The sequence below is a fragment of the Gallibacterium salpingitidis genome, assembly GCF_001678495.1.
Taxonomy (GTDB): Bacteria; Pseudomonadota; Gammaproteobacteria; order Enterobacterales; family Pasteurellaceae; genus Gallibacterium; species Gallibacterium salpingitidis.
The window spans coordinates 1-115,343 of sequence record NZ_JTJL01000016.1 but is presented as its reverse complement, the minus strand read 5'-3'; the positions used below and the strand labels follow the sequence as shown (position 1 = coordinate 115,343).

The following is a 115,343-nucleotide window of genomic DNA, read 5'->3' as shown; positions in this document are numbered from 1 at the left end:
ATCGGTATTCCACATATGATTGTTATTGGTGAGAAAAACCTTGAAAAAGGTGAAATCGAGTATAAACACCGTCGTAGTGGTGAAAAACAAATGATCGATAGACAACAACTGGTTGGATTTATTTTAAACAAATTGAAATAATCATTGATTGTTTATAAGATGCTGAAGGCTTGATAACTTTATCAAGCCTTTTTATTTCAAAAAACGATACAGGAGGTAGAAATGTTAAAAATTGAACGTTACCGCCAAGCCACAAAAGAAGCAAAGATTACACTATTATTAGCATTACTTTATGTGATTGGTTGGTGTTTATGTGCCTATTTACCAAAAGGAACACATGGTCCTCTAGGCTTTCCTCTCTGGTTTGAACTTTCTTGCATTTATCTACCGATTTTATTCGTGGTTGTATGCTATTGGGTAATCCGTATCTTTTTCCAAGATATCCCTTTAGATAATTCTGATGATAAGGAGTAATCATGAATTTAGGTATTATTTTCCCACTTATCATCTATTTAGTTTTTATTTTTGGCGCTGCGCTTTACGCCTTTAGTAAACGCCAACAAGGAGATTTTCTAACCGAATATTATGTCGGTAACCGTTCTATGACGGGTTTTGTGCTAGCAATGACCACTGCCGCAACTTATGCCAGTGCCAGTTCTTTTGTTGGTGGGCCAGGAGCTGCCTACAAATTTGGTTTAGGTTGGGTATTGCTATCAATGATCCAAGTACCTGTGGTCTGGCTCGCCTTAGGTACTTTAGGGAAAAAATTCGCTATGTTATCACGCGAAACTAATGCGCTAACCATTAACGATCTTCTGCTCTATCGTTATAAAAATAAATATTTAGTCTGGATCGCGTGTTTCGCTTTACTAATTGCTTTCTTTGCTGCTATGACAGTGCAATTTATCGGTGGTGCTAGATTGTTAGAAACCACTATTGGTTTAAATTACACTTCTGCCCTTCTCATCTTTGCTGTTACCGTTGGCTTATATACCTTTATTGGTGGTTTTAGAGCCGTTGTTTTAACGGATGCTATCCAAGGTACTGTGATGATCTTTGGCACTATTTTATTACTTGGTGGCGTTATTTATGCTGCCGGCGGTGTCGAAAGTGCTGTCAATAAATTAACAGCTATTGATCCTGCATTAGTTTCACCATATGGACCAAATGAGATGTTAAGTTTTTCGTTTATGACCTCTTTCTGGGTATTAGTCTGTTTTGGTGTTGTTGGATTACCTCATACTGCTGTACGCTGTATGTCCTACAAAGATAGTAAAGCATTACATCGTGGTATGATTATCGGTACCATCGTCTTAGGGATTATTATGTTTGGTATGCATCTAGCCGGTGCATTAGGGCGAGTAATCATTCCGGATCTCACCATTCCAGATCAAGTCATTCCCGCGTTAATGGTAAAAGTCTTACCTCCTATTATTGCGGGTATTTTCTTAGCCGCACCAATGTCAGCAATTATGTCCACGATTGATGCACAATTGATTCAGTCTTCATCAATTTTTGTTAAAGATCTCTATCTTTCTGCCAAACCTGAAGCGACAAAAAATCAAAAGAAAATCAGCCGTTTTTCGTCACTCATTACCTTGCTGCTTAGTATCTTATTAATTTTCGCAGCGCTAAATCCACCAGATATGATCATTTGGCTCAACCTTTTTGCTTTCGGAGGTTTGGAAGCTGCTTTCTTATGGGTTATCATTCTCGGTCTTTATTGGGATAAAGCGAATGCTTATGGCGCAATCGCCTCTATGGTGACAGGTTTAGGCGTATATATTAGCTTTACCACCGCTGCAATAAAACCTTTTGATTTACATGCTATCGTGCCGTCATTAGTGCTCGGACTAATAGCATTTTTAATTGCAAATAAATTTGGTGAAAAACGTATCAAGGATAATTATGGCTTGGCTACAAATTAGATTAAACAGTACAAACGAACAAGCAGAACAACTCAGTGACAGCTTAGAAGAGTTAGGTGCCGTTTCTGTCACCTTTATGGACAGTAAAGACACACCTATTTTTGAACCATTACCAGGCGAAACTCGCTTATGGGGAAATACTGATGTGATGGCATTATTTGATGCAGAAACTGATATGCAAGAAATTGTAGCTGCATTACGTGCTGAACAAATGATCAATGAAGATACTGCTTATAAAATTGAACAAATTGAAGATAAAGATTGGGAAAGAGAGTGGATGGATAACTTCCATCCGCTGAAATTTGGGCAACGTTTATGGATCTGCCCAAGTTGGCGTGAAATTCCTGATCCGACAGCTGTGAATGTGATGCTCGATCCCGGATTAGCGTTTGGTACAGGTACCCATCCTACTACTGCACTTTGTTTAGAATGGCTTGATTCCCTAGATTTACAAGGCAAAACTGTCATTGATTTTGGCTGTGGTTCTGGCATCTTAGCTATTGCTGCATTAAAACTTGGTGCAAAACAAGCAATTGGTATCGATATTGATCCACAAGCGATTCAAGCGAGTCGTGAAAATGCAAAACGCAATGGAGTTGAAGATCGTTTGCAACTTTACCTTTCTGCAGATACTCCGAAAGAGTTACAAGCTGAAGTTGTTGTGGCAAATATTCTTGCTGGTCCATTAAAAGAACTTGCACCAGTAATTACAACATTAGTGTTACCACAAGGTCATTTAGGCCTTTCTGGTATTCTCGCAACACAAAGCGAAGCCGTATCTGCCGCATATAGTGATAACTTCGCCTTAGATCCTGTAGTGGAACGTGAAGAGTGGTGTCGCATTACTGGAATAAAAGAAAAGTTCTAAGCACTTTTTATTACTTTATTACTGATAAAGCAACAATAGCACCTAATTTGGTGCTATTGTCTCTTTATTAACGTCTAATTGATCTTAAAAACGCATTAGTACGAGGGTTAGTACTATGCTCAAACAGCTGTTCTGGGGTTCCCTGCTCAATAATTTGCCCATCTCCCATTAAAATAACGTGATCAGCAACTTCACGCGCAAATTGGATTTCATGGGTAACAATGACCATCGTCCAACCCTCACTAGCTAATGACTTCATTAATGCTAACATTCCTTGTACTAATTCCGGATCAAGCGCAGAAGTAGGTTCATCAAACAACATTAGTTCAGGTTCAATGGCTAATGCACGTGCAATACCAACACGTTGTTGTTGTCCACCAGAAAGTTGAAACGGGTAAAAATCAGCTTTATCCGCTAATTCTACTCTTGCTAATAAATGACGCGCTTTGGCTTCAGCTTCTGTCTTTGGTACTTTTTGTACAACAATTAGACCTTCAGTAATATTTTCCAACGCTGTCTTATGTGGAAAAAGGTTATAGTTTTGAAAAACCATTCCGCTTTTTTTGCGTAACGCTTGAATTTTATCTTTGGTTAAAGGTTTCGCAAAATCAATTGCTAATGAACCATCATCAAATTCGATCGTACCTGCATCCGGTGTTTCCAATAAATTGAGGCAACGTAATAATGTGGTTTTTCCTGAACCTGATGCACCAAGTAATACAATCACTTCACCTTTATTTATTCGTAAATCAATGCCTTTTAACACTTGATGATCGCCAAAGGCTTTATGTAAATTTTTAATTGATAACATTTTTACCTCGCCACATAACGTTCAAAGTGTTTTTCTAACCGTTGTTGTAAATAACTCAACACTGCGCATACTACCCAATACATCAACGCTGCTTCACAATAGATCAATAAAAACTCATAGGTACGAGAAGAAATAATATTCGCTTGACGCATCATTTCCGGCACTAATACCACACTCGCTAGCGAGGTTTCTTTCACCAAACCGATAAAACTATTGGATAGTGGCGGCACTGCAACACGCAATGCCTGCGGGCTAATAATACGAAAGAAATTCTGCCAATAACTCATACCGATAGTATAGCCAGCTTCCCATTGCCCTTTTGGTACAGATAGAATCGCTGCTCGAACAGTTTCAGAGGCATAAGCGCCCGTATTCAATGAAAATGCGATAATTGCTGTTGGCAACGGATCTAATGTAATACCTACATTTGGCAGCGCATAGAAAATAATAAATAGTTGCGCTAGCAATGGCGTACCACGAATTGCTGAAATATAAAAATTCGCCATTCCATTTGCCACTCTATGCAAAATATGTTTTTGCGGCGTTACTCTAATCAACGCAATAGCTAACGCAATTAGCATTCCGACTAAGAAAGAGACAATCGTTAATGGAATGGTGAAATAAACCATTCCTTCTAACATAGGAAAAAAAGCATCAATCGCGATTGATGCTTTATTATCGTCCATCCAAGGAAGTGTACTCAAAATCGAGTGAAAAATAGCGGAGATACTCTCCGATACATTACTGCTCACTAATATCTACTCCGAAAAATTGTTTAGAAATGGCGGCTAATTTACCTTCCTTTTTCAATTCTGTTAAGGCTTGATTTAATTTTTTTAGTTTTTCCGTATCGTCTTTCCGGACAATAAATCCTGCCGTTACTGTACCTTCTTCAGGTAAATCAAATACTTGGATTTTATCATCGACTTTTAATTTCTTCTGATAATACAACACTGCAAGACGATCATTAAGAGTAAAATCGACACGCCCTTGTGCCACTAATGCCATTTCCTGTCCTAGTCCGCCTTCTACAAGTACAACTTCAGCCTGATTTTGGCGTACTAGGTCGGCAAAATTACTGGTAAATGCTAAACCACCTTTTAAGCCTTTGAGGTCTTTTACTGCACGCACATTTGGTAAACTAGAGCGTACCGCTAATGCTGCACCAGAATAACTATAAGGCAATGAACTTTGATATTTTTTACGACGTTCATCATTCATCGTCACCTGATTTACTACAGTATCGAAACGTCCGCTGTTTAATCCTGCCAATAAAGCATTCCATGCCGTTTCTTTAAATTCAATCTTTAAGCCTAGTTTTTCTGCTACCGCTCTAGCAACCTCGACATCATAACCGGTTAATTTCCCTTGCTCATCGTGATAAGTAAAAGGTGGATATGTACCTTCCGTACCAACAGTTAAAGTGTCTTTTGTCATCCACCCTGCATCATCAGCGAATACGCTTGTTGCACTGAATAAGCCTAATACGAGTAATCCTTTAACTAATTTACGAATTAACATAACCACCTCTACCTACTACTCACAAGTTCTTATTATTCAATTACCGAAACATCTTCACCAAAGAATTGATTAGATAACTCTTTTAATTTTCCTTCTTTTTTAAGTTTCTCAATCGCCGCATTAAATTTCTCAATCACAGCTTGATTACCTTTATTGAAAATAAAGCCCGATCCTACTGGTTGAGATTTATCACGTAAGATAATTTCTAAATTTGCATTTGGGTGTTTATGTAAAAAGTCTAATACCGCAAGACGATCATTTAAGGTCACATCTGCACGATTTTGTAACACCAATTGAATCGCTTGTGCTAAACCATCAACCCCTACGATTTCTGCACCATTTTTAATTGCCAATTCACCGTAGTTACTGGTAAATGATTGTGCTGATTTTAAACCTTTGAGATCTTTCCAATCTTTAACACGAGTATCACCTTTACGTCCTACTACAACTGCACCTGAATAGCTATATTCAGCACTCTTATCATATTTAGCACGACGTTCCGGTGTAGTTAAACCAACTTGATTCGCTACCACATCAAAACGATGGTTATTTAATCCAGATAACATTGCATCCCATTGTGTTTCTTTAAAATCAACTTTAACGCCTAACTCTTTCGCCACTAAACGAGTAAGTTCAACATCATAACCAGTTAATTTTCCTGACTCATCGTGATAGGTAAATGGAGGATAAGTTCCCTCTGTTCCGACAACGATAGTGCCATGTTCATTGACACGTTTTGCTAAATCTGCCGCAGCTTCTTCATTAGTTAATGCCATTGCTGATTGTGCTACAGCAAACCCCAAAGAAATCAATAACACACTTTTTAAATAATTTTTGATTGTTGTTTTCATTGTTTTTTCCTTACAACTTGGTTTAATAGATTTGAGGCAAAGTCTAGCGAGAGTCATGGAAAAATGAAAATAGCTGTTTTTCTTTATATATAATATTTAGTTATAAAAATATTTTTATCACAACATACTTACAGTGATTTCGTTCCCTTTATATACTTAATTCTCTGTTCTGAAATAAAAGGAGAAACAATGAATCAAGAGATCCAACAACTAATTCAGCAAGCTGACTTAGCTATTAGTGAAGAGCGTTTCGATGATTTAATGCAATTTTATACTGAAGATGCGGTATTAGTGATCAAACCGGGATTAGAAGTTCAAGGTAAAGCAGCGATTAAACAAGCATTTATCAAAATAGCTGCTTATTTCAAAAACAGTATCAAACCAACACAAGGCAAAATGATAATGTTAGAAGCTGGCGATACTGTTTTGGTATTATCACAAACTTTTTTAAGTGCCGATAACCAAGCCACCTCAGAATATAGTATGGAACGACAAGCTACTTATGTATATCGTTACATTGATGGTAAATGGTTATGTGCCATTGATAATTCTTATGGGACGTCTTTATTAGCCGAATAATGATTGAGGTTTCACCATACTAGGTGAAACCTCAGTTCTACTTATCATACCCTGTTAAAAGAAAACGAAAACTGAGTTTGCCTGTTGCAGGAATACAATATTCTGGATGCACTTCTGCACCCCAACTATCATCGCCACCTACACCCATTTGCTTAGCAGCCACTGTTACTACCGTATAATGCACTGGTGGTAGTTCATAGTGATGTTGAGCTTGTTCTAATTCAAATGCCGTATAAGGTAAGAAATTACACTCTAATGGTTGATCAACTGCTTTCACTTGAAAACCCGCACTCGCCATTGCGTTATAACATTTTACCCAACGCACACCGGTACGATTTCCCGTTTCTTGTGGAATACTATAAGGAGCATAGTTGTCACTGACCGTATTATGAAAGATACCTAATTTTGCTCCACTACAACGATCTTGATAATTTTCCGCTTCACCTAAAGCATACCAACTTAACTGCTGATACTCTGCATCAGTACGGAAGCTCAAGGCAAAAATTGGTAAATCAGGTAGTCCTGCTTGTCCATCATATTCGCAAAGTACCTCTATCTCACCTGACAACAACACGTGATACGTTACTGTTACCATAAGTTGTTCATAAATTGGATAAATATAGGTGAATGCAACTGTAACGCTGCCATCTGCTAATTGCTGCCAGGTCATCTCACGACAACGTGCTGACAAACTTGCCATTAACCAATAGCCCGCTTTAAAACGTCTTGCTGTACCACGATCGTTATCTGTTGTTGCTCGCCAAAATAATGGCATTGGTGGTGTTTTAATCAGCTCTTTACCATGAAAAATTAAAGAAATTAAGCTGCCTTCTTGTCGAGAAAAAAGTGCCGAGAAATGCTCTCCAGATACCCCAAGATTAATATCTCCATTAACCACTTTAAGTGCTTTCTGAGTATTCTCCGTCACATTTTTTACAACAGCTGACTTCGTAAAAATGCATTGTCCAAATGCCAATTCACTATCTGCTTCTGCCCATAATGTTTTTTGTTTTAAATGTGCTGTTACTTGAACACAATACTCACCTGCATAACGTAAATTTTGTTCCGCCCAAGTTAATGCAATTTGTTGGACTGATTGTGGTGGAATAACCGCTGTAAAGGTATTGCTCTCTAGCTCTTTACCATCCAACAATAAATGTGCGACAAAGTAATAATCGTCAGTATCAATAAAGCAATTGTCATTGCGAATTAACACACTGTCTTGTTGTGGTTCTAATTTTAGATTTTGATATAGATACTTAACTTCCTGCATTTTTGGTGATAGTGTCCGATCAGCAAAGACCAGACCATTACAACAGAAATTACGATCGGTCGGACGATCATTAAAATCACCGCCATAAGCAAGATAATCATGCCCATAACGATCTTTCTGTAATAAACCTTGATCAATATAATCCCAAATAAAACCACCTTGATATTGGCGATATTTCTCTAATGCAATATATTTATGCAAATTCCCATTAGAATTACCCATTGCATGACTATATTCACAACTAATATAAGGTTTAGCTGGATTTTGTTGTAAATAGGCTTCTATTTCATCTGGTTTCGCATACATACGACTTTCCATATCACTGATCTGATCAAACTCACGACAATGGAAAACGCCCTCATAATGTACTAAACGCTTAGGATCTTGAGTGCGCAAATAATTAGCAACATTTAACAACACTTCCCCGGCATAGGATTCATTACCGCATGACCAAATTAAAATAGAAGGGTGATTTTTATCACGCTCATACATTGATTTTGCACGATCTAAAACACTCTCTTGCCAACGCATATCGCTACCTGGAATATTCCACGATGGTTCAACTTTTCCCATTTTTTGCCACGAACCATGCGTTTCTAAATTCACCTCATCAATCACATACAATCCATATTGATCGCACAACTCATACCATAAAGTTTGATTCGGATAATGTGAGGTTCTGACCGCATTAAAATTATTCTGTTTTAACGTTTTAATATCCCACAACATATCTTCAGCAGTAATTGCCCGACCCCGATGACAATTAAATTCATGGCGATTTACCCCTTTAAATACAATGCGTTGCCCATTTAATAACATCACGCCATCTTTCATTTCAAAACGGCGTATACCAATTTGTTGCGGCACTACTTCAATGACTTGCTGTTGCTGATCTAAGATTTGTAGATAGAGTTGATATAAATAAGGTGCTTCAGCACTCCATAAAATCGGTTGTGCTAGCGGTAAGCAAAGTGATACTTGATCAGCGGTTAATGTTTGTTGTGTTGCAGCTACCGTTACGCCATTAGCATCAACTAAAGTGGCAACAACTGTTTTCTCTGTTGCTGGTTCAGCTGCTCGTAATGTGCCACTAATCTTTAATTCTGCATAATCTAAGGTTGCAGGAATTTCTGTAATAACAGCAACATCATACAGATGAATTTTAGGAATCGTATATAAATAGACATCACGAAAAATACCGGAAAAGCGCCAAAAATCCTGATCTTCGAGCCAGCTTCCTGTACTACGTTGATAAACCGCCACCGCAAGTTTATTCTCACCATCCTTTAAAAATGGTGTTAAATAGAATTCTGCTGGCGTAAAGGAATCTTCACTATAACCAACAAATTCACCATTCAACCAAACGAAGAAGGCTGTTTCGACACCTTGAAATGAAATAAAGAGCTCTTGTGATTGCCATTGTCGTGGTACATAAAAATATTTCACATAACTGCCCACACTATTATCATCAACAGGAATGGCTGGTGGACGAATATCTGCTTTACCATCCCAAGGATACATCGTATTTACATAGTGCGGTTTCACAAAACCTTGCAATTGAATATGTCCCGGAACACGAATAGTCTGCCAACTACGATTATCATAATCCATTTGATAGAACTGCTGCGGTTGTTGTTGTGGATTCTTTGCATAATGAAAAAACCAATCACCATTTAATGAATAACGCATTGACATTTCTGCTTTACGTTGCGCTTCCGCCAACGTAGCGTAATAGCGATGATCTGAATGAGCTGCAAGTCGATTTACTGAAAAAATTGCTGGATCTGATAACCATTGTAAACGAGGTTGTAAACTACACATAAATATTCCTTTATTCCGTTGTTATGCGCCAATCATAAGAGAGTTTTAAGCAATAAAATCATTACTCTTTATTCTTTTTTTAGCAATCAGCTTTGATCAATTTTCGATTTTAATCATAAAATTTTTACATTGTTTAAACTTTCAGCGAATTAAGTCGAAAAAAAGTACATTTTTTCTTCGTTAAATCGCATTTAGTGCTTCACTATTGCAGTAAAAGTGCGTATTATAAGCGACCGTTTCAGTCCCAAAGACTGGCGATTTTGTCATCATCAATTCACCCAAAAAAGAGCAAAAACGATAAGGTAGTTATAGGTAATAAAACGTGCAGATTGGTCAATTTAATTTGAAAAATCCTGTTATTTTAGCACCTATGGCAGGGATTACTGATCTTCCTTTCCGACGTATTTGTTCACAATATGGCGCGGCATTAACTTTTTCAGAAATGATGTCCACGAACCCTGATGTATGGCATACCGAAAAATCTAAATTACGCTTAGCTCATCATCCTCAAATTGGTATCAATGCGGTACAAATTGCCGGCAGTGATCCAGATGAAATGGCGCAAGCAGCACAGGTTAATGTCGGTTACGGCGCAGAAATCATTGATATTAATATGGGATGTCCTGCCAAGAAAGTGAACAAGAAATTGGCGGGTTCGGCTCTATTACAATATCCAGATCTAGTCGCTAAGATTTTAAAAGCAGTGGTAAATGCAGTCGATGTTCCCGTAACGTTAAAAATAAGAACTGGTTGGGATCTACAACATCGTAATTGCAGTTTGATTGCCAAAATAGCTGAAGATGCAGGTATTCAAGCGCTCACTATTCATGGGAGAACGCGAGCCTGTTTATTCAATGGCCATGCAGAATATGACAGTATTAAAGCAGTCAAACAAGCAGTATCAATTCCTGTTATTGCAAATGGTGATATTGATTCTGCCAGCAAAGCTCAAGAAGTCTTAGATTACACAGGTGCTGACGCTGTTATGCTTGGGCGTGGGACATTAGGAAACCCATGGATTTTTCGAGAAATTACCGAATTATTAGAGCAGAACAAAACTAGTTCAGAGATACCATTTTCTGAAAAGCAAGAGTTAATTTTGCAACATATAGCCAGCTTGCATCGATTTTATGGTGCAGAAAAAGGTTATCGCATTGCACGAAAACATGTTGCCTGGTATATCGACCGTTTTGGTTCATACTCTGATTTTAAGCGAGCTTTTAATGCATTGACTGATCCTAATGATCAATTAAATGCGTTAGAGGAATTTTTGTGTTCAATCCGACTTATGTCGTAATCATAATAAAGTAGATAAAGGGAAAAAATGTTCGAACAACGTAGCACTGCCGAAGCATTAACAGTATCAACGTTAAATGCGCAAGCTCAAGTAACTAATAAACCATTACGTGATTCTGTAAAACAAGCATTAAAAAACTATTTAGCACAACTAAATGGACAAGATGTGAATGATCTTTATGAATTAGTATTAGCAGAAGTTGAGCATCCGATGTTGGATATGGTTATGCAATATACTCGCGGTAACCAAACTCGTGCTGCAACTATGTTGGGCATCAACCGTGGTACCTTACGCAAAAAATTAAAAAAATACGGTATGGGCTGATTAGAAACTTTCTCTTAAGAGAATTATTATTGCTCCCAAATTATCCTTTATTTGGGAGCAATTTTTTTGTTGTTCTCAATAGGAAATTTTTACTGTATCCATTATTCTACCGTCATTCTCTCCTTATTCTTTTCAAGAATTGCTGCACCAATTCCTTTTACTTCAGTTAGCTGTTCAATAGCAGTAAACGCACCATGTTGTTCACGATACTCCACAATTGCTTGTGCTTTTTTCGCCCCGATACCAACTAAGCCTTTTTGTAATTGCTCCGCCGTAGCAGTATTTAAATTTACCTTATCACTTTGTACTGCCGCTGGCTGTACTTGCTCTGGTGAATTTGTTGTTTCGGTTGCTGCGATGGACAAGGGAGATAACAACATAGATAAAGAACCACAAACTAACAATAAAAAATGTTTTAGTTTCATAAATTACCTCATCAATTAATAACCATAGAATGTCATTTGTTATGACGATTGCATTGTGAGCAAAAAAGCAAGTTAAGACGAATTAATGAGATAAAAAATGGAACCGAGATCGCAGAAATAGATTTAATTATAAAAATAGCCCAATATTCATCATATATTGGGCTAAAGAGATTTATTTTGAGATAATATTTATATTGTTAAATCATAGAAAGCGATACCACAAATAGTGAAACTATCTACAATTTTACCATCTCGCATTAATTTCTTAATATCAGCTAACTTTTTCCAACAAAAATCCTCAATATTCTCTTCTCGTTGTAAATGAATTTCTGGTAAATTTTGCTTAATATCAATTAAATAAAATGGTGTCATAGTAGCTGCAATTGAAGAGCTGACCGCCATCTCTCCTAATTTCTTAATTGAATCAATATCAGGATTAAATATTACTCCTGTTTCTTCAAATAATTCTCTGATAGCACATTCTTCCAATGTTTCATTGGGTTCCACATATCCTCTAGGAAACTCTAAACTCATACTATCTATACCATAACGATAATTATCAATTAATAATAACTTATCTTGGCATTTACATATTGCTACAGCACCAGGATAATTTGAATCCTTTTCAATTAAACGTAAATGTTCAAATGTTTTTCCTGAATCATCCTCTACATTATTATTTTGTAATTCTAAATATTTATTTTTAAAGATAGTATTAATTTTTATGGTCTTTAACACTTGCTTTTACTCCTATTAATAAATGTTTTGACTCAGATACACCTAACAATCTTGTCTTTGGAATAAGGAATGATGCTGCTTTATGAGCAGCACTTACACCTCTATCACTTGCTTCATTTAATAGTTCATCTACAAGGTAATTAACAATGCCTGTTGGATTAGAAATTAAATCTAATACTTCAATTTTAGATTTAATAGCTTTGATTGTTTTATATAAATTATATGCAGTTATTAATATTCCACTAGCAGCATATGAGTCAAATATTTTTTCGTATAAAAAATCTAAAGAATCAACACTTTTATACCTAAAGATCTCACCTTCTTTTATAAAAGAGCTATTATAAGATATATCAATTACATCTGTTTTCAATTTTTCCTTAAGAATTACTTCATAATTCTTAAAGTCTTTTTTTAGCATATTTTCTAATAAATGATAAATATCAGAACGGCTTTTTATATCATTATTACTTTCAATCAATATGATAAAACCTAACAATGCATCAATATAAACTTTTTTTAGATCTTCATTAATTTCTTGGAATTTACTTATATCTCTTAAAATATATCTAGATCTATTTAATAATGCACTTCTTAAATCTAATACGGCATTATCATTTCTTATTTTAAAAATATTATGACATGTTTCTTTATAAATATACTTAGCAAAATCATTTAGTGCAGAAAGTTTATAATGAATTTTTTCTTTCATTATAGAATCTTGCTCGATAGTTTTCTTTGTCAAATTATATGAACTAAATAAATAGTTTTCTCGTAATTTATCTGAATAATATCTTTCAAATGGATTGTCTTGGTGGTGAAAATCAAAATATCCATCTTCAATAAAATTATTATAAATATGAATATTAATACAATATTCTATATTATCTCTTTCTTTTTCTTTTATTCTTTTAACAAAGAATTTTCTTACATTTGGATCTAAAATTGCCGTTTCAAATCCTTCACTATCAAAGATCATATTGGGGTTCATACCAATACTTTTTGCCATCAAAATACTAGATTTAAAACGTTTCAAATAGTTAGCGTTATCGTACGTAGAATTAACACTATCACAATCTGCCACATAAAGATTGGCACGAAACAATTCTTTCATAAATTCACCCCAATAAAGCAATAACCCCATTAGGTATTACCGCTTATTTAACTTTGTAGAATAGGATTTCATATCTATTATCAATTGATATACAACCACAATATCAGATCTTCTAAAAGATTACAGAAAATTGATCATGAATTTTTTGAAATTGTGATAAAGATCCATCCAATATTTTTTAAACAAGTGGATATTGGATGGATGATATAGGGAAGGCTATTTTTTACACTGATTATCAAGGAATTGCACTGCTAAATCTGGAAAATCAGTAAATAGACCTGTTGCTCCAGCTTTGTTATACAACGCATCATACATCTCATTCACGTCTTTCATATATTTAGGTAAAGCATCTTTCCGTACAGTATAAGGATGTAATTCTAATTTTTGTGCAGCAATATCTTGTACCATTGGTGTATATTTAATATTACCCACTGTTGATTTTTCATCATCAACTAACATATACCAACCTGGTCCAACACCATCAGCATATTTTGCTACTTCTGCCATAGCGCCAGGTCTAAACATCCAATCATAACTATAATTTACCCATTGCCCTTGTGCATTTTTCTCTTCTGTTTCATGCCAATCCGTATAAGCAACTAACTGAACCAATTTTAGATCCATGCCTAATTTAGGTTCTAATTCCGTTTTAATGCGTTTTAATTCGTTAAAATCAAAAGTTTGAAGATAGACAAGATCATTCTTGTTGGTATACCCATATTTTTTCAATACTTTTAATGTTGCTAGTGCAATATCTTTACCCTCTTGATGGTGTAACCAAGGTGCTTTGATTTCTGGATAAATTCCTATCTTTTTCCCTGTTGACTTTTCAAGGCCTTGAATAAATTCGATTTCTTCCTCAAAGGTATGAATCTTAAAATTAGATTTCCACATTGGGAAACGATTTGGATAAACTTGTACTTGTTTACCATTTTCGTTTTTGAAATTTTCAGTCATATTCAAACTTTTAATTTCCGCCAAGGTAAAATCCATTACATAATATTTTCCATCTTTACGGTGACGTTTTGGAAATTTTGTCGCAACATCTGTTAAGCCATCTAAGAAATGATCATGAATTACGACTAAATGATTATCCTTAGTCATTACAAGATCTTGCTCTAAATAATCTGCTTTTTGCCCAAAAGCTAGTGCTTTGGACTCTAAGGTATGTTCAGGAATATAACCACTAGCACCACGATGCGCTATAACTAACTTTTTATCACAAGATAATGTTTGGGTTGTTGACTGTGTAGCACAACTTGCCAGTAGGCCTGTACTCATTAACGCAATTACAAGATGTTTTAATTTCATATAAGTTCTCCTTTAATTGATAAACAATAGATACAAAAAAGGCGATAAACCAAGTTATCGCCTTATAAAAATTAGTTACCGTAACGATCTTCTTTCGCTATCTTCGCTTTATGTTTTCCTTCTTCCATCATCGTAATCAACATTAGTACACAAGCTAAGACTGAACCACCTACCATAACGTAGAAACCACCGTCCCAGCCGTAAGTATCAGATGCCCAACCTACAACCGCGCTTGCTGCAACTGTACCACCAAGATAACCAAACAATCCTGTGAAACCTGCTGATGTACCAGCTGCTTTTTTCGGTGCTAATTCTAATGCGTGTAAACCGATAAGCATAACAGGGCCATAAATTAAGAAACCAATAGTCGTCATCAAGATGAAATCAGTTAATTGATATGGGTTTTTATACCAAGGTAAATTCGCATATTGTGCTAATTCTTCTTGTGGTGTTGCTGGATTTAACCAGAATACAACAACAGCAATAGTTACTAACACCATAAACACGAAGCCAGTTAAACCACGTTTACCCTTGAACACTTTGTCAGATACCCAACCACAAAGTAATGTACCTGGAATCGCTGCGAATTCATAAATCGCATATGCAGATGCTGTACCTTTAATATCAAAATGTTTTACTTCACCAAGATAAACTGGTGACCATTTCAAAATACCGTAACGAATGAGGTAAACAAACACGTTAGCAATTGCAATGTACCAAAGTAAGCGATTTTTCAACACATAAGTAATAAAAATATCTCTGGTGCTAAGATTATGTTCATAGGTTTTTTCATTATAATCTTCAGGATAATCGTTTTTATATTTTTCGATTGGCGGTAAACCACAAGATTGCGGTGTATCTTTCATCACAAAGAAAATAATTACCGCAGCAATCATTGCAGCAATACCTGGGTAATACAATGCTTCTTGCCACACATGACCAAAGGTAACTTTAGCTACTTCTGGGTGATTTGCAGCATAAATTGAGCTAGCAACACCAACTAATACAGCCGGCATCATACCACCTACATTATGTGCGGTATTCCAAATAGAAACGATTGTTCCACGTTCTTTCTTTGACCACCAATGCACCATGGTACGACCACAAGGAGGCCACCCCATACCTTGGAACCAACCATTAATGAACAAAATCACGAACATAATAAGAATGCCTGATGTTGCCCATGGAATTAATCCCATTAATGTCATACATAAACCAGATAATGCTAAACCAAATGGTAAGAACATCTTCGGATTAGAACGGTCAGAAATAGCTGCCATAAAGAATTTAGATAGACCATACGCCAAACCTGGTGCGATACCGATAATACCAAGTTCGGTTTTGGTGTACATTCCAGCCTCAATTAATCCTTTTTGCGCCAAATCGAAATTACTACGCACGAAGTAATATGCAGCATAACCAAAGAAAATACCAAAAAATACTTGCCAACGTAAACGACGATACGTTGGATCAATTTGATCTTCTGGAAGCATAGGCTTCTCAGGAGCAGGTTTTAAAAAACCAAACATAGTGATCCTCCAATTTTTTTTTATAATAAAGACTCAAAAGACTTCAGGCCTAAAATATCACAAAACCATACTATTGTTGTGTATATCATTTATTATTTGTGAGCGTTATCACAAATAATTTTGCTTTTTTATTTTCATATTGAACATTTTTACTAAAAAGTAACAAAAAACACTCAAAATAAAACTAAAATAAGCGTTTTCAGTAAAATTTATCGCCAAAATGAATAAATAGATGAGCGAATAGAAAGATAGGATAGGAAGATAGAAGAGAAAAATAGGCTAAAAATTATTTAGCCTATTTAAACGGAATTATTTTAGAGTTTTAGCAAGCTGTAACAAATACTGCTTAAACTCTTCACCTAATTTTGGATGATGTAAGCTATGCTCAACAAATGCCTGCATATAACCAATTTTATCACCACAGTCAAAAGTTCTACCTTTCATCGTAAAGGCTTCTACTGTTTCTTGTTTAATTAGCAAATCAATTGCATCAGTTAATTGGATTTCATCACCTACGCCTACTGGTGTTCTTGCTAATAGATCCCAAATTGCTGCTGAGAATACATAACGCCCTACTACAGCATAATTTGATGGTGCAGTTTCTACACTTGGTTTCTCAACAATATTATGAATCACTGCACTTTCATGTGTATTTAAATCAACATCTGCGCAATCTACAATCCCATAGCTAGAAACATCTTCCTTAGCAACTGGTGCCACCATAATTTGGCTAGCTTTGGTTTCATTGAAACGCTTAATCATTGCAGCTAAATTCTCTGTTTTCTGATCCGCAGTAAATTCTGCCAAAATTACATCAGGTAGCACTACCGCAAAAGGTTCATTTCCGACCAAAGCGCGACCACATAACACCGCATGACCTAATCCTTTAGCGTAACCTTGACGTACATGCATAATAGTTACGTCTTTTGGACAAATCGAACGTACTTCTTCCAACAATTGACGTTTTACCCGTTTTTCCAACATTGTTTCCAATTCAAACGAGGTATCAAAATGGTTTTCAATAGCATTTTTTGAAGAGTGCGTTACTAAAACAATCTCTTTAATACCAGCAGCAACACATTCATTCACGATATATTGAATCAATGGTTTATCTGCAATAGTCAACATCTCTTTTGGAATGGCCTTCGTCGCTGGCAACATTCTTGTTCCTAAACCAGCAACAGGGATAATTGCTTTCATTATTATTCCTTTTCTCTCTAAAAATCAGATAACAATAACCGCACAATGATGTGCGGTTACCTTTATACTCCCATAATGGGAAAAAACGTTATTGACGTAATAATGCTAATACTTCAGCTGTTTTCTCTTCCATCAATGCCTTATCGCCACGTGTTTCCAAATTCAAACGTACCACAGGCTCTGTATTAGAAGAACGTAAATTGAAACGCCAATCTGGATATTCAATGCTGATACCATCTAAATCACTTACGCTAACCGCATTTGGTGCATAAGCATTTTTCACACGTTCAATCGCAACTTTTGCATCTGCCAGTTTACTATTAATTTCACCTGGAGATGGGAAAGTTTCTACACTATTACCAACTAATTCACCTAATGATTTACCTGTAGTGCAAAGTAACTCTGTTACTAATAACCAAGGAATCATACCGCTATCACAATAGAAGAAATCACGGAAATAATGGTGCGCACTCATTTCACCACCGTAAACCGCATCTACACTACGCATTTTCTCTTTAATGAATGAGTGACCAGATTTAGACATTACTGCTTCACCACCATTTTCTGCCACAATTTTTTCTGTATTCCAAATTAAACGTGGATCATAGATGATTTTCGCACCTGGAATCTTTTGTAAGAACGCTTGAGCAAGTAAACCAACAATGTAGTACCCCTCAATAAATTCTCCCTTTTCATCAAAAAGGAAACAACGGTCAAAGTCACCATCAAAAGCAATCCCCATATCTGCTTTATTTTTTAATACTGCATCAATGGTATCTTGACGGTTTTCATGTAATAACGGGTTAGGAATACCATTAGGGAAAGTACCATCTGGATTGTTATGCACTTTCACAAACTCGATTGGTACATTTTTTTGTTTAAATACGGCTTCGATTTTATCAATAATCGGGCCTGCTGCACCATTACCTGAATTAATCACTAATTTAAGCGGTTTTAATTTACTTAAATCAATATAAGAAAGTAAGTGAGCAACATAATCATCAACAACAGAAATTTGTTTATATTGACCTCTCTTAGTGACTTCAGGGAAGTTATTTTCTTCCGCTAGACGTTGAATATCCTTCAACCCTGTATCACCACTAATAGGGCGAGAACCTTCGCGCACTAATTTCAAGCCATTGTAATCCATTGGGTTATGACTTGCTGTCACTTCAATTCCGCCATCGGTCTTTAAAAATGAGGTCGCAAAATAGATCTCTTCTGTTCCAGTTTGCCCAAGATCAATAACATCTACTCCTGAGTCCAATAAACCATTTGCTACGGCACTTTTTAACTCTTTACTTGTCAGGCGAACATCACCACCTACAACAATACTTTTAGGTTTTAAAAATTGCCCAAAAGCACGCCCAATTCGATAAGCAATATCTGCATTTAGCTCATCGCCTAATTTTCCACGAATATCGTAGGCTTTAAAGCAGGTTATTTTCTCCATGTTTTACCTCATTTTTTGTTGTCAAAATTATTCTTTATTTTGTTGTTCTTTTGCTTTCGCTTCTTTTACCTTGTGGTAAATTTCCTCACGATAAATAGCGACATCCTTTGGTGCATCAACGCCAATTTTGACTTGATTTCCTCGAATTTCTAACACACTGATCGTAATATCATCACCGATTAATAATTTCTCATCCATTTTTCGAGTTAGAATTAACATAATTCACTCCTTTTCCTGTATTAATATTTTAGAAATTTATCAATCTCTACTTTCAGATAGGTTAATTATCAACGAGGATTTTCACCTCCAAATGGAGGTGAATCTCTTATAGCTTATCCGCTAACCAACTTTGCGCAAAGGCTAACGCTTCGTCTAATTTTTCAGGCTTATTACCACCGGCCATCGCCATATCTGGTCTGCCACCGCCTTTACCGCCAACAAATTGTGCAAGTAAATTAACTAGCTCACCTGCTTTTACTCTGTTAGTTACATCTTGGGTCACACCAACGATAAGATTGACTTTTTCATCTTGTGTTGCACCAAAAACAATAACCGCTGAACCAAGTCGATTTTTCAAATCATCAACCATCATACGCAATGATTTCGGTTCAACACCATTTACTGCTTCAATTACTACTTTAACACCATTTAACTCTTGTGCTTGTTGCGCTAGATCAGAAACAGCTTGAACAGCTGATTTTTCTTTTAATTGCTGCAACTCTTTTTCTAATTTCTTCGCTCTATCTTGCAATTGTTGAATTTTCTCAACAATAGACGGTACATCAGATTTCAATAAATCTGCACTTTGCATCAATAAAGTTTGTTGTGCTAATACAGCATTAAAGGCTTCTTCACCAGTAACCGCTTCAATACGACGAGTACCAGCCGCAATTGCACTTTCAGAAACAATTTTAAAGAAGCCAATATCACCAGTGAGTTTCACATGAATACCGCCACAAAGCTCTACTGAGAAATCACCCATGGTAATCACACGAACAACATCGCCATATTTCTCACCAAATAACGCCATTGCACCTTTAGCTTTTGCAGCTTCGATATCCATCTCTTCAACAGTTACTGCATGATTTGCACGTACTTGTTCATTCACAATACGCTCAATTTCTGCTAATTGCGCCTTACTAATTGCTTCAGGTTGAGAAAAGTCAAAACGTAATAATTTATCTGAAACTAAAGAACCTTTTTGTGCAACATGACTGCCTAATACTTGACGCAACGCAGCGTGTAGCAAATGGGTCGCTGAGTGATTAAGTGAAGTCGCTTGGCGGCGTTTTGCATCAACTACCGCATTTAATGTTTGACCAACTTTAATTTGTCCTTTGTGTAATTCACCAATATGACCGAATACTTGACCATATTTTTGCGTATCTTTGACTGTGAATAACACATCCGCACTTTCTAAAACACCGCTATCCCCGATCTGGCCACCTGATTCTGCATAAAATGGCGTATTTTCAAGAATCACTACTGCACTTTGTCCAGCATTCACTTCATCAACTTGTTTGCCATCAATGAAAATTGCTGATACTTTCGCGAGGCTTTCTACTTCATGATAACCTTCAAAAGAAGTCACACCATCCACACGAATTAAACTGTTGTAGTCCATTCCAAATTGACTTGCCGCCTGTGCACGCTCACGTTGTGCGTCCATTTCACGATTAAATCCATCTTCATCAATCGTAATATCACGTTCGCGACAAACATCTGCAGTTAAATCTAATGGGAAGCCATAAGTATCATATAACTTGAATGCTACTTCACCAGAAAGCACCTTACCTTTTAATGATGCTAATTCAGTATCTAATAGTGCTAAACCACGTTCCAAAGTTCTGGCAAATTGTTCTTCTTCTAAACGTAATAATTTCTCAATATGAGCTTGTTTTTCTTTAAGAATATCACCAGCTTGAGCCATTACTTCAATTAAAGTTGGCACCAATTTATAGAAGAAAGTTTCTTTTGCACCAAGCAAATGACCATGACGTACTGCACGACGAATAATACGACGTAATACATAACCACGCCCTTCATTAGAAGGATATACACCATCAGCAATCAAATAAGCACAAGAACGAATATGGTCAGAAATTACACGTAATGATTTATTGGTTAAATCTTTCTCACCGGTAATTTCGGCTGTTTTCGCAATTAATGTTTTGAAAATATCGATATCGTAATTGGAGTTGACATGTTGCAATACTGCACTGATTCTTTCTAGCCCCATTCCGGTATCAACAGATGGTTTTGGTAGTTTTTCCATTGTGCCATCAGCTAGACGGTTATATTGCATAAATACCACATTCCAAATTTCAATATAACGGTCACCGTCTTCTTCTGGAGATCCTGGAGGACCACCCCAAATGTGATCACCATGATCATAGAAAATCTCTGTACATGGACCACATGGACCTGTATCACCCATTTGCCAGAAGTTATCTGAAGCATAAGGCGCGCCTTTATTATCACCAATACGAATAATACGTTCTGCTGGTACACCTACTTGTTGATGCCAAATGTTATAAGCTTCATCATCAGTTTCGTACACAGTTACCCATAATTTCTCTTTCGGTAATCCTAACCATTGTGATGATGTTAAAAATTCCCACGCATAATGAATCGCATCATGTTTAAAATAATCACCAAAACTAAAGTTTCCTAACATTTCAAAGAAAGTATGGTGACGTGCGGTATAACCTACATTTTCAAGGTCATTATGTTTACCACCTGCACGTACACAGCGTTGTGCTGTAGTGGCTCGATGATAGGAACGTTTATCAACACCTAAGAAAACATCTTTAAATTGATTCATTCCAGCATTGGTAAATAACAATGTCGGATCGTTTTCTGGCACTAATGAACTACTTGCAACAATTTGATGTCCTTTACTATGAAAGAAATCTAAATAAGCCTGTCTAATTTCTGCCGTTGTTTTCATAAAAATCCTATTAGTTTAAAAAGAAGAATTTTCTTTTCTGCGTATTACAAAATTTTATGACTTCTAAAAAGGGAAGAGAAAAAATTTGTATTTTACCGATAAAATAAACGGTGCTTATTCTTGCACATTTTTCAATTTTATTGAATGTAGAATAGGCGTTTTCAGATAAAATTCTTGTTTTAACTAAACCAAAGCAAATTTACTGTAACTGTAATACTCTTAAAAAATACACTATATGGGTTATCTTAACGCAATAAATCGCCTAATTTAGTGCGTTACCTCTCAAAATTCGATATTTTTCTCAGAAAATGCCTATTTTCTCTGGTTTTAACCTTTGTTAAAGCGCGAAGAACCTTGCCAACGCTCAGCAACATTATGTTCTATACCTAATGAATCTAACATTTTTGTCGTTTGCTGACGAATCAATTCCTCAACTGATTGTGGTGGGTGATAAAACGCTGGGATTGGCGGAATAATATGAGCCCCCAACTTAGCTAATTTCGTTAAGTTTTCTAAATGGATCACACTAAGTGGCGTTTCTCTTGGCACAATAATTAACTTACGTTGTTCTTTTAACGTTACATCCGCCGCACGCCCAATTAAACTATCATGAAAACCGCAAGCAATACCTGCTACTGTTTTCATACTTGCCGGCACAATTACCATCGCATCAATTAGATAAGAACCTGAGGCAATCGTCGCCGCCATATCGTGATTGGCATAATGATAATCCATGAGATCATATAACTCTGTTAATTTCATATCCGTTTCAATGCGCAAGTTTTCTCTTGCCCATTGGCTAACTACACCATGAATCTCAATATCCTGCGGTAAATTACGCAATGTTTTTAATAAGTCTATGGCATAGACAACGCCTGATGCACCGGAAATCCCAATAATAATTCGTTTCACCATAATTCTATTTTCTCCTAGTGAATCTCTGTCCACTACTGTTAATGCCATATCATAGCAAATAAATATAAAAACCACTGTTGTTATAGCAATTTCTTGCTGGTTTGTTATTCATTTCAACAAAATTTAGATTTTTTACTATTTTTTTAGTATCAAGTATTGATTTAATTCATTTTATAGAGTAATTAATTAAGACTTTTCAAACAAACACAGCATTTATTTTAAAATTAACTAATGAGGGTATAACAATGAAAAAAGTCGGTTTTATTGGTTGGCGTGGAATGGTCGGTTCAGTTTTAATGGACCGTATGCAACAAGAACAAGATTTCGCAAATATTGCTCCAACATTCTTCACTACATCTCAAGCTGGACAACCAGCGCCAACATTTGCAGGCAAAGACGCTGGCGTATTACTTAACGCTTACGATATTGATGCATTAAAACAACAAGAAATTATCGTAACCTGTCAAGGCGGTGATTACACCAATGAAATTTATCCAAAATTACGTGCTACCGGTTGGGACGGTTATTGGGTTGATGCAGCTTCTGCACTTCGTATGGAAAAAGACGCTATTATTGTATTAGATCCAGTAAACCAACACGTTATCGATAAAGGATTGAAAGAAGGAATCAAAACCTATGTCGGCGGTAACTGTACTGTAAGTTTAATGTTAATGGCATTAGGCGGTTTATTTGAGCGTGATCTCGTTGAATGGGTATCTGTAGCAACTTATCAAGCAGCTAGTGGTGCCGGTGCGAAAAATATGCGCGAACTTTTAGTACAAATGGGACAATTACATAATGTTGTTGAAGCTGATTTAGCAAACCCAGCTTCTTCCATTTTAGACATTGAACGTGCAGTGACTGCGAAAATGCGTGCAGACTTACCATGCGATAACTTCGGTGCTCCATTAGCAGGCAGCTTAATTCCTTGGATTGATAAATTACTTGAAAGCGGCCAAACCAAAGAAGAGTGGAAAGGCTACGCAGAAACTAACAAAATTCTTGGTTTATCTGAAAATCCTGTGCCAATTGATGGGCTATGTGTTCGTATCGGTGCATTACGTTGCCACAGCCAAGCCTTCACCATCAAAATGAAAAAAGATTTACCATTAGCAGAAATTGAACAAATTCTTGCTTCACATAATGAGTGGGTGAAAGTCATTCCAAATGATAAAGAAACCACTTTACGTGAATTAACTCCGGCAAAAGTAACTGGCACTTTAAGTGTTCCAGTCGGACGTTTACGTAAACTCAATATGGGGCCTGAATATCTTGCTGCGTTCACTGTTGGTGACCAATTACTTTGGGGTGCAGCAGAACCAATCCGCCGTATCTTAAAACAATTAGTTGCTTAATTCATTTTTGATAAACTCGCTTCTATACTGTAGAAGCGAGTTTTTTCTTGTTTGTTATGACTGATATTATTGAAACTCATCCCCTCAAACCATTTTTACCTACTAACGCTAAAATTTTGATGTTAGGTAGTTTTCCTCCACCACAAAACCGTTGGAAAATGAATTTCTATTATCCTAATTTCCAAAACGATATGTGGCGTATTTTCGGCTTAGTGTTTTTTCAAGATAAAGATCATTTTTTAACTGCCGATAAACAGTTATTTGACCAAGCAAAAATTGAACAATTTTTGCAACAACAGGGTATCGCCATTTGTGATTCAGGTTATAAGATTATCCGCCAGCAAGGCAATGCCTCAGATAAATTCTTGCAAATTGTTGAACCAATTGATTTAACTGCGGTATTAGCAAAAATTCCACAATGTAAGGTACTGATGACTGCAGGTGAAAAAGCCACAGAAACCTTGTTATCACTACTACCAGAAAAAATTAAAATGCCAGCTTCAGGAGAAAGCTGCGAAATTACGATTGGGCAACAACAATATCACCTCTATCGTTTACCATCATCTTCTCGTGCTTATCCACTTGCTCTCAATAAAAAAGCCGACATTTATCGGCAGTTTTTTATTAAAGAACAAATCTTAGATATATCCACTATTTAGACTATATATGGCTTAAATTAGAAATAATTTAAGTCATATATTATTTATTCCACAGGATACCAATGTAAACGGCTAAAGACTACTTGACACATTTCACCTTCTTGCGGACCATGATCTCGTCGTCCTTTTTGTACACGAAGTTCCTGATTACCAATCAAAATACTATAATCAATAACCTCACCTAAATATGAACGACGTTTTACTACTCCAGGAATACCACCTTGGCTGACAAAATCTATTTCGGATGGACGAGTAGCAAGAATCGCCATTCCTTGTTGTATCAACTCAGCTGGCGGTGTTGGATTAATCATAAACTGTCCATCGCATCCATCAAAAGAAACTCCTTGAGCAGATACGTTCACCTTTAACTGATTAGATAATCCAATAAAGCTAAATACAAATTTATTTGCTGGATTATTATAAACATTTAGTGGTGTATCGATTTGCTCAATAACTCCTTTCTTCATAACTAAGATACGATCTGACAACGCCATTGCTTCTGATTGATCATGGGTAACATAAATTATTGAGAAACCAAATTTACGTTGTAATGCTTTAATCTCGAAACGCATTTCTTCTCGCAAATGTGGATCTAAACTTGATAATGGTTCATCAAGTAACATCACATCTGGATTTAAAGCTAATGCTCTTGCTAAAGCTACTCGCTGTTTTCCACCACCTGATAGATCATCCGGACTTTTTTTAGCAACACTCAATAAATTAGTATGTTTTAAAGCATCTGTTGTTCTTTTCTCAATTTCTTGTTTTGACAAATTTTTCAACGCCAATGGAAATGCAACATTGTCATACACACTCATATGAGGCCACACTGCAAATGCCTGAAATACCATACCAAAATTACGCTTTTCTGGTGGTAAATAGAAATTTGTTGCTTTAGACGAAAGTAATCTTTCTCCAACTCTAATCTCACCACCATCCAGATCTTCAAATCCAGCTATCATCCGTAATGTAGTTGTCTTACCACATCCTGACGGTCCCAACATTGAAAAACATTCACCCTTTTCAATTGAAAGATTTAAATCAGGAATCGCTATTACATCGCCGAATTGTTTCATTACATGGTTAAGTTGAATATAACTCATATTTTTCTCCTCAAAATCCGGCTATTTTTTCGTTTTCTTTTCCGCATAACGCTTAATTACTGTTTGTCCAAAGACAATAATAATTAACGCAATACCAGCTAAAGCGGCTGAATATACAGTTTCACCATCTTCATTCAATGTATAAATAGCAACACCAATAGTACGAGTTGATGGGCCATATAACATCACAGATACCGTTAATTCACGCAACGCTGGTAAGAAAATAAGGAAAAATGCAGCGATCATTCCTGGACGCACAAGAGGAATAACAATATCTTTCAATGATTGCCACATACTCGCACCACAAGCACGAGAAGCTTCCACCAAAGAATCATGTACTTGCTCCAATGCAGCTGAATTTGCTTTCAAAGAGAACGCCATATAACGTGCAATATACGCAATTAGAATAATCCATACTGTGTTATATAAATTAATACCAAACTTACCACTCCACGCTAAAATTACCCCTAACGCGATTACCGAGCCAGGTACTGAGAATGGCAACATACCTAAAAACTCAAGAATACCTTTGCCTTTTACTCTCATCTTCACAATAACATAGGAGATCATTACACCGGCAAACATGGTGATCACTGCTGCTGCTAATCCCAACAATACACTGTTACGAATAGCATCTTTGGTTAACTGCCATTCAAACAAGATAAACTTATAATTATCTAATGTGAGATTTTCCCATGTAACTGGTAAACCATAAGTTTTTAATCCACCTACAATAAAGATTGTTACTGTTGGTAATACAATCGTGAAAGCAATATAAAGCAGACAGATGATCAGCAATGGCATTCTTAATCCTCTGAGTTTCACTTCAACAGGTCGGAAACTTTTACCTGCAATAATTTGGAATCGTCCACGATTAAGAATCTTATTTTGTAACCAAATAATTACCGCTGCAGTAAACACCAAAACTGTTGCTAATACAGTACCAGTACGAATTGCTTCAAAACTACCTGCGCTTTGGTGAATACGTTCATAAATTAGAGTCGGAATATTAAAAATACCATTTTCAATTCCTAGTACTGCAACCGTACCAAAATGAGCCATAGAGTACAGCATGATCAAAAGCGCACCTGACACAATACTTGGCATCACTAATGGAATAGTAATTTTTCTGGTAATCGTAAATAGACTTGCTCCAGAAATACGAGCAGACTCTTCTAAAGTAGGATCCATTCGTTCTAAAGCACCACAAACTTGAATAAAGACAAATGGAAAGAGATACATGGTTTCAACAGCCATAATTCCAGCATAACTATAAATATTGAAAATAGGCTCTTCGAGTCCAAATGTATCCATAAAGAAACGATTTATATAACCTGCACGAGGAGATAAAAGCATTTTCCATGCCAATGCACCAATAAATGACGGTAGCATAAATGGCACTAGAAACATAACCTTCATAAATCCTTTATAAGGTAAATCAGTGCGAGTTACTAACCAGGCAAAAAATGTGCCAACAATAGTACTCATCACTGTCACGCCAGATGCAATAAATAATGAATTCAATAAGGCTTCATAAGTTTCTTCTTGCTTCAAAATTTTTACTACATCACTAATATTAAATTGACCATCTACCCAAAATGAATTGATAAATATCAATAATACTGGTACAGCAACGACAATCACCAAGATACCTATTGATAGCGCCAAAATACTATTTGCTACATTAAATGGGCTTTTTTTCTCAATTACTGTCGCCATAACTATTTCCTCATCTGTTGCTCTGTTTGTTGATCATCAGCAAACCAAAGTAAATCGTGGAAATTGACATAACAATCTTCATCCTCTTTGAACATGAGATTATTCTGTAATGCAGTATTCGTCGAAATTTCTGTGCGCAAAGACACACCATCAATATCGATCATATAATCCATCACTGCACCAAGAAAACTTGCTCTAACAATTTTTCCTTTTAATCCTGTCGGATGCTTGCTGAGGATAATATCTGATGGTCGGCAACCTAATTTGCCTTGCTGTTGAGGAAGATTTTCCCATTGAATCGCTTGTGTTCCTTGCCCGACAAAATGACAACCTTGCTCATAACGTATAGAAATAAAGTTAGCTAATCCCATAAATTTAAACACCATTTCATTTTCAGATTTCTCATAAATTTCCCATGGCGTACCAATTTGCTGAATATTTCCATCTTTATCCATAATCGCTAAACGATCAGAAATAGCTAAAGCAATCTCTTGATCATGAGTTACATACAAAATAGTAATCCCTAATTTCTTTTGTAACTCTTTAATCTCAAACCTCATTTCTTCTCTTAAATTTGCATCCAAATTATTTAAAGGTTCATCTAAGAGCATCAAAGAAGGCCTTGCAACAAGTGCCCTCGCTAAAGCAACTCGTTGTTGTTGTCCTCCAGAAAGTTGAGATGGCAAGCGTTTCTCTAGACCAGTTAAATTCACTAAATCTACCACTTCCATCACTTGCTGCTGAATAGTTTGCTTATCTAACTCTTTCAGCTTTAATGGATAAGCTATATTGTCAAATACTGTCATATGTGGCCAAACAGCATAGTCCTGGAAAACAACGCCTAATCCACGTTGATCAGGTTGTATATCGACACCTGTGGTGGCATCTGCCACCATATTGTCGTCAATTAAAATTCTTCCTTTATCAGGCACTTCAAACCCTGCTAATAAACGAAGTAATACTGTTTTTCCACACCCGGATGGTCCTAGTAAGGTAAAACATTCACCATCTTTTACTACAAGAGATAAATCTTTCAACACTTCATTCGAACCAAAAGCTTTGCTTATATTTTCGAATTTAATTGTTGCCATAAAACATATCCCTTAATTATTAATTACGCCCTTGAAGAATTTGCGTGAATTTCTTCACAGTTTCTTCTTTCTCAGTCAAAATTGCTTGGTAATCAATTGGAATAGCACGACTCATCGCATCATCTACGGTAGGCATTCCTTCTAAAGATGGGATTCCTTTTCTCACAGGTAATGTACCTTCTTGAGCAATAATCTTTTGTGCATCTTCAGAAAGTAAGAAATCAATAAATTTTTTGGCAGCTTCTTTATTTTTAGTTCCTTTAAAAATAGCTGCAGGACTTGGAATCACTAGCATCTCTTTAGGATAAACTAGTTTTAATTCTGCGCCTTTCTTAATTTTATCGTTTGTAATGTAATCCACTGCTAACGATGCTAATAAATCGCCAGACGCAGTATCATCCACAACTTGCCCTGAACCTTTACCTACTTTCCCTTTATTCGCTTTAATTTTTTCAAAAAATTCCCAGCCAAAGGTAGATTTCAATAAAGCAACGCTCATATAAGAGGTTCCTGATAATGCAGGGTTAGCAATACCAAAAGCCCCTTTATATTTTGGACCAGTAATATCATCCCATGTCGCAGGTGGTTCTTTCACAAAACGTGTGTTATAAGCAATACCTAATGTTCCTAATCTAATCGGCGTAAAAGAACCATCAAAATTAGGAATCGGATTTACAATATTGCTGACTTCTGGCGAAACATACGGATCTAACATGCCATTTTCTTTCATTTTAAAGAAATCTGGTACTTCACTAGTCCAAATAATGTCTGCCATGATTTGTCCAGATTCTTTCTCTGCTGCGATTTTTGCCATCAATTTACCTGCACCAGCAGATTGATAGTCCATTGAAACTTCTGGATGTTTTTCGCTAAATTTTGCTTTTAATGCACCAATCAAAGATTCTTTCATTGATGTATATACAATGAGTTTTTCATTTGCTTGAGCAAAACCTGCAACGGTCATACTTAACCCAAGAGTGATGATTAATGAGGATAATTTCTTGTTCATAAGCCAGTCCTTCTTATCTGTTTATTAATGGGTAATACTGCTCAAATCGTTCTAATTTTGTATAGAACTTAACCTACAATAACTATCTGACTTAGAAAAAAAAAGAGGGGTATATTTCATAAAAAATGGTCAAATTTAACTCATTTAATATATAAATATAGGTCAAAATTAACCCATTTTATTAAGTGTTAAATATCACTAATCAATATATCGAGAAAAACGTTCATAAATGACACAAAGATCCGATTTCATGAAATAAATTTAAATTTTATTTTTTTGAATATGATCACAAAAAAAACGCCTCTGCTTACTAGTTTTTTGGCTAATATACAAGCTACTTTGCTAATTTAAATCTAGGTGAATAGTATGCGGACATCAATACTCAAACCATTTATTGTTTTTCTGTTCATATTATTTGCTACTTTTCCTACATTGAGTAAAGCTAGTGAACTCGTTATTGGTACAACATTTGCACCTGAAGCGATCAAACCGCTCATTGATGAATGGAATAAACGACCTAATACTATTCCGATTACTACTCTTAATCGAACTAGTGCATCTATTAATCAACTACTCTCCACCGAAAAAGCCAAACAAGTTGATCTTGTGCTAAGTTCATCACCAATGCTTTTCTATAATTTGCAGGAGAAAAACAAACTAGCACCTATACCAAAATATATTAATAACCAAACTACTTTTTTGCCCGATATTCTAAAAACTAGCACTGTTGCTTTTGCCTTTTCTGGTTATGGTATGTTGTTAAATAAAACCGTATTACAAGATATACATACTCCTTTACCAGAGTCTTGGAAAGATCTTACTAATCCTGCTTTACAAGGATTAATTATTATTAGTAGCCCATCTCGCTCTGATACCAACCATATTATGTTAGAGGCTTTGTTACAAAAATATGGTTGGAATGAGGGATGGTCCATCATTGAAAGAATGATGATCAATGTCGGCACTATTTCTTCCCGAAGTTTTGGCGTTGTCGATAAAATTCAAGCACATTTAGGTGCTATCGGAATCACTATTGATAATTACGCCCATATTGTGACGCAAAAAAATAATCCTGAACTCATCTTTCAATATTTTCCACAATTTCCAACCTCTCCGACATTTATTGCGGTAGTTGCAGAAAGTAGCAAGAAAGAACAAGCATTTAAATTTATCTCTTTCTTATTGGATACCAACACACAGCTCATTTTGGCAGAAAAACAACTCAGTAAATACCCAATTATTTCCTTGCCAATAACGCACCCAAAAGCCGCCTTACAGCAACAATTATTTAAACAACCACAATTAAACTATGATTTATTAATTAAAAGACAACAATTGGTAAAACTACTCTTTGAGCAACATATCGTTCATCGATTAAGCTTATTACAAGAATATTGGCATTTATTACAGCAAAAAGAAGCCTCTCTTAATCGGACACTACCTGAATTACGAAATATTCTTACTTCGCTACCTGTTTCAGCAGAACAATCCGAAAACGCACAATATTTATCTGAATTTGATCGTTCACAAGAACTGTTAAATTGGCAGCATTTTTTTATTGCACAACAACTCTCATTTATTAAAGCATTGGAAAATTTAGAATGAAATCTTGGTTAAAACGTTTAGATCTTAGTACTGGTTTACAACTCTCTTTTTTAATCAGTGTATTCCTTTGCCTATTAGTGGGTGGCGTTGGTTTATATACCTGGCAACAACAACGTATTGAAATAAACTATGCCTTAGTACAAAATTTCCCTAAAGTGCAAGCAGCTTTCCAAACAGAAGAACAAATCAATATTTTACACAATGCCTTTATTCGGCTTGTCAATGTTAACAATACTAATGAAAAAATTGCACGCTATAATGATGCAAAGCAACAATTATCAACACTCAAAGAATTAATCATCGAGTTAGACGAAAATTTAAACGATGATTTAATGCATTTATTACATCAACAATCTTCATTATTAGAACAAATTTCACAAAATATTACTGGAACTCTTACTCTAAATGAGGAATTAAACAAAGTTCTTTCTAAAATCAATTGGTTGCATGATGATTTTCATAATGAATTTACTGCACTTTTGCAAGAAATGAGTTGGCAGCAATCTACTTTGGCCAAAACCATCACTCAACAACCCCAAGCCACACAAAAAATCGAACAACTAAAACAATTACAACAGGAATTACTCTTAGTTTATGATCTCACGAATTATGAAGAACAAATTATTACTGAATTAAGATCACAAATTGCTGAATATACTCAGAAAGATAACACTGTTAAACTTCACAACTACCTCAGTTATCTCTCTTTATTAATTAATAATCAGATTAATCTACTCAGCAGACATTCCCCAATCTCTACTATCAAACAAATCCTTGATGAACTAATTCAACTTGGTTTGAACCATCAAGAGCTGCCTACCTTATTTGCCGTACGTTCACAACTTAATCAACAACGACAACAACTAGTTAAAGACAGCGATACTATATTCAAGTCTTTTCGTAAACGTATTAACACTCAAGTCGGCAATAGCGAAAATCAACTACACCTACTACATTATATTGTTGAAAAAAGTACACAATTTAATGGATTCCTAATCTTATTAGTTATGCTGATCGCTTGTCTTTTTGTTATTGCAGTAAACTTTTTTTATATTCGTTTACGTTTATTAAAACGGTTCCAACAATTAAATCTTGCCGTTTCCCAATTAACAAGCGGCAAAGATAACGTAAAAATAGCCGTTTATGGTAATGATGAGTTAGGTCGTATTGCGCAATTATTACGACTATTCTTATCTGAAATGCAGAAAAAACAAGCTGAACTAGAAGCAAGAAATCAAACATTGCTCAATGAAATTCATAATAGAATAAAAATTCAAACTGAATTAGAAAATATTCAAAATGAGCTAACACAAGCTGCAAAACTTGCTGCTGTAGGAAAAACTCTCACTTCTATCAGTCATGAAATCACACAACCTCTTAATGCAATGAATGCCTATTTGTTCAGCGCTAAACGGGCTATCCAAAAACAAAAGATGGAAGCAGTATTAGATTACCTAAATAAAATTAACCATTTGGTAGATAGAACAGCATTAATTATTAAAAGATTACGTCAATTTTCTCGACAAGGAGTCGGAAAATTACAGGCTGTCAATTTGACTAATTGTATTCAAAATTCATGGGAATTATTAGAATCTAAACATAAAAACCGCCAAGGTAAATTAATTATGCCGCCAACATTACCTAATATTCTTGGTGAAGACGTATTAATTGAACAGGTTTTTGTTAATTTATTCCTAAACTCTTTAGAAGCAATTGAACATATTCCACCAGAAATTCATATTGAAATTAATCATTGTGATAAAAACAACATCTGTTTATGGGTTTCAGATAACGGCAAAGGTTGGCCCTTATCTGATAAGTTATTACAACCTTTTTCAACTAATAAATCTATTAACTTAGGTCTAGGCCTTTCTATTAGCCGATCGATAATGGAACAATGCCAAGGTGAGTTACATATTGCATCTACTCTAACCCATCATGCATTAGTAATTTTAAATTTTAAGGTAACTCAAAATGTTTAGCACAGAATATAACGTACTACTTATTGATGATGACATTGATATTCTTGAATCTTTTCAGGACTTACTACAACAAGAAGGATATCAAGTTATCACCTGTTCTGATCCTATTGATATAGTGACACAAATTCCTGAAAATTGGCTTGGTGTTGTATTGTGTGACGTACTTTTACCTAATATTTCTGGATTAACTTTATTACAAGATATCATTAAGTATGATCCTCAATTGCCGGTGATTATGATCACTGGCCATGGTGACGTACCTATGGCGGTGGATGCCGTAAAAAAAGGAGCACTTAATTTCCTTGAAAAGCCATTATCCTTAGAAAATTTACTAATTCAGATTAAACAAGCTTTACAACAACGAAGCAGTACAATAGAAAATCGGTTATGGCAATTAAAACAATTAAATGAAGTCTTTATTGGCCAGAGTGATTGGGGTATCGCAAATCGAGAACAACTACAAAAACTAGCCAATAGCAATATTCCTGTCTTTTTATGGGGAGAAGCTGGTACAGGACGGCATCTTTCAGCCATTTATTTACACAAATTAAGTGCCAGAAAACACTCTCCGCTAGTCACTTATGAATGTTATCCTCAAGATCAAATTAATATAGAAGCATTAATTAATGAAACTAAACAAGGTACTTTAATTCTGAAAAATGTTCACTATTTACCACAACGAGAACAACAGTTATTAGCAAATGCCTTAAATAACGAGAATGTATCATTCCGTTTAGTGCTCATTAGTGATTTAGCTCTACTACAACTTATTCAGGATAAGTCCCTTATCTCGGATTTTTATTATCTATTTTTACATACTCAGATCGAATTACTGCCACTAAGAAAACGTACTAGCGATATCATTCCAATTTTTTGTCATTATGTGCAGAAAAGCTGCCTTCGTCTAAAGAAAGAGTATGAAAAACCACCTAAAAAAATCTTACAAACCTTGCTAAATCAAGACTGGAGTGGAAACGTAAAAGAACTAATTAATATTGCAGAATTATATGCTATTGGTTTACTTTCCGATCAAGTCTCTTTATCACCACATTCATCAACTCCAATGACTGCTGGAGATATAAAACCCCTCAACGAACAAGTAGATGAATACGAAAAACAGATCATAGAAAATGCATTGATTTTTTATCAAGGTAGAATAAATGAGGTAGCCACTTATTTAGATATTCCACGTAAAAAACTATATTTACGCATGAGAAAATATGGCATTGATAAAAAAAATTATAAACTCTAACTACATTAAATACACATCAAAAAAGAAAGCCAATAGTCCTAGCTATTGGCTCTCCTCCGATTAATCTTTCATATTACATTACGCCTTACGCCAGGTGGTGCCATTAGCACCATCTTCAATTACCACACCCATCTCTTTTAATTTATCGCGAGCGGCATCTGCTGCAGCCCAATCTTTATTGGCTCGTGCTTGATTACGTTGTTGGATTAAAGCTTCAATAACTTGAGTTTCATCATCGTCTAACCCCGCTTGTAAAAAGGTTTCAGGATCTTGATATAACAAACCTAATACACTCGCTAATTCACGCATTCTGGCAGCGAAACCATTGGCAATTGGATTATCTTCCGCTTTTAGTTTATTGAGCTCTCTTGCCATATCAAACAGTACTGATAACGCACCCGGCGTATTAAAATCATCATCCATCGCTGCTTTAAAGGCTTCAACAAAGTTCTCGCCACCAGCAGCTTCGGCATTAGCATCTGTACCACGTAATGCGGTATATAAACGTTCTAACGCTGAATGAGCTAACTTCAGATTTTCTTCACTATAATTTAATTGACTACGATAATGGGCTGTTAATAGAAAATAACGTACACTTTCTGCATCATAATGTTGCAATACATCACGAATGGTAAAGAAGTTGCCTAGTGATTTGGACATCTTCTCTTTATCCACCATAATCATGCCTGAATGCAGCCAATAATTGACATATTCACCGCCATGCGCACAGCACGATTGAGCAATCTCATTTTCATGATGAGGGAACATTAAGTCTGAGCCACCACCATGAATATCAAAATGTTCCCCTAATTGCTTGCAGTTCATTGCTGAACATTCGATATGCCAACCAGGACGACCTGCACCCCATGGTGATTGCCAGCTTGGTTCATTTTCTTTCGACATTTTCCAAAGTACGAAATCCATCGGATTTTTCTTGATGCCATTAATTTCAACTCTAGCGCCCGCTTGTAACTGGCTTAAATCTTGACGAGATAAAGCGCCATACGCTTTAAATGAATCCACATCAAACATTACATCACCATTGTCAGCGACATAAGCATGACCGTTATTAATTAACTTTTCCACTAAAGCAATAATCTCTGGAATATGGTGTGTTGCACGTGGTTCAAAATCAGGACGTTGAATATTTAATGCATCAAAATCCTTATACATTTCCGCAACCATGCGATCCACTAACTGTTCGCAGGTTTCTTTATTTTCTAATGCACGTTTAATAATTTTATCGTCCACATCAGTAATATTACGTACATAAGTAAGCTGATAGCCTAAATAACGCAAATAACGTGCAATAACATCAAAACTAACAAAGGTTCTTCCATGTCCAATATGGCAAAGATCATAAACGGTCACACCGCACACATACATTCCGACTTGATTTGGATGAATAGGGGTAAAAATCTCTTTCTCTCGTTTTAATGTATTGAAAACCTTTAACATATTAATGACCTTTATATAAATAATTGAACACTTTCGTTCGATTTCACAAAAATAGACCACTTTTACATTTTGTGGAATAATAGCGCGGTTTTTGACAACGCTATTTAAGGAAGAGCTAATGATAATACTACACACTAATTTTGGCGATATTAAAATCGCATTAAATTTTGAAAAAGCGCCAATTACCGCAGAAAACTTTCTAAATTACTGCAAAGAAGGTTTTTATAACAACACGATTTTCCACCGCGTTATTGATGGTTTTATGATTCAAGGCGGCGGAATGGAAGTGGGAATGAAAGAAAAAGCCACTAAAGCTCCAATTCGTAATGAAGCCAACAATAGATTAAGCAATAAACGCGGCACTATTTCTATGGCTCGTACATCTGATCCACATTCTGCTTCAGCACAATTCTTTATCAATGTTGCTGATAACACCTTCTTGGATTATCGTGCAAAAGAGATGTTCGGACGTGAAGTAGTACAAGAATGGGGTTATGCTGTTTTTGGTGAAGTGGTTGAAGGCATGGATGTAGTAGATAAAATTCGTGGCGTAAAAACGACTAGCAAAGGTTACCACGATGATGTTCCAGTAGAAGACGTAATTATTCAATCTGTTACTGTCGCATAAAACAAAAATTATCCTAGATAGCATCATATCTAGGATAATTTCCCATTACCTTTTCTTGATAAAACGATAGCCAGCTGACGAAAAAAACGAACCAAACACAACCACACCAGCGCCAATATAACTTAATAAATTCAAATTAGGATAACTAAAGTTATGCGGCAATAACCAAGCAAAAATAAACGAAAACAAAATCGTCACAATCGGAATCAACGGCATAATCATACTGATTTTAGAAATATCCCAACGGTTTAATGCTTCTGCATAACAGCCATACGCTAAAATGGTGCCAATACAGGCATAAAACAGAAATAATAGCGTAATCGGTGCTAGATGAAGTAATTGAGCAGGTTTTGCTACAGGCAAAAACACCAAAGTACAACCTAAATACATCGCAAATAAAATCTGTTGAGAAGTAAAATTTCTTAGTAGAAATTTTTGCGCAACAGCATATACAACCCAAACAATACTTGAGCTGACGCAAAAGAAAATACCTAATGAAAAGCTATTAACGTGTGAAAAATCAGCAAAACGATCATTAAAAAATAACGCCAGTCCGATCAATAAAATGGTTAAACCGATTTTCTGATGAATTAACAATTTTTCTTTAAAAATAAAGATGCCACAAATCAACATAAAGAAAGAAGATAGTGGACTTAATACTTGGCTTACTGTGGCTGGGATATATTTCAGCGTCAAATTATAGAGTAAAAAATTCGCAGATAAACCAATGATTCCTAAAAGGATTAAGATTATATGTTGACGTTTTAGTTGTGCTAAAAACGCTCGCTTTTTCCCCATAAATAGAATCAAGTAAGCACCTATTGCCGCAACAAAGAAGCGACACCAAACAACTGTTTGGTTATCTATATAGGGCAAGACTGGTTGTAAAATAATTGGCAAAGTACCCCACATTAGCACCGCAATTAACACCAAAATAAAACCAATGACAGGTTGTTGTTTCATACTCGTTATCCCATACTATCTCAACAACAAATAGATCTTTATCTTAAATTCTTATCTACTCTAGAAAATAGAACCAAATCTGACTATTGCATAATCAGATTTGGTTCTAACTTCTTTATGTTTTCTCTATATGCCACATTGCTAAATAGAGAAAAGTAAACCCACTTTATCTGTTAACCATAATAAAGTGGGTTTCCAATCATAGCGATAATGAATTAAACGTTTTCAATTTGTCCAATTAATGAACGTAAACGCTCTTGCCAACGTTGTTGTTCTTCTTTTAATTGTGCATTTTCTGCATTCAGTTGAGATTTTTCTGCTTGAAGAGCTTGGTTAGCTTGTTCCACATTGGCTTTTTGTTCTTTTAACTCTTCAATTTCTAATTGGAGAAGTTGGATAGTTTCTACAGCTTGTTTAATCTTCGCTTCAAGTTGATCTAAAATTTCTAAAGACATTGTTATTATTCCTCATTAGTTGTCCAATACATCAGGATGGCTAACATTCTATCCTAGATAAGATTCCATTTCATCTAAATTAAAAAAATCTTCAATAAATTAGTTAAGCAATCGTTTGCCAAATGCTAGAATTAAGCGGTTTTGATCATTGTTAGGGTAAGGAAAAATTATGAAAAGAGCATTGGCAATCGAATTTTCTCGAGTAACAGAAGCAGCAGCATTAGCTGGATTCTCTTGGTTAGGGCGAGGTGATAAAAATGCCGCTGATGCAGCCGCAGTAAAAGCGATGCGTACTATGCTGAATCAGATTGAAATGAATGGTGAAATTGTCATTGGTGAAGGTGAAATAGACGAAGCACCAATGTTGTATATCGGTGAAAAACTTGGTAAAGGCGTCAGTGAAGAACCAATCGCTATTGCAGTAGATCCAATCGAAGGTACTCGTATGGTGGCAATGGGGCAAGCCAATGCAATTGCAGTATTAGCCGCAGGTGGTCCAAATACCTTCTTGCGTGCGCCTGATATGTATATGGAAAAATTAGTAGTTGGTCCAGAAGTCAAGGGCATGGTCGATCTCAATTTACCTTTAGAACAAAATTTACGTCGTGTTGCTTCTAAAATGGGTAAATTGCTCTCTCAACTTACCGTTGTCACCTTAGATAAGCCTCGACACAAAGATGTTATCACCAGAATGCAACAACTTGGGGTTAAGGTGTTAGCTATTCCAGATGGAGATGTTGCTGCTGCGTTACTATGCTGTTTACCTGATACTGGGGTAGATATGATGTATTGTATTGGTGGTGCTCCTGAAGGTGTAGTCGCTGCAGCAGGTATTCGCGCGTTAGGTGGTGAAATGCAAGCACGTTTATTAACTCGCGAAGTCGTAAAAGGTGATAGCGAAGAAAATCGCGCATTTGCAGAGAGTGAACGTCGTCGTTGTCAAGAAATGGGGGTGGAGATTAACAAAGTGTTGTTATTAGATGAATTAGTTCGCGATGACAACTTAGTCTTTTCCGCAACCGGTATTACACATGGCGATCTATTAAAAGGTGTTCATCGTAAAGGTGATATTGCAACTACTGAAACCTTATTGATTCGTGGTCGTTCTCGTACAATTCGTCGCATTCAATCTTTCCATTATTTAGATCGTAAAGATCCTGAAATCTATCGTTTAATCAATCAATAATGTTGATATTTCATTAAATCATCACCGCAATAAATGCAAAAAAACACCGAGTCCTGCTGACTCGGTATTTTGTATTGCTATTTTACGACAGCAAAATCTTATTCTGCTTCATTCATATTCAACATTTCTGCTAAGTTCGCTACTGCTTCCTCAGCACTGATTGTTGGCTCTTCAACAACTGCTGCATTCGCATTCATTGCTGCTGCATGGCGTTTTTTCGCTCTGCTTTGGTGATAAGCAAAACCTGTACCAGCAGGAATTAAGCGACCTACGATTACGTTTTCTTTCAAGCCACGTAATTCATCTTGTTTTCCAGCAACCGCTGCTTCAGTAAGCACACGTGTTGTTTCTTGGAATGATGCCGCAGAAATAAATGATTCTGTCGCCAATGAAGCTTTAGTAATACCGAGTAATTCACGTTCAAATTCAACTAACGGTTTACCTTCTGCTGCACGTTTACGGTTAACAACTTTCACGCGCGCAACTTCAACTTGTTCACCTTCAAGGAATTCTGAATCATACGCATTGGTAATCACGCATTTACGTAACATTTGACGTACGATAACTTCAATGTGTTTATCATTGATTTTTACCCCTTGTAAGCGGTAAACATCTTGTACTTCATTCACGATATACTCAGTTACTGCACGTACGCCACGTAAGCGAAGGATATCATGCGGAGATTCTGGACCATCAGAAATAATATCACCGCGTTGTACCATTTCACCTTCAAATACGTTGAGTTGACGCCATTTTGGAATCATTTCTTCGTATGCTTCACCTTCACTTGGAGTAATTACTAAACGGCGTTTACCTTTAGTTTCTTTACCAAATGAAACGATACCAGAAATCTCTGCCAAAATTGCAGGCTCTTTTGGTTTACGCGCTTCAAATAAATCTGCAACACGTGGTAAACCACCGGTAATATCTTTAGTACCTGATGATTCTTGTGGAATACGTGCTAAAGAATCCCCGATATTAACTTCTGCATTATCGTCTAAAGTAACAATTGCTTTACCAGGTAAGAAGTATTGTGCTGGCACTTCTGTTCCTGGAATTAAAATATCGTTACCGTTAGCATCAACAAGTTTCAATGCTGGACGTAAATCTTTACCTGCAGTCGCACGTTCACCAACATCTTGTACCACGATTGATGAAAGACCTGTTAATTCATCAGTTTGACGAGTAACAGTTAAACCATCAATAATATCGACAAATTTCACAAAACCTTTTGCTTCAGAAACAACTGGCATTGTATGTGGATCCCAGTTCGCTACAGTTTCACCTGCAGTTACATCATCGCCATTAGCTTTATTTAAAATAGAACCATATGGCAATTTATAGTGCTCTTTAGTACGACCAAAAGTATCAATCACAGTCAACTCAGTATTACGAGAAGTAATTACAAGTTTACCGTCTTGGTTAGTTACGAATTTCGCATTAGTTAAACGAATAGTACCAGTATTCTTCACTTGAACACTTGATTCTTTCGCAGCTGCAGACGCCGCACCACCGATGTGGAATGTACGCATGGTTAACTGTGTACCTGGCTCACCGATTGATTGCGCTGCAATAACCCCGATTGCTTCACCTTGGTTAATTAAGTGTCCGCGTGCAAGGTCACGACCATAACATTTCGCACACACACCAAAATCAGTATCACAAGTTACAACTGAACGTACTTTGATGCTATCAACAGAGTGTTTATCAATCACTTCACACCATTTTTCATCTAATAGTGTATTACGTGGAATCAACACTTCTTCTGTACCTGGATTTAATACATCTTCTGCAGTTACACGTCCTAATACTAACTCTCTCAAGCTGACTTTTTCATCACCACCTTCAATTAATGGTGTCATCACGATACCTTCGTGTGTACCACAGTCATCTTCTACCACTACAAGGTCTTGTGCTACGTCAACTAAACGACGAGTCAAATAACCTGAGTTCGCTGTTTTCAACGCGGTATCCGCCAAACCTTTACGTGCACCATGGGTTGAAATAAAGTATTGAAGAACGTTTAGACCTTCGCGGAAGTTTGCTGTAATAGGAGTTTCAATGATCGAACCATCTGGACGAGCCATCAAACCACGCATACCAGCAAGCTGACGAATCTGTGCTGCAGAACCACGCGCCCCTGAATCAGCCATCATAAAGATGCTGTTAAATGAGCTTTGTTTTTCGAGTTCGCCGTTACGATTTACCACTTCTTCAGTAGAAAGGTTTTCCATCATCGCTTTCGCAACACGTTCATTCGCTGCTGCCCAAATATCGATAACTTTGTTATAACGTTCGCCAGCGGTTACTAAACCAGAGTTAAATTGTTCTTGAATTTCTGCTACTTCTTCTTCTGCTGAAGAAATAATTTCATATTTCTTCTCTGGAATCACCATATCATCAATACCAACTGATGAACCAGAACGTGCAGCATAAGCAAAACCAGTGTACATAATTTGGTCAGCAAAGATAACGCTGTCTTTCATTCCCAAACGACGATAGCTTTCGTTAATTAAACGAGAAATCGCTTTCTTACCTAAAGTTTGGTTGAATAGACTAAATGGCATACCTTTAGGTGCAATCATCCATAAAATCGCACGACCAACAGTCGTATCAGTTAAAGTGGTTTTCGCTTCAAATTCACCTTGTGCATTTTTCTCATATTCAGTAATACGTACTTTCACACGAGAGTGAAGTTCAGCTTGACCAGTACGATATGCTTTTTCAGCTTCACGTGGATCTTGTAACAACATTCCTTCGCCTTTACCGTTAACTTTTTCACGAGTCATATAGTAAAGACCTAATACCACGTCTTGAGATGGTACGATAATCGGATCACCGTTTGCTGGTGATAAAATGTTGTTGGTTGACATCATTAATGCACGAGCTTCTAATTGTGCTTCTAATGTCAATGGCACGTGAACCGCCATTTGGTCACCATCGAAGTCCGCGTTGAACGCCGCACAAACTAATGGATGCAATTGGATCGCTTTACCTTCGATTAAGATCGGTTCAAATGCTTGAATACCTAAACGGTGAAGTGTCGGTGCACGGTTAAGCAGAATTGGATGTTCACGAATAACTTCTGCCAAAATATCCCATACGATTGCATCTTCACGTTCAACCATTTTCTTCGCCGCTTTAATGGTTGATGCCAAACCACGACTTTCTAATTTTGCATAGATAAATGGACGGAATAATTCCAATGCCATTTTCTTCGGTAAACCACATTGATGTAAGCGTAAGTATGGACCTACGGTAATTACAGAACGACCTGAATAGTCAACACGTTTACCTAATAAGTTTTGACGGAAACGACCTTGTTTACCTTTGATCATATCCGCTAATGATTTTAATGGACGTTTATTTGAACCAGTAATCGCACGACCACGACGACCATTATCTAATAACGCATCTACAGATTCTTGTAACATACGTTTTTCATTACGCACAATAATATCTGGCGCAATTAAGTCTAAAAGACGTTTTAAACGATTGTTACGGTTGATCACACGACGATAAAGATCATTCAAATCTGATGTCGCAAAACGACCACCATCAAGTGGTACTAATGGACGTAAATCTGGTGGTAATACTGGTAATACAGTTAATACCATCCACTCTGGTTTATTACCAGATTGAATAAATGCTTCTAATAATTTTAAACGCTTAGTGATTTTTTTACGTTTAGTTTCTGAATTAGTTTCTTGTAACTCTTCACGTAATGTTTCACATTGGTGCTCAAGATCCATATCACGAAGTAAAGCTTGGATTGCTTCCGCACCCATTTTCGCTTCAAACTCATCGCCCCAACGCTCTTCTGCGTCTAAGAATTGTTCTTCAGTTAATAATTGACCTTTTTCAAGATCTGTCATACCTGGTTCGATCACAATGTATGATTCAAAATAAAGAACACGCTCAATATCACGTAATGGCATATCTAACAATAGACCGATACGAGATGGTAATGATTTTAAGAACCAAATATGTGCAACAGGAGAGGCTAACTCAATGTGCCCCATACGTTCACGACGTACCTTAGCTTGAGTAACTTCAACACCACATTTTTCACAAATCACGCCACGATGTTTCAAACGTTTATATTTACCACATAAACATTCGTAATCTTTCACTGGTCCGAAAATTCTGGCACAGAATAGACCATCGCGTTCAGGCTTGAAGGTACGATAATTGATAGTTTCTGGTTTTTTCACTTCACCATAAGACCATGAACGAATCATGTCTGGAGAAGCTAGACCAATTTTAATCACATCAAAGTCTTCACGAGATTTTGATTGTGTTTTTAAAAACTTAACTAAGTCTTTCACAGATTTGCTCCCATCGGAGTTAAACTTTATGCAAGTGCGGATTACTCCACACTTGCGCTAATCTTATTGGCTGAATTATTCAGCTTCCTCATCACCCAAATCAATGTTAATACCCAAAGAACGGATTTCTTTAAGTAATACATTAAATGACTCAGGCATACTTGGATCCATCTCATGCGTACCATCAACGATGTTTTTATACATCTTCGTACGACCATTGACGTCATCTGATTTCACAGTCAACATTTCTTGTAAGGTATATGCTGCACCGTATGCTTCTAATGCCCATACTTCCATCTCACCGAAACGTTGACCACCAAATTGAGCCTTACCACCAAGTGGTTGTTGAGTAACAAGACTGTACGAACCAGTTGAACGAGCATGCATCTTGTCATCTACTAAGTGGTTAAGTTTCAACATGTACATATAACCAACGGTTACTGGACGCTCAAATTTTTCCCCAGTACGACCATCATAAAGGGTAATTTGTCCTGATGTTGGCAAGCCTGCTAATTCAAGCAAACCTTTGATTTCTTTTTCTTCCGCACCATCGAATACTGGTGTCGCAAGCGGTAAACCTTTACGTAAGTTTTGCGCTAAACGCATTACTTCTTCATCAGTGAAAGTGCTGAGATCAACTTTCTGACAAGCGTCACCTAAATCATACGCTTTTTGGATATATTCACGTAATTTAGCAACTTCTTGTTTTTCTTTAATCATACGATTAATTTGATCACCGATACCTTTCGCCGCAAAACCTAAGTGGGTTTCAAGGATCTGACCGATGTTCATACGTGATGGTACCCCTAGTGGGTTCAACACGATATCAACTGGTTGGCCGTTTTCGTCATATGGCATATCTTCGATTGGGTTAATTTTTGAAATAACCCCTTTGTTACCGTGACGACCCGCCATTTTATCTCCAGGTTGGATTTGGCGTTTCACCGCAAGATACACTTTAACAACTTTCAATACGCCTGGTGCAAGATCATCACCTTGGATAATCTTGTTACGTTTAATTTCTAACTTACGATCAAACTCTTTACGTAATTCATCTAGCTGTTCAGCAAGCTGTTCTAATTGAGCTTGTTTCTCTTCATCAGCAAGAGATTGCTCAAGCCATTTCATACGATCGAGCTTCTCAAGTTTCTCTTCACTGAAGCCATTTGCTAATAACAATGAACGAACTCGAGTAAATAGACCTGCTTCAAGAATATCTAATTCCGCAGTTAAATCTTTCTTCGCTTGTTTTAACTGCATTTCTTCGATTTCTAGTGCACGTTTATCTTTTTCAACACCATCACGAGTAAATACTTGAACGTCAATAACAGTACCAGAAACACTATTTGGTACACGTAATGAAGAATCTTTTACATCAGAAGCTTTTTCACCAAAGATAGCACGAAGTAATTTTTCTTCTGGGGTTAATTGTGTTTCACCTTTTGGTGTTACTTTACCCACAAGAATATCGCCACCTTTTACTTCTGCACCGATATAAACGATACCTGATTCGTCAAGTTTACTTAACGCTGCTTCCCCAACGTTTGGAATATCAGCGGTAATTTCTTCAGAACCTAATTTGGTGTCACGTGCGATACAAGAAAGCTCTTGAATATGAATAGTTGTGAAACGATCTTCTTGTACAACACGTTCAGAAACTAACATTGAGTCTTCGAAGTTATAACCATTCCATGGCATAAATGCGACACGCATATTTTGACCTAATGCCAACTCACCTAAGTCAGTTGATGGTCCATCTGCCAACACTTCACCACGACCAATCGGTTCACCTAATGACACACATGGTACTTGGTTAATACAAGTGTTTTGGTTAGAACGGGTGTATTTAGTTAAGTTATAAATATCAATACCCGCTTCACCTGGGATAGTTTCATCTTCGTTAACTTTTACTACGATACGAGAAGCATCAATATATTGAACATAACCACCACGTTTCGCAACGACAGTTACCCCAGAGTCAACTGCTACTGCTTTTTCAATACCAGTTCCAACTAATGGTTTATCTGCACGTAATGTAGGCACTGCTTGACGTTGCATGTTTGCCCCCATCAACGCACGGTTAGCATCGTCGTGCTCTAAGAATGGAATCAACGCTGCCGCAACAGATACAACTTGTTGAGTAGAAATATCCATATATTGGATATCTTCTGGACGATATAAACCAGATTCACCATGTTCACCACGTGCAGTAACAAAAGTATCAGTAAAGCGGAAATTCTCATCTAGGTTTGAGTTCGCCTGTGCGATAACATAGTTACCTTCTTCAATTGCAGATAAATACTCAATCTCTTCAGTAACTTGTCCATTAACTACTTTACGATATGGTGTTTCTAAGAAACCATAATCATTGGTACGTGCATATACAGAAAGTGAGTTAATCAAACCGATGTTTGGACCTTCAGGGGTTTCGATTGGACACACACGACCATAGTGTGTAGCGTGAACGTCACGCACTTCGAATCCAGCACGTTCACGAGTTAAACCACCTGGACCTAAAGCAGAAATACGACGTTTATGCGTTACTTCTGACAATGGGTTATTTTGATCCATAAATTGTGATAATTGTGATGAACCAAAGAATTCTTTAACCGCTGCAGAAATTGGTTTTGCATTGATCAAATCTTGTGGTGTTACTGAATCTAAATCACCTAAAGATAAACGCTCTTTTACTGCTCTTTCAACACGAACTAAACCAATACGGAATTGATTTTCTGCCATTTCACCTACTGAACGAATACGACGGTTTCCTAAATGGTCAATATCATCCACTTCACCACGACCATTACGGATATCAATCAATTTCTTCATCACTAAGATGATATCTTCTTTACTAAGAATACCGTTGCCTTCGCCTTCAGGAATATCTAATGAGCGATTAAATTTCATACGACCAACTGCAGAAAGATCATAACGATCTGCAGAGAAGAATAAGTTATCAAATAAACCTTCTGCTGCTTCTTTTGTTGGTGGCTCACCTGGGCGCATCATACGATAAATTTCAACTAATGCGCTAAGACGATCATAAGATGGATCGACACGTAATGTTTCTGAAATGTACGGTCCATGATCAAGATCGTTAGTAAATAATGTTTCAATAGTTGTATAGCCTGCTTGACTTAAATTCGCTAACACTTCAAGACTAAGTTCAGCATTTGCAGGACAAATAACTTCGCCAGTTTCTAAATTGATGTAATCTTTTGCAGAAACTTTTCCTACAATATATTCCGCTGGAACAACAACTTGTGAAATATTATCTCTTTTTAATTGATTAATATGACGAGCAGTAATACGGCGTCCACGCTCAACATAAACTTTACCATTAGCTTCAATATCGAAAGTTGCAGTTTCACCACGCAATCTTTCTGGCACTAATGTCATTAATAATTGATTATCTTTAATTTCAAATACAATTTTGTTGAAGAAAAGGTCTAAGATTTCTTCTGTCGTATAGCCTAAAGCACGTAAGATAATGGTTGCTGGTAATTTACGACGACGGTCAATACGCGCGAAAAGATTATCTTTTGGATCAAATTCAAAATCTAACCATGAACCACGATAAGGGATAATACGTGCATTGTATAAAATTTTACCTGAAGAATGGGTTTTACCTTTATCACTATCAAAGAATACGCCTGGACTACGATGTAATTGTGAAACGATAACACGCTCTGTTCCATTGATCACAAAAGTACCATTATCAGTCATCAATGGGATTTCACCCATATATACATCTTGCTCTTTAATATCTTTAACTGTACCTGGCGCGGCATCTTTGTCATAACTTACAAGACGAAGTTTAACGCGTAGTGGTGCTGCATAAGTCGTACCTCTGATTTGGCACTCTCTTACATCAAATACAGGCTCACCTAACTTGTAATCCACATATTGCAACTCAGTATTTCCGTTATTACTGACGATTGGAAATACTGAACGGAATGCAGCTTCTAAACCTTGCTGACCTTCAGGATCTTTCTGGATAAACTTCTCAAAAGAGTCTAATTGGATAGTTAATAAATAAGGAATATTTAAAACTTGCGGACGTTTGCCGAAGTCTTTACGAATACGTTTTTTTTCGGTATAGGAGTAAACCATAGGTTCCTCTGCTTGCTGTTCAGACCCACAATCCACACACTCTCGCTGTATTATACAAGGTGGCAGTGTAAAATTGATACCGTTAGGATTGTTTTATACTTATAAAACAATAACTTAAATTTAGTCATTTGATGACTTCATTTGATAAAAACTGTGAGTGTTAAACGGTAATTTCTCTCAGTTTCTGAAAGGCACAAAATGGCTGATGATAAAATCACCAGCCATTCTTGCTAAAAATCAAATAATATCAATTATTTAATTTCAACTTGTGCACCAGCTTCTTCTAACTCTTTCTTAAGAGCTTCAGCTTCTGCTTTAGCAACACCTTCTTTTAAGGTTGCTGGAGCTGATTCAACTAAGTCTTTAGCTTCTTTCAAGCCTAAACCTGTTGCACCGCGAACTGCTTTGATTACTGCAACTTTGTTTGCACCAGCTGCTGCTAAGATTACATCAAATTCAGTTTTTTCTTCAGCTGCTGCTGCTTCGCCGCCAGCTGCTACTGCTACTGCAGCTGCTGCCGCAGAAACACCAAATTTTTCTTCCATTGCAGAAATAAGTTCTACAATTTCCATTACTGATTTTTCAGCAATTGCTTCAATGATTTGTTCGTTAGTTAATGACATAACAATCGTTTCCTAAAGTAAGTAAAATTTTTAAACCAATAAACTACTAATATTAAGCAGCTTCTTTTTGATCGCGAATCGCCGCAATAGTACGTACAAGTTTTCCAGCCGCAGCTTCTTTCATTGTACCCATTAAACGTGCAATTGCTTCTTCGTATGTTGGTAGAGTTGCTAAACGATCGATAGCTTTTGCTTCGATGAACTCACCTTCAAAGGCTGCGCCTTTAATTTCGAACTTATCGTTTGCTTTAGCAAATTCTTTGAACAAACGTGCTGCAGCACCTGGATGTTCATTAGAGAATGCGATAAGTGTCGGACCTTTAAACGTATCTTTCATGCATTCAAATGCGGTACCTTCAACGGCACGACGTAATAAAGTATTACGTACAACACGCATATACACGCCAGCTTCACGAGCTGATTTACGTAATTCAGTCATTTTGTCTACTGTTACACCACGAGAATCCGCAGCTACAGCAGATAACGCACCCTTGGCAACTTCGCTTACTTCAGCAACAACTGCTTGTTTATCTTGAAGATTTAATGCCATTGGCTTTTAGCTCCTGAAATACATTTATCTAGTTTTCTAGACATAATAAAACCCAATCTGACAACTTAACAGATGGGGACGAATTTCGGTGCCAGAAGCAGAAAAATTCTTATCTGTACACCATCTACGCAGGATTATTAAGAAATACAACGACCTTAAGTCACTTCCCCTGCGGTCTTGGATGAGGCTTGAATAGGTCAAGCACCAACCAGAATTCTTGCTTATAAAAGTCAAGGTTGTAGATTATAGAGATAACCTACAACATTGTAAAGCCTATATTATAAGCTGTTTTGATCAACTTCTACACCAGCGCCCATAGTAGTAGAAATACTTACTTTCTTAATATAAACGCCTTTTGCAGTAGTTGGTTTTGCTTTATTTAATGCAGCTAATAAAGCTTGTAAGTTTTCTTTGATTTGATCTGCTTCAAAGTTCACTTTACCGATAGTGGTATGGATAATACCGTTTTTATCATTACGGTAACGAACCTGACCAGATTTAGCATTTTTAACTGCTTCAGCCACGTTTGGAGTTACTGTACCAACTTTAGGGTTTGGCATTAAACCACGTGGACCAAGGATTTGACCTAATTGACCAACAACGCGCATTGCATCTGGAGAAGCGATAACAACATCAAAGTCCACTTCGCCTTTTTTCACTTGCTCAGCAAGATCTTCCATACCAACTAAATCAGCACCTGCTGCTTTAGCCGCATCTGCATTTGCACCTTGGGTGAATACAGCAACACGAACTGTACGACCAGTTCCGTGTGGTAATACAGTAGCACCACGTACGTTTTGATCAGATTTACGTGCATCAATACCTAAGTTCACAGCAACATCAACGCTTTCAACGAATTTTGCAGTTGCTAATTCTTTTAACAATGCTACTGCTTCGTTGATTTCATATGCTTTAGTTGAATCTACTTTGGCTTTAATTGCTTTCATGCGTTTGGTTAGTTTTGCCATTGATTAGTCCTCCACTACCAAGCCCATTGAACGTGCAGTACCTTCAATAGATTTCATCTTAGTTTCAATTGTTGCACCAGTCATATCAGCCGCTTTAAGTTCTGCAATTTCGCGGACTTGTTGACGAGTTACTTTACCCACTTTTTCTTTATTTGGTTTACCAGAACCAGATTTGATACCAGCTGCTTTTTTCAATAATACTGCCGCTGGAGGAGTTTTAGTAATGAAAGTAAAAGAACGGTCTGCATATACAGTAATTACAACTGGAATTGGTAAACCTTTTTCGATGCTCTCAGTACGAGCGTTGAATGCTTTACAGAATTCCATGATGTTAACACCTTGTTGACCCAACGCAGGACCAACTGGTGGACTTGGGTTTGCCATACCAGCTGCAACTTGCAACTTAACGTAGGCCTGAACTTTTTTTGCCATAGTTTTATTTCCTCATTATGGGTGATAACGCCTTTCGGCTCCCCGTTGTTTTAAAAGCACGCCATTCTAATGAAAGAAATGGCGTTTTTCAAGAGAATCAAGCGAAAAATTAGCTTAATTTTTCAACTTGACTAAAATCTAATTCGACAGGTGTTGCACGTCCGAAAATAGATACAGATACTTTTAAGCGGCTCTTTTCATAATCCACTTCTTCCACTGTACCATTGAAGTCTGCAAAAGGACCTTCTTTAACACGAACTTCTTCACCAGGTTGGAACATTGTTTTCGGTCTTGGTTTATCACTATTTTGTTCTAAGCGATTCAAGATCATTTCAGCTTCACGATTAGAAATTGGTGCTGGGTGATCTGGTGTACCACCAATAAATCCCATTACACGTGGCACACTGCGCACCAAATGCCATGTATCATCATTCATTACCATTTGTACTAATACATAGCCTGGGAAAAATTTTCTTTCACTTTTTCTACGTTTTCCACCAACATTCTCAACTACTTCTTCAGTTGGTACTAATACTTCGCCAAATTGATCTTCCATATTGTGCAACTTAATGTATTCACGTAATACAGTAGCAACACGCGATTCAAATCCTGAAAAAGCTTGTAGCACATACCAACGTTTTTGCGTTGTATTCTCACTCATAATTAGAACCTCAAGTTGGTGATAAAGTTAATTAAAGAAACGATTAAAGAATCTAGGCCCCATAAAATTAATGAAACCACCACAGTAACTCCCATCACAACTAAGGTTGTTTGAGTTGCTTCTTGGCGGGTAGGCCAAATAATTTTTCTTAACTCAATACGAGATTCTTTTAAAAAGGTTCTTGCAGTTGTACCCTGTTTGGTGAATGCAGCGGCTAATAAAGCACCTAACAACAATACTACCATCGCTGGAACACGTACAACGGAAGAAAATTGATCTTTAAAGTAAATGTTACCTACTGCGGCAACTAATACGAAAATCACAGCAACAAACCATAATAGTGCACTACTAAAGCCTTTTGCTTTATTCTCATCTTCTGGAGATGTTTTCTTTTTCTCAATTTCTGAACTCATTATGAACCTACATAAAACCTAATAAATAAAACTTATAGGGAGATTTTTAAGCCCGCAATTCTAGCACTTTATTGTTAGATTTCATACAAAAATTATCTGAATGTATCAATTTTCAATCAGAACATCCGAAAAAACATAAATATAGGCTAAATCACAGGTCTGCTACGATAGAAAAGTAATCCTGGCAAGGCTAAACCAAAAACAATTGCTGCAAGAATAAAGCCTGTTTTCACAAAATACTCCAATGCTTGTGCTAATAATGCTTCGCTATAATTGTAATGCGCTATCTGTACGATCGCGATCATTGCTTTATAGGCATAAACACCTGGAATCATCGGAATAATTGCCGCCACAGTAAATACTTTTGGATGTGCTAAAAATCGTTGTGAAAGATAAACACCAATAAACCCAATCAACGCTGCAGCAAAGAACGTACCAAAAACTAATGGCACACTACAATAACTGACTAGAATGGTACGAAAACAGTGTCCTAATGCGCCAAGCGTTGCACAATATTTTAAGGCTTTCGGCGGTACATTGAAAATCAACGCAAAGCCTACTGCAGGAATTGCCGCAAAAAACAGATCATTTAATAAAGTTAATACTACATTCATATTTAACTCCATGCGTTAATGTGCAATACCGCTAAGGCAAAGACAATACCAATACAGGCACCAAATGTTAAGACTGTCGCTACTGCCCAACGGCCAAGTCCCATATTGACATAACCTTTTAATACATCAGATAAAGAATTGATTAATGGAAATCCTGGTACCAATAACAACACACTCGATGCCAAAGCAATCTCAGGTTCATTGCCCCAACCATGTAACAACGCTTGTCCTGACACACAGGAAGCAACAAAAGCAGTAATCGCAAAGTTTAATAGCGGATTATAGTGCCGTTTACCTAACTCTTGTCGCACAAACATTCCCAACGCTGAAGCGAAGAAAGTAACTAATGAAATAATAATATCGCCACCTGCTAATCTGGCAAAACTCGCGCAAGATAATCCCACCATCACAACTACAAACCAACGGTTATAACGAAATGGTTTTACTTCATCTAATTTCTTTCTTACTTGATGGACACCATAAATTTTATGTTCCGCTGCGATAACGATTCGCTGTACTTGTGTTACCACCGCCATATTAATCCCACTATCATAATTACGGCGAGTTGTAGTAATACATTGTTCTTTGTGGCGCGTCGTGATGACAATTGCGTTCGGAGTCAAAGCAGCTTCCACACTTTCCACACCTAACGCCTTACCTAAACGGCAAGCAACTTGATCGACTAGCGTACTTTCTGCACCATGCTGCAACATCAATATTGCAGCTCTAGCACATAAGCGCGTGATCTCTTGCTGAGCTTCATATGATAATTCAGACATTCTCTTCTACCCTATAAAAATGAGGCAGTTATTATACAAACAAGTTGTCATCTCCAATATGGATATAGATCAAATACTGGAATTTCGCTTCTCAAGAAAATTGCGCAAAATTTAAATATAGTAATGTACCTCAATCGTAATAAGCGCTAAAATTATTCGCCTTTGACAGAACCAGTTTCTATCAACCTACAAAACTAATGATTGCACTTTAGTTAGTTTTTGCAACTACAGCAAAAACGCCAACACTAAACATCTGCATCACCAATAATTATTTTACTTTTTATTGTTATCTATATTTGATGTTCCATCATCTTTTCACCCTGATATGGAACATTTGTTATTAATTATTGATTGAATACGATTGATTGCTAAGGAAAATTTATACCATGTTGTCAAGAAAATCTGCTCGTCGTATTGAATACGCCAGAGTAGTAATTATGGCTTTTGCGGCTTTTGTTTTTAATACTACAGAATACATTCCTGTCGCTTTGCTTACCGATATTGCCCACAGTTTCGCCATGCCGGTATCGGAAGTTGGTTTGATGATTACTGTTTATGCGTGGATTGTGTCATTGATGTCACTTCCATGTATGTTAATGACTGCCAAGTTAGAACGTCGTCAGTTATTAATTAAATTATTTATACTTTTTATTGTTAGTCATATCCTTTCTGCTATTGCATGGAATTATTGGATATTATTGCTCTCTCGCATTGGTATTGCACTAACGCATTCTATATTTTGGTCAATCACTGCTTCTCTAACTATGCGTATCGCACCAAAAGATAAAAAAATTCAAGCATTAGGTTTATTGGCAATGGGTTCTGCGTTAGCTATGGTATTAGGATTACCGCTTGGACGTGTTATTGGTCAATGGTTTAGCTGGCGTACGACTTTTGCTTTGATTGGTATTATTGCACTATTAATTCTATTTATGTTAAGTCGCCTATTACCACATTTACCAAGCCAAAATGCAGGTTCATTAAAGAGTTTACCTGTTCTAGCAAAAAGACCAATGTTATTAGGTATTTATGGCTTAACAGCAATTATTATCTCTGCTCATTTTACTGCATATAGTTATATTGAACCTTTTATGTTAAGAATTAGTCAGGTATCTGCAAGCGCTGCAACCGCAGGACTATTAATTTTTGGCTTAGCTGGACTTTTAGCCAGCCTCTTGTTCAATTTGTTATATCGCTTAATGCCGATTAAGTTTCTCGCCACTGCAATGACAATTCTTACCGCTTCGTTAATTTCATTACATTATCTTAGTCATAGTGAAATTGCCCTATTCATACTGATCTTAATCTGGGGTATTGGTATTTCTGCTTTGGGTTTAGGCATGCAAATGCGTGTTTTACAACTGGCGCCAGATGCCACCGATTTAGCCTCCTCTATTTATTCCAGCATTTATAACATTGGTATTGGCGGTGGCGCATTAATCGGTAACCAAGTCATGCAACATTTAGGTTTAAAGCATATTGGTGATGTCGGAGCTATATTAGGGATTATTGCGATTCTTTGGTTTATTTTTATTCAGTTAAAATTTCGCCATAGACCATTACATATTCAGCATTAATACTAATCAAAAAAGTTGCTTATTCTTTTTCGTTTTTTCCAAGGTTTGTGCTACCTTAAACGCTTTGAATTTTGTCTAAATATAACTATGAAAACCATCGTTTTAAAATTTGGAACCAGTGTATTAACCCAAGGGTCATCAAAACTTAATCGTCCACATATGTTGGAAATCGTGCGACAATGCGCAACACTGCATCAACAAGGCTACCGTATTATTATCGTTACTTCTGGTGCTGTTGCAGCTGGCAGACACTATTTAAATTATCCTTCACTGCCGGCAACAATTGCTTCAAAACAATTACTCGCTGCTGTCGGGCAGAGCCAACTTATCCAAACGTGGGAACAACTTTTTGAAATTTACGATATAAAAATTGGGCAAATCTTACTTACTCGTGCTGACTTTGAAGATCGCGAACGTTTCATTAATGCACGCGATACGCTAATGGCATTGCTTGATAATCAAATTATTCCAGTGATTAATGAAAATGATGCTGTTGCAACGGCAGAGATTAAAGTCGGTGACAATGATAATCTCTCTGCATTAACTGCAATTTTGGCGCACGCAGATCAACTCTATTTATTGACCGATCAACAAGGTTTATTTGATTGTGATCCAAGAAGCAACCCTGATGCAAAACTGATTTCAGTTGTTGAAAAAATTACTAATGAAACTCGTGCGATTGCAGGTGGTAGCGTATCTGGATTGGGTACTGGCGGAATGTCCACAAAAATTACCGCTGCTGATATTGCAACACGTTCAGGTATTGAAACCATTATCGCTGCTGGCGGACGCAAGAATGTCATCGTTGATCTAGCAAATGATGTCGATATTGGTACAAAATTTAAAGTACCAAATCATGCCATTGACGGTCGTAAGCAATGGTTATTTGCAGCGCCTATTGCCGGTAAAATCACCGTCGATCAGGGTGCTGAACAGGCTTTAACCATTCAGCATAAATCGCTACTTCCTGCTGGTATTCAACAAATTGACGGTACTTTTTCTCGTGGTGAAGTCATTATGCTGCAAAATACTAACGGCAAGCCATTAGCGCGCGGTATGGTACGTTACAACAGTGATGCTTTACAACAAATTAAGGGACAACAATCCCATAAAATCAATGATATTTTAGGTTACGAATATGGCTCCGTTGTGATCCACTGTGACGATCTTGTTTTATTATAGGAATAGGCTATGACAGATTTACAACAAATGGGGAAATTGGCGAAAGAGGCTGCTTTTCGTCTCGCAGAACTTTCTCATCAACAAAAGAATGCAGTATTAGCTTGTATTGCACAACAATTAAAACAGCGCCAACAAGATATTCTGAACGCAAATGCAAAAGATATTCAAAATGCTGAACAACAAGGAATCAGCAAAGCATTGATCGATCGTTTAATGCTTACAGAATCACGTTTGGATAATATTATTCATGAAGTCAAACATGTTATTTCTCTTCCCGATCCTGTTGGTAATATTATTGATGGTGCAGAACTTGACAGCGGCATTAAAATTGAAAGAAAACGAGTACCGCTCGGCGTTATTGGTGTGATTTATGAAGCTCGTCCAAATGTCACCGTTGATGTTGCTTGTCTTTGCCTTAAGACAGGTAATGCGGCAATTTTACGTGGTGGTAAAGAAACACAATACACTAATCAAATTCTAGTTGAAATTATTCAACAGGCTTTAACCAGCGAACAACTTCCTGCTGCTGCAATTCAGGCGATTACTAATCCAGATCGTCAACTTATCACCCAACTGCTCAAATTAGATCAATATATTGATATGATTATTCCTCGTGGTGGTGCAGCGCTACATCAATTATGCAAAGAGCAATCCACAATTCCTGTGATTGTTGGTGGAATTGGTGTCTGCCATCTATTTGTGGAACAATCGGCAGATTTCGATAAATCATTAACCGTTATTCATAATGCGAAAACCCAGCGTCCAAGCACCTGTAACACACTGGAAACGCTATTAGTTCAAGAAAGTATTGCTGCTGAATTTTTGCCAAAACTTGCGACATACAATCAACAGCCATTAATCACATTCCATGCTGATCCACAAGCATTCGCTATTCTTGCTCAACATACTGATCGGGTAAAACCATTAGAAGAAGCTACTCTTAGCCAAGAATGGCTATCTCTTGATCTGAATGTTGTCGTTGTTAAAGACATTGATCAAGCGATTGCCCATATCCGTCAATATGGCAGCCAGCACTCTGACGGTATCTTGAGTCAAAATCCACAACTTTTAATGCAATTTGCTCAACAAGTCGATTCTGCTGCTGTTTATCTCAATGCAAGTACACGTTTCACTGACGGCGGCGAATTTGGATTAGGTGCGGAAGTGGCAGTAAGTACACAAAAACTGCACGCTAGAGGCCCTATGGGCTTAGAAGCACTTACCACCTATAAATGGATCTGTTCTGGCGATTATGCCATTAGAAAATAATCTTTCTTGTTATCGCACTATCTTTAACTGTTGATAAAGATAGTGCTGATAATTATGTAATAAAGTCTTATCTTCAATATCATATTCTTGTAAAGCACCACCCAATTTACGCATAGCAATGTTGGCTTTAAAGAAGCGATCTGCTTCTAATCCGGCAGCCTCTAATAATATGCCACCAATTTGTGCAATATCTAACAAATTCGTTACTTTAATTGGGTTAGTCGCATAATTCGCTCTTAGCGTAAATTGCGTAATATAATCAGGATGCTTAAACTGTGAAACTGTTGGCTGATATTCTACTTTTTTACGCTCAAAATTAGGCTGATGATCGCCAAAATATCCTAGCAGATATGGTTTACCACGTTGCTGTAAATAACAATTAAACTGCTCCATACAATCATTCAACTTCTCTAAACGCTGCACATAATCGTTGATTAAGCCGATATGATGAGCCGTCCAATTTCCATCGATAATTTGATAAAAATTTTCTGTATGTGCGTGATAAGGGCCATGTTCATACATTGTTAAAACATAGATAAATATTGGCTGAGTGATTTCTTGTAGCTTAGGATGCTGTTTTTCCAAAATCATTTGTACATATTTCGCCATATCATGGCTTTCAATATGCCATAAATTTTTTGACATTGGGGCTGGGTAGCCTAAATCTTGTGGTTGTAGCAATAAATCAAAACCCAAATATTCATAGGCCTGTTTTGCATTGTAATTCCCCTTAGTAAAGGGACTTAATGCTACGCAATAATAACCATGCTGTTTTAAATTCTTCAGCAAACTATATTCTAAATGAGGAACTACAGAATAAAACACTGAACTCGCCATCGCACCAAAATCTGTTGATGGCACCCCTGCTAAAAAAGCAAATTCAGATTTCCATGTTGCTCCGCCATACGTATGTACACGCAATAAGTTATGCAGTACTAAATCTTGACGTGGTTGATACATTGTCAGTGCTGGTAGTGAAGCCGATTGAAACGCAAATTGTTGCGGATCAAATGTTGATTCATGTAACCAAATAACAATATCAGGTCTTTCTTCCTTTAATGAATAATCAGCAACTGTTGCCATTTTTTGCTGAAAATGTGTTTCATCTCCCTCGATTTGCGGTACATGAAAAAATACACCTCGTGTCGACATCGGTAAATTTAAAAAGACATCTCGTCCATCATCTGGCAACGAATCTAACCACACCTGAATCGCTTGTGGATGTTTGCTGTAATAAAACATTACACTAAATGAAATGATTGTTCCCACCAAGCCTAATAGTTGTGCAACAACCCCTAACGATTCAACTGATGCAAATCCAATAACTGCATAAACAGCTAATCCCAATAATCCTAAAATGGCCAAAATTGCACTTTTATAATGCAATAATGTTTCCCAATTACGAGGATCAAAGGCAAGAATAAAATCTGAAATTAATAAGGGTTGCTTGTAATAATGAATCTTTAAACGATGAAATAACATCAAAATGACAAACAAAATACTGGCAAAATTGAGCGCTCTTTGCCATTGAGCCGTTGCCATAAACATCAGAGAAAAGAAGAATATAAAAAGAGATATTGCAAAAAGATAGGTCCAACGATAATGTGATTTAATAATAAAAATCAAAGTACTCAGACTAAATAAAGCTAATAAAATATATTCCATATTGAATATCTCAATTTATGATTTTTAGAATTTATCCTGAATTATTACATAGATAATTCCAATACAAAATAAAAAAACCGCATTGATCATCATAACCAATGCGGTTTATCAATAAATTGTTGAAATTAAGAGCGTTTCATCGCTTCAAAGAACTCTTCATTTGTCTTAGTCATTGATAATTTATCAATTAAGAATTCCATTGCCTCAATTTCACCCATTGGATGAACAATCTTACGTAAAATCCACATTTTTTGTAATTCATCCGGTGTAGTGAGCAACTCTTCCTTACGTGTACCTGAACTATTAAAGTCAATCGCTGGGAATACTCGTTTTTCTGCGATTTTACGAGAAAGATGAAGTTCCATATTACCAGTTCCTTTGAATTCCTCGTAAATAACTTCATCCATCTTAGAGCCAGTATCCACTAACGCAGTTGCAATAATGGTTAAACTACCACCTTCTTCCACATTACGTGCAGCACCGAAGAAACGTTTTGGACGATGTAACGCATTCGCATCAACCCCACCTGACAACACTTTACCGGATGCTGGCGTCACTGTATTGTAAGCACGCGCTAAACGAGTAATAGAATCCAATAAAATCACCACATCTTTTTTATGTTCTACTAAACGTTTTGCTTTTTCGATTACCATTTCCGCAACTTGAACGTGGCGAGCAGCAGGTTCATCAAAAGTTGATGCAACCACTTCACCTTTTACCATACGTTGCATTTCGGTTACTTCTTCTGGACGTTCATCAATCAGCAATACCATTAAAATACATTCTGGATAATTATAGGTAATGCTTTGCGCAATATTTTGTAAGAACATAGTCTTACCTGCTTTTGGTGGCGCAACAATCAATGCACGTTGACCTTTCCCAATCGGCGCGGCTAAATCCAAAATACGAGCAGTTAAGTCTTCAGTTGAACCATTACCACGCTCCATACGTAAACGGTAATTAGCGTGTAAAGGTGTTAAGTTTTCAAAAAGGATTTTATTGCGAGAGATTTCAGGACGGTCATCATTAACTTGATTTACTTTGAGAAGAGCAAAATAACGTTCACCTTCTTTTGGCGGGCGAATTTTTCCTTCAATCATATCGCCAGTACGCAGATTAAAACGGCGGATCTGACTTGGCGATACATAAATATCATCAGGACCAGCTAAATAAGAACTATCAGCAGAACGTAAGAAACCAAAGCCATCAGGTAAGATTTCTAACACACCATCACCAAAAATATCTTCACCACTTTTGGAATGTTGTTTGAGGATAGCAAAAATAATGTCTTGTTTTCTTAAACGCGCTAAATTTTCGAGCCCCATTTGTTCTTCGCCCAATTTCACTAGCTCAGAAACAGGAGTATTTTTTAATTCTGTTAAATTCATAATAACTGAAATGTTGTTGTAGATTAGATTAAAAACGAATTGTAATTTAGATATGAGATAAAATTTCAGTGGCAAAATTACCATTAAAAAAGACTATTGTCTAGTTTTAGAGTAGAATTTGCCCTGAATTAAGCAAATTTTACTAAAATCTCAAGATTATTTATGGAACATCAATATCTGACAACAACTCGTTTTAGCGATTTTTCTTTGCATCCCACGATCCAAAGTGCATTACAGCAAATGGGATTAGAATACTGTACCCCAATTCAAGCGCTCTCTTTACCCTATTCATTACAAGGTAAAGATATTGCAGGTCAAGCACAAACAGGAACAGGAAAAACAATCGCTTTTCTAACGGCACTGTTTCAACGTTTACAACAATCCCCAACCGCAAAACAGCATTTATCTGCACTCATCCTGGCACCGACTCGCGAGCTGGCTGTCCAAATTTATCATGATGCGCAACTATTTGCACAACACACAGGATTATCCTTAGGCTTAGCCTATGGTGGTGACGGTTATGAGAAACAGATGCAGACATTACAGGCGGGAGTTAATGTCTTAATTGGTACCACAGGACGCGTGATCGATTACGTTAAACAACGTATTATCTCTTTAAATCAGATCCAATGTGTCGTATTAGATGAAGCTGACAGAATGTTCGATCTTGGTTTTATTCGTGATATTCGCTATTTATTGCGCCACTGTCCGCCACCAACTGAACGTTTAACAATGCTATTTTCTGCAACACTCTCTTTTAAAGTACGTGAATTAGCCTTTGAGGATATGAATGATCCACATTATGTTGAGATCGAATCAACCTATAAAACTGCCGACAGCGTTAAAGAAGAACTTTTTTATCCGTCAAATGAAGACAAAATGAAGTTACTACTAACATTGCTTGAAGAAGAGTGGCCTGAACGCTGTATTATTTTTGCTAACACTAAGCATCAATGTGAAAAAATTTGGCACTATCTAATCGTGGATGGGCATCGTGCAGGTCTATTAACAGGCGACGTCATCCAAAAGAAACGTTTTCAATTATTAGAACAATTTACTCATGGACAATTAGACATTCTAGTTGCTACTGATGTGGCTGCGCGTGGATTACATATTCCACAAGTTACCCACGTTTTTAATTATGACTTACCTGATGACTATGAAGATTATGTGCATCGAATCGGCCGAACTGGGCGCGCTGGTGAAACAGGAATCTCAATTAGTTTTGCTTGTGAAGATTATGCTATTAATCTCCCAGCCATTGAGCAATATATAGGCCACCACATTCCGGTAAGTCATTATGATCCAACTGCTTTATTGCCTTTACCTAAAATCAAAAGAGCACGTTCCAATAAAAAATATTATTCTGCTAACGCTCATCATAAATAAATTAAAAAATGCCATTTATCTACCACTAAATGGCATTTGCTAATTTTCCTCTCACTCAATTTTGTTCTAATTTCCTTCACAACCAATATCGTGATACAATTCGCCCCTTAAATTTTCAAGATGTATCATTTTTAAGCAAAAAAGGGCTTTAGTGTGTTAGAAATTATTGTCGCTGAATTAGACAATCTGAAAGCAAAAGATATTTTAGTACTTGATGTGAAAGGTAAATCACCAATCACTGATCATCTTATTATCTGTACTGGTAATTCCAGCCGTCATGTCGCTTCTTTAGGCGAAAACTTAATGACACATTGCAAACAAAAACAGATTGAAAATTTTGGTGCAGAAGGTTTCAACACCAGTGATTGGATCGTCGTCGATTTCGGTCAAGTCATGGTGCACATTATGCAAGAAGAAGCTCGTACCCTATATCAATTAGAAAAACTATGGGCTTAATAATATGAAATTGCAGCTAATTGCCGTTGGTACCAAAATGCCTGCTTGGGTAACTGAAGGTTTTGAAGAATATCAACGCCGTTTTCCAAAAGATTTACCGCTTGAATTAATTGAAATTCCAGCTGGTAAACGTGGTAAAAATGCTGATATTAAACGTATCCTGGAAAAAGAAGGTGAAGCAATGCTCGCCGCATGCGGTAAAAATAGTATGATCATCACATTAGATATTCCTGGAAAACCTTGGACAACACCACAATTAGCACAACAGTTAGAGAGCTGGAAACAAGATGGTCGTGATGTTAGCTTATTGATCGGTGGTCCTGAAGGATTATCACCAGAATGTAAACAAGCGGCAGAACGTAGCTGGTCATTGTCACCTTTAACCTTACCACATCCATTAGTACGTATTGTCGTTGCTGAAAGCCTATATCGTGCTTGGAGTTTAACCACAAACCACCCTTATCATCGAGAATAATTCAGATGAAATTAATGAAATTTTTGCAAGAAAAGGAAACTATCCGCGACAACCAAGCAGAAAGTAATCTGTTTGCTCGTCGTGCATTAATTTCATTTATTGGTGTTTTAGTGCTGACAGGTGTTTTAATCACCAACTTGTACAATCTACAAGTTGTTAATTATGAAACTTATCAAACTCGTTCCAACGGTAATCGGATTAAGTTGCTACCTATTGCGCCAACCAGAGGCATTATTTACGATAAAAATAATAAAATTCTTGCCGAAAATCTGACTTTTTTTGGTTTATACATTGTGCCTGAAAAAGTAGATAATTTAGACGCCACCTTCAATCAACTACGCCAAATTGTTGGCTTAACTGACGAAGATATCGAAGCCTTTAAAAAAGAACGTCGTCGTTCACAACGCTATACGCCAATTTTATTAAAAGCGGATCTTAGTGAAGAACAAATTGCACGTTTTTCCGTTAACCAATACGCTTTTCCAAGCATAGAAGTAAAACCTTATTTCAAACGTCATTATCTATATGGAGAACCATTAACACATATTCTCGGTTATGTGGCTCGAATCAATGATCGCGATGTGGAACGTTTGAAACAAGAAGAAAAAGAAGCCAATTACTCCGGTACTCATGATATTGGTAAATTAGGTATCGAACGTTATTACGAAGATGTGTTGCATGGGCAAGTTGGCTTTGAAGAAGTGGAAGTTAATAGCCAAGGTAAAGTAATTCGTAAATTACGTGAACAACCGGCAATTGCAGGGAAAAATATTCGTTTAACCTTAGATGTAGATTTACAACGCTATATTTTTAATCTATTAGGCGATCAAAAAGCAGCCGTCGTCGTGATGAATCCTAAAGATAGCAGTATTCTCGCGATGGTTTCTACTCCTAGTTATGACAATAACTTATTCGTAGATGGTATCTCTTATAACGACTACCAACGTTTATTAAACGATAGTGATCGTCCACTCTATAGTCGTGCCTTACAAGGCGCTTATCCACCTGCTTCTACGGTCAAACCTTTTATTGCAGTTTCGGCACTCACAGAAGGTGTTATTACGCCTAATACTACTTTCTATGATCCAGGTTATTTTGCCATTCCTAATACGACAAAACGGTTTCGTGACTGGTTAAAAACAGGACATGGTTCAACTAACGTGATCAAAGGTATCACCGAATCTTCCGATACCTTTTTCTATAATGTTGCATATCAAATGGGTATTGATCGTCTAGCGGAATGGATGCAGAAATTTGGTTTTGGGCAATCGACAGGTATCGACATTCTGGAAGAAACTAATGGTGTAATGCCAACCAGAGAATGGAAACAAAAACGCTACAAAAAGCCATGGTTCCAAGGTGACACTATTCCAGTCGGAATTGGACAAGGTTACTGGACTGCAACACCATTACAATTAGCAAAAGCATTATCTATTCTAATCAATGACGGTAAAGTGAATACACCTCATTTAATGAAAGAGATCATTGGTAATAAAATCGAACCTTATGAAGATAAGCATATCTATGCTGATATCACAGAACCAAGTACCGCGGCCTGGAACATCGCTAAACAAGGTATGTATGGTGTTGTTAATAGTCCCAATGGTACCGCTAGAAAAGCCTTTATTGGTACACCTTACAGAGTAGCTGGGAAATCAGGAACAGCGCAAGTGTTTAGTTTAAAAGAAAATGAAACCTATAACTCAAAAAATTTAGCAAAACATCTAATTGACCACGCATGGTTTAATGCCTATGCACCATTTGAGAATCCAGAAATAATTGTCACCATTATTATGGAAAATGCTGGTGGTGGTTCTGGTAATGCAGCCCCAATCGTCAGACAAATTTTTGACTATTATTTTGCGCATAAGCAAACAAATAGCCAATTTAATCCGAGCGGAGTATCGACACAATGACGGAAAAGCATACAATAGTGTCTTTATGGCAGAAGCTACATATTGATTTAAAATTACTATTAGGCTTAATTGTTATTGTTATTTATGGCTTAATAGTGTTATATAGTGCATCTGGCGGTAGCGAAAAAATGTTTGATAATCGCCTAATGCAAGTTGCAATGGGCTTTACTGTGATGTTTGTGTTTGCCCAATTGCCACCACGTTTTTACCAAAAGATTGCGCCATATCTTTATATTATTGGTATCATTCTGCTGATTTTAGTAGATTTAATCGGCACAACCAGTAAAGGTGCACAACGTTGGTTGGATTTAGGTTTATTCCGCTTCCAGCCCTCAGAGTTAATAAAACTCTCAGTACCTTTGATGGTAGCAACCTTTTTAGGTAAACGACAATTACCGCCAAGCTTATTAAATACGGTAATTGCATTAACATTAATTATAGTACCAACGTTACTTGTGGCTATTCAGCCCGATTTAGGTACCTCCATTCTTGTAGCCGCATCAGGAATCTTTGTGGTATTTCTTGCTGGTATGAGTTGGAAATTAATTGCTTCAGCCATTATTGGCTTAGCTGGTTTTATACCTGTGTTATGGTTTTACTTGATGCACGATTACCAAAAGACGCGGGTATTAACTCTGCTTGATCCTGAAAAGGATCCTTTAGGTGCAGGGTATCATATCATCCAATCCAAAATTGCTATCGGTTCAGGTGGCTTATTTGGTAAAGGTTGGATGATGGGAACGCAATCGCAATTAGAGTTCTTGCCTGAACCGCATACTGATTTTATTTTTGCAGTATTAAGTGAAGAGCATGGACTGGTTGGGATTATTATTTTATTAATTATTTACTTATTTATTATTGGGAGAGGATTAATTATTGGTGCGAAAGCACAAGACGCTTTTGGTCGTATTTTGACCGGCGCTTTAACATTGATATTCTTCGTTTATGTCTTTGTTAATATTGGTATGGTGAGCGGTATTTTGCCTGTTGTAGGAGTTCCATTACCACTAGTCAGTTATGGCGGAACTTCATTTGTGACATTAATGGCCGGTTTTGGGCTAATAATGTCGATACATACACATCGACGAATGCTTTCTCATGGAAGCTAATTTCCATTTGAGCAATCAAAGAAAGTTAGGGAACATATTTAATATGAAACTAAAGAAATATTTAACTGTATTGGCTGCATTGTTTTTTCTTTTTCAAACCTCTTTTGCAGTAGCCAAAACACAAGTAAAAAATGAAACTAAGAAAGTTTATGGTATTGCCGGCCCCAAGTTACAATATCATCCTAAAAAAACAACAAGTAAAACTTATACAGTAAAAGGTGTACGTTATCGTACAGTGACCACGAAAGAAGCAAAAAATTACGCCAAACAAGGCACTGCAACTTTCTATCATCCTAAATTTGTAGGACAAAAAACATCTAGCGGCGAAGTTTATAATGAAAAACTCTTTACCGCAGCGCATAAAACATTGCCACTTAACAGCTATGTATTAGTGACTAACTTACGTAATCATAAACAAGTGGTCGTACGTATCAATGATAGAGGGCCTTTTCACTCTAATCGAATCATTGATCTTTCTAAAGCGGCAGCAAAAGAATTGGGGATGACTGCTCGCGGTACAGCAAATGTTAAGTTAGATATGGTTATTATTGATCGCAATGGTAATCTTTCTGGCAAAGGTGGGAAAACCCTCTTAGCTTCTCGTGAAAATATTGAGGCAAATTCATCTTCTGCCAAAAATAGCAGTAATCAATTTAAACTAACTGCCAGTAACATAGAAAGTCGTGAAAAAGCAGAAAAGCTAATCTCTGAACTTGCAATCAGTGATGTAAAAACAGAAATTACCCAAGATGGAAATAAATTCAATATCCATTTCGGCCCATTACTCGATCAAGCTAAAGTAAACAGCATCAAATTAGCTTTCTCTCGTTTACATTCAGACAATAGTCAGCTTTATACTTATCGCTATTAATGTCTAAATGTGATGTAAAGGTTTTAAACCTCCCCTTTATCACGATATAATTTATAGCATTACCTATCAGGCAACACATAATACTAATTATGTGTTGTCTATTTACTCAAATATGTTGTAAGGGAGAAAAAATGTCGTTGTATTCTAAAAAACTGAAAACTCTCGCTTTAGCAGGTTTACTCAGTTTTTCTAGCATTTCATTTGCCTATGCGGAAGGACTTTATGATGTAGCTCCACCTCAAGTAAATGCACAAACTTATATCTTAATGGATTATCATACTGGTCAAGTATTAGCAGCGCTCAATCCAGATCAAAAACATTATCCTGCCTCGCTAACAAAAATGATGACAAGTTATGTCATTGGGCAAGCTTTAAAAGAGGGCAGAATCCATAATACCGATATGGTAACTATTGATGAAGAGTCTTGGGGTAAAAACTTCCCGGGTTCATCAAAAATGTTCCTCAATGTTAATCAACAAGTTTCTGTTGCGGATTTAAATAAAGGGATCATTATTGCTTCGGGTAATGACGCTTGTGTGGCAATGGCAAAATATTTAGCTGGTACCCAAGCTAATTTCATCAATATGATGAATCAATATGTTGACCAATTCGGTTTAAAAAATACCCATTTTGAAACTGTACATGGTCTAGACCAAGATGGTCAATTCTCAACTGCTCGTGATATGGCAATTATCGGTTCTCGTCTTATCCGCGATCTACCAGAAGAGTACCATATCTATGCAGAAAAAGAATTTACCTTCAATAACATCAAACAACCAAACCGTAATGGTTTATTGTGGGATAAAACACTAAATGTTGATGGCTTAAAAACAGGGCATACCGATGAAGCTGGCTATAATCTTGTCGCTTCTGCAGTCGATAACAATATGCGATTGATCTCTGTTGTAATGGGAGTAAGCTCTTTCAAAGGTCGTGAAGTTGAAAGTAAAAAATTATTGCAATGGGGTTTTGCTAACTTTGAAAACGTAAAACCATTGTCAGCAAACCAAGTTGTTTCAGAACAACCACTTTATTACGGTAAAGAAAACAAAGTTAAATTAGGAACTTTATCTGACGTCTATTTAGTGATTCCAAAAGGAAAAAGCCAATCAGTTAAAGCGCGTTACCAACTTAACCAAAAATTCTTAGAAGCACCTTTGAAAAAAGGACAAGTTGTAGGTTCTATCGTCTATCAACTTGATGGCAAAGATATTCAAACCGCAAATTTACAGGTAATGGATACCGTTGAAGAAGCAGGTTTCTTCGGCAAAATCTGGGATTGGATAGTGCTTACCGTAAAAAGCATTTTTAGTTAAAATATGTAAACAAATATTTAACTTGATTTTTCTCTAACCCACCTCATTTAAGGTGGGTTAAATTCCATTGATAGCCAGCAATTTTCATTGCCGTTATCAATTATTCAAGATTAAAGAGAGAGATTTATGCAACAAGAACAACCAAAATTAAAAGACCTACTTGAGTTCCCTTGTGACTTTCCTTACAAAGTCGTTGGTGTCGCTCACCCTGAATTAACTGATCGTGTACTTGCAGTCGTTCAACAACACGCACCTGGCGATTACAGTCCATCAATCAAACCGAGCCGTAATGGTAAATATCACTCTGTATCTATTACCATTACTGCACAAAATATTGAACAGGTTGAAACCCTCTATAAAGAACTTGCTGAGATCGAGCTAGTAAGAATGGTGTTATAAAAAAGGCGGTATCTATGGGAAGTACAACAGAACAGCTTGAACAGCAGGTTATTATTCGTCAACTCGGCGTGCAACCTTACGATACCATTTGGCACCGTATGCAACAATTTACTGATCAACGTACTGCAGAAACAATTGATGAAATTTGGTTAGTACAACATCCGCCAGTATTTACACAAGGACAAGCCGGAAAAGCGGAACACATTTTACACAAAACCAATATTCCGATTGTACAATCTGATCGTGGCGGCCAAGTCACTTATCATGGCCCCGGTCAACAAGTAATGTATATTCTAGTGGATATAAAAAGACGTAAAGCCATTGATAAATTATCTGGCAGCGAATCGCCTTTATCGGTACGTGATCTAGTCACCTATCTAGAGCAGTGTGTAGTACAAACTCTCGCTGATTATGGTATTGAAGGTTACCCTAAACCTGATGCCCCTGGTGTTTATATTGATGGCAAAAAAATCTGTTCGCTAGGGTTACGTATTCGTAAAGGTTGTTCTTTCCATGGATTAGCTTTCAATATTCATATGGATTTATCACCATTCCACGCAATTAATCCTTGTGGTTATGCTGGTTTAGAAATGTGCCAACTGCAAGATTTTGTTGATACTGACATTACTTGTGCTGATGTGGCACCAAAACTTATCGAACATTTCACTCGTTTAATTGGCTATCAACAACTTCACTATGTTGATGGTTTACCCAATCTAGAATAAGGAACATCAAAATATGGGCACACCATTCAAAATGGAACGTGGTGTTAAATACCGCGATGCAGCAAAAACATCCATTATTCCGGTAAAGAATATCGATCCAAATCAAGAATTATTGCCTAAACCAGAATGGATGAAAATTAAATTACCGGCAACCTCAGAAAAGATCTTAAATATCAAAAAAGCAATGCGCAAAAATGGGCTTAACTCTGTTTGTGAAGAAGCCTCTTGCCCAAATCTTGCAGAATGTTTCCATCATGGAACAGCAACTTTTATGATTTTAGGGGCAATCTGTACACGCCGCTGCCCTTTCTGTGATGTTGCTCATGGTAAGCCATTACCACCAGATCCAGAAGAACCCAAAAAACTGGCGCAAACCATCAAAGATATGGGCTTACGTTATGTAGTAATCACCTCTGTAGATCGTGATGATTTACGTGATGGCGGTGCTGGCCATTTTGCTGAATGTGTCAAAGAAATTCGCGCCTTAAATCCAAATATTAAAATCGAAATTCTTGTGCCTGATTTCCGCGGCCGTATTGAAACCGCCTTAGAAAAATTATCTGAAAATCCACCTGACGTTTTCAACCACAACTTGGAAAACATTCCTCGCTTATATAAAGAGGTACGTCCAGGTGCAGATTATCAATGGTCATTGCGTTTATTACGTGAATTTAAGCAAATGTTCCCACACATTCCAACTAAATCAGGTTTAATGGTTGGTTTAGGTGAAACTAACGAAGAAATTCTCGAAGTAATGCAAGATCTACGTGACAATGGCGTTACTATGCTGACCTTAGGACAATATTTACAACCAAGCCGTCATCATTTACCTGTTGCACGTTATGTTCCACCAACAGAATTTGATGAATTCCGCGCTAAAGCAAAACAAATGGGGTTTGAACACGCTGCTTGCGGCCCATTTGTTCGCTCTTCCTACCATGCTGACTTACAAGCGAAAGGTGTGGAAGTAAAATAAGCTGTTAGTCAATTAATCCCATAAAGTATCAGGCTTTATGGGATTTTTTATTTCTATTATTTCTAGGATAGCGCTTGTTGTCCGATCTTATACAAGGGCATATTGTTTTGTTGTCGAAATCGACACGCCGGACAAAGAGAAACTGAATCTTGTTTATCAATGCTTCGATATAACTGATGGCAAGCACTACATACTTGCTGAGAAACAGGATATTCTATTACCGTTAAATCTCTCATCTCTTTTGTGAGTTCTAATGCCTTCAATTGACATACATCCTGACACAACTGACAACCATCACAACTTTGGCTATTAATGACTACTTTAGTATCTGTAAACTGGATGCAATTTTGATGGCAATATACGGCACATATTCCACATAAAGTACATTGATGATGATCTAAAGCAATACGATAAAACTGATACTCCGGATAAGCTTTTGATAAATCAGAAAAACTTCTACTCTCTCTCGCTTTTGCCGACAATGTTAATGTCGAAAAATGTAAAAAAGCTCTTTTGGAATACTGTATCTCCTCAACTACTGATTCAGCTATCGTCACTTTAAATAAAAGTTGCTTATTATCACATAGCACCTGATTCGCCTGTTGTACCGCTGAAAACCAATCTGAATCTGATGATTTAACACAAACCTCGTTAATACCATCAGCTCTTAGTAGTAAAAGTTTTTCCAATAAAGGTGCAGGCTGATTATCTTCATACAGAATATTATTTCTAATGTTATAACTAGGTGCAGTACCTACAATCGCAGTAAATGGACAGTTCTCAACACACTGTCCACACTCGTCACATACATTGGAATCCAAAGTAATAGTGGGTGTCACTTTTATTGCATTTAAATGGCAAACTGCAGCACAACGCTTACAGTTTGCCCATTGATATTTTTGTCGTACACAATCAGCACTAATATACATTGCTGCCAGATTCCTTACTGCCGAGATCTACGCACCAAGAAAGAAGAAACTGCATCTACCAATAATTTCTGCGACGACGATACTAATACTTGCAATACTAATAACAAATAAACTGATACCTTGTTCCAACTTAACTCGGAAAAAGATCATACAGCTTAACCCAATCACTAATAAGATTGCTTTGATAAGGGTTAATTGCAAAACTAGTGCACTATCTACATATTTTGCTGAAATTCCCATAGTGGCATTACTGGCTATATGACCTTGTAGATATAAATAACTGATAATATTTAAAACTACCGCAAGCGCCGCAAAAGTGAAAAACTGCGTGATGACTTGTTTTACGATCAAGAAATTATGTTGTTCTCTCAATGAAATCACCAATGCCAAACAAGCAATAACACCACCAGCAATTAATGTAGTAGCAACAAAACTGCTATAAGTAATCCAACCATTCCATAACAAGAATAATGAATTAACATAGATATTCGACATTACAAAAACTGTGCAAATACCTACGATTGTTGTCAGCATTAAAAATACATTGATATATATTTTTCGCCATATCAAGCACGCTATACTTAAGGTAAGTAACCCCATATAGCCTCCAACAAAGACTACTTCACGACTCATCCATGAAGAAAAAATATTGTTGATAGTATTAAAGATATGCCAAGGATTACCCAAATGAAATACTGAAACAAACAGCCCTACCCCACCTATGAACCAACTTACCATTAAAGGCAAGTGAATAGTTTGCTCTTGTTTGCCGTTAATCCTATAAAACATTGTTAGCAAAAAACAACCAATAGAAATTTGTATTAATGTTGTAAACGCAATAAGCGGCCATTCATGCATAATTTCCCCCTTTTCTAACGATTAAAGCCAACAATAAGATTTGGGTGAGTAATTTCTGAATTTGGTAACCCTGCAATATCCGCATTGTCGCCATACTTCTTTCTTAACTCACTAATCAAACCAAATTCAATTGCTCGCATCGGACACGAATCCACACACACTGGATTCTGCCCTTTAGCTCTAAGATCGTAACAAGTATCACATTTAGTCATCATTCCTAATTGAGGATTAAATTGAGGTGCTTCATAAGGGCAAGCCCAAGTGCAATATTTACAACCAACACATTTAGTATGATCTACTAATACAACCCCATCTTCAGCACGCTTATGCATTGCTTGAGTAGGACAATGGCTAACGCAAGCAGGATTATCACAATGATTACATGAAATAGATAAATGCCATTTTTTGGGATTAGGATATTTTCCCGCTTCAATATCATAAACTCGACGGAAATTACGCCCTACTTCCAAATGGTTTTTATCCTTACAAGAAATAACGCAGGTCTTACAGCCAATACATTGAGAAACATTAATATAAAAGCCAACTTGGTTTGGATTTGTCATTTATTTTTCCTCCACAAATGATGGAAAACGAGGTGGTAAATAAGCATCAGCAGTCAGTTGAGCACCAGACCATTTTTCAATATTACAAAAACAAGAATTCCAGCCAGATGTTCCTAAACCTGTTGCAATTGGTTCATATAGCACATTTTCCGTTCCAGCTTTGTCTATATTGCTTTTTTCATCAATGTCTGACCATCTACCATGTGGGATTGCAACAACACCAGGTTTCATCGTTTCAGTACAATAAACTGGTCGTAACATTTTGCCCAATTTAGAAGTTACTAATACCGTTTCTCCATGTTTGATGTTTAGCTCTTTAGCATCTGTCGCATTCATATATAAATGACTTGGCCAGGCCTCTCGCAACTGCGGTACATTATCTAAAGTACTATGTGATGAACGTAAATAATGCGGTGTGAATACTTGAAATGGATATTTCCCTTTCTTCTTGCTATGCCAATCTATAAAAGTACTTTGGTATCCGTTTTCACTTGGAATATATTTAGGAATTGCTGGAACTTCGCTCCAACCATACTCTTTGGCACGTTGATGCAGACGTTTGCAGTAGATCTCAAACTTACCGCTTTCTGTATCAAGTGGATGCGCTTTAGGATCACGAATAAAGTCAGCGTAAGCAATAAATCCATAATTATCGCCTTCTTGCCGATCAACTTGATACTTACCTTCTGCAAGTAATTTATCTAATGCAATTTTTCCTTGTTGAGGTTTACCAATAAAACCATATTTAGCTATATCTTCTAAAGTGATCGTGACTAATGGGACTGAAGTTTTACCATCAGATTCAATCACAGTTGCACCAATAAGCTGATTAAAAAATTGTTGTTTCTCTGAAATTGGGAAAACAGCATTAACATCAACACCTAATCTTTTACCAATTTCTCGTGCTATCCATTGATCACTTTTCGCTTCATATAAAGGTGCAACAATATTTACCCCTAACAGTAATACTTCTCGATTATGCAAAGGTAAAACAATGCCTTCTCTTTCCCATTCTGTTGTAACTGGTAAGACTAAATCAGAATATTTGGCATTCGTTGAATAGTTATAAGCTGGTGTAACAATAAATTCCACACTGGAGCGATAAGCTTCAATGGCTTGCATAGCATTACTAAAACCTTGCATCGTATTATTGGCACAATGGAAGATCATTTGGATATTGACATCTTTATCGCCACCTTTTGGTTGTCGGTATTTGCCTTCAATAAGGGCTCGGTTCAATTCATTATGATTTATTGTTGTTGTGACTGGATTTGCGATATCTGGTAATCCATTCTGTCCTTCATTTACAAGAAAACCACCACCATTAGCAGCAAAGAAATGAACTGACGTACCTGTCATATTGCCTGAACTGCCAAGATGTCCAGTCATAAAACCTAAGGTTGAAAATGCATGAACCCAACCTTCCCCATTATTGATTCTTGCCGGTGCCCAACCACATAATAATGCTACTTTTTCAATGGTTCCGATTCGATACGCCAAAGATTTTATCGTTTCAACTGGTACTCCTGTAATCTCTGATGCCCATTCAGGTGTTTTAGGTTCATTAGTGTAAGTACCTAACAAATAATCTTTAAAGTTCTCTTTAGGATCTACGCCATCCGGCATATGTTCGGCATCAAAGCCAATAGTATATTTATCGAGGAAATCCCATTTAATTAAAGGATTACTTTGCGGATTATCTTCTTGTAACAACACATACATAATTCCTAATACGAGAGCATGATCTGTTGCAGGATTAATTGGAACCCATTCTGCATCTAAAATAGCAGCAGTATCGGTATAACTAGGATCAATACAAATAAATTTGGCGCCCGCTTTCTTAGCTTGAATATAGTGATACGTTGGCGAACCAGGGCTTGTCCAGGCTGGATTAGCTCCCCATAAAATAATTAACTCTGATTTACGTAAATCAAGACGATCATTGATCCCAAATACACCCCAATGAACACCTATGAATCCAGCAGTTTCAGCCCACGCTCCGAAAGAACGTGTTCCCCAATCCGATGTATAACCGCCAGCAGCGGCAAACATATTATAATAAGGCGGACAAAAGTTTTTTTGCCCCGTTACCCACAAAGATTCTTGACCATACTTATTGGTAATACGTTTTGTTTCTGCTGCAATAAGATCTAAGGCTTCTTCCCAGCTAATACGCACCCATTGATCTCGACCACGTAAAGATTTATCTCCGCCACCTGGCGCCCAATGTTTACGGCGCATTGGATACTTCAATCGATCTGCACCAAATACTTGATGACGCTGTGAGCGCCCACGTAAACAACCTCGTTGCTGTGGTGTATTGGGACTATCCGGAGTTAAATCATCAGTTTTTTGGCGAATCACTGTATTACCACTGACTAATGCTTTATTTAAACATTTACCACCACAATCATGCCAACAAGCAGCTGGTTTCCACACCGGTACATTTTCATTAGCAGGTAAAACATTCTCTTTTGCTATTAATCCTTTATTAATCGGTAATGTCACCAAAGCAGAAATAGCAGATGACCATTTCAGAAAAGTTCTTCGCTTAATTTCAAAAAAAGTATTTTTATCCATATTGAGTTTCTCCTCATTACCCATCTACGAATTATTTTGCATTTGTAACAACAACGAATTTATTTTTTCACTATCAAACTTAATAAATTCCTCTATAAAATGAGCCAATTTCTTATAAAAATCAGTTTGTGCATATTGCTGGATATTTAGTGAAAATAAATGAATAAAACTCAATAGATGTTCTATTAAAAACATATATTGTGCTTTAAGATTAAATTCTAATTCCGATAATTCATTACATATCGTGAGTGCTTTTTGATTAAGGTGATAAATAAAATCTAATTCAAAACCAATATGATCGGCAGCTTCTATCTCCCGTTCTGGTAAATAAAAACTGTATTGTTGATAATATTTTTCAACATTTGCAGTTGTTTCCGTAAACAGTAAATAATCACCTTTATAAGAAGATTCCCATGGAGGAGCTGGTAATATATGTGGGCCAACAAATAATTGTGTAAAGTCCCAATGTAACTCTTGATAATCATCAGAATGTGATGAAATATTTTTATTTAATAACTCATCTAACCAACTTTTATATAAATTACAAATTTCCTGATTTTCAGATAATTCATTATAAATAGTATTAATTAGCTTATTTTCTTTCAAGAAAATAAGCAGATCTATATTAGGTTCTTCAATAAATAAACGCCGCAATAAATCATAAATATAATGACGAGTAAATAAGTAATTCATAATTAGCCTATTATTCTATTAAGCACCTAGAATTAGGTAGTTTTATAATGTAAGCTATCTTAGTAAAACCATTTACTGATTAATTAATAATTTCAGGCAATTGATATCGAAAAAAAGTCAATGGGGAGTTTTTATGATCAATATCAATAAAAAACACTTAAAGAAGTCAGAAACAGAATGGAAAACCACATTGTCCCCATTATTAAACTCATCTATCCCAAATCAACTCTTGTTTTCTACTGATATCACTGATTTTTCCAAAAAGACTATTGCTCATAGCCATACATGGGTTCAATTTATTTATACACGCACTGGTACCGTATATGTTGAAATAAACAATCAATTCTGGCATTTACCGCCTTTACATGGTGTATGGATTCCCAAAAATTACGAACATACTTTCTGGAGTTCCGAAAAAGCTGAATATATTAGTATCAATATCAACGATCGATTTGCTCCCTATCTCGAACATATTCATTGTCAAGTCGTTGAAGTATCGCCACTTATTGATGCCTATACTGAATACTTAATGCAAACAACTAAGCAGCCCACTAAAGATTTAGCACTAAAAGAGCAAACTTTTATTTCACTTTTAACTGAATTAGCGCCTGTTAATTTCACTTTACCCTATCCAAATTCACCTGAATTACTAACGCTATGTAGAGCAATACAAAGTGAGCCGAGTTTACCTCACACTCCTGAAAATTGTGCACGAATCCTCAACATTTCACTAAGTACTTTTATTCGGCGTTTTAAAAAAGAAACTGGTATGACGTATCAAGAATGGCGGCAACAAATGCGTTTACTACATTCAATAACGCGATTAAAAAAAGGCGACAATATTCTTAATATTGCACTAGATAGCGGTTATTCCTCATCTTCTTCCTATATCTATGCTTTTAAAAAACATTTTGGTGTATCTCCAACAAAATACATCAATAATAGCTAACTTGTACGCACTGTTTATTCACTTATACAAGTCATTAATATTTTTCTTTTTCGATCTTTATCACAAACCATTCTTTAAAAAATTCACACTCATTTTTCCATAATCTATGCTCAAATTTATTTTTAGTTATGGAAATTTTATGTCACTAGCCATCGTTCATAGTCGTGCTTCAATTGGGGTACAAGCGCCGCTTGTTACTATTGAAGTACATATTAGCAAAGGTTCTCCAGGTCTAATTTTAGTTGGACTACCAGAAACCACAGTCAAAGAAGCAAGAGATAGAGTAAGAAGTGCCTTAATTAACAGTAATTTTCGTTATCCAGCACAACGTATCACTATCAATTTAGCACCTGCAGATTTGCCTAAAGAAGGTAGCCGCTTTGATCTTGCCATCGCTTTAGGGATCTTAGCTGCTTCTGGGCAGATAGAGGCGAAGCGGTTACTCGCGTTTGAATTTGTTGGTGAATTGGCTTTAACAGGAAACTTACGCAGTGTACAAGGGATTATCCCTGCTATTCTTGCAGCGAAAAAAGTCAAACGAGAATTAATTATCGCGAAACAAAATGCCGCAGAAGCAACGTTAGTTGCAGATACACAAACCTATTTCGCCAACACTTTATTAGATGTTGTCAGTTTCCTAAATCAACAACAGCAACTACCTATCGCGCAAGCATTAGAGATTCAGCAACCCTCATCTTTTTCCCCATCATTAGATATGACCGATATTATTGGACAGCAACACGCTAAACGCGCTTTATTAATTGCCGCTGCTGGGCAACATAATCTGTTATTTCTTGGCCCACCTGGAACAGGAAAAACCATGTTAGCCAGTCGCCTAACTACCTTATTACCAGAAATGAATGAACAAGAGGCGATTGAAACTGCTGCAATTAATAGCTTGGTTCAACAGCAGATTAATTACCAAAATTGGAAACAACGCCCTTTTCGAGCACCGCATCATAGCGCTTCAATGGCTGCCTTAGTTGGTGGCGGTACTATCCCAAAACCGGGAGAAATCTCTTTAGCTCATAATGGCGTACTTTTTTTAGATGAATTACCAGAATTTGAACGTAAAGTATTAGATGCGTTACGAGAACCATTGGAAAGTGGAGAAATTGTGATTTCGAGAACCGCTGCCAAAGTCACTTTTCCAGCAAGATTTCAACTAATTGCGGCAATGAATCCTAGCCCAACCGGGCATTATCAAGGAACACATAACCGTACATCACCACAACAAATTATGCGTTACTTAAACCGATTATCCGGGCCATTTTTAGATCGCTTTGATCTTTCCATTGAAGTGCCACTATTACCGCAAGGAACACTACAACAGTTACCTAAAGATGAAAATAGTAGCGATAAACTGCGCAAAATAGTGATTCAGGTACGTGAAAAACAATTAGCTAGAGCAGGTAAAATTAATGCTCATCTCTCTGGCAAAGAGTTGGAAAAATATTGCAAGTTACAACAAAATGATGCGATTTTTCTTGAAACTGCGTTAAATAAATTAGGTTTATCCGTTCGCGCTTATCATCGAATTTTACGCGTTTCCCGTACTATCGCTGATCTTGCAGATGAAGAACAAATCCAACGTTCACATCTCGCTGAAGCGCTTGGCTATCGTGCTATGGATCGGTTATTACAACGTTTAACCACTGGTATAGAATAAAAATGCGATAAAAAACTCTTTCTAACAAATTGCGTCAGAAAGAGTTTTTTCAGAATTAAATTATTTAGCCATCACACATGCAACGGAATAAATACCATTGTATAAATAACGATAACCGCAATACCTGCCAATAACGGCACTGAAGTACGTTTCACTAACAACATTGGGGAAAGATTTGCGCTTCCTGATACCGCAACAATTACCCCTGATACTGGCGATAACGCACGTCCGGTATTAGAAACTTGCATCATTGGTGCGATTAAATAAGCTGGGTTAATGCCTAATTGTCCTGCAAGGCGTGGTGCTAATTCAACAAATGCGAAAAATGCGGCATTACCAGAACCAGACGCGATTGCAACTAATAAGGTAATTAACACCAATGCAAACATCATTACGGTACCAGCTGTACCGAGATTTTGTGCCACTCCAATTAAATCTTCAGTAAAACCAATACGGCTTAAACCTTCCGCAAAAACACCCGCCGCAATAATTAACATCACTACGCTGCTAAACGCTTCTGCCATACCGTTATAGCATTTTTCTAAACCATCAAATACTTCACTGGCTTTACGAGTGCGAGCTAACTCAATCAAGGCACTAATAATTAAGGTTAAAATTAACAATCCACCTAATGAAATCTCCGGTAATACTTTGCCATCAAAAATAAACAAACCAATAATTGGTAAGAATGGCAAAATCGCATAATACACTGGTGCTTTATTATTCAGTAAATGACTTGGATCGACTTCGCTGAGGCTTTCTGCGTGCGCTAATCCCTCTTTAATATCGCAATAACGTTGCCAGAAAAAGTGAGCAATACCAATAACTAACATTGCTAATAAACTCATTGGTAAAATTACTTGGAACGCAAAATGTTTTAAGGTATCTCCTGCCTGTTCTGCCGCTAAGATCACATCAACCGAAGTTGGCGATAAATTTACTACTGCTGTAGTGCCACAAATAGCTGCTGCACTCGGTGCTGAAATGCCTAAACGGGTAAGAATCGGGAATAATGTTGCCATTAAAAACACCCCTAATGCGGTTGCAGACGGAATCGCAAAAGAGATAAAAGAGGCAATCCAGAAACCACCAATCAATAAAATATAAGGCGATTTAATCCGGCGTAATGGTTTATATAACAAACGTACAATAACATCGTTAGCACCAATATGGCTCATATACACTGAGAAACCAATCAACACCATTACGATCATTCCTAAACCGCCGCCACGTTTTTCAAACAGTGAGTACATATAGTTGCCAATATCGACAAAGAAAATCCCTGTACTATCTTTCACTGGCGGTGCAATAAAGGAAGCAATGATTAATAACACGATCCCGGCACACAACAATAAACCTTTTGCGTTTTGTCCCTTAATAATCCAGTAGCCAACTAACAGAATGGCTAATGCGCCAATAATTAAACTCATTATTTTTCTCCTGCTTGATTAGATTTAAGTTGGCTAAAAGCATTAGCAATACCTACAACAACGCCAACGGCTTGATTCATTACATCAATTGATACAAATTCAAATTTGCCATGAAAGTTTTCACCACCGGTAAATAGGTTTGGTGTCGGTAAATTCATAAAAGATAAACGGGCGCCATCAGTACCGCCACGAATCGGTTCAATGCGTGGTTTTACTCCTTGTTGCAACATTACCTGTTCAGCAAGATCCACTAAATAGCGATGTTGCTCTACTTTTTCACGCATATTGCGATAATGTTCATGGATGTCGATTTGGATACTGTCCGCACCATATTGTTGCTGATAATTAGCAACCGCATTTTGTAATAACTGACGGCTAGCTAATAAGCCTGCTTCAGTAAAATCACGTAACGCATAACGCAAGATGCAGTGCTCAAGCGAACCTTCAATCTTACGTAGGAAAATAAAACCTTCGTAACCTTCACTAGTTGCCGGAGTTAAATGCGGCGGTAAACTCGCTTGGAACTGACAAGCACGTTCCCACGCATTAACCATTTTGCCTTTCGCAGTCCCCGGATGCACAGAACGCCCAAATAAATGAATTGTCACTTCATCAGCATTAAAGTTTTCATACTGTAATTCACCGACTACGCTACCATCTAAGGTATAAGCCACATCAGCGGCAAATTTTTCTACATCAAAATGATCTGCACCGCGTCCAATTTCTTCATCAGGAGTAAAACCAACGCGGATTTTGCCATGTGGAATTTCTGGATGAGCTTGTAGATACTCTATTGCAGATAAAATAATCGCAATTCCTGCCTTATCATCTGCACCAAGTAAACTGGTACCATCTGTTGTCATTAGCGTATGTCCCAACAGATTTAATAAGTTAGGGAAATTTTTTGGTGAAAGTAAATCACCAGAACCAGCAAGCAGAATTTCCTCTCCGGCATAATTCTCCACTAATTGCGGTCGAACATTTTCCCCATTGAAATCTGGCGCTGTATCAACATGTGCTAATAAGCCCAACACAGGTACTTGTTGTTCAATATTGGCAGGTAAAGTCGCAAACAGATAGCCATTATCATCTAAGCTAATCTCTGTTAAACCCATACCAATTAATTCTTGTTCCAGTAATCTTAAGAGATCCCATTGTTGCGGTGTACTAGGTACAGTAGCGCTTTTAGGATCAGAAGTAGTATGTATCTGTACATACTTTGTAAGTCGTTCAATCAACTTACCTTTCATTGCGACGGAAAAATCAGTCGCTGACATAGTATTGTTAGACATAATTGAATTATTTCCTATGAAGCTAGGTTAATTGTAGTATTCGGAATGGTGATTTTTATAATTGTTCAAATTACAGCCAAAATATAGATAAAATCACTAATCTTGCGCTGATTTTAACAGATTATATTTTGTTATACATAAGGAAAGAATTATTTTCTAAAATAAGATTCCCCAAAAAGCAAAATTGATTACCTTATCGACCAAAAAACATAAAAAAACGGTCAAAATTGCATAATTTTGACCGTTACACCAATAACTTAATTTAACAACTTAACGACGACTAAAAGTCAATTTTGTTACTTGGTAAGCAAATAATACTGCACCAAAAATTAAGATAATATCGCCGATAGTTCTTAACCAACGCAGTGTTTGTAAGAAATCTTGTTGTAAGAAGCCTTCACTTCTTGCATACCATAACCCTTCGCTAATACTTGCAGACACTTGGAATAATCCTACCGGTAACAAACTGATTGCGATCATTAGAATTAAACCAAGATTCATCGACCAGAAACCAACTTTCATTACTGTTTCATTAAAGACAAAGTCTGGTTTTAAATAACGAGCAACAAGCAACACAAAACCTAAGGCTAAGAAACCATACACACCGAATAATGCCGCATGTGCGTGTACTGCTGTGGTATTTAACCCTTGTAAATAGAACAATGAAATTGGCGGATTAATTAAGAAACCAAAGACGCCAGCACCCAACATATTCCAAAACGCCACCGCTACGAAACACATTAACGGCCAACGTAAACGCTGCATCCAAGGTGTTGCGTGTTGATATGACCAATGTTCGTAAGCTTCCTTGCCCAATAATACTAACGGTACCACTTCAAGCGCTGAAAACACTGCTCCGGCAGCTAACGCTGGTGTTGTTGTACCTGAGAAGTAGAGATGGTGCGCAGTTCCTGGTACGCCGCCTAAGAGAAATAAACTACCAGCGACTAATGACGCTACTGTTGCGCTACGATAGCTGACTAAACCTAAGTTGTAGAAAATAAAGGCTAAGGCACAAGTTGCAAAGACTTCAAAGAATCCTTCTACCCAAAGGTGCACTACCCACCAACGCCAGTATTCCATTACGGTTACGCTTGAGTGTTCGCCATAGAATAAACCTGGACCGTAGAATAAGCCAACACCGACAATAGAAGAGATAAAGATTGCTAATAGGTTTTTATCGCTACCATTTTTAAAGGCATAGCCTGTACAGCGCAGCATTAACCATAACCAAACAATAAAACCAACGAATAATAGGATTTGCCAGAAACGACCAAGATCTAAATATTCATAACCTTGATGCCCGAACCAGAAATTCAATGATGATGGGATTTGGTGGCTTAAGGCAAAGAAATTACCTGAATAAGAACCAATAACCACAATTAATAAAGCCAGGAATAAGAAATTCACACCAAATCGCTGGAATTTCGGATCTTTCCCACCATTAATGATTGGCGCTAAGAATAACCCTGCGGTTAAGAAGCCTGTGGCAATCCAGAATAATGCGGTTTGAATATGCCAAGTACGCACTAACGAATATGGGAATAGTTGTGAAATATCAATACCATAGAATTTCTGTCCTTCTACGGTATAGTGCGCTAAAACACCGCCTAAGCCCACTTGCACGACAAATAACGCTAAAGTTAAAAAGACATATTTAGCTAACGCTTTTTGTGAAGGGGTCAATTGAAGTTTTAATAGAGGATCAGTTGCTGGAGGTGTTGGTTCTTGCTCATTACGATTACGTAAGAAAGAATAACCCCACACTAAGAAACCAACCCCAGCAATTAAGAACACAATCGAAATTAATGACCACATAATATTTTCTGTGGTTGGCACATTATTGATCAATGGTTCATGCGGCCAGTTGTTGGTATAAGTAGCGTCTGCATTTGGACGATCTGTTGATGCCGCCCACGCTGTCCAGAAGAAGAAATCAGCTAATTTTTGGCGAGCTTCTGCACTTGGTAAAGTATTATCCTTCATCGCAAAAGCTTCGCGTGTTTTCAGCATAGTAGGATCATCACTATACAACTTATTATAGTATTCCGCTGTTTGCTGAATAGCTTGTAAACGAACATCAGAAATCACTACCTTGCCGTCGCTATTCACTCGGCTTTGTTTACGATATTCATCACGTAAAGCAACTTGCAATGCTGCTTGTGTCGGTTCATCTAAATCAGCATACGCTTTACCAAACGCCGCTTTGGCGGTAATGTCCAACCAAGCTGTTAATTCACGATGCAACCAATCGGCAGTCCAATCCGGCGCTTGATATGCCCCATGACCTAATAATGAACCTAATTCCATACCACCGGTTGTTTGCCACGCTGTTTGCCCTTGCAGTACATCTTCTTTAGAGATAATGGTTTCACCGCTTTGTGAAACATAGGCTTGTGGAATTGGTGGTGCTTGACGATAAACTTCTACACCGATATACCCTAATAATGTAAAAGTTAAGATGAGGGTTGTTAGTAAGATTCCCCATAACTTTTTATAATTTCCCATTTTTAACTCACTCCATAAGTTAAATTTTATGAATCCAATTGTTGTCTTGTATTCAGTTCATAATCAGCAAATACCTGACTAATTTAGTCAACTAAATACCCGACTAATTATATAAGTTATTATGAGAAAGGTAATACCTGTATAGGAGTAATCCTAGAACGTTCTTTGTTCACCTAAATTACTGTTACTTTTTATTTTTTTCAGGAAAATGTTGTTCTAGTACTTCACGAATGATTTTCATCAATTCTAGCTGTAAACGACTGGCATTTGTTTTACTACTGATCGCCATATACAGATCACAAGGTAATTCCGGTTCTGTAATTGGAATGGCGCGCAAATTGTTATGATAGTCCCGAAAAGCTAGCGTCATTGGCAATAAAATAGAATTACCAATACCATCCTCGACTAAATCTAGAATCAATTCCTTACTATCGACTTCCATAATAATATTGCTCTTTCTATGCAATTTTGCCATTTCTGTATCAAACAACTGGCGATAAGTATTATTTTTACTTGGGATCACCAATGGAATAGTTTCTAGATCTGCTGCTGTAATACTCGTTTTATGTATAAATTCAGGATTATCGCGTCTTACAATCAACATTAATTGCACATTAATCAACAATTCATACTCGAGATTCTTTAAAAAAATCGGATTATGCAGTAACGCCACATGCAACCGATCCATACTTAAACGCTCTTGTAAATCTCTGGTTAAACCTTCAGTAACAATCAAATTCGCTTCTGGTAAACGTTGATAAAACAGTTTAATGATATCTCGCGCTAATAATTTTGATAATGTTGGAGGAATCCCTAATGAGATAGATCCTGTAATTTTACCTGTCGTAAAACTAAGATCCTCTTTTAGCAACTGCACCTGATTAAGAATTTGATGACAGTGCCTTAGTAAAATCTGCCCAGCTTCTGTAGTAGTTACACCGCGCCCATTTCTGACTAATAAACTTTTTCCCAATTCAGTTTCTAATTGTCGAATATGTCTGCTCAATAAAGGCTGAGCGATATCTAATTCATCGGCTGCACGTGTATAACTATTCAATTCTGCGACTTTAGCAAAATAGGCGAGTTGTTTGAGATCCATAGAATACCTATCAAATTTGTTATAACTGTTAGATAGTTTATCAACTTTTTAATAGTAATTTGAATACCTAAAATGCTCCTTAATTTCATTGTTTAGGAGATTAATATGGCTAAACAAATTTCTATTCCATGCATGTTAATGCGTGGCGGCACATCAAAAGGCGCATTCTTTGCCTTTGACGATTTACCTCAAGATATTCCTACTAGAGATAAAGTATTACTCGCTGTAATGGGATCGCCTGATAAACGTCAAATTGATGGTTTAGGTGGCGCACATTCCTTGACAACCAAGGTCGCAATGATCCGTAAAAGCCAGCAAGAAAATGTCGATTTGGAATTTCTTTTTGCTCAATTACAACCGGATAAAGACACCGTTGATACTAAGCCGAATTGCGGCAATATGCTGGCTGCAGTCGTGCCATTTGCCTTAGAGAAAGGATTAATCCAACCACAAGGTACAACTACAACCGCTCGAGTATTAACGTTGAATACCGGCATGTTAGCCGATATTACGGTGCAAACCCCAGACGGTTATGTGAACTATGACGGTGATGCTCGTATAGATGGCGTACCAAATTCATCTGCACCGATTCAAATCCGTTTCTTAGATACCGAAGGTTCTGTCTGTGGTGCGTTATTACCTACCGGTAATGTGAAAGATACTTTTGACATCCCTAATTTTGGCCAATTAGAAGCCACTTGCATTGATAATGGGATGCCGATTGTTTTAGTTCGCGCTGCTGATGTAAAACGTACTGCTTACGAAAGTGTAGCTGAATTAAATAACGATACCGAACTGAAAACCATTCTGGAAAATTTACGTCTGCAAGCTGCTCTTAAAATGGGTTTAGGCGATATAAAAGAAAAAAATTATCCAAAAATGTGTCTGGTTAATGCCCCAATTAATGGCGGTCAAATCCATACTCGCTGCTTTATTCCACATGTCTGTCATGAAGCGATTGGCGTGCTTGCCGCAGTCACTATTGCTACCGCTTGCGTACTAAAAGATAGCGTAGCTTATGGTTTCTCAGACACAGATTTATCTATCAATCCAAACTTTTCCGTAGAACACCCAAGCGGTGAATTCACTGTATCCCTCAACTTAGACGAACAAGGCAATGTAACAAGCGCTGCTTTATTACGTACTGCTCGTCTATTAATGAAAGGTGAAGCAATGATTCCACACCACATTTGGCAACAAGGAGCATAAGATGAGTTTAATTATCGACTGTCATGGCCATTACACCACAGCACCGAAAGCGCTTGAAGAGTGGCGTAAAAGACAAATCGCCGGCATTACCAATCCATCAGAGATGCCAAAAGTTTCTGAACTAAAAATTAGTGATGATGAAATTCGTGAAAGTATTGAGTTAAACCAACTCAAATTTATGAAAGAACGTGGCTCTGACATCACTATTTTTTCACCAAGAGCAAGTTTTATGGCTCATCATATTGGAGATTACAATATTTCTGCGACCTGGGCATCTATCTGTAATGAACTTTGTTATCGGGTATCACAATTGTTCCCGGATCATTTTGTTCCTGTTGCTATGTTGCCGCAATCTCCGGGTGTACCAACAGAAACCTGTTTAGCTGAAATTGATCGTTGTGTTAAAGAATACGGTAATGTTGGTATCAACTTAAATCCAGATCCGTCTGGTGGTCACTGGACTTCACCACCGTTAACAGATCCATACTGGTTCCCGATTTATGAAAAAATGGTGGAATATGATATTCCAGCGATGATTCATGTTAGCACCAGTTGCAATCACTGTTTCCATACTACTGGCGCTCACTACCTTAATGCTGACACCACCAGCTTTATGCAATGTTTACAAGGCGATCTATTTAAAGAATTCCCAACCTTACGTTTCATCGTTCCTCATGGTGGCGGCGCGGCACCTTATCATTGGGGTCGTTTCCGCGGTCTCGCAATGATGTTGAAAAAACCAATCTTAGAAGAGCATCTGCTTAACAACATTTTCTTTGATACTTGTGTTTATCACCAACCAGGTATTGATTTACTGCTTGATGTTATCCCTCACAAGAATGTGTTATTCGCTTCAGAAATGATTGGCGCTGTCCGCGATATCGATCCAAGAACAGGTCACTATTTTGACGATACTAAACGTTATATCGAAGCAAGTCGTTTAACCGACGAACAAAAACATCAAATTTATGAAGGCAATGCGCGTCGTGTTTTCCCTCGTTTAGATGCCTTACTCAAATCAAGAGGACTATAGATTATGGAACTTCAAGTTAATCAATTAGGTGTTGTTAAACGTAATATTCAACGTGCCGATAAAGCTGCTGTCGAAAAACTAGCGAAATTCGGGGTAGCAACCATCCATGAGGCAATGGGACGTGTTGGTTTAATGAAACCTTATATGCGTCCAATCTATCCACACGCCAAGATCTGCGGTACTGCTGTAACGGTTCTACTGCAACCAGGTGACAACTGGATGCTTCATGTCGCCGCTGAACAAATTAAAGAAGGCGATATCGTTGTTGCTGGTTGTACCGCCGATTCAACCGACGGTTTCTTTGGTGAATTACTTGCCACTTCATTCAGAGCGCAAGGCTGTAAAGGCTTAATTATTGATGGAGGCGTCAGAGATACCGCTGAATTGGAACAAATGGATTTTCCAGTTTTTAGTAAAGCAATTCATTCAAAAGGCACTATCAAAGCAACATTAGGTTCAGTCAATGTACCGGTTATTTGTGCTGGTGCAGTAGTTTACCCTGGTGATGTAGTAATTGCCGATCACGATGGCGTAGTTGTTGTACCAGCAGCAAAAGCAGCAGAAGTCGCTGAAGCCGCACAAAAACGCGAAGAAAACGAAGCGATCAAACGCCCTCAATTCCAGGCAGGTGTTCTAGGTTTAGATCTCTACAAAATGCGTGAAAAACTCGAAAAAGCTGGTTTGCAATATATCGACTAAGGAGCAAAATAATGAAATTTGAAGTTACACCAGGTTGGTTACCATTTTATCCAACTCCTTCTAAACCTAAATTACAACTCCCGAAAGGCGCTGTAGATGCACATTGCCATGTATTTGGTCCTGGCGATATTTTTCCTTATGCACCAGAACGAAAATATACACCCTGTGATGCACCAAAAGAAAAGCTGTTTGCGTTGCGCGATCTGCTTGGTTTTGAACGTAACGTTATTGTTCAAGCAACTTGCCATGGTGCGGATAATCGCGCCTTAGTTGATGCGCTTGAAAGTGCAAATGGTAAAGCAAGAGGTGTCGCTACTGTACGGCGTGATGTCACTAATGATGAACTACAAGCACTGCATCAAGCTGGTGTTCGAGGGGTACGTTTTAATTTTGTGAAACGTTTAGTGGACGCACCACCGAAAGATACTTTGATGGAAATTGCGCAAAAAATCGCACCACTTGGTTGGCATATTGTGATCTATTTTGAAGCTGATGATTTAAAAGAATATTGGGATTTTTTTACCAGTTTACCGACCACTGTCGTTGTAGATCATATGGGAAGACCCGATGTAACTAAACCAGTTGATGGGGAAGAATTTGAACTCTTCATAAAATTAATGCGTGAGCATAAAAATTTCTGGAGCAAAGTATCTTGTCCTGAACGTTTAAGTAAAACCGGCCCTAAGGCATTAAATGGCGAACAACATGCCTATGTCGATGTCGTCCCATTTGCTCGACGCCTCGTACAAGAATTTCCTGACCGCGTACTGTTTGGTACCGATTGGCCTCATCCTAATTTAAAAGACCATATGCCAGATGATGGCTTATTAGTTGATTATGTCGCTCAAATTGCACCATCTGAAGAAGAACGTCAACGGCTCTTAGTTGATAATCCGATGCGTCTATATTGGCCTGAAGAACAGTGATCGATAGATAAGTACCAACGTATCTCTGTTGGTACTTGATTGATCTCCTTATTTGCACAAACAAGAGAAGACAAAAATGAAAAACAAACCCTTTTATAAAGAATTATATTTTCAAGTATTGGTTGGGATATTAGCAGGGATTGCTTTAGGCTATTTTGCACCGGATGTTGCAGTAAAATTAAAACCATTGGGCGATGCTTTTATTAAATTGATCGCTATGATTATTGGGCCAATTATCTTTTGTACTATTGTGGTTGGTATCGCAGGTATGAAAGATATGCGTGAATTAGGGCAAGTAGGTGGTAAAGCATTAATTTACTTCTTTGTTATGTCCTTTATCGCATTAACTTTTGGTTTAATTTGGGGGCATTTAATTCAACCAGGTGTTGGATTTAATGTTGATCCCGCAACACTCAATACAGCTAGTTTAACCAAATATACTGATGGAGCTAAAAACGTTAATTTAACTGATTTTGCGATGAACATTATTCCATCTACTTTTGTTGGCGCTTTTTCCTCCGGTAATGTTCTTGCTATCTTATTAGTTTCTATTCTATTCGGTTGTTCTCTTTCTGTTATTGGCGAAAAAGGTAAACCGGTTTATAACTTTGTTGAAAGTGTATCTAAAGTCTTCTTCCATAACGTACACTTAATTTCTAAGCTATCTTCTATCGGTGCTTTCGGGGCGATTACCTATACAATTGGTGCTTATGGCTTACAATCTTTAATTCCTTTAGCAAAATTTATTCTCGGTTTTTATGCCCTATTAATATTCTTCGTCATTGTTGTTTACGGCATCATTGCCAGAGTTTGCGGTATCAGTCTTTTCTCTTACTTAAAATTTATTAAGGAAGAATTGTTGATCATCTTAGGTACAGGTTCATCATCTGTAGTATTACCGCATATTATGGAAAAATTAGAGCGTTTAGGCTGCCCTAAATCTGTTATTGCGTTGGTTGTTCCATCTGGTTACTCCTTTAACCTTAACGGTACTAACCTTTATATGACAATGGCGATTATCTTTATTGCACAAGCCACTAATACTGAATTAAGTCTTACCAACCAAATTATTCTATTAATTGTCGCAATGTTAACTTCTAAAGGTGCTGCTGGTGTTACAGGTGCTGCATTTGTAATGTTAACCAGTACTTTGATTGTCTTACCAATCGTTCCTGTTGCAGGTATGGTACTTATTCTTGGTATTCACCGTTTCGTTGGTACAGGGTTAGCAATTGTTAATTTGATTGGTAACGGTATCGCCGCAATTGTTGTTTCCGTATGGAATAAATCCTTTGATCGGGAATTGATGAAGAAAACCTTATCAGAAGAACTCTAATAATTAACTATAAAGACCTCAGTTACCTTGCAGCTTCTCCTGTGCTGCAAGGTTTTTTTATCACTTTTTTATTCCAAACGTCGGCTAAATAACCAACTGGCAACGACTAAAGCGACAGCGGCGATAATCAACATAGGAAAAAGATTAATCCACACTTGTTGTGCAGACATATCTTTAAGGAATAAACCATTCACAATAATTAAGAAGTGTTTAAACGGATTGATTTCCACCACCCATTGTAACCAATCCGGCATATTTTCAATCGGTGAGGCATAACCTGAAAGTGATATGGCTGGCACTAAAAAGAGAAATGTCCCTAAAATCGCTTGTTGTTGAGTTTTTGAAATCGCGGAAATAAATAAACCAACACCGACCATCGCTAAAATAAAAACAAAAATTGAGCCAAATAATAGCCAAAACGAACCAACAAATGGCACTTGGAAAATGGTTACTACAATCACAAAAATAATTAATCCCTCCGCAAGCCCAACTAAGACAGCCGGAATGGTTTTACCTAATAAGATCTCACCTGGTGTTAACGGCGAAACTAAAATTTGATCGAACGTACCCAATTCTCGCTCACGAGCTACCGATAGCGCCGTTACCATTAATGCCACTAAGCCAGCTAAAATGCCAACCAATGCTGGTACGGTGTACCATAAATGATCTAAATTTTCGTTAAACCAGTTGCGATTTAAAATCACCAACGGTAAAGCCTGTTTACCCTGTTGTGCTGCTAATTCTTGGTTATATTGCAAAATGATTTGTGCCAAATAACTATGAATAATTTGTGCCGAATTCGAGTTTCGACCATCTAATAAAACCTGAATATCACCTGCTTGTCCTGCTAATAATTGTTGGCTAAAGTTGGCGGGAAATTGCAATGCCACTAAAACCTTTTTAGTGGCTAATTGCTGTTTTAATTCCTGTTCATTTTGTACAAAAGTAAACTCAGTAAAAGTTGGTGAAGCGGTAATGCGTTGCATGACCTCAGCGCTATACACACCATTGTCTTGGTTATAAATAGCAACTGAAATATTTTTCACCTCTAACGTAGCAGAATAAGAAAACAAAAACAGCTGAATAACAGGTGGGCCAATTAATACTAAACGACTGCGTGGATCACGAAACAACGCCAATAACTCTTTGATAATTAACGCCCAAATACGTCCATTCATCATAGATCAATCCTTTTTTGTGTTTTACGTTTAGTGAATAAAAAGGTCAAAATACCGATGATTAACATAATCGCAATGCCTTGTGCCAATAAGCTCCACACATTACCGGCTAAAAAGAGCGTTTGCAGACTGGTTACATAATAACGAACGCTAAATAGATAGGTCAGCCACTGTACCGGTAATGGCATTGAACTGATTTCAAACACAAAGCCAGACAACATAAAAGCGGGTAAAAAGGCAAACATAATCGCAATTTGCGAAGCAACAAACTGATCTTTTGCTAATGAAGAGATCAATAAACCTTGCCCGAGCGCACAAATCAGAAAAACCGACGTTGCTAAAAAGAGTGTCAAAAATGAACCATGAAATGGCACTTGATAATAGAGAGTAGTAACAAGGAAACAGATCAGCATTGAACCAATTCCTAAAATATAATAAGGAATCAACTTACCAAGCAAAATTTGCGTAATAGTGACTGGTGTTGCCATCATAGCTTCCATAGTGCCGCGTTCCCACTCACGAGCAATCACTAACGCGGTAAGCAATGTTCCAATCAAAGTCATGGTAATTGCCATTGAACCAGGTAAAAGGAAGTGCCGACTTTTTAATTCAGGATTAAAGAGATAACGTTCTTTAAGTTGAATCCCTTGAGTTTCCATAGCAGATTGCTGCATTAACCAGGTCTGCACAACACCACTAGTATAACCATTCACAAACATTGCTGTATTTGGTTGTGAACCATCAGTTAATACTTGAATTTTGGCAGTTTGTTGTCTTAATAGATCTAACGTAAAAGGTTCTGGAATTACGACAATCCCTTTGATTTTTCCCGTAGTCAGATCACCATAAAGCTCTCGGCGATCATTAGCCGTTTTCACCTCTAGAAATTTGGAATGGGTAAAGGCTTCCGTTAAGCTATTCGCCAACGGTGTTGATGAATGAGAAACCAAGCCGATATTCATTTTGTTGCTATCAAGATTGATACCATAACCAAAGATAAACAACAAAATAAATGGCAAAACAAACGCAATCAAAATAGACGATGGGTCACGAATGATCTGTAACATCTCTTTGCGCACTAAGGCGAATAATCTTGTCATTATGCCTCCTTACGTTGTTGATCATGCGCTTGAACTAATGCAATAAAAGCATCTTCTAACGTCGGTGAGTCTAATTGCGCTAACTGTTTTGCTTGTTGCTTTAACTCATCTGGAGTACCAGTAGCAATATTTTCTCCACGATAAATCAAGCCAATACGATCGCAATATTCCGCTTCATCCATAAAGTGCGTTGTTACCATGACAGTAACGCCTTTTCCTACCATCGCATTAATATGCAACCAAAATTCTCGGCGGGTTATTGGATCAACACCTGAAGTAGGTTCATCTAAAAAGAGAATATCGGGCTGATGAATTACTGCACAAGCTAACGAAAGCCGCTGTTTAAAACCTAACGGTAAATCACCGGCATTCATTCTGAGGTAGGGTTGAAAATCAAAAATATCGATCATCATCGCAATGCGTTCACGCTGAACTTTACCTGTTACCCCATATAATCCAGCAAAAAAACGCAAATTTTGCAGCACATCTAAATTGCTATACAACGAGAATTTTTGCGCCATATAGCCGATTTTACTGCGAGCTAAAGAAGTTGCGTGCCGTAAATCTAAACCTGTAACAAAACACTCTCCTGAAGTAGGCTGCAATAAACCGCACATCATCTTAAATGTGGTCGATTTACCTGCGCCATTTGGCCCTAACAAACCAAAAATCTCACCACGTTTAATCGAAAAGGTATTATCTTTAACCGCGACAAAAGTACCAAAACGTTTAGTTAATTGTTTCGCATCAATAACGGGTAAACCATCATCCGCTTTATGTTCAATTTGTGCGGCTAACGCTGAATTACCACCCGGTCCGCCACCAAGGCAATCAATAAACGCATCTTCGAAACAAGGGTTCACTGCTAACCACTGACCTTGTGCTAACACTGGTTTTTCTTGTGGATTATGTAGCACTAAACGAATATTGCTACCTTGAATAATGCCATCCATCACTTGCGGTTGTTGTAATAGATGAATTAATGCGCTTCTACGCTGTGTTGCTTCGACACCACTCACTTGATAAACACGATTTTCCACTCTTGCTAATAATCCTTGTGGATCACCGTCATATAATTTTTTTCCCTCATTTAATAAGATCACGCTGTCGCATTTTTCCGCTTCATCAAGATAAGCTGTTGACCAAAGTACCGCCATTCCCTCTTTCACTAACTCTTGCACCAATTTCCACAACTCGCGCCGCGAAATAGGATCTACCCCTACACTCGGTTCATCTAATAACAATAATTTTGGATCACCAACTAACGCACACGCCAAACCTAATTTTTGTTTCATACCGCCTGATAACTTGCCGGCTAAGCGCTGTTGAAATGGTGCTAAATCAGTAAATGAGAGTAATTTTCCAAATTTTTCTTGTCGATTTTTACCTGCGATACCACGCAAGTCCGCATAAAGGGAGAGATTTTCAATCACTGTAAGATCTTCATATAACCCAAACTTTTGTGGCATATAGCCGCTAATTTCGTGAATTGCTTCTGCTTGGTTAACGATATCAAAGTGATCTACGGTAATAGTGCCGCTGTCTGGCTGCATTAACCCAATTAAATGACGAATTAAAGTTGTTTTCCCTGCGCCATCCGGCCCGACTAACCCAGTAATTTTCCCTGGATAAATTTGTGCAGAAATATGATCTAACGCTAAAGTATCCATTCCCTTAAAATGTTTACTTACGCTATCAATTACCACTATTGGTTGCGTCATCATCACGCCTCAGCTATTTTTTCTTAATCACTAAGGTTACTGGCATTCCTTGATGCAATCCTGCATCATCTTGCTCAATTAAAACTTTAAACCGATAAACTAACTCTGTTCTGAGTTGCTCACTCTCAACATTTTTTGGCGTAAATTCTGCTTGTGGTGAGATAAAACCTATCTTGCCTTGATACTCTGCACCACTATCTGTTAGGACTGTGACCATTTCACCTTGATGAATTTGCCCCAAGTTTGTTTCATCTACATAGGCTCTAACCCAGACAGGTTTAGTTAAGGCAATAGAATAGATTGGCAATCCGGCACTAACGATACTGCCTTTTTCGCGTACACGTGTTAATACCGTACCATCACTTGGTGCAAAAAGTTCAGTATCAGCTAAACGTGTTTCAGCCAACGAAACTAACGATTTAGCGAGATCCACTTGCGCAATAGCTTGATCACGACCAGCCACTACTTCATCATAATCTGCCGCTGACATCGCATTTTTTTGCATCAAAGAAACGCTACGTTGATAAAGTTTTTCTGCCTTGATAAATACCGCTTCTGCCGCTGCTAATTTGGCTTTTGCCAATGCAAGCTCATCTTGAAAAGATTTTTGATCTAATCTGGCAAGTAAATTGCCTTGTTTTACCTGATCGCCTTCATCAACAAATAATTCATTGACCCGTCCAGCTACTTTGAAACCTAAACTGACATCACGAATATCGACATTACCATAGAGTTTTAACTCGGTTAAATTTGCCGTTTGTTGTTGATGTTGTTGGAACAGATAAAAACCACTTAATCCGAGAACAACAAGAAGTAATAAAACTAAACTCTTTTTCATCGCATAGCTCCTATTTATTCACCTGCTCGCAAAAAGCTTAGTTTCATCATACTCCTATCACACGTTCTCTTCATCCACTTGAGATCAAGAATGTGATACACAACTAAAAAATTTCAATTGTAACTATTTAGTTTGCTATTTTCGGGATTATAACTTCAAATAAAATGGTTGGAACATGGGAATGACATCGGAATGATACTGATGTTGTTCAGTATAAATGGTTAATTTAGTTTGTTTCGGTACAACCTTATTTGATGATTTCATAAAGCTTAATAACATACGTTGCGCTGTTTTACCTTCCTTGGTCGTCACCTCACAAATCTCATCACAAACCAAATCAGTTACCATTGTTTTAACCTGTTGTAATAACAACTCACCAGCTTGAAACGGCAAAACAAATTGGATTTTACCTTGTGTCGTCAAACAATGATTTGCTGCCATTAACCAAGCTAAATGTGAAGATTTACCAAGATATCGCGCAGTTTCACGATGATCATCACGACATTTGCTGGCGGTAGCAAAATAAGGTGGATTAGCGACAATTAAATCAAATTGTTGCGAACTATTTTGACAAAAATCTGCAATATTTTGATGCACTATTGATACACGCTGCGGCCATGGCGACATAGCTACATTTTCTAATGCTTGCCGATAAGCATTCTCTTCAATTTCAACACCAACAATTTGGCAATTTGCTGTTGTCCGTTGCGCCAACATCAACGCAATTAACCCGGTACCACAGCCTAAATCTAAAATCGCATTAGCTTTTGTTACATCAGCCCAAGCGCCCAATAACACACCATCAGTGCCTACTTTCATTGCGCATTGATCATGATAAATTTGGAATTGTTTAAAGCGAAAACCGGAACCTGTTGTCATTGCAGAATATTTCGTACTACTAGGATTGAATAAGGATATTTTAATAAAATTTCGCTATAATTCGAGGCTGATTTTATACTTTAGAGAGTTTTTATGACTATTGCGACTTTTGATGAATTTGAACTTGCGCCTGAATTATTACAAGCATTAGAGAAAAAAGGACTTTCTCGCCCGACAGCAATTCAATGTGAAGCAATTCCTGCAGCAATGGACGCACATGATGTGTTAGGTTCATCACCAACTGGTACTGGTAAAACAATCGCTTTCTTATTACCAGCCATTCAACATTTGCTTGACTTTCCACGCCGCAAACCCGGCGCTCCTCGTGTATTAATTTTAACACCAACACGAGAATTAGCGATGCAAGTGGCGGAACAAGCGGAACAACTGGCTTGTTTTACTTCATTAAGTATTGCCACTATTACAGGCGGTGTTGCTTATCAAAATCATGGTGAAATTTTTAATAAAAACCAAGATATGGTCATCGCCACTCCCGGTCGCTTATTGCAATACATTAAAGAGGAAAATTTCGATTGTCGTGCAGTCGAAATTTTAATTTTTGACGAAGCAGACCGTATGTTACAAATGGGTTTCGGACAAGATGCTGAACAAATTGCTGCTGAAACTCGTTGGCGCAAACAAACAATGCTCTTTTCTGCTACGCTGGAAGGTGAGGCTTTAACTGATTTTGCCGAACGTTTATTAAATGATCCAGTTGAAGTAAATGCAGAACCAAGTCGTCGTGAACGTAAAAAAATTCAGCAATGGTATTACCATGCCGATAGTCGTGAACATAAGATTAAATTATTGGCGCGCACCATTATCGATGAGCAAGTTAGCAAAGGTATTATTTTTGTCCGTCGTCGTGAAGAAGTTAGAGAATTATCGGAAATTCTACGTAAACGCAGTATTCGTAGTGCCTATCTTGAAGGTGAAATGGCACAAACTCAACGCAATAATGCAATTGAGAAATTGCGTGATGGTACAGTGACAGTACTTGTTGCCACTAATGTTGCCGCGCGTGGAATTGATATTGATGATATTTCACACGTTTTAAATTTTGACCTACCTTATAACGCTGATATTTATTTGCATCGTATTGGGCGTACTGCTCGTGCCGGTAAAAAAGGAACGGCAATTTCCTTTGTTGAGGCGCACGATTATCCGCTATTAGGTAAAATTCGTCGCTATACTGGTGAATTATTGAAAGCTAGAGTTATCGCTGATCTTGCGCCACGCACTAAACCACCGAAAGATGGCGATGTTAAGAAAGTAAGTAAAAAACAAAAGGCGAAAATTAAGCAAAAACGAGAAGAGGCAAAAGAAGCTGCCGAGAAGAAAAAACGTAAAGTGCGTTTGCGTGATAAGAAAAATATCGGTAAACGTCGTGTACCAACTGCTGTACGTCTTGCACAAGAGCAACAAAAGGACAATTAAAAATGATGATGTGGTTATTGCTTTTAATGGCGATAGTATTTGAAGTCATTGGTACTACCAGCTTACGTTATAGCAATGGTTTTACACAACCTCTCTATACATTGATTACTTTAGGCTGTTATGTAGCCAGTTTCTTTCTACTTTCAAAAATTGTCCAATCCATTCCAATCGGTATTGCCTATGCCGTTTGGTCAGGTGTTGGTATTCTATTTATCGCTTTAATTGGACGCTTTTTATTTAAACAATATTTAGATTTCGCAGCGATCATTGGTATTGTGTTTATCTTGATCGGTGTCTTAATTATTAATTTATTCTCGCAAACAGCGGGACATTAACGCATAGAGGAATTTATGAACGTATCTCCATTTAGTGTCGTTATTTTGGCTGCGGGTAAAGGTACTCGTATGTATTCAGATTTACCAAAAGTGTTGCATCCAATCGCAGGCAAACCAATGGTAAAACACGTTATCGACACTGTTTCACAATTAGGTGCAAAACACATCCATCTCGTGTATGGACATGGCGCAGACTTATTACAACAACGTCTAGCGAACGAAAAAGTAAATTGGGTATTACAGGCAGAACAATTAGGTACAGGACACGCAATGCAACAAGCTGCGCCTTATTTTGCTGATGATGAAACCATTGTGATGTTATATGGCGATGGGCCGTTGATTTCTGCTGCTACCATTCAACAACTGTTAGCAGCCAAACCAGAAAATGGTATCGCTTTATTAACCGTAAAATTAGACAATCCAACGGGTTACGGTCGTATCTTACGTGAGCATAACCAACCAGATGGCAATATTATTGGTATTGTTGAACAAAAAGATGCTTCTCCAGAACAATTGAAAATCCAAGAGATTAATACTGGTCTATTAGCTTGTGATGGTAAAAATCTTAAAAAATGGTTATCACAATTAACCAATAATAATGCACAAAAAGAGTATTACATCACTGATGTCATTGCGATGGCATATCAAGATGGTCGCCAAGTAGTAGCCGTTCATCCGCAAGATCCAATGGAAGTAGAAGGCGTCAATAACCGCTTACAACTTGCTCGCTTAGAACGTTACTATCAACAAAAAAATGCGGAACGTTTAATGTTGGAAGGTGTTACGCTATTTGATCCTAACCGCTTCGATCTGCGTGGTACCTTAACTCATGGTAAAGATATCGAAATCGACATTAATGTGGTGATTGAAGGGGATGTGAAACTCGGTAATCGTGTAAAAATTGGTGCTGGTTGCGTACTTAAAAATGTCGAAATCGGTGATGATGTTGAAATTAAACCTTACTCTGTATTTGAAGATGCCATCATTGGTAATGGCGCACAAGTAGGCCCGTTCTCACGTTTACGCCCAGGAGCAAAACTTGCTGAAAATACCCACGTTGGTAACTTTGTGGAAATCAAAAAAGCCATTGTTGGAGTCGGGTCGAAAGTCAATCACCTTACCTATATTGGCGACAGTGTGATTGGTAAAGAGTGTAATATCGGCGCTGGCGTCATCACCTGTAACTATGACGGTGCTAATAAATTCCAAACCACTATTGGCGATAATGTGTTTGTTGGTTCGGATGTTCAATTGGTGGCGCCGGTTTCAGTAGCAGATGGTGCAACTATCGGCGCTGGTTCAACGATCACTCGAGATGTTGGCGAAAACGAATTGGTGATCACTCGCGTTCCACAAAAACATATTCAAGGCTGGCAACGACCAACAAAGAAAAAAGGTTAAGTTAGCTTAATTTTTCAACAAAAATGCAGCTTAATAAGGCTGCATTTTTTTATTTTTGTGATCTCGTCCAAACTTCTGAAATTAAAATTATCCTCCATATTTACAAATATAATGGAGTGGACTTATCATTAGCTCATCATTTAATCCATTCAAATGCGGTATCAAGGAATGGTCTTTTCACAAACTCTGAGGGTGATACTATGAAATTACAAAAAACTATTCTCCATTCTATGATCGTTGCTGGACTTTCTGTGGCAGCTTTCGCAGCTCAAGCAGGCCAATATCCAGATCTTCCTGTTGGTATTAAAAGCGGCGGCGGTGCATTAATTGGTGATACCGTATATGTTGGTTTAGGTTCTGGTGCAGATAAATTCTATGCACTTAATTTAAAATCTGCGAAAGATGGCTGGAAAGAAATTGCGGCATTCCCTGGCGGCGATCGTGCTCAACCAGTGGTAACTGCAGTTGAAGGCAAACTCTATGTCTTTGGTGGTTTACAAAAGAACGAAAAAGGCGAATTACAATTAGTTAATGATGCTTATAGCTATGATCCACAAAACAATACTTGGACTAAATTACCAACTCGTTCTCCATTAGGACTTGTCGGTGCAACCGGCGTAAATTATGGTGATAAAGTATTTATCGTTGGTGGTTCTAACTTATCTATCTTCAATGGTTACTTCCAAGACTATACTGCTGCTGGTACAGATAAAGCAAAACAAGAAGCAGTAATGGGTGCTTACTTCAATCAACGTCCACAAGATTACTTCTTTAATACCACTTTCTTCAGCTATCAACCATCTACTAATAAATGGCGTAACGAAGGACAATTACCATTCTCTGGTCGTGCTGGCGCAGCGGTAACTGTCAAAGGTGATGTCATTACTGTAATTAATGGTGAAATCAAACCAGGATTGAGAACTGCGGAAGCAAGCCAAGGTAAATTCAATAAATTCGGTACCGTAGATTGGAAAAAACTTCCTAACTTACCAGATCCAGCAAAAGGTGTTGTACAAGAAGGTTTAGCTGGCGCTTATGCTGGTTATAGTAATGGCTATTTAGTGGTAACTGGTGGTGCAAACTTCCCTGGTTCAACTAAACAATTTAAAGAAGGCAAACTCTTTGCTCACCAAGGACTCAAAAAAGCTTATCCTGCAGAAGTATTTAGCTTAGATAAAGGTAAATGGAAACAAATCGGTAAATTACCTTATGGTTCAGGCTATGGTGTGACCGTTTCTTATGACAATAAGATTTTATTAATCGGTGGGGAAACTGATGGCGGTAAACCATTAACAGCAGTGAGAGAACTTAGCTTTGATGGCAAAAAACTTACTGTTGAATAATTAAATCCGTTCCTCTTGAAAACATTTTTTAAGCATGGGTACTCTCCCCCATGCTTTTTTTTATTTCAATGACATACCTTCTTTACAACTAAACCTTAAAATTGATCTGATTAAGTAGTACACTATCGGAACTTGTTTGACTTCAACAGAAGAGGCTTACCATGAAACCTTATTTAATTGCACCATCTATTCTTTCTGCTAATTTAGCTCATTTAGGTGATGACGTGAAAAATGTGCTAGCCGCTGGTGCTGACGTGATCCATTTTGATGTAATGGATAATCATTATGTACCCAACCTTACCTTTGGTCCTGCTATTTGCCAAGCACTACGTGATGACGGCATTACCGCTCCGATAGATGTACATTTAATGGTAAAACCTGTTGATCGTCTTATTCCTGATTTTGCGAAAGCGGGTGCAACTTTTATTACTTTCCACCCTGAAGCAAGCGAGCATATTGATCGCTCTTTACAACTAATTCGTGATTGCGGCTGTCAAGCTGGTTTGGTTTTTAATCCTGCCACACCATTAAGCTATCTTGATTATGTTATGGATAAAATTGATATTATTTTGATTATGTCGGTAAATCCAGGTTTTGGTGGACAATCATTCTTACCTTCTGCTTTAGTCAAATTACAACAAGCTCGCGAACGTATTAAAGCAAGTGGTCGAGATATTCGTCTTGAGGTCGATGGCGGTGTCAAAATTGATAATATCGCTGAAATCGCACGTGCTGGTGCCGATATGTTCGTTGCTGGTTCTGCTATTTTTGGTAAGCCAGATTATCAGCAAGTCATTAGTGCGATGCGCCAACAACTTGCGAGCGCCAATCTATAACAATAAAAAATAAGGAAATTATATGAGTCAATTTAAAGCCATTGGTTTTGATCTGGATGGAACGATCGTAAATAGTCTACCAGATTTGACGTTAGCCGTTGGCAATACCTTTCAAGAATTCAATCTACCTCGTCCTAGCGAAGATAACGTATTAACTTGGATTGGTAACGGTGCCGATATTCTATTAGCTCGTGCCTTAGAATGGGCAGGTGCAACACCAGATCAAACCACTTTACAACAGATGAAAGCTCGCTTTAATGTGCATTACGGTGAGAACATTTGTAATAAAAGCGTGTTGTATCCACAAGTGAAAGAAACTTTAATCAGCCTTAAAGAACAAGGTTTCTTACTTGCTATCGTCACCAATAAACCAACACAACATGTTGTGCCGGTGCTTAAAGCCTTTGGCATTGATCATTTATTTGCGGAAACGCTCGGCGGACAATCTTTACCAGCGATCAAGCCACATCCAGCGCCACTCTACTACCTTTGTGGCAAATTCGGTATTTTACCGAAAGAATTATTATTTGTTGGCGATTCTAAAAATGATATTTTAGCTGCTCGCGCTGCCGGTTGTGCAGTAGTGGGTTTAACTTACGGCTATAACTATAATATTCCAATTGCGGAATCAAATCCTGATTGGGTATTCAGTGATTTTGCAAACATTTTAACCATTGTGTAATCGAATTAAGGAAAGAAAATGAGTAAAAAACCTATTGTATTTAGTGGTGTTCAGCCTTCTGGCGAATTGACTATTGGTAACTATCTCGGTGCATTACGCCAATGGGTAAAAATGCAAGATGACTACGAATGTCTATTCTGTGTGGTAGATTTACACGCCATCACCGTTCGTCAAGATCCAGAAGCTTTACGCAAGGCAACACTCGACGTGTTAGCGCTTTATCTCGCTTGTGGTATTGATCCAAAGAAAAGTACGATTTTTGTACAATCACATGTTCCTGAGCATGCGCAATTAGCGTGGGTATTAAATTGTTACACCTATTTCGGTGAAATGGGTCGTATGACGCAATTTAAAGATAAATCCGCACGTTATGAAGGCAATGTCAGCGTTGGCTTGTTTACTTATCCTGTATTAATGGCTGCCGATATTTTGTTATATCAAGCCAAACAAGTACCAGTTGGTGATGACCAAAAACAACACCTCGAAATCACGCGTGATATTGCCCAACGTTTTAATGCACTTTATGGCGATATCTTCACTATCCCAGAAGTGTTTATTCCTAAAGCTGGTGCACGTGTTATGTCACTTCTTGACCCAACTAAGAAAATGTCAAAATCTGATGACAACCGTAACAACGTGATTGGTTTGTTAGAAGATCCAAAAGCAGTAGCGAAGAAAATTAAACGTGCAATGACCGATTCTGAAGAGCCACCTCGTATTAAATTTGATATCGAGAATAAACCAGGCGTATCAAATCTATTAAGCATCTTATCGGCAATTACGGACAAACCAATTCCAGAATTAGAAGCAGAATTTGAAGGTAAAATGTATGGCCACTTAAAAGGCGCTGTAGCTGATGAAGTTTCAGCAATGCTTACTCAATTACAAGAACGCTACTATCATTTCCGTAATAATGAAGAACTGCTTAATCAGATTTTGCGTGAAGGTGCAGAAAAAGCGAAAGCCAAAGCGAAAGAAACTTTAGAACAAGTCTATAAAGCAGTGGGTTTTGTACTATAAAATCAAATAAATAGCCCCTCGTTGAGGGGCTTAGTTTTTAACTTAAGAAATAACGATACGCCTTACTATCAGTAACATCTTGGCAAACATACCCTAACTTACTAAGGTGTTGTTTGAAGTCATCCAAATCATCCTTTTCAAATTGGAAGCCAGCCAAAATATTGCCATAGTCAGCGCCATGTGCACGATAATGGAATAATGAAATATTCCAATGCGTTCCTAATGTTTCCAGGAATTTTAACAAAGCGCCTTTTTGCTCTGGGAATTCAAAGCTATACAGACGTTCTAATTTATCGCTATTTGGACGTCCGCCGATCATATAACGAATATGAGTTTTTGCGACATCATCATCTGTCATATCTTCGACATAAAAACCAGCTTGGCTTAAATCATTAATGATTTCCGCTTTTTCCGCTTCATTAATGGTACGCACCCCAACAAAAATACAGGCTTTCTGCTCATCGGCATAACGATAATTAAATTCTGTCACCGCTCGATTACCCAATAAATGACAGAAAGTTAAAAAACTTCCTTTTTGTTCAGGAATCGTTACCGCTAATAAAGCTTCTCGATTTTCCCCAATTTCACAACGTTCGGAAACGTAACGCAGAGTATGGAAATTCAAGTTTGCACCAGACAAAATCGCTGCCAGATTTTCACCTTTAATTTGATGCTGACGAGCATATTTCTTTAATCCTGCTAACGATAAAGCACCTGAAGGTTCAGCAATTGCGCGGACATCTTCAAATAGATCCTTCATTGCCGCACAAACTTCATCACTATCTACTAACACAACATCATCAAGATATTGTTGGCATAAACGGAAAGTTTCATCACCAATGCGTTTTACCGCTACCCCATCAGCAAATAAGCCTACACGCTCTAAATCAACAGGTTTCTTCGCTTGTAATGCCGCATATAAACAAGCAGAATCTTTGGACTCCACCCCAATTACTTTAATTTCCGGCATCATTTGCTTAATCAATACGGCAACGCCTGCCGCCATACCGCCGCCGCCGACAGGCACAAAAATTCGATCAATATCAGAATTTTGTTGTAGCATTTCCATTGCTAATGTGCCTTGTCCGGCAATTACTAACGGATGATCAAATGGCGGAATAAACGTCATTTTTTTGCTTTGCGAAAGCTCTATTGCTTTTGCTTTCGCTTCATCAAAGTTCGCTCCATAGAGCAATACTTCTCCACCAAAACCTCGTACTGAATCCACTTTAATACTTGGTGTATTTTGCGGCATCACAATTAACGCTTTTAAACCTAATAATTTTGCTGATAAAGCTACACCTTGCGCATGGTTGCCAGCAGAAGCAGCAATTACGCCTGCTGCTTTCTGTTCGGCGGTTAATGTGGATAACATTGCATAAGCACCACGCAATTTAAAACTATGTACAGGCTGACGATCTTCACGCTTAATAAAGATTTGATTATCTAAGCGATTTGACAGTTTTTCCATTTTTTGCAACGGCGTTACCTGCGCTGCTTCATACACCTTTGAACCTAATTTAACAATAGCTTTTAAATATTCAGTTCCGCTTGGCTGCGCTGCTGCCAATAATGTTTGCATATCCATATCAGTACCGCTTATAGTTTGCTACGGTCACGTACCGCACCTTTATCTGCACTGGTTGCTAAAGAAGCGTAAGCTTTTAGTGCATAGGAAACATGACGTTGGCGATCTTTTGGTTTCCAACCATATTGATCTTTTTCCGCACGACGTTTACTTAATTCTGCTTCATCGACTAATAACTCAATCTTACGTTGTGGAATATTAATCGAAATTAAATCACCATCTTCGACTAAACCAATCGTACCGCCGTTAGCCGCTTCTGGAGAAACGTGACCAATTGATAAGCCAGAAGTACCACCTGAGAAACGACCATCAGTTAATAATGCACACGCCTTACCTAGCCCCATTGATTTTAGATAACTTGTTGGGTAAAGCATTTCTTGCATACCTGGCCCGCCTTTTGGACCTTCATAACGGATCACTACAACATCGCCAGCAACCACTTTACCGCCTAAAATCGCTTCTACTGCAGCTTCTTGGCTTTCATATACTTTTGCTGGGCCTTTGAAAGTTAAGATGCTTTCATCCACTCCAGCAGTTTTCACGATACAGCCATTTTCCGCTAAGTTTCCGCTTAACATCGCTAAACCACCATCTTGGCTATACGCATGCGCTTTATCACGAATACAACCTTGTTGGCGATCATCATCTAAACTATCCCAGCGGCAATCTTGTGAAAAGGCTTCGGTAGTACGAATCCCTGCCGGACCTGCACGATAGAATGTCTTCACCGCATCACTAACATCACGTTTTACATCATATTGGTTTAATTGTTGTTCTAACGTTAAACCTAATACGGTATGTGTTTGATTATTCAATAAATGTGCTCGATCTAGTTCACCTAAAATTCCCATTACACCACCAGCACGATGCACATCTTCCATATGGTATTTATTAGTATTTGGCGCCACTTTACATAAGCAAGGAACAACACGAGATAGACGATCAATATCCGCCATTGTGAAATCAACTTCCGCTTCTTGCGCCGCCGCTAATAAATGCAATACGGTATTAGTTGAACCACCCATTGCAATATCTAAACTCATTGCATTGTTAAAGGCATCTTTAGTCGCAATTGAACGAGGTAATACAGAAGCATCATCTTGTTCATAATAACGGCGGCAGAGTTCCATAATTTGTGAACCTGCTTGTAAGAACAATTGTTTACGATCAGCGTGAGTTGCCAAACAAGAACCATTACCCGGTAAACTTAAACCTAATGCTTCTGTTAAGCAGTTCATTGAGTTAGCGGTAAACATTCCTGAACAAGAACCGCAAGTTGGGCAAGCTGAACGCTCAATAATTTCACTATCATGATCTGAAACGTCTGGATTTGCTCCTTGGATCATAGCATCCACTAAATCTAAACGAATTAATTGATCAGAAAGTTTGGTTTTTCCGGCTTCCATTGGGCCACCAGAAACAAAGATTGTTGGAATATTAAGACGTAATGCCGCCATCAACATTCCCGGAGTGATCTTATCGCAGTTAGAAATACAGACCATCGCATCAGCACAATGCGCATTCACCATATATTCTACAGAATCAGCAATTAATTCACGTGATGGTAAGGAATAAAGCATTCCACCATGTCCCATAGCAATCCCATCATCTACGGCAATAGTATTGAATTCTTTCGCAATACCACCTGATGCTTCAATTTGTTTCGCGACTAATTGTCCTAAATCTTTCAGGTGTACATGCCCTGGTACAAATTGTGTAAATGAGTTAACCACTGCAATAATTGGTTTTCCAAAATCGCTGTCTTTTACTCCTGTGGCACGCCATAAGGCTCGCGCGCCAGCCATATTGCGGCCTTGAGTACTGGTCGCTGAACGTAATTTAGGCATAATCTCTCCAATCTATAATTTGTTTTCTTTTAACACGATAAAATGTTCGATTAATCGAATCATTAACTCTTTTTGTTCCGGCAGACTTTCTGCCACCAATAATGCTAATGCAACAAGCGTATTATCATTAATTAGCTGTGATACTGGTTTTGCTAACAAATGTTGATTTAACCGCAAATACCATAAAAATAGAAATGACCCTGTTCTTTTATTACCATCTGCTAACGGATGATTCTTAATTACAAAATACAATAAATGAGCAGCTCGACTAGCAACATTAGGATAGAACAATGTATCACCAAATCCTTGTTCTATAGTTGCAATTGCTGATGCTAAACCATCACCACGAACTTGTGCAAACAACTCCGTAGCCTCACCTTTAGCGATCAGTTCTTGCTTTAATGCAGAAATGGCTTTCAATACTTCATCATATAGCAATGCAATCATATGATGTTGTTTTGCAGTATTTTCCTTTAAGCTTTGTTCATCATAGGCTTGTAACAGGCTCCAACTCTTAGCATAATCCTGCACTACCTGAATCACAGCTTCACCTTCAGTATTAAGCAATTGTTGATTTAACAAAGTACGACTAAGAAGTTCAACAGTTTGCTGATAATCAATACCTCGTTCTTGTAGCCGTTTTTCATTTAACGTATAACCATCAATTAAATGTTGTTTTAAGGTTTTTGTCGCCCATTGACGGAATTGCACACCTCGTTGAGATTTTACTCGGTAGCCAACAGAAATAATGACGTCAAGGTTATAATGTTCAATATTTCTACTAACCTGACGATTACCCTCTTTTCTAACTATCCGGAAATTCCGGATAGTTGAATTTTGCTCAAGCTCTTTCTCTTTAAAAACATTCTCAATATGATCATTAATAGTACGCACATTTTTCCCAAACAGTTCTGCCATTTGAGACTGCGATAACCACACCGTTTCTTGTTCAAAAGAAACTTGTAAGGAAACTTGTCCATCTTGACTGGTATAAATCTGTATTCCGCTCATAGTCAACAAAATCCAGTATTTAGCTTAATACTGTAACATCAGTAATTCCATATAACTTCACTAATTGATTCGTTAATAGCGATAACTCTCGTTCGCTGCGTAATGAAATTTGCAATGTAAGTTGTTGTTCTTGCAATTGACTAGTTAGTGCTGTTGCTACAAAACCACGATGTCTAACCACACGTAAAATTCTTTCCAATGTTTCTGGTCGCCATTCCGCTTGCACTGAAATCTGATAATTATTCATTTTATACTCCAATGTCCTCTAGCATTTCATCATTTTTTGCACCAGGCGGCACTAACGGCCACACATTTTCATCTTCATGAATACAAACGTGCAATAAATAAGGTCCTTCTGCATTTAAAAGACGATCTAACGCTGCATTAACTTCACCACCTTTTTCAATGCGTTCTCCCGGAATATCAAATGCTTTCGCTAACATAATAAAATCAGGATTATCTTCTAAGATCGTTTCACTATGACGACCGCGGAAAAATAATGTTTGCCATTGACGCACCATTCCCAAACGTTGGTTATCAATCAACAAAATTTTCACTGGTAACTTGCCACGTTTGATCGAACCTAATTCTTGGATATTCATCATAAATGAACCATCGCCTGTTACTAAAATAACCGGATCTTCTGGTCTTGCTTTCTGTGCACCAATTGCTGCTGGTAAACCAAAACCCATTGAACCAAATCCAGCAGAAGTAATATAGTTTTTCGGATCAAAGTGCTGCATATGCTGTGCTGACCACATTTGGTGCTGCCCAACATCAGTAGAAATCACACTATTTCTTGCTCGTTTTGCAGATAAAGTATGCAATAACCACCAAGGATTGATATTGTTATCACCGCTATTCTCTGCATAAGCAAAATCATAGCTCTCTTTTAAACGTCTAACATCATTGCGCCATTCGTCAATTTCTAACGGCATTGTCAACGCCGCCAAAACTTGTTTCATATCGCCACGAATTGCCACATCAGCATGACGCAATTTATTAATCTCTGCGATATCCACATCAACATGAATAACTTTCGCTGATGGTGCAAAGCTATCTAGTTTTCCAGTTACCCTATCATCAAATCGAGCACCTAATACCACCAATAAATCGCTCTCTTGTGCTGCATAGTTAGCCGCTTTTGTGCCATGCATACCAATCATTCCCATATAATATGGATTATCTGCTGGTAAGGTTCCTAAACCTTTAATCGTTGAAAAACTTGGGATTTGACTAACAGCAACAAATTGACGCACTTCCTCAACAGCATTCGCCATTCCTACACCACCGCCAACATATAACACTGGTCGTTTTGCTTGTTGCAATAGCGTTTTTGCTTGTTCTAATAAGGCATTATCAATAGCAGGAAGTGATTGAATTGGTTTAACGATAGGTTGTTGCTGAATTGGTGCGAATTGAACATCTTTTGGAACATCGATTAAAACTGGGCCTGGTCTGCCGCTTTGCGCTATTTGGAAGGCTTGTGCCATTATTTCCGGAAGTTCCTCGATATTTTGCACAATAAAACTATGTTTTGTACAAGCAAGCGATAATCCTAATACATCGGCTTCTTGGAACGCATCAGTACCGATAAAAGGTGAAGCTACTTGCCCTGTTATCGCCACGACCGGAATAGAATCCATCATCGCATCGCCTAATCCAGTCACTAAATTCGTTGCACCAGGTCCAGATGTTGCGATACAAACTCCAACTTTACCGCTCGCTCTGGCATAACCGATCGCCGCCATCGCTGCACCCTGTTCATTACGGCAAAGTAAATGATCTAATCCTGAATCATAAATCGCATCATACACTGGCATAATTGCGCCGCCAGGATAGCCAAAAATTGTGGTCACTCCATGTGCTTTTAAGCATTCTGTAATAAATTTTGCACCATTCATTATTTAATTCCTTGACTACATTATAAAAAAACCCTCACCTGAAAGGGCGAGGGTTCATCTGACCTAAAATCTTTTATTGAAGTTTTATCAGCTTGTACCACTCACCTCGTAGTGCTAATCACCACGAGGTTAATAATAATGCCGATAAAACGAATAGAATTCATAGTTTCAATATCCAATGTGGGTCTAAGTATGTATGTTGTGTGCTTTTGAGCGTCTTTATTGATATCACATTTTTTGAATTAATCAAACTATTTTTTAATAAAATTTTTTAATTTTATTAGAACGTAAAAATATCCCCAGAAAATGGCTATTTTTGCTAACATATATTCTTTTTTAGGGAACAATAAGGAACATTATGCGCAGTTTACTTCCTTTCAAATTAGTGGCGTCAGATCTTGACGGTACACTCCTCAATGCTCAACATGTTGTCGGTTCATTTACTATTGAAACATTAAGAAAATTAGAAGAAAAACAAGTTGATATCGTTTTGGCTACAGGCAGAAAACACGAAGATGTTTTTTCTATTGTGGCAAAAATTGGCATTGAAAATATTCAAATTATTACTTCAAATGGTGCCAGAATTCATGACCTCTCTGGGAAATTACGTTATAAAAACGATCTTCCTAGCAATCTCGCTTTAGAAATTATGAATACACCTTTTGATAAGGACAAAATTTTTGTTAATTCTTATCAAGATGCTGGTTGGTTTATCGATCGTGATATTCCACAAATGGCGAAATATCACAAAGATTCTGGTTTTAGCTATCAAATCACTGACTTTCGTCATCATGATGCTAGCGGTACAGAAAAGGTCTTTTTCATTGCTAGAACGCAAGCGGATTTACTCGATTTGGAACAATATTTACGCCAGACTTATGGCGATAAAACCGAAATTGTTTATGCCTCACTCAACTGTTTAGAAATTATGAATAAAGATGTTTCTAAAGGGAATGCGTTAAAAAAAGCGCTTGCTGATCGCCACTACACTGCACAAGAATGTTTAGCATTTGGTGACGGTATGAATGATGAGAGTATGCTAGATTTTGTTGGTAAAGGCTGCATTATGGCAAATGCCAATCCTGCATTAATCAAAGCCTTACCAAATTTAGAAATTATTGGACACCATGGCCATGAAGCTGTGGCAAGTTATTTACGCGCTACATTTAATTTGATCTAACTATGTTTCAACTACTTTATATCGCTGGCGGTGCAGCAATAGGCGCTTCTTGTCGTTGGGGATTAAGTCTATTGCTTAATCCTGTTTTCACCACTTTTGCTTTCGGCACTTTGATTGCCAACTATTTAGGCTGTTTATTAATGGGGATTATGAGCGGTATGCTGCTTACTTATCCAATGATCAGTAATGAATGGCGTCTATTTTTTATCACCGGTTTTCTTGGCAGTTTAACCACTTTTTCCTCTTTTTCCGGTGAAGTGGTTGGAATTTTTCTTGATGGGCAATGGTGGACAGGGCTAGGCGTAGTTTGCTTACATTTATTCGGCTGTTTAGCCTTTACCCTGCTCGGTATTGGTTTATGGCGTTTACTTTACTTGGCGTTTTAGAATTTTAAAACAATAAGCGTACTGATTTTTCTCATCGGCTTGGTGAGTTTCACTGAAACTCACTTGCCAATCCTCTGTATTAATCGCTGGGAAAAAAGTATCGCCAGCCAATTCCGTTTCAATTTCCGTTAAATACAAACGATCCGCCTGCGCTAATGTTTCCGCAAACAGATGACCACCACCAATAATCATCACTTCTTCTTGATCAGCGACTAACGCTAACGCATCAGCAAGACTCGCCGCAACTTCAATATTTTCCGCCGTAAAACCCTGTCTTGATAACACAATATTGCGTCGTTTTGGCAATGCCTTACCAATCGACTCAAACGTTTTCCGCCCCATAATTACTGGTTTATTCAGCGTATTTTTCTTAAACCACGCTAAATCAGCCGGTAAATGCCAAGGCATTTGATTATCCAAACCAATGACGTGATTTTTTGTCATTGCCACAATTAAACTTAACTTCATTTTTGACCTCAAGCAGGCTTTACAATATTACTTGGATAACAGCCTAATACTTTGACGAAACTACAATAGGTTTGTAATTCTTGTAATGCTTGCTGCGTACTCTCTTGATGTAAATTGGCTTCAATTTCCACATAGAACATCTCTTCCCAAGGCTTACCATAAATTGGGCGAGATTCTAATTTACTCATAATAATTTGATGTTTTTTAAACACTAACAACGCATCAACCAAAGCACCAGCTTGCTGCGTAGTGGACATTAGCAATAAGGTTTTTGCACTCACTTGTGGTGAAACTTCAATCGCTTGTTTACTTAACACAATAAAGCGCGTGATATTGTTGACTTGGTTAGCAATACCATCTTGCAACACCTGTAACCCATAGAGTTTACCACCTTCCGCATTGCCCAATGCCGCCACATTCGCCCGATTAATTTTCGCCACCAACTGCATTGCGTGCGAAGAACTTTCACAATATTTAACGTGTACGCCCTGCAATGAATTGATAAATTGACTGCATTGCTGAATCACTTGTGGATGGCTATATAGCGTGTCAATCTGTGCTAAATCAGTCGGCTGTGAAATCAACACACAATGTTGAATCGGATAAGTCAATTCACCGACCAGATGCAAGTCAGTATGCTGCAATAAATCATAGACATCATTGATAGAACCGGAAGTGGTATTTTCCAACGGCAAAACCCCATAATCCGCTTTGCCCTCTTCTACCGCCGCAAACACTTGACGGAAAGATTCACAACTTAATTCAATCAACTCCTTTTGATAACGCTCCGCATACTGACGTGCTGCCAAATTGGAGTAGGAACCCAACATTCCTAAAAAAGCGATATGAATTTGATTATTGCGCTGCTGATTCAGTTTATTCTGCAAATATGCCTGTTGCGTCAACACTGAATCTTCAATAATTTTTTGGAAAACTTCTGTGATATATTGCGGATTTAATTGATAATTTTGACTATCTGCATAACGAATTAACGCATCCAACAGTTGCTGTTCGCGCTCAATATCTCGCAACGGTTTTTTTGTGATCTCTTTACTTTTGACCACATCATAAGCAACCTGATGACGTTCAGCCAATAAACGCAAAATCTCGCGATCAAGTTGAGTAATTTTTTGACGAATTTCGGTTAAATCTAAACTCATACCATTATCCTTTGTTAGGCAAGCTGTTACTGATTATAAAGAATCTACACGCTTTAACAACTCATAGCCTATACAATTCCGACAAAAGATAGCGATAACTTTGTCATAAATTAATCTTCCCTATGCTGTTTCCAATTTAGCATTCGTTCAATAATATTAATCAGTTCTGCACGCTCATAACCGTCTAATCCAATAAATAAGAGTTCTAATTTTCTAGCCTGATCCATTGAGCGATTACTACTGAGGGTAACTAAATCCGCGACTTCACAATGAAAAATTTCTGACAATTCCAATAGCCTTAATACAGAAGGAACTGATTTTCCACGCTCCATTCTTGATACCGCATCATTGCTAATATCTAATTTTTCGGCTAATTCTGCTTGCGTCATCCCTACTGCTCGCCGATATTTTGCAATTGCTTGTCCAATTGTTCGTAATAATTGTTCACTTTTGCCCAACATAGCTAACTCCTTACTATTAAAGGAGAAATAATAGGTCTTGACTTCTTTTCATAAATAGCAGAACATACTTAGAGTATGTGATGTGGACTGCTATTTCTTTAAATAACCCTCCGAGATAAGGAACTTCTTATGAATCATATCTATCGTTTAGTTTGGAATGCTATTCGGCAGTTATGGCAGTGTGCTTCTGAAAATACCAGAACAAAGGGTAAAACCAGCACAGTAAAAGCCGTGATAAACACTCAATTTACCCCCCCCCTCCTCTTCTATATCCTTATAAATTTGTCTTTAATGTTTTCGTTGTTGCTATTTTAGGAACAATATCTTTTCCTACCTGGGCGGAGAATTTTGCCTGTCAAAAAGAAATTACAACAGCAGGAATTTATACCGTATCTGAAAGGTGCGACTACGGAGACCACTTCCTAGATGGGGGGCTTACTATTAATGTTGGCAAAGATCAAAATGTTACCTTACAAGGAAGTAGCCCCTCTCAAGGAAAAATCTCCACTAAGTCTCATTACTACGAAGGAGCGATTAGTGCATATAAAATTGGCTTGTTAACTATTCAAGATTTGATTATTGATTCTCCTTATAGGAATGGGATTTATATAAATAATCATTCAATTCGTGGCGAAAATTATTTTTCCTCTCTGGTTGTTAAAGGAGGAACCATAACATCGAAACGTGCAGCTATTCAGACTCAGAGTGCTCTCGATATTACAATATTGGGGGCTAACCTAACAGGGCGAGGATATAGAGGAGAGCTTAGTGCTAGTAGTATTGAGTTGATTAATACTCGTAGTCTTACGGTCTCTGATACAATTATAAAAGGGGAATATATGGGGATTCTTGTTAGAGAGGCTGATCGTTATCAGCGATTTAATACGCGAGTAATGATATCAGGAAATACCAAAATTATTCCAATAGAAGATACCGAGCAATTTGTGGCAATTGGGTTTTTTGATCTCAAGATGTATCATTTTTCTATAAGAGATGAAAATATATATCTAACACCACCTTTAATTCGGAATGTATTAGATTTGGCAACTGACCCTAATAATATTCAAGGATTGGTAGCATCTGTAGCTTGGTATAAGTATGAGCCTTCTAAGTTTGGATTTATTCTACGAAATACCAATACATTGAGCTTGAATGGAGATAATGACTTGTCTTTAAATCTGAGCGAATTTGGTATAAATGAAAAAGATTTAAAGATAAGAGCTTCAGATTACAGCATTATAGAGCTCACATCAGGTAAAAAATTCTTTGCTTTTGATACGATTGAGAAAAATGGTTCAGGTACCTGGACCCTTTCGGGGATCTTAGCTGAAGGGATTATTACTGGTCATGAAGAGGAATATAGAAAATACATAGATTATATTCCTAATAACTCTCAAGACATCACTATTCCGGCAAGCCCAGCATTTTCCATTAATGAAGGTAAAATTGCATTAGCACCAAATACCATTGTGCATACCGATATAGTAGTTAATCCAAATGGTACTTTGTATTCCCAGGCTGGAGGTAAACAACTGGTTGATTCGTTAACGATAAAAGGCACTTATCAAGTCGATGTTAATAGTCATAGCGATTACAGCCAATTACATAGTGCCAAGGATATTGTGATTGATGATGGTAGTAAACTTTATGTGTATGCCGATAAGCTACAAGGTGGTGATGATACTTTCTTAAATGTGTTAAGTACTGATGGGGTGCTGAAAGGACGTTTTAATCCGAAAATAGAAGATAATAGTATATTATTTGATTTTACTGCGATATATGACCCACAAGCGATGCATTTAAATGTTAAAGCTACTCCTGTATCAGAACCTGAGCCAACTCCGGAACCTAACCCAACCCCAGAACCTAACCCAACTCCAAATCCTACTCCTGAACCGAAGCCAGGCTTAATTAAACATCTGGTGAAACAAGCGTGTGATGATTGCTTAGTTCCAGTAGCAGCTAGCTTAGATAAAATTAAAGCATCAGCAGACAATGATATTGCTTTTGGTTTAATAAAATTAAATAGTGAAAAAGAGGTGGTTAAAGCGGTAGAACAACTTCAGCCATTACTTGGTATTCGTACCAGTCGAGTCATAATAGAAGCAACCGATACTTTAACAAAAGCAATACCGACAGGACGTTGTTTAGTGGATACTGATGAGAATCAAGTGTGGGCAAAAGTGTTAGGTGAATGGAATGAGCGAGATGGATCATTTGGATTGTCAGGCTATCAAGCTAACCATTATGGTATTGCAGTAGGTAATGAACGTTGCGTCACTGAGAATACCAAATTAGGTTTAACAGCAGGTTATATTAAAACTGATGCAGATAGTTATGATTCATCAGCTAATCATAACTTAAAAGCGGATACTTGGCAGGTTGGTGTATATGGTAATACTGTCTTAACCCCACAATGGGATATTGATTTTTATGCAGGAGTTGGTCAATCTTATTTAGATGGAAAACGTCGGTTAACTTTCTTAGAGCGGACAGCGGAAAGTGAAATGAAAGCGAATCATTTTCGAACTGGTATCACATTAAATAGAGAATTCCAAATTAATCCTCAAACGAAAGTAACGCCATTCTTGACATTAGATTATCAACGAGTTGAAGTCGAAGATTATATAGAGAAAGGAGCAAAAGACTTTAATTTCGCCGTTGATAAACAAAGCACTGAGGCCTTTATGGCAAAACTCGGTATTAAAGGGGATTTCCAAATTAATGAGCGTTTAAGTTTACAAGCGAAAGCGGCAGTTGGATACGATATGACCTATCGAGGTAATTATTTACGTGCTGGGTTTGTGAATTATCCAAAATATCGATTTACGTTGGAAGAGTGTGACCCATCTCGCGTAACAGGTGAACTTGATGTAGGTGCAAAATATCAAATCAGCCAAAATGTGGCATTGGGTGCTGGTGTACAATCCACATTTGCGAAAGGGTTTAATTCGGTTGCTGGAAATGTGAATTTATCAATTCAGTTTTAGACTGCATAAAATATAGATATTAAACCTCGCTGAAAAGCGAGGTTTAGTTTATTGACAAAGTCAATGATAAAACTTTTAGTTAAATTATTTCTTATCTAACATTTAGGTTTCGCCCTAAAGGGCGACTTCATTTTATTCGCAAGTGAACTTCATTCACTTGCTCACCCTACGGGTCGTTGCAAGCAACGTTCAAAAAGCTAATGCTTTTTGTCATTGCTTGTGCAAAGGCCTAATAGACAAA

101 protein-coding genes (1 of these 101 running past the window's edge) are annotated in these 115,343 nt (G+C 37.4%); 45 read left to right on the top strand and 56 right to left on the bottom strand.

What is annotated here, in order from left to right:
- The 4 genes from proS to prmA all read left to right on the top strand — a co-directional run.
- Positions 1-141, top strand: the final stretch of a protein-coding gene (gene proS, locus QS62_RS05090; RefSeq protein WP_066106866.1) for a proline--tRNA ligase. 1,566 nt of this gene lie to the left of the window's left edge; only the last 141 of its 1,707 coding nucleotides appear in the window; its start codon lies beyond the left edge, outside the window; its stop codon occupies positions 139-141.
- A gap of 81 nt (positions 142-222) precedes the next feature.
- Positions 223-474 carry a YhdT family protein gene (locus tag QS62_RS05085; protein WP_066106863.1) on the top strand — a complete coding sequence of 84 codons (252 nt, stop codon included), beginning with the start codon at positions 223-225 and terminating at the stop codon, positions 472-474.
- 2 nt (positions 475-476) lie between these two features.
- Positions 477-1,928 carry a sodium/pantothenate symporter gene (gene panF, locus QS62_RS05080; RefSeq protein ID WP_066106860.1) on the top strand — a complete coding sequence of 484 codons (1,452 nt, stop codon included), beginning with the start codon at positions 477-479 and terminating at the stop codon, positions 1,926-1,928.
- A complete protein-coding gene (gene prmA / locus QS62_RS05075) occupies positions 1,909-2,796 on the top strand; it encodes a 50S ribosomal protein L11 methyltransferase (protein ID WP_066106857.1) in 888 nt (295 codons plus the stop codon). The genes panF and prmA overlap by 20 nt, the downstream gene beginning before the upstream one ends.
- A gap of 67 nt (positions 2,797-2,863) precedes the next feature.
- Here prmA and QS62_RS05070 read toward each other — a convergent pair whose 3' ends face one another.
- Genes QS62_RS05070 through QS62_RS05055 form a run of 4 tightly spaced genes read right to left on the bottom strand, consistent with a single transcriptional unit; the run spans position 2,864 to position 5,979 of the window.
- Positions 2,864-3,607, bottom strand: coding sequence for an amino acid ABC transporter ATP-binding protein (locus QS62_RS05070; RefSeq protein WP_066106854.1), 744 nt, complete (start codon positions 3,605-3,607; stop codon positions 2,864-2,866).
- 2 nt (positions 3,608-3,609) lie between these two features.
- Positions 3,610-4,326: an amino acid ABC transporter permease gene (locus QS62_RS05065; RefSeq protein WP_197496263.1), complete on the bottom strand. Its 717-nt coding sequence runs from the start codon at positions 4,324-4,326 to the stop codon at positions 3,610-3,612.
- A 22-nt stretch (positions 4,327-4,348) separates the two neighbouring features.
- Positions 4,349-5,128 (bottom strand): transporter substrate-binding domain-containing protein, encoded by a 780-nt coding sequence (locus QS62_RS05060; protein ID WP_066106847.1) that lies wholly within the window; start codon positions 5,126-5,128, stop codon positions 4,349-4,351.
- Between the two features lie 32 nt (positions 5,129-5,160).
- On the bottom strand, positions 5,161-5,979 hold the full coding sequence (locus QS62_RS05055) for a transporter substrate-binding domain-containing protein (RefSeq protein WP_066106844.1): 819 nt from the start codon (positions 5,977-5,979) through the stop codon (positions 5,161-5,163).
- A 189-nt stretch (positions 5,980-6,168) separates the two neighbouring features.
- Here QS62_RS05055 and QS62_RS05050 point away from each other — a divergent pair, with 189 nt between their 5' ends.
- Positions 6,169-6,558 (top strand): YybH family protein, encoded by a 390-nt coding sequence (locus tag QS62_RS05050; RefSeq protein WP_066106841.1) that lies wholly within the window; start codon positions 6,169-6,171, stop codon positions 6,556-6,558.
- A 37-nt stretch (positions 6,559-6,595) separates the two neighbouring features.
- On the opposite strand, the gene lacZ is transcribed toward QS62_RS05050, so the two are convergent.
- Complete coding sequence (lacZ, locus tag QS62_RS05045) at positions 6,596-9,652, bottom strand: beta-galactosidase, LacZ type (protein WP_066106838.1); 3,057 nt, start codon at positions 9,650-9,652, stop codon at positions 6,596-6,598.
- 322 nt (positions 9,653-9,974) lie between these two features.
- On the opposite strand from lacZ, the gene dusB reads away from it, so the two are divergent.
- Both dusB and fis read left to right on the top strand, forming a co-directional pair.
- On the top strand, positions 9,975-10,949 hold the full coding sequence (gene dusB / locus QS62_RS05040) for a tRNA dihydrouridine synthase DusB (RefSeq protein WP_066106835.1): 975 nt from the start codon (positions 9,975-9,977) through the stop codon (positions 10,947-10,949).
- Between the two features lie 27 nt (positions 10,950-10,976).
- The gene (gene fis, locus QS62_RS05035) at positions 10,977-11,273 is read left to right on the top strand and encodes a DNA-binding transcriptional regulator Fis (RefSeq protein ID WP_065234168.1); all 297 of its coding nucleotides are present in this window, start codon (positions 10,977-10,979) and stop codon (positions 11,271-11,273) included.
- Between the two features lie 101 nt (positions 11,274-11,374).
- Here fis and QS62_RS05030 read toward each other — a convergent pair whose 3' ends face one another.
- The 10 genes from QS62_RS05030 to QS62_RS04985 all read right to left on the bottom strand — a co-directional run bounded on the left by QS62_RS05030 (position 11,375) and on the right by QS62_RS04985 (position 22,905).
- On the bottom strand, positions 11,375-11,698 hold the full coding sequence (locus QS62_RS05030) for a ComEA family DNA-binding protein (protein WP_066106833.1): 324 nt from the start codon (positions 11,696-11,698) through the stop codon (positions 11,375-11,377).
- A 189-nt stretch (positions 11,699-11,887) separates the two neighbouring features.
- The gene (locus QS62_RS05025) at positions 11,888-12,436 is read right to left on the bottom strand and encodes an NUDIX hydrolase (protein WP_066106831.1); all 549 of its coding nucleotides are present in this window, start codon (positions 12,434-12,436) and stop codon (positions 11,888-11,890) included.
- Positions 12,414-13,547, bottom strand: coding sequence for a hypothetical protein (locus tag QS62_RS05020; protein WP_156550068.1), 1,134 nt, complete (start codon positions 13,545-13,547; stop codon positions 12,414-12,416). Before QS62_RS05020 ends, QS62_RS05025 begins: the two co-directional genes overlap by 23 nt.
- A 216-nt stretch (positions 13,548-13,763) precedes the next feature.
- Positions 13,764-14,858 carry a glycerophosphodiester phosphodiesterase gene (gene glpQ / locus QS62_RS05015; protein WP_066106825.1) on the bottom strand — a complete coding sequence of 365 codons (1,095 nt, stop codon included), beginning with the start codon at positions 14,856-14,858 and terminating at the stop codon, positions 13,764-13,766.
- Between the two features lie 71 nt (positions 14,859-14,929).
- Positions 14,930-16,387 carry a glycerol-3-phosphate transporter gene (gene glpT / locus QS62_RS05010; protein ID WP_066106822.1) on the bottom strand — a complete coding sequence of 486 codons (1,458 nt, stop codon included), beginning with the start codon at positions 16,385-16,387 and terminating at the stop codon, positions 14,930-14,932.
- A gap of 309 nt (positions 16,388-16,696) precedes the next feature.
- Positions 16,697-17,587, bottom strand: coding sequence for a UTP--glucose-1-phosphate uridylyltransferase GalU (gene galU, locus QS62_RS05005; RefSeq protein ID WP_066106819.1), 891 nt, complete (start codon positions 17,585-17,587; stop codon positions 16,697-16,699).
- A gap of 88 nt (positions 17,588-17,675) precedes the next feature.
- Complete coding sequence (locus tag QS62_RS05000) at positions 17,676-19,040, bottom strand: phosphohexomutase domain-containing protein (RefSeq protein WP_066106815.1); 1,365 nt, start codon at positions 19,038-19,040, stop codon at positions 17,676-17,678.
- A 27-nt stretch (positions 19,041-19,067) separates the two neighbouring features.
- Positions 19,068-19,259 (bottom strand): carbon storage regulator CsrA, encoded by a 192-nt coding sequence (gene csrA, locus QS62_RS04995; protein WP_066106811.1) that lies wholly within the window; start codon positions 19,257-19,259, stop codon positions 19,068-19,070.
- A gap of 106 nt (positions 19,260-19,365) precedes the next feature.
- Entirely contained in the window at positions 19,366-21,990 is a 2,625-nt protein-coding gene (alaS, locus tag QS62_RS04990) for an alanine--tRNA ligase (protein ID WP_066106808.1), read from the bottom strand.
- Positions 21,991-22,317: 327 nt separating this feature from the next.
- Positions 22,318-22,905: a UbiX family flavin prenyltransferase gene (locus tag QS62_RS04985; RefSeq protein WP_231923680.1), complete on the bottom strand. Its 588-nt coding sequence runs from the start codon at positions 22,903-22,905 to the stop codon at positions 22,318-22,320.
- 245 nt (positions 22,906-23,150) lie between these two features.
- Between QS62_RS04985 and asd the strand changes: the two genes are divergently transcribed.
- Both asd and QS62_RS04975 read left to right on the top strand, forming a co-directional pair.
- Positions 23,151-24,260, top strand: a complete 1,110-nt coding sequence (gene asd, locus QS62_RS04980; protein ID WP_066106804.1) for an aspartate-semialdehyde dehydrogenase — start codon at positions 23,151-23,153, stop codon at positions 24,258-24,260.
- Between the two features lie 56 nt (positions 24,261-24,316).
- The gene (locus QS62_RS04975) at positions 24,317-24,919 is read left to right on the top strand and encodes a DNA glycosylase (RefSeq protein ID WP_066106801.1); all 603 of its coding nucleotides are present in this window, start codon (positions 24,317-24,319) and stop codon (positions 24,917-24,919) included.
- 44 nt (positions 24,920-24,963) lie between these two features.
- Here QS62_RS04975 and QS62_RS04970 read toward each other — a convergent pair whose 3' ends face one another.
- From QS62_RS04970 to QS62_RS04955, 4 genes are read right to left on the bottom strand one after another with little or no spacing between them, the layout of a single operon-like run.
- Positions 24,964-26,022 carry an ABC transporter ATP-binding protein gene (locus QS62_RS04970; protein WP_066106798.1) on the bottom strand — a complete coding sequence of 353 codons (1,059 nt, stop codon included), beginning with the start codon at positions 26,020-26,022 and terminating at the stop codon, positions 24,964-24,966.
- Between the two features lie 21 nt (positions 26,023-26,043).
- A complete protein-coding gene (locus tag QS62_RS04965; protein WP_066106795.1) occupies positions 26,044-27,741 on the bottom strand; it encodes an ABC transporter permease in 1,698 nt (565 codons plus the stop codon).
- 2 nt (positions 27,742-27,743) lie between these two features.
- On the bottom strand, positions 27,744-28,832 hold the full coding sequence (locus QS62_RS04960; RefSeq protein ID WP_066106792.1) for an ABC transporter ATP-binding protein: 1,089 nt from the start codon (positions 28,830-28,832) through the stop codon (positions 27,744-27,746).
- 19 nt (positions 28,833-28,851) lie between these two features.
- Positions 28,852-29,841, bottom strand: coding sequence for an ABC transporter substrate-binding protein (locus QS62_RS04955; protein WP_066106789.1), 990 nt, complete (start codon positions 29,839-29,841; stop codon positions 28,852-28,854).
- A 357-nt stretch (positions 29,842-30,198) separates the two neighbouring features.
- Between QS62_RS04955 and QS62_RS04950 the strand changes: the two genes are divergently transcribed.
- The 3 genes from QS62_RS04950 to QS62_RS04940 are packed head-to-tail and all read left to right on the top strand — an operon-like array spanning position 30,199 to position 34,680.
- On the top strand, positions 30,199-31,446 hold the full coding sequence (locus QS62_RS04950) for an ABC transporter substrate-binding protein (protein WP_414146317.1): 1,248 nt from the start codon (positions 30,199-30,201) through the stop codon (positions 31,444-31,446).
- Positions 31,443-33,428, top strand: coding sequence for an ATP-binding protein (locus QS62_RS04945; protein WP_066106783.1), 1,986 nt, complete (start codon positions 31,443-31,445; stop codon positions 33,426-33,428). The genes QS62_RS04950 and QS62_RS04945 overlap by 4 nt, the downstream gene beginning before the upstream one ends.
- Positions 33,421-34,680 (top strand): sigma-54-dependent transcriptional regulator, encoded by a 1,260-nt coding sequence (locus QS62_RS04940; protein WP_066106780.1) that lies wholly within the window; start codon positions 33,421-33,423, stop codon positions 34,678-34,680. Before QS62_RS04945 ends, QS62_RS04940 begins: the two co-directional genes overlap by 8 nt.
- A 78-nt stretch (positions 34,681-34,758) precedes the next feature.
- Here QS62_RS04940 and cysS read toward each other — a convergent pair whose 3' ends face one another.
- Entirely contained in the window at positions 34,759-36,138 is a 1,380-nt protein-coding gene (cysS, locus tag QS62_RS04935; protein WP_066106777.1) for a cysteine--tRNA ligase, read from the bottom strand.
- Between the two features lie 118 nt (positions 36,139-36,256).
- On the opposite strand from cysS, the gene QS62_RS04930 reads away from it, so the two are divergent.
- The gene (locus tag QS62_RS04930) at positions 36,257-36,766 is read left to right on the top strand and encodes a peptidylprolyl isomerase (RefSeq protein ID WP_066106773.1); all 510 of its coding nucleotides are present in this window, start codon (positions 36,257-36,259) and stop codon (positions 36,764-36,766) included.
- A 45-nt stretch (positions 36,767-36,811) separates the two neighbouring features.
- On the opposite strand, the gene QS62_RS04925 is transcribed toward QS62_RS04930, so the two are convergent.
- Complete coding sequence (locus tag QS62_RS04925; protein WP_066106770.1) at positions 36,812-37,729, bottom strand: DMT family transporter; 918 nt, start codon at positions 37,727-37,729, stop codon at positions 36,812-36,814.
- A 215-nt stretch (positions 37,730-37,944) separates the two neighbouring features.
- Entirely contained in the window at positions 37,945-38,184 is a 240-nt protein-coding gene (zapB, locus tag QS62_RS04920; RefSeq protein ID WP_066106768.1) for a cell division protein ZapB, read from the bottom strand.
- 169 nt (positions 38,185-38,353) lie between these two features.
- Between zapB and glpX the strand changes: the two genes are divergently transcribed.
- A complete protein-coding gene (glpX, locus tag QS62_RS04915) occupies positions 38,354-39,370 on the top strand; it encodes a class II fructose-bisphosphatase (protein ID WP_066106765.1) in 1,017 nt (338 codons plus the stop codon).
- 98 nt (positions 39,371-39,468) lie between these two features.
- Here glpX and rpoC read toward each other — a convergent pair whose 3' ends face one another.
- From rpoC to QS62_RS04865, 10 genes are all read right to left on the bottom strand, one after another.
- Positions 39,469-43,698, bottom strand: a complete 4,230-nt coding sequence (gene rpoC / locus QS62_RS04910; RefSeq protein WP_066106762.1) for a DNA-directed RNA polymerase subunit beta' — start codon at positions 43,696-43,698, stop codon at positions 39,469-39,471.
- A gap of 75 nt (positions 43,699-43,773) precedes the next feature.
- Positions 43,774-47,811 carry a DNA-directed RNA polymerase subunit beta gene (rpoB, locus tag QS62_RS04905; RefSeq protein WP_066106889.1) on the bottom strand — a complete coding sequence of 1,346 codons (4,038 nt, stop codon included), beginning with the start codon at positions 47,809-47,811 and terminating at the stop codon, positions 43,774-43,776.
- A gap of 251 nt (positions 47,812-48,062) precedes the next feature.
- Positions 48,063-48,434: a 50S ribosomal protein L7/L12 gene (gene rplL / locus QS62_RS04900; RefSeq protein ID WP_066106759.1), complete on the bottom strand. Its 372-nt coding sequence runs from the start codon at positions 48,432-48,434 to the stop codon at positions 48,063-48,065.
- Positions 48,435-48,486: 52 nt separating this feature from the next.
- Complete coding sequence (rplJ, locus tag QS62_RS04895) at positions 48,487-48,984, bottom strand: 50S ribosomal protein L10 (protein WP_065234235.1); 498 nt, start codon at positions 48,982-48,984, stop codon at positions 48,487-48,489.
- 278 nt (positions 48,985-49,262) lie between these two features.
- The gene (gene rplA / locus QS62_RS04890) at positions 49,263-49,952 is read right to left on the bottom strand and encodes a 50S ribosomal protein L1 (protein WP_066106756.1); all 690 of its coding nucleotides are present in this window, start codon (positions 49,950-49,952) and stop codon (positions 49,263-49,265) included.
- 3 nt (positions 49,953-49,955) lie between these two features.
- Positions 49,956-50,384, bottom strand: coding sequence for a 50S ribosomal protein L11 (gene rplK, locus QS62_RS04885; protein WP_066106753.1), 429 nt, complete (start codon positions 50,382-50,384; stop codon positions 49,956-49,958).
- Between the two features lie 109 nt (positions 50,385-50,493).
- Entirely contained in the window at positions 50,494-51,045 is a 552-nt protein-coding gene (gene nusG / locus QS62_RS04880; protein ID WP_066106750.1) for a transcription termination/antitermination protein NusG, read from the bottom strand.
- Positions 51,046-51,047: 2 nt separating this feature from the next.
- Positions 51,048-51,458 (bottom strand): preprotein translocase subunit SecE, encoded by a 411-nt coding sequence (gene secE, locus QS62_RS04875; RefSeq protein WP_066106748.1) that lies wholly within the window; start codon positions 51,456-51,458, stop codon positions 51,048-51,050.
- Positions 51,459-51,604: 146 nt separating this feature from the next.
- Positions 51,605-52,072 carry a threonine/serine exporter family protein gene (locus tag QS62_RS04870; RefSeq protein ID WP_066106745.1) on the bottom strand — a complete coding sequence of 156 codons (468 nt, stop codon included), beginning with the start codon at positions 52,070-52,072 and terminating at the stop codon, positions 51,605-51,607.
- Positions 52,073-52,074: 2 nt separating this feature from the next.
- Positions 52,075-52,851, bottom strand: coding sequence for a threonine/serine exporter family protein (locus QS62_RS04865; protein ID WP_066106742.1), 777 nt, complete (start codon positions 52,849-52,851; stop codon positions 52,075-52,077).
- A 386-nt stretch (positions 52,852-53,237) separates the two neighbouring features.
- Between QS62_RS04865 and QS62_RS04860 the strand changes: the two genes are divergently transcribed.
- The 3 genes from QS62_RS04860 (at position 53,238) to proA (ending at position 56,879) form a co-directional block, all read left to right on the top strand.
- On the top strand, positions 53,238-54,428 hold the full coding sequence (locus QS62_RS04860) for a sugar transporter (RefSeq protein ID WP_066106740.1): 1,191 nt from the start codon (positions 53,238-53,240) through the stop codon (positions 54,426-54,428).
- Positions 54,429-54,515: 87 nt separating this feature from the next.
- Positions 54,516-55,610, top strand: a complete 1,095-nt coding sequence (gene proB, locus QS62_RS04855) for a glutamate 5-kinase (RefSeq protein ID WP_066106737.1) — start codon at positions 54,516-54,518, stop codon at positions 55,608-55,610.
- A gap of 9 nt (positions 55,611-55,619) precedes the next feature.
- The gene (gene proA, locus QS62_RS04850; protein ID WP_066106735.1) at positions 55,620-56,879 is read left to right on the top strand and encodes a glutamate-5-semialdehyde dehydrogenase; all 1,260 of its coding nucleotides are present in this window, start codon (positions 55,620-55,622) and stop codon (positions 56,877-56,879) included.
- Between the two features lie 9 nt (positions 56,880-56,888).
- Here proA and QS62_RS04845 read toward each other — a convergent pair whose 3' ends face one another.
- Positions 56,889-58,544 (bottom strand): sulfatase-like hydrolase/transferase, encoded by a 1,656-nt coding sequence (locus QS62_RS04845; protein WP_066106732.1) that lies wholly within the window; start codon positions 58,542-58,544, stop codon positions 56,889-56,891.
- Positions 58,545-58,669: 125 nt separating this feature from the next.
- Entirely contained in the window at positions 58,670-59,932 is a 1,263-nt protein-coding gene (rho, locus tag QS62_RS04840; protein ID WP_065234244.1) for a transcription termination factor Rho, read from the bottom strand.
- Between the two features lie 162 nt (positions 59,933-60,094).
- Here rho and rhlB point away from each other — a divergent pair, with 162 nt between their 5' ends.
- The 10 genes from rhlB to lipA all read left to right on the top strand — a co-directional run bounded on the left by rhlB (position 60,095) and on the right by lipA (position 69,564).
- Positions 60,095-61,321, top strand: a complete 1,227-nt coding sequence (gene rhlB / locus QS62_RS04835; protein ID WP_066106729.1) for an ATP-dependent RNA helicase RhlB — start codon at positions 60,095-60,097, stop codon at positions 61,319-61,321.
- Positions 61,322-61,474: 153 nt separating this feature from the next.
- Entirely contained in the window at positions 61,475-61,777 is a 303-nt protein-coding gene (gene rsfS / locus QS62_RS04830; protein WP_066106727.1) for a ribosome silencing factor, read from the top strand.
- 4 nt (positions 61,778-61,781) lie between these two features.
- Positions 61,782-62,252 (top strand): 23S rRNA (pseudouridine(1915)-N(3))-methyltransferase RlmH, encoded by a 471-nt coding sequence (gene rlmH, locus QS62_RS04825; RefSeq protein ID WP_066106726.1) that lies wholly within the window; start codon positions 61,782-61,784, stop codon positions 62,250-62,252.
- A gap of 5 nt (positions 62,253-62,257) precedes the next feature.
- The gene (mrdA, locus tag QS62_RS04820) at positions 62,258-64,168 is read left to right on the top strand and encodes a penicillin-binding protein 2 (protein WP_066106724.1); all 1,911 of its coding nucleotides are present in this window, start codon (positions 62,258-62,260) and stop codon (positions 64,166-64,168) included.
- On the top strand, positions 64,165-65,277 hold the full coding sequence (gene rodA, locus QS62_RS04815; RefSeq protein ID WP_066106721.1) for a rod shape-determining protein RodA: 1,113 nt from the start codon (positions 64,165-64,167) through the stop codon (positions 65,275-65,277). Before mrdA ends, rodA begins: the two co-directional genes overlap by 4 nt.
- Before the next feature lie 43 nt (positions 65,278-65,320).
- Complete coding sequence (locus QS62_RS04810) at positions 65,321-66,148, top strand: septal ring lytic transglycosylase RlpA family protein (RefSeq protein ID WP_066106718.1); 828 nt, start codon at positions 65,321-65,323, stop codon at positions 66,146-66,148.
- Positions 66,149-66,279: 131 nt separating this feature from the next.
- Positions 66,280-67,464 carry a serine hydrolase gene (locus tag QS62_RS04805; protein WP_066106715.1) on the top strand — a complete coding sequence of 395 codons (1,185 nt, stop codon included), beginning with the start codon at positions 66,280-66,282 and terminating at the stop codon, positions 67,462-67,464.
- 126 nt (positions 67,465-67,590) lie between these two features.
- Positions 67,591-67,863, top strand: coding sequence for a DUF493 family protein YbeD (gene ybeD / locus QS62_RS04800; protein WP_066106713.1), 273 nt, complete (start codon positions 67,591-67,593; stop codon positions 67,861-67,863).
- Between the two features lie 14 nt (positions 67,864-67,877).
- Complete coding sequence (gene lipB / locus QS62_RS04795; protein WP_066106710.1) at positions 67,878-68,588, top strand: lipoyl(octanoyl) transferase LipB; 711 nt, start codon at positions 67,878-67,880, stop codon at positions 68,586-68,588.
- A gap of 13 nt (positions 68,589-68,601) precedes the next feature.
- Positions 68,602-69,564, top strand: a complete 963-nt coding sequence (gene lipA / locus QS62_RS04790) for a lipoyl synthase (protein ID WP_066106707.1) — start codon at positions 68,602-68,604, stop codon at positions 69,562-69,564.
- 62 nt (positions 69,565-69,626) lie between these two features.
- On the opposite strand, the gene QS62_RS04785 is transcribed toward lipA, so the two are convergent.
- From QS62_RS04785 to QS62_RS04765, 5 genes are read right to left on the bottom strand one after another with little or no spacing between them, the layout of a single operon-like run.
- The gene (locus QS62_RS04785) at positions 69,627-70,493 is read right to left on the bottom strand and encodes an ATP-binding protein (protein WP_066106705.1); all 867 of its coding nucleotides are present in this window, start codon (positions 70,491-70,493) and stop codon (positions 69,627-69,629) included.
- 27 nt (positions 70,494-70,520) lie between these two features.
- Positions 70,521-71,351, bottom strand: coding sequence for a dimethyl sulfoxide reductase anchor subunit family protein (locus QS62_RS04780; RefSeq protein ID WP_066106704.1), 831 nt, complete (start codon positions 71,349-71,351; stop codon positions 70,521-70,523).
- Between the two features lie 14 nt (positions 71,352-71,365).
- Entirely contained in the window at positions 71,366-71,914 is a 549-nt protein-coding gene (locus QS62_RS04775; protein ID WP_066106701.1) for a DMSO/selenate family reductase complex B subunit, read from the bottom strand.
- Positions 71,915-74,494, bottom strand: a complete 2,580-nt coding sequence (locus QS62_RS04770; protein ID WP_156550067.1) for a molybdopterin-dependent oxidoreductase — start codon at positions 74,492-74,494, stop codon at positions 71,915-71,917.
- Between the two features lie 24 nt (positions 74,495-74,518).
- A complete protein-coding gene (locus tag QS62_RS04765; protein WP_066106698.1) occupies positions 74,519-75,187 on the bottom strand; it encodes a TorD/DmsD family molecular chaperone in 669 nt (222 codons plus the stop codon).
- A 133-nt stretch (positions 75,188-75,320) separates the two neighbouring features.
- Between QS62_RS04765 and QS62_RS04760 the strand changes: the two genes are divergently transcribed.
- Entirely contained in the window at positions 75,321-76,136 is an 816-nt protein-coding gene (locus QS62_RS04760; RefSeq protein ID WP_066106695.1) for an AraC family transcriptional regulator, read from the top strand.
- Between the two features lie 139 nt (positions 76,137-76,275).
- Entirely contained in the window at positions 76,276-77,805 is a 1,530-nt protein-coding gene (locus tag QS62_RS04755) for a YifB family Mg chelatase-like AAA ATPase (RefSeq protein ID WP_066106692.1), read from the top strand.
- A gap of 71 nt (positions 77,806-77,876) precedes the next feature.
- On the opposite strand, the gene dcuC is transcribed toward QS62_RS04755, so the two are convergent.
- The 4 genes from dcuC to QS62_RS04735 all read right to left on the bottom strand — a co-directional run bounded on the left by dcuC (position 77,877) and on the right by QS62_RS04735 (position 84,134).
- Positions 77,877-79,235 carry an anaerobic C4-dicarboxylate transporter DcuC gene (gene dcuC, locus QS62_RS04750; RefSeq protein ID WP_197495411.1) on the bottom strand — a complete coding sequence of 453 codons (1,359 nt, stop codon included), beginning with the start codon at positions 79,233-79,235 and terminating at the stop codon, positions 77,877-77,879.
- Positions 79,235-80,527 carry a peptidase T gene (gene pepT, locus QS62_RS04745; RefSeq protein WP_231923679.1) on the bottom strand — a complete coding sequence of 431 codons (1,293 nt, stop codon included), beginning with the start codon at positions 80,525-80,527 and terminating at the stop codon, positions 79,235-79,237. Before pepT ends, dcuC begins: the two co-directional genes overlap by 1 nt.
- Before the next feature lie 270 nt (positions 80,528-80,797).
- Positions 80,798-83,035, bottom strand: a complete 2,238-nt coding sequence (locus QS62_RS04740; protein ID WP_066106688.1) for a nitric-oxide reductase large subunit — start codon at positions 83,033-83,035, stop codon at positions 80,798-80,800.
- A gap of 184 nt (positions 83,036-83,219) precedes the next feature.
- Positions 83,220-84,134: a LysR family transcriptional regulator gene (locus tag QS62_RS04735; protein WP_066106685.1), complete on the bottom strand. Its 915-nt coding sequence runs from the start codon at positions 84,132-84,134 to the stop codon at positions 83,220-83,222.
- A gap of 105 nt (positions 84,135-84,239) precedes the next feature.
- Here QS62_RS04735 and QS62_RS04730 point away from each other — a divergent pair, with 105 nt between their 5' ends.
- From QS62_RS04730 to dctA, 5 genes are all read left to right on the top strand, one after another.
- Positions 84,240-85,343 (top strand): 4-oxalomesaconate tautomerase, encoded by a 1,104-nt coding sequence (locus tag QS62_RS04730; RefSeq protein ID WP_066106683.1) that lies wholly within the window; start codon positions 84,240-84,242, stop codon positions 85,341-85,343.
- Position 85,344: 1 nt separating this feature from the next.
- On the top strand, positions 85,345-86,376 hold the full coding sequence (locus QS62_RS04725) for an amidohydrolase family protein (RefSeq protein WP_066106681.1): 1,032 nt from the start codon (positions 85,345-85,347) through the stop codon (positions 86,374-86,376).
- A 3-nt stretch (positions 86,377-86,379) separates the two neighbouring features.
- Positions 86,380-87,075 (top strand): 4-carboxy-4-hydroxy-2-oxoadipate aldolase/oxaloacetate decarboxylase, encoded by a 696-nt coding sequence (gene ligK / locus QS62_RS04720; protein ID WP_066106677.1) that lies wholly within the window; start codon positions 86,380-86,382, stop codon positions 87,073-87,075.
- Between the two features lie 11 nt (positions 87,076-87,086).
- Positions 87,087-88,001, top strand: a complete 915-nt coding sequence (locus QS62_RS04715; RefSeq protein ID WP_066106674.1) for an amidohydrolase family protein — start codon at positions 87,087-87,089, stop codon at positions 87,999-88,001.
- Positions 88,002-88,077: 76 nt separating this feature from the next.
- Complete coding sequence (dctA, locus tag QS62_RS04710) at positions 88,078-89,337, top strand: C4-dicarboxylate transporter DctA (RefSeq protein WP_066106672.1); 1,260 nt, start codon at positions 88,078-88,080, stop codon at positions 89,335-89,337.
- A gap of 68 nt (positions 89,338-89,405) precedes the next feature.
- Here the strand turns inward: dctA and QS62_RS04705 are convergent, their stop codons facing one another.
- The 5 genes from QS62_RS04705 to QS62_RS04685 all read right to left on the bottom strand — a co-directional run bounded on the left by QS62_RS04705 (position 89,406) and on the right by QS62_RS04685 (position 95,053).
- Positions 89,406-90,518 carry an ABC transporter permease gene (locus QS62_RS04705; RefSeq protein ID WP_066106669.1) on the bottom strand — a complete coding sequence of 371 codons (1,113 nt, stop codon included), beginning with the start codon at positions 90,516-90,518 and terminating at the stop codon, positions 89,406-89,408.
- A complete protein-coding gene (locus QS62_RS04700; RefSeq protein ID WP_066106666.1) occupies positions 90,515-91,615 on the bottom strand; it encodes an ABC transporter permease in 1,101 nt (366 codons plus the stop codon). The genes QS62_RS04705 and QS62_RS04700 overlap by 4 nt, the downstream gene beginning before the upstream one ends.
- The gene (locus tag QS62_RS04695; RefSeq protein WP_066106663.1) at positions 91,615-93,336 is read right to left on the bottom strand and encodes an ATP-binding cassette domain-containing protein; all 1,722 of its coding nucleotides are present in this window, start codon (positions 93,334-93,336) and stop codon (positions 91,615-91,617) included. The genes QS62_RS04700 and QS62_RS04695 overlap by 1 nt, the downstream gene beginning before the upstream one ends.
- A 13-nt stretch (positions 93,337-93,349) precedes the next feature.
- Positions 93,350-94,174 (bottom strand): efflux RND transporter periplasmic adaptor subunit, encoded by an 825-nt coding sequence (locus tag QS62_RS04690; RefSeq protein WP_066106661.1) that lies wholly within the window; start codon positions 94,172-94,174, stop codon positions 93,350-93,352.
- Between the two features lie 147 nt (positions 94,175-94,321).
- Positions 94,322-95,053 carry a tRNA1(Val) (adenine(37)-N6)-methyltransferase gene (locus tag QS62_RS04685; RefSeq protein ID WP_066106658.1) on the bottom strand — a complete coding sequence of 244 codons (732 nt, stop codon included), beginning with the start codon at positions 95,051-95,053 and terminating at the stop codon, positions 94,322-94,324.
- A gap of 93 nt (positions 95,054-95,146) precedes the next feature.
- Here QS62_RS04685 and srmB point away from each other — a divergent pair, with 93 nt between their 5' ends.
- From srmB to trpS, 7 genes are all read left to right on the top strand, one after another.
- Positions 95,147-96,490, top strand: coding sequence for an ATP-dependent RNA helicase SrmB (srmB, locus tag QS62_RS04680; protein WP_066106656.1), 1,344 nt, complete (start codon positions 95,147-95,149; stop codon positions 96,488-96,490).
- A 2-nt stretch (positions 96,491-96,492) separates the two neighbouring features.
- Positions 96,493-96,825, top strand: coding sequence for a DMT family transporter (locus tag QS62_RS04675; RefSeq protein WP_066106653.1), 333 nt, complete (start codon positions 96,493-96,495; stop codon positions 96,823-96,825).
- A gap of 15 nt (positions 96,826-96,840) precedes the next feature.
- Positions 96,841-98,226 carry a bifunctional UDP-N-acetylglucosamine diphosphorylase/glucosamine-1-phosphate N-acetyltransferase GlmU gene (gene glmU, locus QS62_RS04670; RefSeq protein ID WP_066106650.1) on the top strand — a complete coding sequence of 462 codons (1,386 nt, stop codon included), beginning with the start codon at positions 96,841-96,843 and terminating at the stop codon, positions 98,224-98,226.
- 200 nt (positions 98,227-98,426) lie between these two features.
- A complete protein-coding gene (locus QS62_RS04665; protein WP_066106647.1) occupies positions 98,427-99,569 on the top strand; it encodes an N-acetylneuraminate epimerase in 1,143 nt (380 codons plus the stop codon).
- A 161-nt stretch (positions 99,570-99,730) separates the two neighbouring features.
- Positions 99,731-100,405, top strand: a complete 675-nt coding sequence (gene rpe, locus QS62_RS04660) for a ribulose-phosphate 3-epimerase (RefSeq protein ID WP_066106644.1) — start codon at positions 99,731-99,733, stop codon at positions 100,403-100,405.
- Between the two features lie 22 nt (positions 100,406-100,427).
- Positions 100,428-101,087 (top strand): phosphoglycolate phosphatase, encoded by a 660-nt coding sequence (locus QS62_RS04655; protein WP_066106640.1) that lies wholly within the window; start codon positions 100,428-100,430, stop codon positions 101,085-101,087.
- An 18-nt stretch (positions 101,088-101,105) separates the two neighbouring features.
- Entirely contained in the window at positions 101,106-102,107 is a 1,002-nt protein-coding gene (trpS, locus tag QS62_RS04650; protein ID WP_066106637.1) for a tryptophan--tRNA ligase, read from the top strand.
- Positions 102,108-102,144: 37 nt separating this feature from the next.
- Here trpS and ilvA read toward each other — a convergent pair whose 3' ends face one another.
- The 5 genes from ilvA to ilvG are packed head-to-tail and all read right to left on the bottom strand — an operon-like array spanning position 102,145 to position 108,457.
- The gene (gene ilvA / locus QS62_RS04645) at positions 102,145-103,695 is read right to left on the bottom strand and encodes a threonine ammonia-lyase, biosynthetic (protein WP_414146316.1); all 1,551 of its coding nucleotides are present in this window, start codon (positions 103,693-103,695) and stop codon (positions 102,145-102,147) included.
- Positions 103,696-103,706: 11 nt separating this feature from the next.
- Positions 103,707-105,542: a dihydroxy-acid dehydratase gene (ilvD, locus tag QS62_RS04640; protein ID WP_066106635.1), complete on the bottom strand. Its 1,836-nt coding sequence runs from the start codon at positions 105,540-105,542 to the stop codon at positions 103,707-103,709.
- Positions 105,543-105,554: 12 nt separating this feature from the next.
- Positions 105,555-106,553 (bottom strand): RhuM family protein, encoded by a 999-nt coding sequence (gene rhuM, locus QS62_RS04635; protein WP_066106632.1) that lies wholly within the window; start codon positions 106,551-106,553, stop codon positions 105,555-105,557.
- A 19-nt stretch (positions 106,554-106,572) separates the two neighbouring features.
- Positions 106,573-106,800, bottom strand: coding sequence for an acetolactate synthase 2 small subunit (gene ilvM, locus QS62_RS04630; RefSeq protein WP_066106628.1), 228 nt, complete (start codon positions 106,798-106,800; stop codon positions 106,573-106,575).
- A 1-nt stretch (position 106,801) separates the two neighbouring features.
- Entirely contained in the window at positions 106,802-108,457 is a 1,656-nt protein-coding gene (ilvG, locus tag QS62_RS04625) for an acetolactate synthase 2 catalytic subunit (RefSeq protein ID WP_066106625.1), read from the bottom strand.
- A gap of 358 nt (positions 108,458-108,815) precedes the next feature.
- Between ilvG and QS62_RS04620 the strand changes: the two genes are divergently transcribed.
- Positions 108,816-109,637, top strand: a complete 822-nt coding sequence (locus QS62_RS04620) for a Cof-type HAD-IIB family hydrolase (protein ID WP_066106622.1) — start codon at positions 108,816-108,818, stop codon at positions 109,635-109,637.
- Positions 109,638-109,639: 2 nt separating this feature from the next.
- Complete coding sequence (locus QS62_RS04615) at positions 109,640-110,023, top strand: fluoride efflux transporter FluC (RefSeq protein WP_066106619.1); 384 nt, start codon at positions 109,640-109,642, stop codon at positions 110,021-110,023.
- Here the strand turns inward: QS62_RS04615 and folA are convergent.
- The 3 genes from folA to QS62_RS04600 form a co-directional block, all read right to left on the bottom strand.
- The gene (gene folA, locus QS62_RS04610; RefSeq protein WP_066106617.1) at positions 110,003-110,491 is read right to left on the bottom strand and encodes a type 3 dihydrofolate reductase; all 489 of its coding nucleotides are present in this window, start codon (positions 110,489-110,491) and stop codon (positions 110,003-110,005) included. The genes QS62_RS04615 and folA overlap by 21 nt on opposite strands.
- Positions 110,492-110,499: 8 nt before the next feature.
- Positions 110,500-111,651: a prephenate dehydratase gene (gene pheA, locus QS62_RS04605; protein ID WP_066106613.1), complete on the bottom strand. Its 1,152-nt coding sequence runs from the start codon at positions 111,649-111,651 to the stop codon at positions 110,500-110,502.
- A gap of 110 nt (positions 111,652-111,761) precedes the next feature.
- Positions 111,762-112,112 (bottom strand): helix-turn-helix domain-containing protein, encoded by a 351-nt coding sequence (locus QS62_RS04600; protein WP_039134891.1) that lies wholly within the window; start codon positions 112,110-112,112, stop codon positions 111,762-111,764.
- Positions 112,113-112,241: 129 nt separating this feature from the next.
- Here QS62_RS04600 and QS62_RS04595 point away from each other — a divergent pair, with 129 nt between their 5' ends.
- Positions 112,242-112,427 (top strand): ESPR domain-containing protein, encoded by a 186-nt coding sequence (locus QS62_RS04595; RefSeq protein ID WP_066106611.1) that lies wholly within the window; start codon positions 112,242-112,244, stop codon positions 112,425-112,427.
- Positions 112,428-112,951: 524 nt separating this feature from the next.
- Positions 112,952-115,102 (top strand): autotransporter outer membrane beta-barrel domain-containing protein, encoded by a 2,151-nt coding sequence (locus tag QS62_RS04590; RefSeq protein ID WP_066106608.1) that lies wholly within the window; start codon positions 112,952-112,954, stop codon positions 115,100-115,102.
- The last annotated feature ends 241 nt before the right edge of the window (positions 115,103-115,343 follow it).

Excerpts from the sequence above, each read along its gene's own strand:
- QS62_RS05085 (WP_066106863.1), top strand. The coding sequence starts at position 223 with ATGTTAAAAATTGAACGTTACCGCCAAGCCACAAAAGAAGCAAAGATT.
- panF (WP_066106860.1), top strand. The coding sequence starts at position 477 with ATGAATTTAGGTATTATTTTCCCACTTATCATCTATTTAGTTTTTATT.
- prmA (WP_066106857.1), top strand. The coding sequence starts at position 1,909 with ATGGCTTGGCTACAAATTAGATTAAACAGTACAAACGAACAAGCAGAA.
- QS62_RS05070 (WP_066106854.1), bottom strand. The coding sequence starts at position 3,607 with ATGTTATCAATTAAAAATTTACATAAAGCCTTTGGCGATCATCAAGTG.
- QS62_RS05060 (WP_066106847.1), bottom strand. The coding sequence starts at position 5,128 with ATGTTAATTCGTAAATTAGTTAAAGGATTACTCGTATTAGGCTTATTC.
- QS62_RS05055 (WP_066106844.1), bottom strand. The coding sequence starts at position 5,979 with ATGAAAACAACAATCAAAAATTATTTAAAAAGTGTGTTATTGATTTCT.
- QS62_RS05050 (WP_066106841.1), top strand. The coding sequence starts at position 6,169 with ATGAATCAAGAGATCCAACAACTAATTCAGCAAGCTGACTTAGCTATT.
- lacZ (WP_066106838.1), bottom strand. The coding sequence starts at position 9,652 with ATGTGTAGTTTACAACCTCGTTTACAATGGTTATCAGATCCAGCAATT.
- fis (WP_065234168.1), top strand. The coding sequence starts at position 10,977 with ATGTTCGAACAACGTAGCACTGCCGAAGCATTAACAGTATCAACGTTA.
- QS62_RS05030 (WP_066106833.1), bottom strand. The coding sequence starts at position 11,698 with ATGAAACTAAAACATTTTTTATTGTTAGTTTGTGGTTCTTTATCTATG.
- QS62_RS05020 (WP_156550068.1), bottom strand. The coding sequence starts at position 13,547 with ATGAAAGAATTGTTTCGTGCCAATCTTTATGTGGCAGATTGTGATAGT.
- glpQ (WP_066106825.1), bottom strand. The coding sequence starts at position 14,858 with ATGAAATTAAAACATCTTGTAATTGCGTTAATGAGTACAGGCCTACTG.
- glpT (WP_066106822.1), bottom strand. The coding sequence starts at position 16,387 with ATGTTTGGTTTTTTAAAACCTGCTCCTGAGAAGCCTATGCTTCCAGAA.
- galU (WP_066106819.1), bottom strand. The coding sequence starts at position 17,587 with ATGAAAGCAATTATCCCTGTTGCTGGTTTAGGAACAAGAATGTTGCCA.
- QS62_RS05000 (WP_066106815.1), bottom strand. The coding sequence starts at position 19,040 with ATGGAGAAAATAACCTGCTTTAAAGCCTACGATATTCGTGGAAAATTA.
- csrA (WP_066106811.1), bottom strand. The coding sequence starts at position 19,259 with ATGTTAATTCTAACTCGAAAAATGGATGAGAAATTATTAATCGGTGAT.
- alaS (WP_066106808.1), bottom strand. The coding sequence starts at position 21,990 with ATGAAAACAACGGCAGAAATTAGACAGGCTTATTTAGATTTCTTTCAT.
- QS62_RS04985 (WP_231923680.1), bottom strand. The coding sequence starts at position 22,905 with ATGGTGAAACGAATTATTATTGGGATTTCCGGTGCATCAGGCGTTGTC.
- asd (WP_066106804.1), top strand. The coding sequence starts at position 23,151 with ATGAAAAAAGTCGGTTTTATTGGTTGGCGTGGAATGGTCGGTTCAGTT.
- QS62_RS04975 (WP_066106801.1), top strand. The coding sequence starts at position 24,317 with ATGACTGATATTATTGAAACTCATCCCCTCAAACCATTTTTACCTACT.
- QS62_RS04970 (WP_066106798.1), bottom strand. The coding sequence starts at position 26,022 with ATGAGTTATATTCAACTTAACCATGTAATGAAACAATTCGGCGATGTA.
- QS62_RS04965 (WP_066106795.1), bottom strand. The coding sequence starts at position 27,741 with ATGGCGACAGTAATTGAGAAAAAAAGCCCATTTAATGTAGCAAATAGT.
- QS62_RS04960 (WP_066106792.1), bottom strand. The coding sequence starts at position 28,832 with ATGGCAACAATTAAATTCGAAAATATAAGCAAAGCTTTTGGTTCGAAT.
- QS62_RS04955 (WP_066106789.1), bottom strand. The coding sequence starts at position 29,841 with ATGAACAAGAAATTATCCTCATTAATCATCACTCTTGGGTTAAGTATG.
- QS62_RS04945 (WP_066106783.1), top strand. The coding sequence starts at position 31,443 with ATGAAATCTTGGTTAAAACGTTTAGATCTTAGTACTGGTTTACAACTC.
- QS62_RS04940 (WP_066106780.1), top strand. The coding sequence starts at position 33,421 with ATGTTTAGCACAGAATATAACGTACTACTTATTGATGATGACATTGAT.
- cysS (WP_066106777.1), bottom strand. The coding sequence starts at position 36,138 with ATGTTAAAGGTTTTCAATACATTAAAACGAGAGAAAGAGATTTTTACC.
- QS62_RS04930 (WP_066106773.1), top strand. The coding sequence starts at position 36,257 with ATGATAATACTACACACTAATTTTGGCGATATTAAAATCGCATTAAAT.
- QS62_RS04925 (WP_066106770.1), bottom strand. The coding sequence starts at position 37,729 with ATGAAACAACAACCTGTCATTGGTTTTATTTTGGTGTTAATTGCGGTG.
- zapB (WP_066106768.1), bottom strand. The coding sequence starts at position 38,184 with ATGTCTTTAGAAATTTTAGATCAACTTGAAGCGAAGATTAAACAAGCT.
- glpX (WP_066106765.1), top strand. The coding sequence starts at position 38,354 with ATGAAAAGAGCATTGGCAATCGAATTTTCTCGAGTAACAGAAGCAGCA.
- rpoB (WP_066106889.1), bottom strand. The coding sequence starts at position 47,811 with ATGGTTTACTCCTATACCGAAAAAAAACGTATTCGTAAAGACTTCGGC.
- rplL (WP_066106759.1), bottom strand. The coding sequence starts at position 48,434 with ATGTCATTAACTAACGAACAAATCATTGAAGCAATTGCTGAAAAATCA.
- rplJ (WP_065234235.1), bottom strand. The coding sequence starts at position 48,984 with ATGGCATTAAATCTTCAAGATAAACAAGCAGTTGTTGCTGAAGTAAGC.
- rplA (WP_066106756.1), bottom strand. The coding sequence starts at position 49,952 with ATGGCAAAACTAACCAAACGCATGAAAGCAATTAAAGCCAAAGTAGAT.
- rplK (WP_066106753.1), bottom strand. The coding sequence starts at position 50,384 with ATGGCAAAAAAAGTTCAGGCCTACGTTAAGTTGCAAGTTGCAGCTGGT.
- nusG (WP_066106750.1), bottom strand. The coding sequence starts at position 51,045 with ATGAGTGAGAATACAACGCAAAAACGTTGGTATGTGCTACAAGCTTTT.
- secE (WP_066106748.1), bottom strand. The coding sequence starts at position 51,458 with ATGAGTTCAGAAATTGAGAAAAAGAAAACATCTCCAGAAGATGAGAAT.
- QS62_RS04870 (WP_066106745.1), bottom strand. The coding sequence starts at position 52,072 with ATGAATGTAGTATTAACTTTATTAAATGATCTGTTTTTTGCGGCAATT.
- QS62_RS04865 (WP_066106742.1), bottom strand. The coding sequence starts at position 52,851 with ATGTCTGAATTATCATATGAAGCTCAGCAAGAGATCACGCGCTTATGT.
- QS62_RS04860 (WP_066106740.1), top strand. The coding sequence starts at position 53,238 with ATGTTGTCAAGAAAATCTGCTCGTCGTATTGAATACGCCAGAGTAGTA.
- proB (WP_066106737.1), top strand. The coding sequence starts at position 54,516 with ATGAAAACCATCGTTTTAAAATTTGGAACCAGTGTATTAACCCAAGGG.
- proA (WP_066106735.1), top strand. The coding sequence starts at position 55,620 with ATGACAGATTTACAACAAATGGGGAAATTGGCGAAAGAGGCTGCTTTT.
- QS62_RS04845 (WP_066106732.1), bottom strand. The coding sequence starts at position 58,544 with ATGGAATATATTTTATTAGCTTTATTTAGTCTGAGTACTTTGATTTTT.
- rho (WP_065234244.1), bottom strand. The coding sequence starts at position 59,932 with ATGAATTTAACAGAATTAAAAAATACTCCTGTTTCTGAGCTAGTGAAA.
- rhlB (WP_066106729.1), top strand. The coding sequence starts at position 60,095 with ATGGAACATCAATATCTGACAACAACTCGTTTTAGCGATTTTTCTTTG.
- rlmH (WP_066106726.1), top strand. The coding sequence starts at position 61,782 with ATGAAATTGCAGCTAATTGCCGTTGGTACCAAAATGCCTGCTTGGGTA.
- mrdA (WP_066106724.1), top strand. The coding sequence starts at position 62,258 with ATGAAATTAATGAAATTTTTGCAAGAAAAGGAAACTATCCGCGACAAC.
- rodA (WP_066106721.1), top strand. The coding sequence starts at position 64,165 with ATGACGGAAAAGCATACAATAGTGTCTTTATGGCAGAAGCTACATATT.
- QS62_RS04810 (WP_066106718.1), top strand. The coding sequence starts at position 65,321 with ATGAAACTAAAGAAATATTTAACTGTATTGGCTGCATTGTTTTTTCTT.
- QS62_RS04805 (WP_066106715.1), top strand. The coding sequence starts at position 66,280 with ATGTCGTTGTATTCTAAAAAACTGAAAACTCTCGCTTTAGCAGGTTTA.
- ybeD (WP_066106713.1), top strand. The coding sequence starts at position 67,591 with ATGCAACAAGAACAACCAAAATTAAAAGACCTACTTGAGTTCCCTTGT.
- lipB (WP_066106710.1), top strand. The coding sequence starts at position 67,878 with ATGGGAAGTACAACAGAACAGCTTGAACAGCAGGTTATTATTCGTCAA.
- lipA (WP_066106707.1), top strand. The coding sequence starts at position 68,602 with ATGGGCACACCATTCAAAATGGAACGTGGTGTTAAATACCGCGATGCA.
- QS62_RS04785 (WP_066106705.1), bottom strand. The coding sequence starts at position 70,493 with ATGTATATTAGTGCTGATTGTGTACGACAAAAATATCAATGGGCAAAC.
- QS62_RS04780 (WP_066106704.1), bottom strand. The coding sequence starts at position 71,351 with ATGCATGAATGGCCGCTTATTGCGTTTACAACATTAATACAAATTTCT.
- QS62_RS04775 (WP_066106701.1), bottom strand. The coding sequence starts at position 71,914 with ATGACAAATCCAAACCAAGTTGGCTTTTATATTAATGTTTCTCAATGT.
- QS62_RS04770 (WP_156550067.1), bottom strand. The coding sequence starts at position 74,494 with ATGGATAAAAATACTTTTTTTGAAATTAAGCGAAGAACTTTTCTGAAA.
- QS62_RS04765 (WP_066106698.1), bottom strand. The coding sequence starts at position 75,187 with ATGAATTACTTATTTACTCGTCATTATATTTATGATTTATTGCGGCGT.
- QS62_RS04760 (WP_066106695.1), top strand. The coding sequence starts at position 75,321 with ATGATCAATATCAATAAAAAACACTTAAAGAAGTCAGAAACAGAATGG.
- QS62_RS04755 (WP_066106692.1), top strand. The coding sequence starts at position 76,276 with ATGTCACTAGCCATCGTTCATAGTCGTGCTTCAATTGGGGTACAAGCG.
- dcuC (WP_197495411.1), bottom strand. The coding sequence starts at position 79,235 with ATGAGTTTAATTATTGGCGCATTAGCCATTCTGTTAGTTGGCTACTGG.
- pepT (WP_231923679.1), bottom strand. The coding sequence starts at position 80,527 with ATGTCTAACAATACTATGTCAGCGACTGATTTTTCCGTCGCAATGAAA.
- QS62_RS04740 (WP_066106688.1), bottom strand. The coding sequence starts at position 83,035 with ATGGGAAATTATAAAAAGTTATGGGGAATCTTACTAACAACCCTCATC.
- QS62_RS04735 (WP_066106685.1), bottom strand. The coding sequence starts at position 84,134 with ATGGATCTCAAACAACTCGCCTATTTTGCTAAAGTCGCAGAATTGAAT.
- QS62_RS04730 (WP_066106683.1), top strand. The coding sequence starts at position 84,240 with ATGGCTAAACAAATTTCTATTCCATGCATGTTAATGCGTGGCGGCACA.
- QS62_RS04725 (WP_066106681.1), top strand. The coding sequence starts at position 85,345 with ATGAGTTTAATTATCGACTGTCATGGCCATTACACCACAGCACCGAAA.
- ligK (WP_066106677.1), top strand. The coding sequence starts at position 86,380 with ATGGAACTTCAAGTTAATCAATTAGGTGTTGTTAAACGTAATATTCAA.
- QS62_RS04715 (WP_066106674.1), top strand. The coding sequence starts at position 87,087 with ATGAAATTTGAAGTTACACCAGGTTGGTTACCATTTTATCCAACTCCT.
- dctA (WP_066106672.1), top strand. The coding sequence starts at position 88,078 with ATGAAAAACAAACCCTTTTATAAAGAATTATATTTTCAAGTATTGGTT.
- QS62_RS04705 (WP_066106669.1), bottom strand. The coding sequence starts at position 90,518 with ATGATGAATGGACGTATTTGGGCGTTAATTATCAAAGAGTTATTGGCG.
- QS62_RS04700 (WP_066106666.1), bottom strand. The coding sequence starts at position 91,615 with ATGACAAGATTATTCGCCTTAGTGCGCAAAGAGATGTTACAGATCATT.
- QS62_RS04695 (WP_066106663.1), bottom strand. The coding sequence starts at position 93,336 with ATGACGCAACCAATAGTGGTAATTGATAGCGTAAGTAAACATTTTAAG.
- QS62_RS04690 (WP_066106661.1), bottom strand. The coding sequence starts at position 94,174 with ATGAAAAAGAGTTTAGTTTTATTACTTCTTGTTGTTCTCGGATTAAGT.
- QS62_RS04685 (WP_066106658.1), bottom strand. The coding sequence starts at position 95,053 with ATGACAACAGGTTCCGGTTTTCGCTTTAAACAATTCCAAATTTATCAT.
- srmB (WP_066106656.1), top strand. The coding sequence starts at position 95,147 with ATGACTATTGCGACTTTTGATGAATTTGAACTTGCGCCTGAATTATTA.
- QS62_RS04675 (WP_066106653.1), top strand. The coding sequence starts at position 96,493 with ATGATGATGTGGTTATTGCTTTTAATGGCGATAGTATTTGAAGTCATT.
- glmU (WP_066106650.1), top strand. The coding sequence starts at position 96,841 with ATGAACGTATCTCCATTTAGTGTCGTTATTTTGGCTGCGGGTAAAGGT.
- QS62_RS04665 (WP_066106647.1), top strand. The coding sequence starts at position 98,427 with ATGAAATTACAAAAAACTATTCTCCATTCTATGATCGTTGCTGGACTT.
- rpe (WP_066106644.1), top strand. The coding sequence starts at position 99,731 with ATGAAACCTTATTTAATTGCACCATCTATTCTTTCTGCTAATTTAGCT.
- QS62_RS04655 (WP_066106640.1), top strand. The coding sequence starts at position 100,428 with ATGAGTCAATTTAAAGCCATTGGTTTTGATCTGGATGGAACGATCGTA.
- trpS (WP_066106637.1), top strand. The coding sequence starts at position 101,106 with ATGAGTAAAAAACCTATTGTATTTAGTGGTGTTCAGCCTTCTGGCGAA.
- ilvA (WP_414146316.1), bottom strand. The coding sequence starts at position 103,695 with ATGGATATGCAAACATTATTGGCAGCAGCGCAGCCAAGCGGAACTGAA.
- ilvD (WP_066106635.1), bottom strand. The coding sequence starts at position 105,542 with ATGCCTAAATTACGTTCAGCGACCAGTACTCAAGGCCGCAATATGGCT.
- rhuM (WP_066106632.1), bottom strand. The coding sequence starts at position 106,553 with ATGAGCGGAATACAGATTTATACCAGTCAAGATGGACAAGTTTCCTTA.
- ilvM (WP_066106628.1), bottom strand. The coding sequence starts at position 106,800 with ATGAATAATTATCAGATTTCAGTGCAAGCGGAATGGCGACCAGAAACA.
- ilvG (WP_066106625.1), bottom strand. The coding sequence starts at position 108,457 with ATGAATGGTGCAAAATTTATTACAGAATGCTTAAAAGCACATGGAGTG.
- QS62_RS04620 (WP_066106622.1), top strand. The coding sequence starts at position 108,816 with ATGCGCAGTTTACTTCCTTTCAAATTAGTGGCGTCAGATCTTGACGGT.
- QS62_RS04615 (WP_066106619.1), top strand. The coding sequence starts at position 109,640 with ATGTTTCAACTACTTTATATCGCTGGCGGTGCAGCAATAGGCGCTTCT.
- folA (WP_066106617.1), bottom strand. The coding sequence starts at position 110,491 with ATGAAGTTAAGTTTAATTGTGGCAATGACAAAAAATCACGTCATTGGT.
- pheA (WP_066106613.1), bottom strand. The coding sequence starts at position 111,651 with ATGAGTTTAGATTTAACCGAAATTCGTCAAAAAATTACTCAACTTGAT.
- QS62_RS04600 (WP_039134891.1), bottom strand. The coding sequence starts at position 112,112 with ATGTTGGGCAAAAGTGAACAATTATTACGAACAATTGGACAAGCAATT.
- QS62_RS04595 (WP_066106611.1), top strand. The coding sequence starts at position 112,242 with ATGAATCATATCTATCGTTTAGTTTGGAATGCTATTCGGCAGTTATGG.
- QS62_RS04590 (WP_066106608.1), top strand. The coding sequence starts at position 112,952 with ATGGGGATTCTTGTTAGAGAGGCTGATCGTTATCAGCGATTTAATACG.